This is a genomic window from Sphingomonas sp. PWP1-2 (genome assembly GCF_049898305.1).
GTDB lineage: Bacteria > Pseudomonadota > Alphaproteobacteria > Sphingomonadales > Sphingomonadaceae > Sphingomonas > Sphingomonas glacialis.
The window spans coordinates 111,031-223,616 of the sequence record NZ_JAFCXM010000002.1 but is presented as its reverse complement, the minus strand read 5'-3'; the positions used below and the strand labels follow the sequence as shown (position 1 = coordinate 223,616).

Below are 112,586 nucleotides of genomic sequence, written 5' to 3'. Positions count from 1 at the left end.
AACGGCAGCGGCTGCTTCGACTTGAGGATCGGCTCGGGCTCCCAATGCGCACCGCAATTGATGCAGGTGACGGGATCGTCCTTGCCGAGGTCATAGAAACGGGTGGCGCATTTCGGGCACGTACGCTTCGTGCCCCATTCCGGCTGGATCATATGCCGATTGAACCTTTTGTTGGGCCGACGGGCGTTGCGGCCCTGGGCTGATAGGAATTGGGTCTCGCGACCCGAAGGGCCGCAAAGTGGTGCGCGCCTTGCCATAGCGCAAGCGCACTGTCAAAGCGCGGCCCCGATGACACACCCTACGCCTATCCCCCGCGAAATCCAACCATCCGGGCCGCTCAAGGGGCGCGTCCGCGTCCCCGGCGACAAGTCGATCAGCCACCGTTCGCTGATGCTCTCGGCGCTTGCGGTCGGCACGAGCCGGATCGAGGGACTGCTCGAGGGCGAGGACGTGCTCGCCACTGCCGCTGCGATGCGCGCGATGGGCGCGACGATCCGCCGCGGCGACGATGCGGTGTGGCACGTCGACGGTGTCGGCGTCGGCGGGCTGCTCCAGCCTGCGACCGCGCTCGAGATGGGCAATTCGGGGACCTCGACGCGGCTGCTGATGGGGCTGGTCGCGAGCCACCCGATCACCGCCACCTTCATCGGCGACGCCTCGCTGTCGAAGCGACCGATGGGCCGCGTCATCACGCCGCTGTCGCAAATGGGCGCCGATGTGACGTCGAGCCCAGGCGGTCGCCTCCCCCTGATGCTGCGCGGCCTGTGCCCCGCGATCCCGATCACCTACACCCTCCCCGTCGCCTCGGCGCAAGTGAAGTCGGCGATCCTGCTCGCCGGCCTCAACACCCCGGGGATCACGCGCGTGATCGAGCCGATCGCGACGCGCGATCATAGCGAGCGGATGCTGCGCGGCTTCGGCGCGACCGTGACGGTCGAGCCGTCGCCGCAAGGCCGCATCATCGAGATCACCGGCGAGGCCGAGCTCAGGCCGCAAGCGATCGTCGTGCCGGGCGACCCCTCCTCCGCCGCGTTCCTCGTCGTCGCCGCGACGATCGTGCCGGGATCGGACGTGGTGGTCGAGAATGTCGGGCTCAACCCGACCCGTGCAGGCCTGTTCACCGCGCTTCGCCTGATGGGCGCGAGCATCGAGGAACAGAACCCGCGCGAAGTCGGCGGCGAGCCCGTCGCCGATTTGCGCGTCCGCCACGCGGCCCTCACCGGCATCGAGATCCCGCCCGATCTCGCGCCGAGCATGATCGACGAATATCCCGTGCTGTTCGTCGCCGCCGCTTTCGCCACCGGCCGCACGATCGCGCGCGGCGCCGACGAGCTGCGCGTCAAGGAATCGGACCGCATCGCGGCGATGGCCGCCGCGCTCGGCGCCGCTGGTGCGCGCGTCGAGGAAGTCGAGGACGGCATGATCATCGACGGCACCGGCGGCGATTCGCTGCCCGGCGGCGCGACAATCGCGACGCTGCTCGACCACCGCATCGCGATGAGTATGGCGGTGGCGGCTTTGCATTGCCGCAAAGGGAGCGCCGGCGCCGGGATCACGCTCGACGACGCGTCGCCGGTGGCGACGAGCTATCCCGCCTTCTTCGACCAGATCGCGCAGTTGCAGAGCGGCGACGCATGATCGATTCGCATACCGCCGATCTGATCGGCTTTGTCGGCGCGATCGTCATCCTGACCGGCTTCGCGTACCAGACGCTCCGCAACGCCGCGCCGAACCTGTTGTCGAACGGGCTCAATTTTCTCGGCGCGTCGCTACTCGCGCTCTCGCTCGTCGTGAACTACAATCTCCCTGCGCTCGCCCTCGAACTGGCCTGGGCGGCAATCGCTTTCATTGGATTGGTACGTATCGTGGTTAAACGTCGATGATTATTGCAGTCGACGGTCCCGCCGCCTCGGGCAAGGGCACGATTGCCCGGGCGCTCGCGCGGCATTACGGCTTGCCGCATCTCGACACCGGGCTGCTCTATCGCGCTGTCGCGGCAAACGTGCAGCGGCTCGAGTTGGACGCCGCGGTCGAGGCCGATGCGGTCGCCGCGTGCGATTTTGACGATTCGTTGCTCGACGACCCGGTGCTGCGCAGCGATGCGATCGGCTCGCTGGCGTCGGTCGTCTCGGCGCATCCGCTCGTGCGTGCCTCGTTGCTCCAGCGGCAGAAGCGTTTCGCGCAGCAGCCTGGTGGCGCGGTGCTCGACGGGCGCGATATCGGCACGGTCATCGCGCCCAACGCCGACGCCAAGCTGTTCGTGCGGGCCACGCCCAACATCCGCGCCAAGCGCCGTCACGCCGAGCTGCGGTCGCACGGGTCACTGATCAGCATCGACAAGGTGCTCGCCGACATCCGCGCCCGCGACCTGCGCGATTCGACACGTTCGAACGCACCGCTGGTGCCCGCCAACGACGCGGCGTTCCTCGACACGAGCTTCCTGTCGATCGAGGCGTCGGTGCAGCGTGCGATCGATATCGTCGAGTCGAAGATCATTGCGCGATAGCGCCGCGTCAATCGTCGGCCCACTCTTCGTGCGCATGACGGATGCGAACGATCAGCAGATCCTCGCCGTCGAGGACGTAGACAATAAGATGTGCCTTGTACGGGCGCGCGCGGACGCTGCGCCGCGTCTCGGTCCGCTCGCGCGCAGCACGGGGAAAATCCGCGAGGAAATGGAAAACCTTGCGGAGGCCGCTGGCATAGCGCTCCGCCTGATCCTGACCGAAGCGGTCGAACCCATAGGCATAGATCGCGGCGAAATCCGCATCGGCCTGCCGCGTTAGCTTAAACACTAGCGCCGGAAGCGCGCGCCAACGCCTTCCGTCGAGCCTCTTCCAGGACTTCTTCAACCGTAAGGTCTGAGATCCCACTCGCCAGGCCTTCTTCGACCATCCGGTTCATCGCTGCGATCTTTTCAGAGCGGATCTGCTCCCGCCGGATCAAGTCGAGCACGACATCGCTGCTGTTGCCGAACCGCCCCGTCGCAGCCTGCGCCTCGATCCAATCCTTCATCGCATCGGGCAGGGAAATTGTCATCGTAGCCATTGGAATCTCCGCCTTCGACGGTCTCACATTGCCAATCTTTGTCAACACCGACGCGACTTGATCGCCCTCTCACCCTCGGCTATAGCTGCCAGGTCCGGCGAGCGGTGCTCGCGGAGGCTGGCGCGACAGGCATGTCCTCTCGCGCCCTTTTCGCATTTAGCGACTTGGCCTGCTTCCGCGAACGTCAATCGGCGGATGTCGGGCCGGCATTCGGCTGTTCCGACACATAGGCCAAGACCGCCGGAGACAACCGGCTGGCCGGAACAATGATTTAGGATCTGATCCCTTTATGGCCACTCAGCCAAACCCAACCCGCGACGATTTCGCCGCCCTTCTCGAAATGACTCTCGGCGGTGCCGACAGCTTCGAAGGCCGCGTCGTCAAGGGCACCGTCACCGCAATCGAGAACGATCTGGCCGTCATCGACGTCGGCTTGAAGTCCGAAGGCCGCGTTCCGCTTCGCGAATTCGCGATGCCGGGCCAGAAGGCCGATCTCAAGGTCGGTGACGAAGTCGAAGTGTTCGTCGACCGCGTCGAGAACGTGCACGGCGAAGCGATGCTGTCGCGCGACCGCGCCCGCCGCGAAGCCGCATGGGACACGCTCGAAACCGAATTCGCCAAGACCGCCCGCGTCGAGGGCGTCATCTTCGGCCGCGTCAAGGGCGGCTTCACCGTCGACCTCAACGGCGCCGTGGCCTTCCTGCCGGGTTCGCAGGTCGACATCCGCCCGGTGCGCGACGTCACCCCGCTGATGGACATCCCCCAGCCCTTCCAGATCCTCAAGATGGACCGCAAGCGCGGCAACATCGTCGTGTCGCGTCGCGCGATCCTCGAAGAGACCCGCGCCGAGCAGCGTTCGGGCCTGATCCTGTCGCTCGCCGAGGGCCAGATCATCGACGGCGTCGTCAAGAACATCACCGATTATGGTGCGTTCGTTGACCTCGGCGGCATCGACGGCCTGCTGCACGTCACCGATCTCAGCTACAAGCGCGTCGGCCATCCTTCGGAAGTTCTCAACATTGGCGATACCGTCAAGGTTCAGATCATCCGCATCAATAAGGACACGCAGCGTATCTCGCTCGGCATGAAGCAGCTCGAGAGCGATCCGTGGGAAGGTGCAGCCGCCAAGTACCCGGTCGGCGCCAAGCTCACCGGCCGCGTCACGAACATCACCGAGTACGGTGCGTTCGTCGAGCTCGAGCCGGGCATCGAAGGCCTGGTGCACGTTTCGGAAATGTCGTGGACCAAGAAGAACGTTCACCCCGGCAAGATCGTCTCGACCTCGCAGGAAGTCGACGTCGTGGTCATCGAGGTTGATCCCGACAAGCGTCGCATCTCGCTCGGCCTCAAGCAGGCGATCAGCAACCCGTGGGAGGCCTTCGCTGAAGCGCATCCGATCGGTTCGACCGTTGAAGGCGAAGTCAAGAACGCGACCGAATTCGGTCTGTTCATCGGCCTCGACAACGACGTCGACGGCATGGTCCACATGTCCGACATCGCCTGGGGCGTTTCGGGCGAGGACGCGCTCAACCTGCATCGCAAGGGCGAGATGGTTCAGGCCATCGTGCTCGACATCGACGCCGAGAAGGAGCGCATCTCGCTCGGCATGAAGCAGCTCGAGCGTGGTGCCCCTGCAGCAGGCGGCGTTGCCGCCGGCGGCATCTCGGCAGCGGCATCGGGCCTCAACAAGAACGCCATCGTCACGGTCACCGTGCTCGAAGTCCGCGACGCGGGTCTCGAAGTGCAGGTCGGCGACGACGGCGCGACGGGCTTCATCAAGCGTACCGACCTCGGCCGCGATCGCGACGAGCAGCGTCCTGAGCGGTTCCAGACCGGCCAGAAGTTCGATGCGATGGTCACTGGCTTCGACCGCTCGAAGAAGCCGACCTTCTCGATCAAGGCGATGCAGATCTCCGAAGAGAAGCAGGCCGTTGCACAGTATGGCTCGTCCGACTCGGGCGCGTCGCTGGGCGACATCCTCGGTGCAGCGCTCAAGGCGCAGGGTGCCGACGCCAAGAAGTAATACTTTAGGATGACGAAGGGGCGTTTTCCGGGAGGAAGGCGCCCCTTTCGTTTTTTTCCGTCGTTTTCAACCTATCCCCATGCTAGGCTTGCTATAGATCAAGCCGAAGCGGCCATTTCGTCCGCTCGGGCGAGGCTTGGGGGTAAGGAACGCGTACGATGATACGATCAGAATTGGTGCAGACCCTGGCTGCCGAAAATCCCGATTTGTCGCCCCGCGATATCGAGGCTCTGGTCACGACCTTTTTTGACGAAATCATCAAGCGGCTCGCGGCTGGCGGCCGTGTCGAACTGCGCGGCTTCGGCGCCTTCTCGACCCGCGCACGCGATGCGCGCACCGGGCGCAACCCTCGCACTGGCGAACTGGTCGACGTTGACGCAAAGCGCGTGCCCTATTTCAAACCCGGCAAGGAAATGCGCGCCAATTTGAACGTCTGAGTGGGTTGACGCCGCGCGCTCGGTGCGCTTGGACGAGGACCGCGCGGACGTGGCGAAATTGGTAGACGCACGGGACTTAAAATCCCTCGCCCTCAGGGTGTGCGGGTTCGAGTCCCGCCGTCCGCACCAGCTTGAAATCTTTTGGTAAATCCGGTGCATTTCTGCGCCGCCGGCGCTTGCGTTCCAAATTATTCCGCCGAGCCATTCCGACAAGATTGCGAATTACCGCCCAGAGTTGCGAGTTTAGCGGGCCCCCTCACGTCAGCCGAACGGTCATGCACGCTTGCATGAAGCCGTCGAACGCCTCCCGATCGGCCCGCGCGCGGTCGTTCGCGGCTTTCCGCTGCTCCCGATAGACCTTGGCGCGCTCATGCATTGCGCGAACCTCGGCCTGCGTATCCGCCCGGGCATCGAGCAGGCGATTGGCTTCGCCGCACCAATCCTGCATCCCCATTATGCCCAGATCTCGTCGCGGTGGCTGAACCAGACCGTCCTATCGGGCGCCGGGATGGTGTAGCTGTCGTGGTTCAGACTCTCACGAAGGACTGTGGCGAACTGTTCCGCCCGGTCCCAGATGGCCGCCGCGGTCGACGGGAAGCGCGGATAATCGATCAGCGCGACGATGACGCCGGCCTCCTCGCCCCCGGTGTAGCAACAGGTCGGCTCGGTGACGGTGACGCAGGGGCCAACCGAATCGCAGTAGTCGCAGCAGATCGTCTCCGCCTCGAAGATGCTTCCTGCCGCGATGAGGACGCTCACTGGGTAGCTCGGCACTTAGACACGGGTCATGCGGCCACCTCTTCGAAAAGGTCATTGATAACGGCCGGGAGAGCACGCTGCGTCTTCGGCATAGGAATCGGGCTGGAAACGGCTTTCCACACCTGCTCCACAACCCAAGCCCATGTCTTATCGTCGACTAGCTCGTCCAAGTCGTTGGCGATGCCCGTAACGCCGCACTCCGCATCATTTTCGGTGTCATCGATTTCCATCATCGGAGACGCTCGGGGTGGCCGCAACGTCGCCAAAGGAAACCCCGGCCGGCTGCGCCGTCAAGCTCGACACCCGTCTCGCCGGCTTCGCGCAAAAGGTTGCCACGTGTTCACCTTGTCTGCGCGGTCACGGCCACCAATGGGCCGCGATGACGAGCCTCGCCTACAATATCGGCACCGGCGCCTGTTGCGGCTCGAGCGTCGACCGCCGCTTCGACGCTGGGCAATGGGCAGCCGCCTGCGACGCCTTCCTGATGTGGAACAAAACCGGTGGCCACGTGGTCGCCGGGCTCTTCAACCGCCGCGCGGTTGAGCGTGCGCTCTGCCTGAAGGACCTGCCGAAATGACCGATCCCAACGCTCCGCCTCCGATCATCGCAAACCCTAGCCCTGCGCGCGATCAGGCCGAGGCTGCGATTCGCGGCGTCGTTCTAACGCTTAGGATGGTTTCGGCGATGGCGGCTTCGTGTCCAAACGCGATCTCACCGGGTTCGTCGCCTACATGCAATCGAGCGACTTCCTCTCGGCAGTCGCTGCCGTGACTGGCGCTACTGCGTTCGCATGGGGGCAGTGGAAGGCGCGCCGTCGTTCCAAGCAGCTCGCCGCAATTGCGGGAGATCCTCGGGTCCCGAATGAAGTGGCAAGACTCAAACGATGACATCGTTGAAGGCCGAGTGGTGTGGGTAAAGGACAGCATGTTCAAAGCAAAGAGGAAATCTCTGTTGCGACAATGTGAACCATGACGCAACAAGGCTCGCGATTGTGAACGCAGCAGCTTGAGTCATCCTCATGCCTATCGGAGTACCTCGACGTGCGCATCGAACGCAATCACCGCCTCCACCGGCCTTTTCGTGAACGAAGCTCACCGTATGTGGAAAACTGGGGCGGTCGCTTTTTCAGCGAGTTCATCACCTTGCCGGCAGGTCGATACGCGGCGCGCATCCACATCTGCCAATCCGAAAAAGCCTCGGGCGAGATTGTCACGCTTATAGTCCGCGACGCGCAGAGCGGCCAAGAGATAGGCCGTGACGAATTCAGCGCGACCAAGGATAACCCGCGCCGGTCGGACGAGAGCATGATTTCTTTCGACGTCGTCGAATACGGAGTGCTCGAGATAAGTGGGGAGGTAAGCGCAAATTGTGAAACAACGCTGTTGAGACGACTGACGATTGTCGATGCCACCAGCAGCAAAATCTGTCGTAAGGATTTTTTCGAGCCCGCTGTCAAACCGTTCGATTTAACCAAAGTTGAGCGATTGCATATTGGTACGACAGGCGTTTGCAATGCTTCATGTATTCATTGCCCGACCAATAAACCCGGTATGCGCATGCCGAGCGGGCGCATGGACATCAAAATGTTTGAGCGGCTAATTGATGATCTGCGCGCAGGCGGATTTAAGGGTGAAATCTGCTTCGCCCTATTCGCAGAACCTTTGGATGATCCGCATTTAATCGAACGCCTCCGCTATATCCGGCAAACCCTCGATTGCAGGATATCTCTTTCAACGAATTGCGCGCTTTTCGACCCGGCCAAGCATGCCGAAATGATAACTCTACTTGACCACATTTCGGTCCATGTCGAGTCGGCCGATCCAGTCGTATATAACAAGATGATGCGTCCGCTGAAGGCAGCGAAAGTCTTCCCAAAGATTCAAGCCTTGCTCGATTTGGCAGATGAAAAGCAGCGCGATCATATCTCGCTCACCGCCCCCCTACACAAGGAAAATATCAACTCGTTCTTCAGTCTTAGCGATCTGTTCGACCGCGGGAGAAACAGCGATTATCTAAACCCGGGAACCTTGTCGAGTGGATGCCGTCCGGAAGGGTTATTCAGAGATATTGCTCTCGCGCCGACAGCAGAGTCATGCCGCCCGAACGATTTGCAGGCGAACGTTTTCATAGACTGGAATGGTGACGTCGTTCCATGCTGTCGTGACTTTTCTAAATCGATGGTGTTCGGCAACCTGGCAAATCAGACGCTCGCCGCGGTGTTCGGAGGCGAAAGGCGATCGTCGCTTGCTGAGTCATTCCGGCGTGGTGAATGGGCTAGTAAAAAGGCGTGCGAAAATTGTCGAGTGGATCAGTCCCCTGCAGTCCGCATGTTGATCGAGGGCCTCAAGGGATACGCCTCGCCGCAGCACATCTCATTTCCACCTGCCGCGTTCCGTTTGGGTATGGATGTGGTCCGCGAAGGCGATCACTCGATCGTTGCGCGATCGGGAGGGTCAGACGGATGCGTAATCTACGGTCCATATTCCGAACTGCCCCGGGGCGAATTCCACGCCAGTTTCGAGCTCAGCTTGAAAAGTGCTCCGGAGGCTGATGCTCCGTTCACCCAAGACGCTGCCTATATCGTTGTTGAGGCGACCGACGGCGACGGCACAAAGGTCATGGAAAGTAAAGTCCTCCGGCTGGGTGAACTAGATCACGGCACGGACATCACGTTCCGACAAGAGACGGCGGGGCACGTTCAATTTCGAATCTTCAAACACGGTCCGATCGATATCGTGTTCGGGGGCGTGCTCGTCACCCAAACCGACCTCATCTAGCAGCTCTGGGACTCTTCGGCAGGAATGGCAGCCGGTTACAGCTGGATCTCCTCTTGGGAATACTCGCTTCCACCATCAATAGCCGCTTGCGTGGCGATATCGTCATCAAGATTGATGTAGACACCGAGCGGTCCGAAGATCATTTCAAGTAGAGCGATTGGAGACGCGACCATAACGGACGCCACAGATTTGACGGATAGAGAGTTTTTACGATCAAACGGTGATATCGGCAATATAGAGATCGATAGGCTCGATTTTGGAGGCGGCTACCATAACAAAAAGCAAAAAAAATAACTTTAGATGGATGCGGACTTTACTGGGCTAAAGCTGCGGTATTTTTCGAAGATGACAGAGACATCCACTTGCATATCAAAAATACCGTTCTCTCGGATGGCGAAACTGACGTTCTGTCCCCGACAGGACTGCGCAAACTAACGATCGATCAAACCGATTTCGAAGATTGGAATCTTTCTCCCGAAAAAGCTTTGGCCGACTTTCAAAAGAAAGCTCGCGAAACTAAGTAAAAGGCTGGCACAAGGCCTACTTGGAAAGGAAATGTCACCGGCTATTTCTTTAAAATGGCGGCCCTTTAGATAAGGACACATCATCAAAAACCCCGTCGCGATTTTCTGGCATGCCTGTTCCAAACCGAATGAGCGAACGCGAGCTGAGCCTAGCCGTTGTCTGCATTGCATTCGTCAATGATGCGGCGCGGGTTCAAGTGCCAGCATCCGTCCTAGCGCTCCGGTTTCGCGCGACACAGACGACGTCGGCGATCAAGCGGTCGACGCCATCGTGCATCTCGCATACGCTTCGCATCTCCAAGGCTGCGAGAACCCAATGATGCAAATACCCAATGATGTGAACGAAGCGATTGAGCGTTTTCAGAAATTCCTCGGCAGCTGCCCCGACGAGATGATTGATGCGAGCAGCGGTTTCACAAAGAGTGACGGCATGCTGCTGGTGGGCGAAGTCGAGCTGTCGCACGCGCACGACGATCTCGACGGCCGCTCGATGGACTAGCGCAACCTTGCACTCCACCAGAGCCCTAGGCGCGCGCGTCACAGGCGGGGCACAGGGCAAAACCGCCCCTGGCCGGGCCATCGTTATTCTTGAACCGTGCTCCGCAATGACCGCATTCTGCATTCGAGTAATCCGGCTGTCGGGTGCCCCCAAGTTGCTGCTAAACCAATGCCATCAATTCTTTTTCGCGCCTGCTGCCCATCCCACGAAATCTAACTGACATAACCTAAAGCATCACTAAAAGTGAGACGGGTTCGCACATAATAGCCTCATATTTAGGTTTTCTCTTCGATCTTAACTGGGGATGGGCGATATTCTTGGTCGCGAACCTAAGCCTCCGCCAGGCGGTACGACCAACCTTCGTTGCCCTAACAGCCGATACACAGCGACCTGCTTTTCTATCCTCTCAGTCTTGGAAGCGTCACTCATACTCCGTCACCCCCAAGGCGCGCGATCTCGGGCGTTAGCGAGGGGATGGCGCTTGTCATTGCGCGGCACGCCGCGACCCGTTCGAGGATAAGCTGCGCGCGCTTCCGCGTTGCCGGGTTTGCCGACTGGAGGCGGTGCCGCGAGGTGAACTCAGTCGGCCCGGATTTGTCAGTCGGGACCGCACCGGCGGCGATCGCCTTCGCGTTCGCGCCAAGCGAGACGTCGAAATGCACTCACGACGCAGCGCGATGCTTGCCGAACGACAGGGTTGGGTGACGTTGGATCCACTTCCGCTGCACGCTGACCGTGTCGGCCATCGCGAGCAACTCGGCCTCGGTGTCTGCCCACATGTTGCACATCACCATGCGGCCGAACGAATGTCGGACGTCGTCGACGAAGACGCTCGCCGGGCGTCCCCACGTTCCGACAAATCGTGTCCTCTCTCGTACGGTAAGCGAGGCACATCTCGAAAACCTGTCGGACGCAACGTTGAAAAGGCGAGAAAAAGGCAGGTCTTAAAATCCCTCGCCCTCAGGGTGTGCGGGTTCGAGTCCCGCCGTCCGCACCAGCTTGAAATCTTTTTGTAATCGCTTTTCCTGTTTGAGCCCGCAGCGCCTGAAGCCCCATTCATCCCGACACCCCATCTTGTCTCGTGCCGTGCGGGCGCGGCCGCCCGGACGGTGTCTTCACGTCCGGCCTGCTTCCCTGCTGAAGGTCCACACCGACCCGCTTTGAAAACTCGGCGCAAGTCCCCTCCGCACCGCGTCGACCGGGGCAAAGCGGTAGTGTGATCGCCCAGCATCGGATACGTCGCTGGCGCCCCGCGTTCCAGTCGAGCAGGGCGGGTGCGGTGTTTGGACGGATATCATGAGAAAACGACTGCTGGGCGCGCTCGCCTTATCGATCCTGGCCTTCTCGATCCTGATCGCACAGCCCTTGGCCGCGCAGACGCCTGCCGTGACGCTCTCGGTCCAACTCGCGCGAACCGAGACCGAGCTGCGCGCAGTCGATCGCGCGCTCGACGGACGCGTCGACGCTGACGCGCAAAAGGCGCTGCGCATGCGCGCGCTCGCCGCACAGCAAGTCGCCAAGGACGTCGGCGCCGCGCTGGACGATCAGATCACGCTGCTCGATGCGCGGATTGCCGGGCTCGGCCCCGCGGCACCCGGCGTGACCGAAGCGCCCGACATCACGGCGCAACGCGCGGCGCTGACGCAACAGCGGTCCGCGCTCGATGCGACCGCCAAGCGCGCCGGGCTCGCCAGCGTCGAAGCCCAACAATTGGTCGACGAAATCGAACAAAGCCGCGAGCAGCAATTCAACGAGAAGATCTCGGCCCAGGCGGCGTCGCCGCTGGCGCCGACGTTCTGGCAGACGTTGCTGGCTTCGCTCCCGCGCGACATCAAGCGGGTCGGTCTCTTTCTCAAGCAGGGCATCGATCAGATCGGCAGCGCGCGCCATGGCCTGCCCTGGCAAGCGCTGCTTGGCCTCGTGCTTGGCTTCGTCGTTTTCCTCCCCGTGCGGATCTGGGCGCGCGCGCTCGGCCAGAAGGTTCTGGTCGAAGGCGCGCCGGGGCGCCGCGTGCGGCGATCGGCCAATGCGCTGTGGCGCGTGATCATCGGGACGCTGTGCCCGCTCCTCGCCGCGATGATCGTGATGCAGGGCTTGCGTTGGTCGGGACTGCTCCCGCTGCGGTGGGCCGGCATGGGGGATGCGGTCGTGCTCGCGACGGGCTTCAGTGCGTTTACCGCCGCCGTCAGCGGAGCGCTGCTCATGCGCCGCCAGCCCTCATGGCGGATCGCCGCGATCGACGACGAGACGGCGGCGCGCGTGAGGCCGCTCACCTGGATCCTCGCAGGACTGTCGTTTGGCACGATCCTGCTGTCGGCATTCGATACCGCGATCGGCGCGAGCCAGGCTGCTCAGGTCGCGAGCCAGACGCTGATTGCCTTGCTGCACTTGCTGCTGATCGCAACGTTCCTGCTGGTGCTGGGGCGGCTGCGCGCCGAACGATCGGCGCAAGACGATGCCGCGAATGGGACCGCAAGCGCCGGAGTCGGCATCGTGCTGCTCGTGGTGTGGGTGCTCGTCTTCATCGCGTCGACCGCCCTGTTGCTCGGCTATATCGCGTTCAGCCTGTTCACCGCGCAGGTCATCGCCTGGGCGGCGATCCTCGGCGCCACCGTGTATCTGATGACTGCCGCGGTCGACGATGTCGCGACGAGCGCCTTCACGCGGTCGAGCCGGCTCGGCGTCACGCTGACCCGCGCGCTTGGGGTCCGCGGCAGCGTCATCGACCAGTTCGGCGTCCTGCTCTCGGCCGTCTTGCGCCTGGTGCTGGTGTGCGTCGCGCTTGGGCTGCTGGTGTCGCCGTTCGGGGGCAGCGGGGGTCTTGCGGCGGTGTTCGGGCGGCTCGGGGTGCTCGCGCAGGGCATCGAAGTGGGGGGTGTTTCGATTTCGCCGGCAACGATCCTGCGCGGGATCGTCGTGCTCGGCATCGGCCTGGCGCTCACCCGCGCGTTCATGGGCTGGCTCGAAAACCGCTACTTGCCGATCACCGACCTCGACGGGAGCGGTCGCAATTCGGTGAGCCTGGTGGCGCGCTATGTCGCGATTGCGGTCGCCTTTATCTGGGCGCTCGCATCGCTCGGCATTGGGGTCGAGCGAGTCGCGTTGCTGCTATCGGCCTTGTCGGTCGGCATCGGGTTCGGCCTGCAGGCGATTACGCAGAACTTTGTGTCGGGGCTGATCCTGCTGGCCGAGCGCCCGATCAAGATCGGTGATCTCGTCCGCGTCGGCAATGACGAGGGCGACGTGAAGCGCATCAGCGTCCGCTCGACCGAAATCGAGCTGGCCGATCATTCGACGCTGATCGTCCCCAATTCCGAGCTGATCACCAAGTCGGTGCTCAACAAGACGATGGCCGGCCCGCTGGGGCGGATCCAGATCAAATTCTCGGTCCCGCTCGATACCGACGCCGGCCAGGTGAGGACCATGGTGCAGGAGGCCTTTGCGAGCGATGCTGCCGTGCTCGACGAACCGCCCCCCAAGGTCTTCATCGACGGGCTCACCGAAGGACGGATCGAATTCAACTGCTTTGGCCACGTCGCCAATCAGCGCGCGGTCTATGCCGCGCGCAGCACGGTGTTGATGACGTTGCTCGACCAATTCCGGGCCGCAGGGATCGACATTGGCACGGTTCCGCAGCGGCTCGAACTGATCGCTGCGGGGACCGATCTTACCCCCCATGCTCCGTGATGGCCGCTCGCGAATGCTTGAGGCCTGGACGGCGTCGACATCCGTCGACCTGATCGTCCACACCGGCAAGCGGCGCGATGCGGCGGGCGACGGATAACCCGGTCCCGCCATAAGGCCCCGCTGCATAGCGCATCGCGAGCGGATCGGCCGTAGCGTTGCCGATATTGGTCGCGCGTTTCCTGGTCGCGGCCGTTTGGCACCATTGACGGCGTCGGTGAGCGCTGCCGGCGCGACGGTGTCGGCAAAGTTTGACGAGGCGGTTGCTGGTGCCGCGGCGTCTGGCGCGCGCCGCACCTCTATAGGGCGGATCAACTCGGTCGAGACCCACGTTTGCGGGGCCACGAACACCGAGAGCGCCGCCAGAGAAACCGCCAGCTTGTCCGCACGCCACCGGCCGGTCCACGGTGGCGCTCCGCCAAGGCGCGTGGCAAGACGCGCGGATGAAGCCCGCGCCGTCCCGCCTCGTGCCGACCAGCAAGACCCTCGGCCTCGCCACGCTGATCGCGCTCGCCGCGTGCACGCCGCGCGCCGATACCGGGCCCGTCGTGGTCAGCGCCATCGGCGGCGCACCGACCCTGGCCGACCCGGCGCGCGATGTCCTCGACACGCCGGCGCGGCTGATGCTCGATGCGACGGCGCAGGGGCTGGTCCGCTTCGATGCGACCGGGCAGGTCGAGCCCGGGATCGCCAAGCGCTGGAGCGTGATCGACAACGGCACCAGCTACATCTTCCGGCTGCGCGGCGGCGAGTGGGCCGATGGCCAGCCCGTCACCGCTGCCGAAGTCGTCAAGCTGCTGCGCCGCCAGCTCGCGCCGCAATCGCGCAACCCGCTGCGCCCGTTCCTCACCGCGATCGACGAGATCGTCGAGATGACCCCCGAAGTCATCGAGATCCGGCTCAAGCGCCCCCGCCCCGATCTGCTCAAACTGTTCGCGCAGCCCGAGCTCGCGATCTTCCGCGTCCAGCCGCCGAGCGGCAGCGGGCCGTATCGCGTCATCGCGCAGCGCCGCCACAGTGTCACCTTGCGCCCGGCGTTCGACCCGGCGCGCGCGGTCGAGGACGAGCCGGTCGAACCCTCCCCCGCCGCCAACGTCCAGCTCATCGGCGAGCGCGCCGCGCGCGCGATCGTGCGCTTCACGCGCGGCGAGACCGCGCTCGTCACTGGCGGCAGCTTCGACGATTGGCCGCTCGTGATGACGACGCAGATCGCCCCCGCCAACCGCCGCTTCGATCCTGCGGCGGGTCTGTTCGGGCTCGCGGTGGTCGACCGCAGCGGCGTGCTCGCGGATGTCGGCAACCGTGCAGCGATCGCGCGCGCGATCGACCGCGCGGGCTTCGTCGCGGCGATCGCGGCGGACTGGGCGCCGGATACGCAGCTCCTCCCCGAACAGCTCGACTCGGCCGCCCCGCCCGCGGTGCCCGGATGGTCGCTAGCGCCGGCCGAGGGCGACCCCTCGCCGCGCGCGCGCATCGATCAATGGCGTACGGTCAATCCCGGCGATATCCGGCTGCGCGTTGCGGTGCCGCGCGGCCCCGGCGGGACGGTGCTGTTCGGCTATGTCGGGGCGGCGTTGCTGTCGCTCGGCATCGAGCCCGAGCGCGTCGCGCCAGATGCCGCGGCCGATTTGCGGCTGGTCGACGCCGTTGCGCCGTATGACAGCGGCCGCTGGTACGTCGCCACCGCCTGCCAGCCGTGCAGCGAAGCCGCGAGCACGGCGATCGAGGCGGCACGCGAAGCCGATTCCCCGCGGCTGCGCGCGCAGCAGATTGCCGCCGCCGATGCCGCGCTGGCCGCCGATGTCGCGTTCATTCCGCTCGCGCGTCCGCTCCGCTGGTCACTGGTCAGTGTCGGGCTCAAGGCGTGGACGGGGAACTCGCGCGCGTGGCACCCGTTGAGTCACTTGCGCAACGATTCCAATTGAGGTGACATGGCCAACACGTCTCGCATGACTCCCCCGCCGCTCGGCGACTTTGCAGCGCGCTATGCGGGCAAGGACCCTGCGGCGGTGCGTAAACGGATCGAGGCGATGGAGCATTTGCTCGAGGGCCTGTTCACCATTCCGGGCATCAACCGCAAGGTCGGGCTCGACGTGATCCTCGATCTGATCCCGATCGGCGGCGATGCGGTCGGCGCCGCGATGGGCGCGTGGATGGTGTGGGAAGCGCGCAATCTCGGCATGTCGAAGACGCAGATGGCGCGGATGTTCGGCAATGTCGGCATCGATTTCGTGCTCGGAGCGGTGCCGTTCATCGGCGCGATCCCCGATTTCCTGTTCCGCTCGAACACGCGCAACTTGAAAATCATCAAGCGCCATCTCGACAAACACTATCCCGCCACGGCGGTGATCGACGCGCGCTGACGCGCAAGCAGTGTCCGGTCGGCGGGGGCGGCGCTCAAAAGCGCCGTCCGCGCCACACCTTGACGCTGTCGGCGTTCGCCAGCCCGCCTGATCCGGCAACGCAGCGCGTATAGGCAAAGCTCTTGTCGAGGCACAGCCACAGCTCGTCCAGCCAGCCCTTCTTGTTTGCCGTCACGCGCACCGCGCTCGCCGGGACGCCGGAATTGACGGCGGCGAAGGCGCTGGCGAGCCGGCCGGCGGTCAGCGGTCGGCGCGACAGCCGGTCCATGTCGGGATAGCGCAGCTTGCCGTACAGGCCGTTCGAGCGCGCGAAATAGGCGTCGGGCGTGATGCCCATGCACGTGCCGTGCTTCGCCCATTCGTGCTGGAGCAGTTGCGGCGACGGGGTCGCGCAGACATGCTGCTTGATCAGCTCAGGCGAAAGTAGCGGCGTTGCAGCGCAATATTGCGGCCATTCCTGCCCGACGCCATCGGGCCATAGCCCGTGCAGCGTGAAGCCGAAGCGGTTGCCGCCGCCGCATTGAAAGCTCTTGGCCGGATCGTTGGAATTGCCATGGCAATATTCGGGGGCCCAGGTCAGCGCGAGCGTGTAGCCGGTGATCGGGCGGACGCGCTGGGGTTGCTTGTCCGACGCAAGATCGGGATGCGGGCGCGGCAAGCTCGCGGGCACGCTGCATTGCAGCGCCTGCGCGCTGACGGCACCCGGCAGCGCAAGCGCTGCGACGACGACGGCCTTGGACAGAAATTTCATGCGACACTTTCCCCGAACCAGATCTTGCTCTCGGGCTTGAACAGCTGCCAGACGGCGATGCCATCGAGGACCAAGGCGACGACTGAAAGCACCGCGCCAATCCCCTGCGGGCTGGTGCCGCGCACCACGCTCCAGACAAAGCCGAGCGCGCCGATCGCAAAGAACACGGTGATGAACCACTTGGTCACGACCGACTGCGCGCGCGCGGTGAAGTACCACAGGAACAGCGAAATCAGGAGCCCGAGCAGGATCCCGCCGATCAGCGTACCGACCCCGAAAGACGCCCCCATTTGGGCTGCCACCGGATCTTCGGTAAGCCGAGTCACGCTCGCGTTCCACGACAGCGCGGCATTGACCAACCCGACGAGGACCCCGCCGAGATAGCAGCGCTCGAACAGCACGATGGCGTTTGGACGCTCCACGATTCTTCCCCCCTTAGAAGCCCTTGCGCGTCAGATTAGCGCCGAGCGCGCCCCGCGCAATGGCTCATCCGAGCGTAGTGAAATCGAGCCCGATATCGGCCGCCGGCGCCGATTGGGTCAGCCGACCGACGCTGACATAGGTGACGCCCGTCTCGGCGATCGCGCGGATAGTGTCGAGCCGCACCCCGCCCGATGCCTCGGTCGGGACACGACCGGCGACGAGCGTCACCGCCGCGCGCAGCATCGGCGGGTCCATGTTATCGAGCAGCAGGTGCGTCGCGCCCGCCGCCAGCGCTGGCTCGATCTGCGCGATCGAATCGACCTCGACGATGATCCGCGCGATCCCCGCCGCGACGGCGCGCGCGACCGCTGGGCCGACGCCGCCAGCAACCGCGACATGGTTGTCCTTGATCATCGCGGCATCCCACAGCCCCATGCGGTGGTTGGTCGCCCCGCCCATCCGCGTAGCATATTTCTCGAGCGCGCGCAGGCCCGGGATCGTCTTGCGCGTATCGAGCAAGGTCGCGCCGGTCCCCGCGATCGCATCGACATAGCCGCGCGTCATCGTCGCGATCCCCGACAGATGCTGGACGGTGTTGAGCGCCGAACGCTCGGCGGTCAGCATCGCGCGGGCCAGGCCATGCAGCCGGAGCAGCGCGGTCCCGGCCGCAACGCGCTCGCCATCCTCGACCAGCCGCTCGATCTCGACCGCCGGATCGAGCGCCACGAAGAACGCCTTGGCAATCGGCAACCCCGCCACGACGATCGCGTCGCGGCTGTCCATCACGCCCGTAAAGCGCGCATCCGCCGGGATGACCGCGCTCGACGTGATATCGCCGCCCGGACCGAGATCCTCGGCCAGCGTGGCGGCGACAAAGGCAGTGAGATCGAAGCGATCGAGGGTGAAGCGCACGGCAGCCTCCGGCAGCGGGGTGGAAAGCGGGCCGCTATAGGATGGCGCAGGCGATCAGGCCAGAAATTGCCGCTCGGCGCGCAACGGCGACCGAGTCAGGCGACCGTATCGCGGCCGGGCACAACAGCGATCGCATCGGCAAAGGCGATGTCGAGCACAGTGGCGCCGCGATCGTCCGCGACACACAACCGCGTGTCGAGATAGAGCGCTCCGTTCCTCACATCGGCAGCAATGATATCGCGCGCCCACGCGACCGCTCGTGTCCGCACTTCGGCAAGATCGGCAATCTCGACGCCTTCGGGATCCAGCAAAAGATCGCCGGCTTGATACAGGTGGAAATACCACCGAGGCATATACGCTCCTCGCATAAGACGAGAGACGGATACGCGTCTCACGGACGCCGGTCCGTCGGTTCGGCTTCGCTCCGAGCCTATCACTGCGCCCCTCCGCGCTCTACCGAAAACCGCGCACCGCATTGAGAGTATTGATATTTGATAGGCGCAGCCAGAACGATCCACGCTAAAGCGCGGCATACCGCGCACCGCTACAGGGTCCTAGGCGACTGTGAGATGCTTACGCTCCCGCCCCGGCGGAGGGCCAATGCATTTCGATCCTGTTCTCGAAACGATCGTCACCCGACTCGAATCGCGCGCGACCCTGACCGATGACGACCGTAGCGCGATGCGCGCCCTGGCGTACACGCGACGCGAGGTCGAAACCTCGAGCTATCTCGTGCGCGAGGGCGCGCCGCCCCCGCGCTGCACATTCCTGCTGTCGGGTTTCTGCTATCGCCAGAAATTGACGACCGAGGGTGCCCGCCAAATCGTGTCGATCGAGATACCAGGGCATTTCATAGATTTGCAGCATCTCTTCCTCAGCGAGTCTGATCATAACGTCCAGGCTCTGACACGCAGCAGCGTTGCCGAGATCGACTCGGCCGCGCTGCGCAAGCTCGCGCTGACGCGTCCGGCGATCGGCACGGCCTTGTGGACCGAAGCATTGATCAGCGCGTCGATCTCTCGCGAATGGATCGTCAATGTGGGGCGGCGTGACGCGCACAGTCGTGTCGGGCATTTGCTGTGCGAACTGGCGGTCAGGCTCCACATCACCACCGGCGCGAACGAGCGACACTACGATTTGCCAATGACGCAGGAGCAGCTCGGCGACGCCGTCGGCCTCACCCCGGTGCACGTCAATCGTGTGCTGCGCGCGCTGACGCAGCGCGGCCTCATTTCGCGCGACCGGCGCCAGATCAAGATCCTGAACTGGGACGCACTGCGCGACGCGAGCGATTTCAACCCGCGCTATCTGCACCTCTCGTCATAGCCGAAGCCGGCGCGTCAGTGCGGCGGCGCTCCAGCCTCGACGGTCGCGACAATGTGGACCGTCAGGAAGCGCGCGCCTTCGTCATCCTCGACGTGCACGTCGAAGACGATGTCGGTCTTTCCCTCGCGCAGATCCGAGGTCAGGATCTCCCCCGCCGCGTCTGACGCCCGCGCGCGCGCAAGCGTGAGCGACGCCAGTTCGGCACCGACCTCGTCGCGAACGTACGAGGTCTGGTTCAGGACATGAAAGAAATAGCGCTGCATCCCGATGGTTTCGCATAGCATCGGGGGTGCTTCCATAAACTCAATCAGTCGCCGGACACACGTAATGGGCCAAGATCGCCCATCCCCACCGTCCCGCTCGCCATCGCCAGCATCGCGTCGAGGCTCTTCTTGGCGCGCAGCCGCAGCCCTTCCTCGATCTCGACGCGTGGCGTCAGGTCGCGCAGCGCGACGTAGAGCTTTTCCAGCGTGTTGAGCGCCATGTACGGGCAGATGTTGCAGTTGCAGTTGCCGTCGGCGCCTGGCGCGCCGATGAAATTCTTGAGCGGCGCGGCCTTCTGCATCTGGTGGATGATATGCGGCTCGGTCGCGACGATCAGCGTGTCGCCGGGCATCGTGTCGGCGAAGGCGAGGATCCCGCTGGTCGACCCGACATAATCGGCATGGTCGAGGATGTACGGCGGGCATTCGGGATGCGCGGCGACCGGCGCGCCGGGATATTGCAGCTGGAGCTTGAGCAGCTCGGTCTCGCTGAACGCCTCGTGGACGATGCACACGCCCGGCCACAGCAGCATCTCGCGCCCCGTCTTGCGCGCGAGATAGCCGCCCAGATTCTTGTCGGGGCCAAAGATGATCTTCTGGTCGAGCGGGATCTGGCTGAGGATCTTCTCGGCCGACGAGCTCGTCACGATGACGTCGCTGAGCGCCTTCACCTCGGTCGAGCAGTTGATGTAGGTCAGCGCGATGTGATCGGGATGCGCCGCACGGAACGCCGCGAACTTGTCGGGCGGGCAGCTGTCCTCGAGGCTGCAGCCGGCATCCATGTCGGGCAGCACGACGATCTTGTCGGGGCTGAGGATCTTGGCGGTCTCGGCCATGAAGCGCACGCCGCAAAAGGCGATGACATCGGCGTCGGTCGCCGCGGCCTTTTTCGAAAGATCGAGGCTGTCGCCGACGAAATCCGCCAGGTCCTGAATCTCGGGCTTCTGGTAATAATGCGCGAGGATGACGGCGTTGCGCTCGGTCCGCAGCCGGTCGATCTCGGCGCGCAGATCCAATCCCGTCAGGCTCCCGCCGATCCCGTTGCGCGCGTCCATAGTCAGTTCCTCGTCGTGGAGGTCGTCAAATGGACGCACGCGCGCGCGGGATCAAGGCATTCCCGGGAATGGCGGGAAAGCATAGCCCGAGACCGCCGCGCCGGGTGTTCCAGCGACGACCGCCGCGTAGAACGCCGCGCCGAGCGGGCTGAAGGTGATCAGCTCGACCAGCACCGTCGACCCGACGATCGCCCCGAGCCCCCACCACCACGCCGGATGGACGCTGCCCGAGCGGCGGATGTCGGCGGCGATGCCGATCAGCGGGAAGATCAGGACCGCGAGGAAATCGACCTCATACGCATACGGAATGAGCAACGGCAGCGGCAGCAGGCGGCCGAACGCGGGCCCGAGCAGCAGCGCCATCCCGCAATAATGCAGCCGGCGATGCCACTGCGTCGATCGCCGCAGCACGATCGCCGCGGCGGTCAGCCCGGCGAAGGTCAGGATCAGCAGCGGGTCGAACACGAGAAACTGCGCCGGCAGGAAAACGGGCGGCACGCGCCCGAGCTGCGCCAGCCGCGTCGTGACGAGCGTTCCGAGCACCACCATCGCGACGACCCAGCCCGCGCCGATCCAGCCCAGCCCGCGATGCAGTGCAATCGCGCCGCGCGACACCAAACTGTTCTGCGCGACGTACAGCACCACCCAGCCCATGAAGACGAGCGCGTGGGCGTGGACGATCGGCGGCGAGGCGAAGCTCGACCGGCCGCTCGCCAGCGCAAAGGAAAAGCCCGCAAAGACGACCAACGCCATGAGATAGGACGTAACGAGAAAGAAACGATCGTCGCTTCGCACGATCGTATCCGGCGCTGCGATAGTTGCCATGCCCACCCCCCGATGAAACCGACTCGTGGGCGCTTCTTATCACAGTCGAGCGGCCAAGACACGTCGCACCAGCGGGTGTATCGGGCCTAAGGCACCAACATCCATCAGGAGCGGTTGGCGAGAACCTCGGCGATCGACTTGGTCGTATCCCACACTTCGGGGCTTTCACGGCCCTCATCCGCGAAATGGATCTTAACAGTTGCATCGATGCGAGCAGCGCTCAGCGAACCGGAAAATAGGGTCTCCAGCGCTCTGCGTGCGCTCTGTTTTGCCAATTCTACATTTCCGGGCTTCCGCGCCTCAACAGTAGCCACGCGAGCAGCACTAACAGAGGCACGACGTTGCAAGACGATCATCGCCTCCCGCGTGACGAACCAGCCGCTTGTGCGATCTAATGAAATTCGGGTTTCATCAATGTTAGGTTCCTCAATGCGGATTGACGGCGCTTCCACGAAAAGAATTCGACGTTGGGGGTCGTAACGAAAGTCGTTCGGAGAAATCTTTGAAAGGTCCACAAAATAACCTACTTGAAAAGGAGCTTTCATAATTCTCTGCGATCGCAACAGATCGAAAAACCTGGCATCGACGGCGACACCTTGGACTGTACCACGAAGTCTGCTAACACGAAGATCGCTAGAGCCATACAATTTTGCAGCGACCACCTGAGCAATCACGTATCCAGAATCATCAGAACTCACGGTATGATCGTCGATATACCGATCGTACGCAAGCTTTACGCCAACCACCGCAAATGCAACGACGATAAGGCCACTAATCAACTTTAGCACTCTGATCATCGTAATCGCTTTCTTGTTAGCGAATTTGCCATAAGTCGTCGACGTGACGAATGAGATTACGGTCGCGCAAGTCGATCAGATGCGCGAGCACCGATCGCTCGGCGGCGGGGAACAGCCGCGGATCGATCCCGACATACATGCGCGCGACCATCTCGCCGATCGCGGCGGGCGCGTCGCGCAAGCTGCGCAGGATCTGCCCCTCGCGTTGTTTGCGATGGCCGAGCATCCCGCGAACGAGGCGCTGCGGGCTGGCGATCGGGTCGCCGTGCGCGGGGTAATAGATCCCCTCGGTGCGCGGGAGCAGCTTTTCCAGACTCGCCATATACGCTGTCATGTTGCCGTCGGGGGGCGAGACGATGCTGGTCGACCAGCCCATCACATGATCGCCGCTGAACAGCGCCCCCGCGCCGTCCTGCGCCTCGGGCAGGACATAGGCGAGATGGTTCGAAGTATGCCCCGGCGTCGCGACCGCGGTCAGCGTCCACCCCTCCCCGCATACGCTGTCCCCCTCGGCGAGCACGCGGTCGGGCGCATAGCCGCGGTCGAACGCCGCATCGGCGCGGATCCCTGCGTCATCAAGCGCGAGCGGCGCACAGCCGACGATCGGCGCGCCGATCGCGGCGGCGAGCGGGCGGGAGCCCGGGCTGTGGTCGCGGTGCGTGTGCGTGATGACGATCGCGCGGACCGGCCGCCCGGCGATCGCACGGACGATCGCGTCGATATGCGCTGGGTCGTCGGGTCCCGGGTCGATCACCGCGAGATCGGTCGTCCCGACCAGATGCACTTGCGTGCCGGTATGTGTGAAAGGCGACGGATTGGGCGCGAGCAGGCGGGCGACAAGAGGCTCGAGCTGCTCGGGCACGCCGGGGGTTTGCTCGCTCATCGCATCGAAATGGCGGGTCGCGCCGGCGAAGGCAAGGGCGCGACCCGTCGGAGCTTGTGCCCAGCCATTCCCGCCAGGCCTTATCGTGCGTGCGCGAGATCCGCTTCGAGTTCGGCGATCGCGGTATCGATTCCGGCGAGCGCTTCCTTGCGCTGCGCGGCGGTCATTGCCGCTGACGCCATGACGTGCGCGCGCGAGCGGTTAAGCCCGTCGAGCGCATGGCTGTACGCGTTGCGCTCCATGTCCTTGCTGTTCGCAGCCATCGCAGCCCCCTTGGCGGCCGCGGCAGCAATCCGATCGGTGCAGATGATGATGCGCTGCCGGATCGCGCTGCGCTCCTTGATCACCATCGTTCCGTCCTTGCCGCGCGGACCGCAATTCCGCGAGGAGACTTGCGGCATCGGCGGGATGGGCGGCATCGATCCGATCGCAGGCCTCGCAAGCATCGCAGGGATCGGCGGCATCGCCCCGATCTCCCCGACCAGCGTCGCGCTGCCATCACGGTTGAGCTTTACGTAGCGGCCATAGCGGACGACCCGTTTGCCGTCCTTGGTCACCGTGACCATCGTCGTCATGCCCGGGCCGGACTTGCCAGTCGCGCGCATCGGCGGTGCAGGCGGCGCGGGCGGAACGCCATCGGCGACGTCCGACGGCGGGAGTGGCGGCTCGGGTGCAGGCGGCAGGCCCGGGCCGGGCATATCCGAAGCCTCGACGTGCTCGCGCATCCGCGGTGCCGGGCGTGGCGCGGCCGGGACAGACGGGGCCGCAGGGACGGCGGCGGCCGGCGGCGTGGCAGCCACCGCTTGGTCGAGGCTCGCGAGATCGACCCCCGTGGCCGCCTCCACCGTACTGCGCACCTTGGCGGCGGCGGCGGTGCCCGAGGCGGTGAGGCCAAGCCCACCCGCGGCGAGCAACGTCAGCATCCCGGCGCCCGCCAGCAGCCGGGTGCGCGACGTCCTGGTCGTGGTCAACATCTTCAACCTTCCTTTCAGATCGTCGATCGTGTGCAGATGGCAGGTCGCCGACACCGTGCCGCCGAGGAAGCTCGGATGCGCCGCCTTGAGGATCGCGCAGGCATAGGTGTGGCGGCGCATCGGGTTCATGCCGGCGAGCACGCGCGCATCGTTGGCGATTTCCTGGTCGGCGCGGAACGCGCGGAAGGCGCGCCAGGCGATCGGATTGAACCAGTGGAGCCCGAGCACGACCAGCGCGACCCAATTGGCGATCAGGTCGCCCCGCGCATGATGGCCAAGCTCGTGCGCCAGCGCGAGATCGCGCTCCTCGGCTTCGAAGCGCTCGGCGAAATCGTGCGGGAAGGCGACGTAGCGGCGCCACACCCCGAAGGCGAGCGGACCGCTCGCGGCGCCGGTTTCGATCACGTACACGCCGCTATGCTCTTCGCTGCTCGCGGCCTGGTCGAGCATCCGCCGGCAGAAGCGGTGATGCGCCAGCGCATGCCACGCGACGAACGCCCCCGCCCCCGCGATCCACAGTGCGGCGAGCACGGGAACGAGCCATTCCTGCGCCGGCGCCGACGCCGCGGTCGCGGCTGCGACGGGCTCGGCGAACAGCACGCTCATCTGCTCGGTCGCGTGCAGCACCGGCGCGACCGCCGCGTCATGCCACGCGCTCGGCAGCGGCGGCAGCGCCAGCCGCAGCACCGGGAGCAGCCACAGCGCATACGCGACATCGGCGCCGAACGCCTTGCGCACCGGGCGCCGCAACAGCAACACCGCGACCATCAATACGCTCGATCCGATCAGCGCTTCGATCAGCCAGCTTGGCGAGATCCAGTCGGTCATGCCTTGAGCTCCTTGAGCAGTGCTTCGATCTCGGCGATATCCTGTGCGGTGAGCGCATCGCGGTCGGCGAGGTGCGCGACGAGCGGGCTCAGTCTGCCACCGAACAGCCGATCCATCAACTTGCGCGATTCGCCCGCGACATAGTCTTCCCGCTTCACGAGCGGACGATACAGATAGCGTCGGCCATCCTGTTCATGCGCGATGATGCTCTTGGCGAGCAGACGCCCGAGCAAGGTCTTGACGGTGTTGGCACTCCACTCGCGCGTGTCGGGAATGCGCTCGGCCACGTCTTGCGCGGTGAGCGGACTCTCGTCCCACAACACTTCCATCACTGCATGTTCGGCATCGCTGATGCGTTCGGCCACGAGTCGCTCTCCGTAATGACTACGGATGTAATCGTATCGATTACGTCTGTAGTCAAGTGCCTGCTTGCTCGTCCCGGCAGGAGGGATAGGCTGCCCCAAAAAACAGGAGCGGAGCGATGACTTTCACCACCCTGGCGACCGGCCTGCGCTTTCCCGAGGGCCCCGTGGCGATGCCCGACGGCAGCGTCATCCTCGTCGAGATCGAAGCCGGCCGCATCACGCGCGTCCATCCCGACGGCACCAAGACCACCGTCGCCGAACCCGGCGGCGGCCCCAATGGCCTGGCGCTGGGGCCCGACGGCAAGCTCTATTGCTGCAACAATGGCGGGTTCCACTATGTCGAAACCCCGAGCGGCCTGCTCGTCCCGCACGGCCAGCCCGATGATTATTCGGGCGGGCGGATCGAGCGGATCGACATCGAGACCGGCGAGGTCGAGGTGCTCTACAAGGACGGCGACTTCCACTGCAGCCTGCGCGGCCCCAACGACATCGTATTCGACGATGCCGGCGGCTTCTGGTTCACCGACCACGGCAAGACGCGCGAGCGGGAGCGTGACGTCACGGGCATCTTCTATTCGCACGCCGACGGGCGCCATCTCGCCGAGGTGATATTCCCGAGCGAGAACCCCAACGGCATCGGCCTCTCGCCCGACGGCAAGCGGCTCTACGCCGCCGAGACCTATACCTGCCGGCTGATGGCGTTCGACATCACTGCGCCGGGCGAGGTCGATCTCACCGCCGGCCTCGGCGGACCCGGCATCCCGCTCTATCGCCCCGCGGGCTATAAATTCTTCGATTCGCTCGGGGTCGAGGAATGCGGCAATATCTGCGTCGCGACGATCGGCGAGAGCGGAATTTCGGTCATCTCGCCTGCGGGCGAACTCGTCGATTTCGTCGCCACGCCCGATCCGTTCACCACCAACATCTGCTGGGGCGGACCCGATATGCGCACCGCCTACATCACGCTGTCGGGCACCGGGCAGCTCGTGAGCATGGAATGGCCGCGGCCGGGGTTGCGCCTCGCATATTGATCCCCCCTTATTGATCGATGCCCCCGCCCCGCCTATCGCGCTCCAAAACAAGGAGTCGATGCATCATGAAGAAACTCTATCCCGATGCGGCAGCAGCGCTCGACGGGTTGCTCCATGATGGCATGACGATCTGCGCCGGCGGGTTCGGGCTGTGCGGCATCCCCGAGCGGCTGATCGACGCGATCCGCGACGCCGGCACCAAGGACCTGACGATCGCCAGCAACAATGCCGGCATCGACGGCGAAGGCCTCGGCAAGCTGCTCCGCACGCGCCAGGTCAAAAAGATGATCAGTTCTTACGTCGGCGAGAACAAGGAATTCGAACGGCAATATCTGAGCGGCGAGCTCGAGGTCGAATTCTGCCCGCAGGGCACGCTCGCCGAGCGCTGCCGCGCGGGTGGTGCCGGGATCCCCGGCTTCTACACCAAGACCGGCGTCGGCACGCTCGTCGCCGAGGGCAAGGAAGTGAAGGTCTTCGACGGGGAGGAGTTCATCCTCGAGCGCGGCATCCGCGCCGATCTGTCGATCATCAAGGGCTGGAAGGCCGACGAGAGCGGCAACCTCATCTTCCGCAAGACCGCGCGCAACTTCAACGCGCCGATGGCGACCGCGGGGAAGATCTGCGTCGCGGAGGTCGAGGAGATCGTCCCGGTCGGCTCGCTCGATCCCGACTGCATCCATCTGCCGGGAATCTATGTGAAGCGGATGATCATCGGCAGCCCATACGACAAGCGCATCGAATTCCGCACCGTCCGCGAGGCGGCGTGATACACCTCGCGTCTTCTTCCCCCCTCCCGCTTGCGGGAGGGGCTGGGGGAGGGCCTGTCTCGGGCGTCGCCCAAGCTTCCAGGTCATTCCCTCCCCTAACCCCTCCCGCAAGCGGGAGGGGGATAGCGGTAGCGCTCGCGTTGATGCTGTCCGCATGTACGACCGTGCCACAGGCACCCGTCGCGCCCGTGTCAGCCGCCCCCACCATCCCCCCCGGCATACAATTCCTCTACGGCTCGGGCGAAGCCGCAGCACTCGATCACCAGGCTTACAACGTCCTGGTCGACGCCGTCCGCCGTCGCATCGCGAGCGAGAAGGCCGATCCCAAGGCGATGACCGACCGCACCTCGGCGGTCCTCGTGCCCGGTGCCACGCTCGACCAGCCCGCTACCATCCCCTGCGGCGACCGCCCCCGCGCGGTGGTGTTCGACGTCGACGAGACGCTACTGCTCAACCTCGGCTTCGAATATGACGACGCGCTGCACCCCGGGCGCCCTTACGACGCCGCGCTGTGGCAGCAATGGGAGCAAGCCGGCGTCGACCGCGTCGAAGCCGTCCCCGGCGCGATCGGCGCGGTCAATGAGCTCCGCCGCATGGGCGTGACGGTCGTCTTCAACACCAACCGCTCCGCCGCGACCGCCAGCTTCACCGAGCAGGCGATCGCCCACGCCGGCCTCGGCACCGCCAAACACGGCGAAACGCTGTGGCTGAAGGGCGATCTCGGCAGCGGCTCGGGCAAGGACACCCGCCGCCAGGCGATCGCCGCGCGTTATTGCGTCGTGGCGATGGGCGGCGACCAGCTCGGCGACTTCTCCGACCTGTTCACCGGCACCCCGCAACAGCGCCGCGCGGTGGCCTCGTCGCCTCCTATCCACGGCATGTGGGGCCGCTTCTGGTTCGTCCTGCCCAACCCCGTTTACGGCACCGCACTCAAAGGCGGGATCGACCAGGTCTTCCCCGCCGACAAGCGCTGGACGCCCACCAATTCTGGAGAGAAATAGAATGGCCTGGACTCGTGACGAAATGGCAGCCCGCGCCGCGCGCGAATTGCAGGACGGCTTCTACGTCAACCTCGGCATCGGCATCCCGACGCTCGTCGCCAACCATATCCCCGCGGGCGTCACCGTCACGCTCCAGTCGGAGAATGGCATGCTCGGCATCGGCCCCTTCCCGCTCGCGGGCGAGGAGGATGCCGACCTCATCAACGCCGGCAAGCAGACGATCAGCGAGTTGCCTCAGTCGGCTTATTTCGGCTCGGACCAGAGCTTCGCGATGATCCGCGGCGGGCATATCGACTTGACCGTGCTCGGCGCGATGGAAGTCGCCGAGAATGGCGACATCGCCAACTGGATGATCCCGGGCAAGATGATCAAGGGCATGGGCGGCGCGATGGATCTCGTCGCCGGCGTCAAGAAGATCATCGTCGTGATGGAGCACAGCTCGAAGAACGGCGACCCCAAGTTCATCCCGGCCTGCACGCTGCCGCTGACCGGCAAGAACGTCGTCGACATGGTCATCACCGATCTCGCGGTCTTCCAGCGGCCCGACCACCAGTCGCCGTTCAAGCTGATCGAGACGGCGCCGGGCGTGACCGCCGACGAGATCGCCGCCAAGACCACCGCGCAGTACGCGGTGTAAGGCGATGGGCTACACGCTGATCACCGCGAACCGGAATTATTCGAGCTGGTCGCTGCGGCCGTGGCTGCTGCTGCGCGCGCTCGAGATTCCGTTCGAGGATCGGCTCGAGCCCTTCACGCAAGCGGTCAATTACGACGCCTTCCGGGCGTTTTCGCCGACCGGGCAGGTCCCCGTGCTGCTCGACGGCGACCGCACCGTGTGGGATTCGCTCGGCATCGTCCTCTATCTCGCCGAGCGGCACCCCGGCGTCTGGCCCGAAGACGAAGCGGCGCGCGGATGGGCGCAGTGCGCCACCGCCGAAATGCACGGCGGCTTCGGCGCGGTGCGCAACGCCTATACGATGAACGTCGGCGTTCGGGTGAGCCCTCCCGCCCCGACCCCGGCGCTCGCCCGCGAGATCGCGCGGCTCGCCGAACTCTGGGCCGAGGGGCTCGATCGCTTCGGCGGGCCGTGGCTTGCCGGCCCGGCGTTCAGCGCGGTCGATGCCTTTTTCGCGCCCGTCGCCTTCCGCGTGCGCACCTATGGCCTCGATGTCGGCGCCGCGGGCGCTGCGTGGGTCGCGCACATCCTCGAGCATCCGGCAATGCGCGAATGGGAAAGCGCCGCGCTCACCGAAAGCTGGCGCGAGGCGGCGCATGAGGCCGAGCTCGCCGCAGCGGGTACGATCACCGCAGATCATCGCGCATGATCCGCTGGGCGCTGGCGGGAATCGTGCTGCTCCTCGTCGTCGCCGGAGGAGCGCTTTACGCGCTCGTCTCGCCGCCCGGCCAGCTCAGCTTGCTCGACGCGGCGATGGGCGGCGGCTCGGGCACCGAACGCGCCGGCACCGCGATCCCCTTCGGGAGCGAGGGCCAGACGCTCGACGTGTGGCGCCCCGCCGGCCCGGTGACCAGGCGCCCGGTGCTGATCTTCTGGTACGGCGGCGGCTGGGTCGCGGGCACGCGCCAGGGCTACGCCTTCGCCGCGCGCGCCTTTGCGCGAAACGGCTTCGTCGTGGTGGTCCCGGATTACCGCAAGGTCCCGCAAATCCGCTTCCCCGCGATGCTCCAGGACGGCGCGCAGGCGGTGAAATGGACGCGCGACCATATCGCCGAATATGGCGGCGACCCGACGCGCATCGGCGTCGCCGGCCATTCGGCGGGCGCCTATACCGTCGCGATGCTGACGCTCGACTCGCGCTGGCTGGCGGCCGAGCAAGTCGACCCCAGGATCATCAAGGCCGCGGTCGGCCTGTCGGGCCCGTACGATTTCTACCCGTTCGACAAGAAGCGCTCGATCGACGCGATGCAGGGCGCGAAGGACCCGCTGATGACGCAGCCGATCCACTTCGCGCGCGGTGACGCCGCGCCGATGCTGCTCGTCACCTCGACCGAGGACACCGAGGTGCGCCCACGCAACGCAATCCATCTGACGGCTGCGCTGAAAGCACAAGGCGGCGCAGTCGAGTTCCGCAACTATCCCGGCATCAACCACGAGAATGTCGCGATGGCGCTGTCGGTGCCGTTCCGCGGCAAGGCGCCGGTGCTCGCCGACAGCGTCGCCTTCCTGAACCGGACGATGCCCGCGCGCTGAGCCGCGCACGTGCGCAACTGGCCTTTGCGAACAATCGCATCCGTTGTGCAGCGGAAATATCCAGGACCGCCCGCCGTCGCCCGCGCGCGTGCGCGTGGTTCGGGTCGTTTCGGAGCCAACACTGCCTGCGCGCGCCTTTTGCGTCGGCTAAGCCCTGCGCGACAGCGATCGGACCCGATTTCCCCGACGCTGCCGCGCACCGCGTTCCCCATCACGCAGCGAAGGAGAGTGGAGTGGCAAGCTCAGCAACCGTGTTCATCCAGATCTGGGTCGATATCAACGCGATCCAGAATGGCTCTACCAGGGGCGTCTATGCCGTCGACAACCGCGTCGGCGTGGGCAGCACCAACGAAGGCACGCCCAACCTGCTGACGCAGGTGACCAATGGCTCGACGATCCAATGGAACGTCTACAACATCGATGCGACCAGCACGGTCGTCCCGACGCTCACCGCGATCGGCAACGCCAACATCTGGGGCGCGGGCGGCCAGCCGCAAGCCGACGGCACCGGCGCCTTTGTCGGCCAGGTCCAGGCGACCGGTCAGGATGCTTACCAAGTCACGATCAACGCCCAGAAGCAGCCGGGCAGCGCGGGCATCACGATCAATTTCGACCCGTCGATGGCGGTGAAATAAGCGCGCGACGCGCGCCCGGTCCGATCTTCTCGAAATCGCAAAGGAATCGTCACAATGATGAGCGCATCCAACCTCGTGCTGGTGCAGACGGCGGTGCTGCAGCCCCAGGCTTTCGTTACAATCGCGGTCGACACCGCCTATGTCGCCTCGCAGCAGGGGCAGAACATCAGCCACGGCGTCTATATGATGGACAATCAGGTCTCGAACGGCAGCACCAACGAAGGCCAGATGGAGCTGTCGACCGTCGTCCCGGTCGGCTCGCTGATCGGCTTCAACACCGTGCCGATCAATCCGGGCAGCGGCGATACCGTGATCATCACCGGTTTCACCGTGTCGCAGGGGTCGGTGTTCGGCTCGCAAGGCTATCCACAGCAGCAACCGCCGATCGGTACCGAACCGGTCGGCGCCTATTGGATCGGTCAGGCGATGAATGTCGGCCACCAGACCTATCAGATCCAGATCAAAGTGACGGTCGGCCAGCTCCGCCCGATCTCCTATTACGTCAATTGGGACCCCTTTATCACTGCAAAGTGAGGGAGCGGGGCTGCGCGTATCGACGGGTACGCGCAGTCGCCGTCTTGCGCGCGGCGCAACTTCCGGCATCCAAAGCTTTGCCTCGGCGCATCTTTCGGCTAGGGCGAGCGCCTTATGGCGAACCACCCCCGCACCTTGTACGAAAAAATCTGGGCCGAACACGTCGTCGAACAGCGCGACGACGGCACGTGCCTGATCTATATCGACCGTCACCTCGTCCACGAAGTGACCAGCCCGCAGGCCTTCTCCGGCCTCCGCGCGAACGGCCGCACCGTCCGCCGCCCCGACCTCACGCTCGCGGTACCCGACCATAACCTGCCGACCACCGCGCGCCGCGACGCGGGGGGGCGTCCGCTGCCGATCGCCGATCCCGAAAGCGCGGCGCAGCTCGACGCGCTGACCCGCAACACCGCCGATTTCGGCATCGATTATATCGACGCGCTCGCGCCGGCGCAGGGCATCGTCCATGTCGTCGGCCCCGAGCAGGGCTTCACCCTCCCCGGTACGACGCTCGTCTGCGGCGACAGCCACACCTCGGCGCACGGCGCACTCGGCGCGCTGGCCTTCGGCATCGGCACGAGCGAGGTCGAGCATGTGCTCGCCACGCAGACGCTGCTGCTCGGCCAGTCGAAGACGATGGAAGTCCGCGTCGACGGCACGCTCGGCTTCGGCGTTTCGGCGAAGGACGTCGCGCTGGCGATCATCGGCAAGCTCGGTGCCGCCGGCGGCACGGGCTATGTCCTCGAATATACCGGCTCGACGATCCGCGAGATGTCGATCGAGGGCCGCCTGACAATCGCCAACATGTCGATCGAAGCGGGCGCGCGCGCCGGCCTCGTCGCGCCCGACGAGACGACCTTCGCCTATTTGAAGGGCCGCCCGATGGCACCCAAGGGTGCCGATTGGGACGAGGCGCTCGCCTATTGGCGCACGCTGCCGAGCGACCCCGGCGCGGTGTACGACGCGGTCGTCACGATCGACGCGGCCGACATCGCCCCGCTGCTGACCTGGGGCACCTCGCCTGAGGACGTCGTGCCGATCACCGGCGTCGTCCCCGATCCCGACAGCTTCGCCGATCCCGCCAAGCGCGACGCCGCGCGCAAGTCGCTCGCCTATATGGGCCTCGCTGCGGGCACCGCGATGCAGGACGTCGGCGTCGATTACGTCTTCATCGGCAGCTGCACCAACAGCCGCATCGAGGATCTGCGTGCCGCTGCGAAGGTCGCCGACGGGCGTCACGTCGCCGATGGCGTCACTGCGCTCGTCGTGCCCGGTTCGGGGCTGGTCAAGGCGCAGGCAGAGTCAGAGGGGCTCGACCGCATCTTCCTCGCCGCCGGGTTCGAATGGCGCGAGCCGGGGTGCTCGATGTGCCTGGCGATGAACCCCGACAAAGTGCCGCCGGGGCAACGCTGCGCTTCCACTTCGAACCGCAATTTCGTAGGACGACAAGGACCGGGTGCGCGCACGCATCTGGTTTCACCCGCGATGGCGGCTGCGGCCGCCGTCACGGGAAGACTGAGCGATGTTCGTAACCTGGTTACGAGTTCTTGAGGGGCATTGTATGAAGCGCGTTCTGGTTCTGCTCGTGATGGGCACCATTCTCAGCGGGATGGCCGCCTATGTCGCCACCGCCAAGACCAATGCGGCGACCACGCCGACATCAACCGGACGCTAACGCATGCAGCCAGTGACGCAGGTTTCGGGCAAGGCCTATCCCTGGGGCCAGAAGAACGTCGATACCGACGTCATCATCCCCGCGCACTGGCTCAAGACGATCACCCGCGAGGGGCTCGGCAAGGGCGCGTTCGAAACGGTGCGCGCGGTCCCCGGCAACATCTTCGACGATTCGCGCTATGCCGGATCGCCGATGCTGATCGCGGGCGACAATTTCGGCTGCGGGTCGAGCCGCGAGCATGCCGCCTGGGCGCTTGCCGACATGGGCATCCGCGCCGTCCTCGCGCCGAGCTTTTCCGACATCTTTTCGGGCAACGCCTTCAAGAACGGGATCGTCGCGGTCGTGCTGCCGCAGGACGCGATCGACCGCTTGATCGAGGTCGCGCAAGACCAGCCGATCACCGTCGATCTCGAGACGATGACCGTCACCACTCCCTATCAGGATCGCTTCGGCTTCGAACTCGACGCGTTTCGTCGCCAGTGCCTGATGGAAGGGCTGGACGAGATCGGTCTTACGCTGGCAAGAGATACCCAGATTTCGAAATACGAAGCCGGGGTAAAAGAACACCGGCCGTGGATGAGCGGAGACCGGGCACATGCGAGCACTTCTGTCGAAAGCGGCGGGCGGACCTGAAACTCTAGGTCTCGACGAACTGCCTGATCCGGTGGCGGGCGCGGGGCAGGTCGTGGTCGCGGTCAAGGCGTGCGCGATCAACTATCCCGACGTGCTGATCATCGAGGACAAATATCAATTCAAGCCGCAACGCCCGTTCGCGCCGGGCGGCGAGATCGCCGGCGTGATCGAGAGCATCGGCGAAGGCGTGACCGGCTGGACTGTCGGCGACCGCGTGATCGGCATGACCGGGCACGGTGGGCTGGTCGAGAAGGTCGCGGTGCCGGCCGGCTCGCTCTACCCGCTCCCGCCCGAGCGCGATTTCGCCGAGGGTGCGGCGCTGCTGCTCACCTATGCCACCACGATCCACGCGCTGCTCGACCGCGGCCATATCGCCGAGGGGCAGAGCCTGCTTGTGCTCGGTGCGGCCGGCGGCGTCGGCTTGGCGGCGATCGAGCTCGGCAAGGCGTTCGGCGCGCGCGTCGTCGCGGCGGTGTCGTCCGAGGAAAAGGCGCAGGCCGCGCGTGACGCGGGTGCCGACGAGACGCTGATCTACGCCCGCGCGCCGTTCGACAAGGACCAGTCCAAGGCGCTGGCCGAGCAGTTCAAGGCGCTCGGCGGCAAGGCCGGCTATGACGTGATCTACGATCCGGTCGGCGGCGACTATGCCGAGCCCGCTTTGCGCTCGATCGCGTGGGAGGGCCGCTATCTCGTCGTCGGCTTCCCCGCCGGCATCCCCAAGCTCCCGCTCAACCTGACGCTGCTCAAGAGCTGCGACGTCTGCGGCGTCTTCTGGGGCGCCTTCGCCGCACGCGATCCCAAGGCCAACGCCGCACACATCGCGCGGCTCTTCCAGCTGTGGCAGGACGGCAAGATCGCGCCGCGCGTCACCGAGACCTTCGCATTCGAAGATGGCGGCAAGGCGATCGCCAAGATGGCAGCCCGCGCCGCGATTGGGAAGCTGGTGGTGAAGGTAGCGGACTGACGCCCCCTTCCGTCACCGCGGCCCTGTGCCGGGGTCCACCGTCCCCCATACGCCTCATCGGCAGCGGGTGCGGCACGGTCGACCCCGGGACAAGCCCGGGGTGACGACGGAGGGAGCGTCGGCCCCATGCCATGCAACTTTCTCTTCTTCTGCTCCGCGTCCTCTGCGCCTCTGCGCGAACCATCTTCTTTTTTGCGCGCAGAGGCGCGGAGGACGCAGAGGCGTCGCTCTTCGTGTCTTCGCGCCTTCGCGTGAACCAGCCTTCTTTTAGACGCGAAGACGCGAAAGCGGCTTACGAACTGGCTACGCGCCCCGCCGCCACCCGGCGCTCCGACACCCAGACATAGAGCGCGAACACCACCACCACCGCCGCCATCACGCCGACCCACACCGGCCCGATCGTCTGCCACAGCAGATAAACGTTGAGCACCGCGATCACGCTGCAAATCGCATACCCGACCAGCTTCACCCATAGCGGATTGGCATAGTCCCCCATCCGCGCGCGGCTGCTCGTCACCATCATCAGCGGGAAGATCGCGAACGGCAGCTGCATCGACAGCACGACTTGCGACACCACGAGCAGCTCGACGGTATCCTTGCCGCCGCTCGCCGAGATCACCACCAGAGCCGGCACGATCGCGATCCCGCGCGTCACCAGCCGGCGGATCCACGGCGCAATACGGATCCGCAGGAACCCCTCCATCACGATCTGCCCGGCAAGCGTCCCGGTAATCGTGCTCGACTGCCCCGAGGCCAGCAGCGCCAGCGCAAACGCCGTCGCCGCCACGCCGCCCAAGGCCGGGCGCAGCAACTCGAACGCCTGCCGCAGATCATCCACCACGATCCCCGAGCGCCAGAACACCGCCGCCGCCAGCACCAGGATCGCGGCGTTGACGAAGAACGCGGCGCCCAGCGCGAGCACGGTATCGAGCGTGTTGAACCACAAGGCCGCCTTGACGTCGCGCGGCGTGCGCCCGAACGCGCGCGTCTGGACGATCGAGCTGTGTAGATAGAGGTTATGCGGCATCACGGTCGCGCCGAGGATGCCGAGCGCCACCAGCAACGCCGCGGTATTCGGAATCGCCGGCGTCACCGCCCCCAAGGCCACCGCGCTCCAGTCGGGCTTGGCGAGAAAGATCGTGTAGACGAAGCACAAGGCGATCGTCGCGATCAGCGCCATCACCACCGCCTCGATCTTGCGGAAGCCGAGGTTGATGAGCAGCAGCAACAACAGCACGTCGAGCCCGGTGACGAGCACCCCCCACACCAACGGCAACCCGAGCAGCAAGTTGAGCGCCACCGCCGAGCCGACCACCTCGGCCAGATCGCAGGCGATGATCGCGATCTCGCACAGCAGCCACAGCGCCACCGCGACCGGCCGCGGATAATAGTCGCGGCACGACTGCGCGAGGTCGCGCCCCGTGACGATGCCGAGCCGCGCGCAGAGGATCTGCAGGAAGATCGCCATCAGGTTCGACGCGAGGATGACCCACAGCAGACTGTAGCCGAACTGGCTCCCGCCAGCGAGATCGGTCCCCCAATTGCCCGGGTCCATATAGCCGACCGAGACCAGGAACCCCGGCCCGGCAAAGCCCAGCCATTGCCGCCAGCCCGAACGCCGCGCATCGCCCGTCGCCCATACCTTGAGCGTGCGGTGCGCCTCGGGCAACGACGGCGCCAGGTCTTGCGGAGAGGATCGGTCGGGCAATGTGGCCATTGATGGTCGAAATCCCGGCTTTGGACAGTGAAGCGATCGATTGCGTGTAAACCGATGCGGGCTGTCCCGGCTACGGCCAAGCAAGCGATTCAGATGCGACAAAGTTGCTTTCGATGCGTAGCCGCGCGGCGGGCGTTGCGCATGCCCCGCAGCACGCTTATCTCGAAGGCGCTATTTCGACAGGCCCAAGGGGACCGACCATGACCACTTTCGACGATCGCGAGCGCGCTTTCGAAACCAAATATGCCCGCGACGAAGAAGTTGCCTTCCGGATCGTGGCGCGCCGAAACCGGTTGCTCGGGCAATGGGCGGCGACGCAGATGAAGCTGACCAAGGAAGAATCGGACGCCTATGCCACCGCCGTGGTGCAGGCCGATTTCGAGGAAGCCGGCGACGAGGACGTGATCCGCAAGCTCGTCAGCGACTTGACCGCCGCAGGCGTCGAGATCGACGAGCCGGCGATTCGCCGCGCGATCGAGGAAAAGACCGTCGAGGCGCGTCGCCAGTTGATGGGATCGCAATAATGCCAATGGCCGCCGATGAGATCGTCTCGCTGATCGTCGCGGGAATCCCCGACGCGCAGGTCGAGATGACCGATCTTGCGGGCGACAACAACCATTGGGCCGCCCGCGTCGTGTCGGAAAGTTTCCGCGGGCTGCCCCGCCTCAAGCAACAGCGCGCCGTCTACGCCGCGCTCGGTGACAAGATGGGGGGCGTGCTCCACGCGCTTCAGCTGACCACCGCCGTACCAGTCCAGGAGTAAACCTATGAGCACCGATCCAGACCAGATCCGCATCGCCGAACTCGTCCAGAAGGACGACGTCGTCCTGTTCATGAAGGGCAGCCCGCTCTTCCCGCAGTGCGGCTTTTCGAGCCGGGCGGTCGCGATCCTCAACCATCTCGGCGCCGAGTTCGGCAGCGTCGACGTGCTGCAGGACCAGGGCGTCCGCCAGGGGATCAAGCAATTCTCCGATTGGCCGACGATCCCGCAGCTCTATGTGAAGGGCGAATTCGTCGGCGGATCGGACATCATGATGGAGATGTACGAGAGCGGCGAGCTCGCCGCGCTGCTCGAGGAACAGGGCGTTTCGACCGAGAAGTGAGGATGCCGGGTCGGGCGGGCCGCGCTCTGTAGCGCTTGCCCGCCCTGCTGAAGCGATTACCGCTCGGCGTATACAGAGTATTGCACCGCGCGTGCCAGTTTTGAGAAATCCCGGTTTCACGCGGTTTCAACTAGTTAACGCCGATAGCCGCAAGGTTGCAGCTGTAAGATTTTTCGACAGATAGCCGCCCGCTCGCCGCACATCGTTCCCCGGCGAAGGCCGGGGCCTAGTCGCGGCGTCGCCGATCGGGCAAGCGACGGTCCCCTTCACCGCCATCGCACCTGGGCTCCGGCCTCCGCCGGGGAACGCGACGTTTCCCACGCCACTTGCGGCCCTCGAGACCTACCCAAGCCGCCGCGGCCCCGCTACAAAATGGCGATGACCACCTCCCCCTCCCCCCGCACCGGCGGGCGCATCCTCGTCGATCAACTCGTCGCGCAAGGCTGCGACCGGATCTTCACCGTCCCAGGCGAGAGCTTCCTCGCGGTGCTCGACGCGCTCCACGACACGCCGCAGATCGACCTGGTGGTATGCCGGCAGGAGGGCGGCGTCGGCTTCATGGCGTGCGCCGACGGCGCGCTGACCGGGCGCCCCGGCGTCGCCTTCGTCACGCGCGGGCCGGGCGCTACCAACGCGTCGATCGGCGTCCATGTCGCGATGCAGGATTCGCAGCCGATGGTGCTGTTCATCGGCGATGTCGATCGCGGCACCAAGGATCGCGAGGCGTTCCAGGAAATCGACTTCCCCGCGATGTTCGGCCCCATCGCCAAATGGGCGGCGAAGATCGACGATGCGCAGCGCATCCCCGAATATGTCGCGCGCGCGTGGAACGTCGCGATGTCGGGGCGGCCGGGGCCGGTCGTGCTCGCGCTGCCCGAGGACATGCTGCTCGACGACGTCGCAGCGCTCGATCGCCCACGCGTCGAGCGCGTCGTCCAGGCGTGCGATCCGGTCCAGATGTGTGACCTCGCAGCCCTGCTCGGCGCGGCCGAGCGTCCGCTCGCGATCATCGGCGGCGCGGGTTGGACGCCAGCCGCCGCGCGCGATTTCGCCGCCTGGGCGGAGCGATCGGGCGTCCCCGTCGCTTCGGCCTTCCGCCGCCAGGATGCGATCGCCAACGAATCGCCCGTATGGGCGGGCAATCTCGGGTACGGCCCCAATCCCGCGCTCGTCGCGCGGATTCGCGAAGCAGACCTGCTGATCGTCGCCGGGCCCCGGCTCGGCGAGGCGACGACCGATGGCTATACGCTGATCACGCCCGACCATCCCGGCCAGCGGATCGTCCATATCCATCCCGATCCGAACGAACTCGGCCAGACCTACCGCGCCGATCTGGCGATTTGTGCCGACATGACGAGCTTCGCCGATACGCTGCTTGCGATCGACATGCCGATGCTCGACTCAGGCGCCGACGCGCACGCTGCGTATCTCGCCTGGTCGACCCCCGCCCCGCGCGCAGGCGTTACACTCGACCTCGGCCCCTGCGTCGCGGCGATGCGCGAGCACCTCCCCGCCGACAGCATCATCTGCAACGGCGCGGGCAATTATAGCGGCTGGTGGCATCGCTACTGGCGCTATGCCGGCCCCGGCACGCAGCTCGCGCCGACCGCAGGCGCAATGGGCTACGGCGTCCCCGCCGCCACCGCCGCTGCGCTTCGCCATCCCGACCGGACCGTCGTCGCGCTCGCCGGCGATGGCTGTTTCCTGATGAACGGTCAGGAACTCGCCACCGCGGTCGCGCATGGCGCCGACATGCTCGTGCTGGTGATCGACAATAGCGGCTACGGCACGATCCGCATGCACCAGGAGCGCGAATATCCCGGCCGCGTCACCGGCACGCGATTGCACAATCCCGATTTCGCTGCGCTCGGCCGCGCCTATGGCTGCTGGGCAGAGACGGTCGAGACGACCGCAGCTTTTGCCCCGGCGCTCGCCCGCGCGATGGCCGAGACCGGCGTACGCCTGCTCCACCTCAAGACCGACATCGAGGCGATCACCGCCGGAACGACGCTGACCGCGATGGCGGCAAACACCAAAAAGGCCGCTCCGTAATCGGAGCGGCCTTTCGGTACGCGTTACGCAAATGATCCGAAGATCAAATATCGTCGCCGAGCGCGCCCTTGACGGTGCCGGCAGCCTGCTGGGCCTTGCCCTTGGCTTCCTGCGCGGCGCCTTCGGCCTTCGTCTCGGGATTATCGCTGTGCTGCTTCACCTTGCCAATGGCTTCATTGACGTTGCCTTTGACCTTGTCGACGAATTCGCCCATGATACTATCCTTTCGGTGTTCGATGTCGCGGGTCGACATCGGCTAGTCCCGAAGTTTAAACGGATTAGTCTCGCGCTGGTTCCATAACTTATGTTTCATACTATGGCTGATTCCGCTCAGATGAGACCGGCGAGCGGGCTCGACGGATCGGCATACATCCGCCGCCCCATCCGCCCGGCACGATAAGCGAGCCGCCCCGCCTCGACCCCGGCTTTCATCGCCGCCGCCATCATCACCGGATCCTTCGCCTCGGCGATGGCGGTGTTCATCAGCACGCCGTCGCAGCCAAGCTCCATCGCCTGCGCCGCCTCGGACGCGGTGCCGACCCCGGCATCGACCAGCACCGGCACCTTCGCGCCCTCGACGATCAGCCGGATCGTGACGCGGTTCTGGATCCCCAGCCCCGATCCGATCGGCGCACCAAGTGGCATGATCGCCACCGCGCCGACATCCTCGAGCCGCTTCGCCGCGATCGGATCGTCGACGCAATAGACCATCGGCAGGAAACCTTCCTTGGCGAGGATCTCGGTCGCGCGCAGCGTCTCCACCATGTCGGGATAAAGCGTCCGCGCTTCCCCCAGCACTTCGAGCTTCACCAGGTCCCAACCGCCCGCCTCGCGCGCGAGGCGCAGCGTGCGGATCGCCGATTCGGCATCGAAGCAGCCCGCGGTATTGGGCAGATAGGTGACTTTCTTGGGGTCGATGAAGTCGGTCAGCATCGGTGCGTTGCGGTCCGACACGTTGACGCGGCGCACCGCGACGGTGACGATCTCGGCGCCAGACGCCTCGAGCGCGGCGGCGTTCTGCGCGAAATCCTTGTATTTGCCCGTGCCGACGATGAGGCGCGAGCGGAAGGTACGCCCCGCAACGCTCCAGGTGTCGGCATCGACTGCGGCGGCATGATCCCCACCGCCGACGAAATGCACGATCTCGAGCTCGTCGCCATCCTCGACCAGCACGTCGCCGAGCGTCGAGCGCGGTACGACCTCGAGGTTGCGTTCGATCGCGACCTTCTCGGGCAGCAGCCCCAGATCCTGCGCCAACTCGGCGAGGCTCAGCCCGCTGCGCACGCGGCGATGCTCGCCATTGACCTGGATGCTGACGGTTCCATCGGTGTGCGGCACGTTCGTTCCCCGTTCGGGCTGAGCTTGGCGAAACCCTGTCCGTCCCGGCCGGGACGAACAGCCCTTCGACAAGCTTGGGGCGAACGGGCTATGGGTCTGCTCAACTAGGCCGAGGCCTGGCAGCATTCAACCGCCCGCAAACGGAAGTCCCGCGCGATGCCCGAAACCATCTTCGTCCTCAACGGTCCCAACCTCAACCTGCTCGGCACCCGCGAGCCCGAGATCTACGGCCACGAAACGCTCGACGATATCGCCGGCCAGCTCGAGGATCGCTCGCGCGAGCTCGGCCTGTCGATCGACCTGCGCCAGTCGAACCATGAGGGGCATCTGATCGACTGGCTGCACGAGGCACAGGCGCTCCCCGCCAAGGCGGTGCTGCTCAACGCCGGCGCCTACACGCACACCTCGATCGCGCTCTATGATGCGATCAAGGCGATCCGCACGCCGGTGATCGAGGTCCATCTCTCGAACCCGCACGCGCGCGAAGCCTTTCGCCACATCAGCCGTATCTCCCCCGTAGCGCACGGGACGATCTGCGGTTTCGGCGCATTTTCCTATATGCTGGCGCTTGAAGCCGCCGCGCGTCTCTGACAGGACGCGCCGTAACAAGGGAGATAAGGGTCGTATGGCCGAAGATACGAACACGGATGCAATGCGGATCGACGTCGATCTGGTGCGTCAGCTCGCCCAGCTGCTCGATGACACGCAGCTGACCGAGATCGAAGTCGAGGATGGCGGGCGCAAGATCCGCATCGCGCGCAAGGCGGCAGCTGTCGCGGGCGCGGTGCAATACGCCCCCGCCCCCGTTGCCAGCGCGCCCGCGCCCGCAGCGATGGCACCCGCCGAAATCGTCGCTGCGCCGGCCGCCGCGCTCAACGCGGTCAAATCGCCGATGGTCGGCACCGCCTATCTCTCGCCCAACCCCGAGGCGAAGACCTTCGTCAGCGTCGGCGACAGCGTTGCCGCTGGCGACACGCTGCTGATCGTCGAGGCGATGAAGGTGATGAACCCGATCCTCGCGCCGAGCGCGGGCCGTGTTACCGCGGTGCTGGTGACGAGCGGCCAGCCGGTCGAATTCGACCAGCCGCTCGTGGTGGTCGAGTAAGCACGTGGCCGAGATCAAGAAGCTCCTCATCGCGAACCGCGGCGAGATCGCGCTGCGGATCCACCGCGCTTGCCACGAAATGGGCATCCAGACCGTCGCGGTGCATTCGACCGCCGACGCCGATGCGATGCACGTGCGCCTCGCCGACCAGGCGATTTGCATCGGGCCGCCGAGCGCGACCGAGAGCTATCTCAACATCCCCAACATCATCTCGGCCGCCGAAATCTCGGGCGCCGATGCGATCCATCCAGGCTATGGCTTCCTCTCGGAGAACGCCAAGTTCGCCGAGATCATCGAAGCGCACGGCATCATCTTCGTGGGCCCCAAGCCCGAGCATATCCGCACGATGGGCGACAAGATCGAGGCCAAGCGTACCGCCGGCGCGCTCGGCCTGCCGCTCGTTCCAGGCTCCGCGGGTCCGATCAGCGATCTCGCCGAAGCCAAGGAAATCGCGGCGCAAGCCGGCTATCCGGTGATCATCAAGGCCGCGTCGGGCGGCGGTGGTCGCGGGATGAAGGTCTGCACCTCCGAGGACCAGCTCGAAACGCTGATGCAGCAGGCCGGCAGCGAGGCGAAGGCCGCGTTCGGCGATGCGACGGTCTATCTCGAGAAATATCTCGGCAATCCGCGCCACATCGAATTCCAGGTGTTCGGCGACGGCGAAGGCAATGCGATCCACCTGGGCGAGCGCGACTGCTCGCTCCAGCGCCGCCACCAGAAGGTGCTCGAAGAGGCCCCCTCCCCCGTGCTCGGCGAAGAAGACCGTGCACGCATGGGCGGCGTCTGTGCGAAGGCGATGGCCGACATGGGCTATCGCGGCGCCGGGACGATCGAGTTCCTGTGGGAAAATGGCGAGTTCTATTTCATCGAAATGAACACGCGCCTGCAGGTCGAGCATCCCGTCACCGAGGCGATCACCGGGCTCGACCTGGTGCGCGAACAGATCCGCATCGCCGAAGGGCATGGCCTGACGCTCCGCCAGGAAGACGTCCAGTTCCGCGGCCATGCGATCGAATGCCGCATCAACGCCGAGGACCCGCGCACCTTCGCGCCGTCGCCGGGGCTGGTGAAGGCGTATCACGCGCCGGGCGGGATGAACGTCCGCGTCGATAGCGGGCTCTACGCCGGCTACCGCGTGCCGCCGTACTACGATTCGATGATCGCCAAGCTGATCGTCTATGGCACCACCCGCGCCGGCGCTATCCGCCGGCTGCGCCGTGCGCTGGAGGAGTTCGTCATCGACGGCCCGACGACGACGATCCCGCTCCACCAGGCCTTGATCGAGGACCCCGACTTCCAGAAGGGCGACTATACGATCAAGTGGCTTGAGGAATGGCTCGCGCGCCAGGAAGCCTGATCCCCTTTCCCCTTGTTATTCCTTGCGAACCCGTAATGATGCGGTGATCGGCGCCACACCACGGCGTTGGGGGTGACAAGGGGAAATCGGTGCGCACACGAATTCTCACTGCAATCGCGGCAGCGATCTTCGCGTCGCTGTTCATCGCCTTTCTCTCCTTTCGCAGCCCCGACACCGATCCGCGCGCGATGCGCGCCAAATACGGCGCACCGCCGTCGCAGTTCGTCGATCTCGGCGGGGGCCTCCGCGTCCATCTGCGCGATACCGGCCCGCGCGATGCGCCGATGCTCCTATTGGTCCACGGCTCGAACGCCTCGCTCCACACCTGGGAACCGTGGGCGCAGCGACTCCAGACGCGCTATCGCCTCATCCGCATGGATTTGCCCGGCCACGGCCTGACCGGCGCGAGTCCGACGCACGACTATCGCCCCGCCGCCTATGTCGATGTCGTCGAGCAGATCCGCAGGCGGCTGGCGGTCGATCGGATGGTGGTCGTCGGCAATTCGATGGGCGGCGGGGTCGCGTGGCATTACGCGCTGGCGCATCCCGAGCATGTCCGCGCGCTCGTCCTGGTCGATTCGGTCGGCCAGCCCGAACCGGGCGGATCGCACGACGCCCCGCTCGCCTTCCGCATCGCGCGGATCCCCATCCTGCGCAATATCGCCGCAGTCATCACCCCACGCAGCCTGATCGCCGACAGCCTGCCCCAGGTATTCGGCGATCCACGCCTTGTCGATGCGGCGATGATCGATCGCTATTGGGAGCTGCTGCGCTATCCCGGCAACCGCGTCGCGACGATCGACCGCTTTGCGCTGCCGCCCGACGTGGCGACACCGGCGCAGCTTGCAACGCTGAAAATGCCGGTGCTCATCCTGTGGGGCGCGCTCGATCATCTGATCCCGCTATCGTCGGGCGAATGGCTGCACCGGCAAATCCCGGCAAGCAGGCTGATCGTCTATCCCGGGGTCGGTCACGTGCCGATGGAGGAACACCCCGATCAAAGCGCCGCCGACCTCGACCGCTTCGTCGCGGGGCTGCCGGCCGGATAGACCATTCCCGACGCCAGCCCCCGCCGCCGCTGCCGCCGTCACCCCGGCCTTGTGCCGGGGTCCACCGTCCGCAGGAGCTGCACGCGCAGAACGCGCGGCACGGTGGACCCCGGGACGAGCCCGGGGTGACGGATGGGAGGATTGGTGGATCGGCGGCGGTGTCGCCTGTTCGTCTCTGCGCCACTTCTTCTCCGCGTCCTCCGCGCCTCTGCGCGAACCATCTTCTTTTTGCACGCAGAGGCGCGGAGGACGCAGAGGGGGTTGCGCGTCGCGTCTTCGCGCCTTCGCGTGAACCAGGCTTCTTCTTCAAGCGAAGACGCGAAGACGCGAAGCCAAGGGAATCACCCCCCCCGCCGTCCCCCCCGCCGTCACCCCGGTCCCGTGCCGGGGTCCACAGAGACGCGCGTTCGGCGCGTGCGGCTCTCGCGGGATGGTAGGCCCCGGCACAAGGCCGGGGTAACGAAGGGGGCGAGCCGTCTCGCACCACACACCCCGCGCTAACCGCTTGGCCTCCTCGCCCCGCCTCCCTAAGCTCCCCCCGACCGCCCCGGAGCCGCCATGACGCTGATCGACCAACTGCGCACGCTCAGCCCATCGCAACGCAATGCGATCTGGGCGAGCTATCTCGGCTGGACGCTCGATGCGTTCGACTTCTTCCTGCTCGTCTTCATGCTCTCGGCGATCGCCACCGAATACGGCACCGACGTCAAGCATGTCGCCGAAGCGACCTTCCTCACGCTCGCCGCGCGGCCCTTCGGCGCGTTCGTCTTCGGCTGGCTCGCCGACCGCGTCGGGCGGCGGCCGATCATGATGATCGTCATCCTGCTCTTCTCGGCGTTCTCGCTCGCCTCGGCCTTCGTCACCTCGCTGACGATGCTCTTCGTCGTCCGCGCGGCGTTCGGCTTTGCGATGGGCGGCGAATGGGGAATCGGCGCGAGCCTCGTGATGGAATCGATCCCGCCCAGGCTGCGCGGGCCGGTGTCGGGGCTGCTCCAGTCGGGCTACCCTTCCGGCTATTTCCTCGCGAGCCTCGTCTATTTCCTGCTGTTCGACCAGATCGGCTGGCGCGGCATGTTCGTCGTCGGGATCGCGCCCGCGATCCTCGTCTTCATCATCCGCTCGCACGTCGATGAAAGCCCCGCATTCGAGGCGCGCAAGGACGAGGCCAAGCCCAACCCGTTCGTCGAGCTCGCCCGCTATTGGAAGATCGCACTCTATCTCGTTGTGTTAATGACGGCTTTCAACTTCTTCAGCCACGGTACGCAGGATCTCTACCCGACCTTCCTGCGCGAACAGCACAAGTTCGACACGCACACGATCGGCACGCTCACCGCGATCATGAATATCGGCGCGATCGTCGGCGGGCTGAGTTTCGGCATCTGGTCCGAGACGATCGGCCGCAAGCGCGCGATCATCATCGCCAGCCTGCTCATCCTGCCGGTGATCCCGCTCTGGGCGTTCGCGCAGACGCCGTTGCTGCTCGGGCTCGGCGCATTTCTCGTCCAGGTCGCGGTGCAGGGCGCGTGGGGAATCGTGCCGGTGCATCTCAACGAACTGTCGCCGGCGCTGGTGCGCGGGATGTTTCCGGGCTTCGCCTATCAACTCGGCAATTTGATCGCCTCGCGCAACGGGCCGCTCCAGGCCGGGATCGCCGAGGCGCATGGCGGCAATTACGGCTATGCAATGGCGTTAGTCGCCGGGGTGACCGCGCTCGTGCTGGTGCTGTGGACGTGGCTCGGCCCCGAACGCCGCGACGTGGATTTTGTCGAGGAGGCGAAGGCCTAACTCCTCCCCGGCACGGGGAGGGGGACCCTGAGCATTCAGCGAAGGGGGGAGGGGGCGCGCCGCGAGCGTAACGGTCGCGGCGTGCCCCCTCCACCATCCGCCCGAAGGGGGCGGACAGTCCCCCTCCCCGTGCCGGGGAGGATGTAAAAGCGCTGTCCTACAGGCCGCGTTTCTGGTATGTTCCGGTCTGCTCTTTCAAATCGTAGAAAGCCTATGAACAGCGAACCGCAACGCCGGCTCGCACGCGCGACCACGAACCAGCCAGATCATGCCAAAATCGGAAACAATCGCCGCGCACAACACCCCGTCCAGGGGTCAATCGAGTCAAGCAAACTCGCTTCGTCGCAGATCGACCCGCGCGACAAGGGTGACGGACGCGCAACCGCCCGCTAAAGGCACACACCATGAGCCAGATCACCCCCGAGATCGTCGCCCAGCACGGGCTGTCCACCGAAGAATATGAGCGCGTGCTCGTCGCAATGGGCCGCGAGCCCAACCTGACCGAGCTCGGCATCTTCTCGGTGATGTGGTCCGAGCATTGCTCCTACAAATCCTCGCGTATCCATCTGAAGAAGCTCCCCACCACCGGCCCGCAAGTGATCTGCGGCCCCGGCGAGAATGCCGGCGTCATCGACATCGGCGACGGCCAGGCAGCGATCTTCAAGATGGAGAGCCACAACCACCCTTCGTACATCGAGCCCTATCAGGGCGCGGCGACCGGCGTCGGCGGCATCCTGCGCGACGTCTTCACGATGGGCGCGCGCCCGATCGCCAACCTCAATGCATTGCGCTTCGGCCGGCCCGATCATCCCAAGATGCGCCACCTCATCGCGGGCGTCGTCCACGGCATCGGCGGCTACGGCAATTGCGTCGGCGTCCCGACCGTCGGCGGCGAGGTCAATTTCCACCCGGCCTATGACGGCAACATCCTCGTCAACGCGATGACCGTCGGCATCGCGCAGCAGGACAAGATCTTCTATTCGGCCGCGAGCGGAATCGGCAATTCGATCGTCTATGTCGGCTCGAAGACCGGCCGCGACGGCATCCACGGCGCGACGATGGCCTCGGCCGATTTCGGCGAGGATTCGGAATCGAAGCGCCCGACCGTCCAGGTCGGCGATCCCTTCACCGAAAAGCTCTTGATCGAGGCGTGCCTCGAACTGATGGCCTCGGACGCGATCGTCGCGATCCAGGACATGGGCGCCGCCGGCCTCACCTCTTCGGCGGTCGAGATGGCGAGCAAGGGCGGCGTCGGCATCGAGCTCGACATGAACGCCGTGCCGCAGCGCGAAACCGGCATGACCCCGTACGAAATGATGCTGAGCGAGAGCCAGGAGCGCATGCTCATGGTCCTCAAGCCCGGCCGCGAGGATTTCGCCGAAGCGATCTTCAAGAAGTGGGAGCTCGATTTCGCGGTGATCGGCAAGGTCACCGAGACCGGCCACATGGTGCTGAAATTCAACGGCGAGACCGTCTGCGACATCCCGCTCGCCCCGCTCGCCGACGAAGCCCCGCTCTACGACCGCCCCGCCGCGTCGAAGGAAGAGTATCAGGCCTGGGCCAAGGTGCCCCCGCTCGGCGCCACGCCCGAGGCGAGCGACATCGCCGCCGACCTGCTCAAGCTGATGGCCTCGCCCGATATCGCCTCGCGCCGCTGGATCTGGGAGCAGTATGACACCCAGGTCGGCGCCGACACCGTCCAGCGCCCCGGCGGCGACGCAGCGGTGGTCCGCGTCCACGGCACGCAGAAGGGGCTCGCGATGAGCACCGATTGCACCCCGCGCTATTGCTACGCCGACCCGTACGAGGGCGGCAAACAGGCGATCGCCGAATGCTACCGCAACCTCTCGGCAGTCGGCGCGACCCCGCTCGCCGTCACCAACTGCCTCAACTTCGCCAATCCGCAGCGCCCCGAGATCATGGCGCAGCTCACCGGTTGCCTCGACGGCATGGGCGATGCGTGCCGCGCGCTCGACTTCCCGATCGTCTCGGGCAATGTCTCGCTCTACAATGAGAGCAAGGCGACCGGCGGCGGTTCCGCCATCCTGCCGACCCCCGCGATCGGCGGCGTCGGCCTGCTCGCCGACTGGTCGAAGTCGGCGACGATCGCGTTCAAGGGCACCGGCGACGTCATCGTCCTGATCGGCGACCGCCGCGGGCACCTCGGCCAGTCGCTCTGGCTGCGCGAAGTCCATGGTCGCGAAGAAGGCCCGCCCCCGCCGGTCGATCTCGAGGCCGAGCGCCGCAACGGCGAGTTCGTCCGCGCCCACATCGCCACCGGCGCGCTCACCGCGGTCCACGACGTGTCCGACGGCGGCGTGGCCGTCACGGTCGCCGAGATGGCGCTTGCGGGCAATGTCGGCGCAATGCTCCACGCGCCGCTGCCGTGCGGCGTGGCGTGCTCGCTGTTCGGCGAGGACCAGGGCCTCTATGTCGCGACGATCGCCGACCATCTGCTGCTCGAGACGCTGACCGCCGCCGATGCCGCCGGGGTCGAGATCGAGCGGATCGGCCGGACGATCGCCGGCCGGCTGATCTTCGAACTGCCCGACGATGATCATGTCGTCACGCTCGACGCGCTGCGCACCGCCCATGAAGGTTTCTTCCCCAAGCTGATGGGCGATACTGCGACGCTCGTCGACTGACCCGGCGGGCGGCGGGGTCGCGGCATTCGGGGCGGCGCGAACCCGTTGGAAACAAGCGCCCGCGGCTTCGTTGTGCGCTCGCTTTCCTCATCGACAAGGACGTCCGCAATGCAAATGCGTAAGCTCGGCCAGCAAGGCCTCGAAGTCTCGGCGCTCGGTCTCGGTTGCATGGGCATGTCGGACTTTTACGGCAGCCGCGACGAAGCCGAGTCGGTCGCGACGATCAACCGCGCGCTGGATCTCGGCGTCACCTTTCTCGACACCGCCGACATGTACGGCGTCGGCGCGAACGAGGAGCTGGTCGGCCGCGTCGTGCGAACGCGCCGCGAATGGGTCGTCGTCGCGACCAAGTTCGGCAACGTCCGCGGGCCCGACGGCAGCTTCCGCGGCGTGAACGGCCATCCCGATTACGTCCGCCAGGCGTGCGATGCGAGCCTCAAGCGGCTCGGGCTCGACGTGATCGACCTCTATTACCAGCACCGCGTCGATCCGGGCGTGCCGATCGAGGATACCGTCGGCGCGATGAGCGAGCTCGTGAGCGCGGGCAAGGTCCGCTATCTCGGCCTGTCGGAAGCAGCGCCCGAGACGATCCGGCGCGCGCATGCGGTCCACCCGATCTCGGCGCTGCAGACCGAATATTCGCTGTGGAGCCGCGACGTCGAGGCCGAAATCCTGCCGACCGTCCGCGCGCTCGGCATCGGCTTCGTCCCCTACAGCCCGCTCGGCCGCGGCTTCCTGACGGGGCAGTTCACCAAGCCCGAGGATCTGGCGGAAGGCGACAGCCGCCGCGCGCATCCGCGCTTTCAAGGTGCCGCGTTCGCCAAGAACCTCGATCTCGTCGCGGCGATCAAGGAGATGGCGGCGGCCAAGCGCTGCACGCCTGCTCAGCTCGCGCTCGCCTGGGTGCTCGCGCAGGGCGACGACGTTGTGCCGATCCCCGGCACCAAGCGGCGCAGCTACCTCGAGGACAATCTCGGTGCGCTCGAAATCGTGCTCGATGCCGACGCGCTAGCGCGGATCGATGCAGTGCTGCCGCCGGGCAGTGCCGAGGGGATGCGTTACCCAGCGGTCTCGATGGCGACGGTGGACCAATGAGCACGGCCTCGTTTGCGGCGATCGCGCCGGGCAACCTCGCCGTCGTCACCGGCGCGGCGGGCGGGATCGGCCTCGCCGCCGCGCGCGCCTTTGCGGCGGCGGGGATGCGCGTCGTGCTGGTCGACCGCCCGGGCGAGGCGCTCGAGGCCGCCGCCGCGGCGATTGACGGCGCGATCGCGCATACCATGGACGTGTCGGACCGCGCGGCGATGCACGCGCTCGCCGGCCGGATCGTCGCGGAGCACGGCACGGTCGCGCTGCTGATGAACAATGCCGGGATCGGGGCGGGCGGAGACGTGTTCGCCGATGCCGACATCTGGGACGCGGTGCTCGGCGTCAATCTGCTCGGCGTGCTCAACGGCGTGCAGGGCTTCGTTCCCGCGATGCTCGACCATGGCGGCCCGGCGCTCGTCATCAACACCGGCTCGAAGCAGGGCATCACCCAGCCGCCCGGCAATACCGCGTACAATGTCAGCAAGGCCGGGGTAAAGGCGCTGACCGAAGGCTTAGCGCACACGCTGCGGACTCGCTGCGGCGACCGGGTGAGCGCGCATCTGCTGGTGCCGGGCTTTACTTTCACCGGCATGACGCGCCCCGGCAGCACCGAAAAGCCCGCGGGCGCGTGGACTCCCGAGCAAGTCGTCGCGCTGATGCTCGAACGGCTAGCTGCGGGCGATTTCTACATCGTCTGCCCCGACAACGAGACGACGTCTGAGCAGGACGCCAAGCGGATCGCCTGGGCGGCCGGCGACGTGACCGAGAACCGCCCTGCCCTGTCACGCTGGCACCCCGACTGGAAGGACGCGTTCGCCGCTTATGTGGCCGAGTGACCGCTGCGCCCCGCCGCGCGGGTGGCAAAGTCCCCTTGCGCGTCGGGCGGTGGGTCGCCACCCTGCTCGCGAACTCGATCGACAGGGGATGCGACGATGCGGTGGACGATAGTGGCGTGTGGCGCCGTGATTCTGGGATCGCAGGCCGAGGCGCAGACGCCGCCTCCCGTCCCGCATGTCGCCAAGCGGCCGTTCCAGGTGACCTCGCCTAACGGCGCACGCACCGACGACTATTACTGGCTGCGCGACGACACCCGCAAGGATCCGGCGATGCTCGCCTATCTTGCCGCGGAAAACGGCTATGCCGATGCGCGCCTCGCGCCGTTGAAGCCGCTCCAAGCCAAGCTCTATGCCGAGACAGTCGCGCACATCAAACAGGATGACAGCTCGGTCCCCTATGCGAAAAACGGCTATTACTACGCCTCGCGCTTCGCCGCCGGCGCCGACTACCCGCTGATCGAGCGTCGCAAGGGCACCGCCACCGCGCCCGCCACGACAATGTTCGACGAGCCGACAATGGCCAAGGGCCACAGCTTCTTCGCGCTGAGCGACTGGGCGGTCAGCCCCGACAATGCGCAGGTCGCCTGGGCCGAGGATACCGTCGGGCGTCGCCAATACGTCCTCAAGATCAAGGACCTCGCGACCGGCGCGGTGCGCAGCGACACGATCGCCAATGCCGAGCCGAGCGTTGTATGGGCCGACGACAATCGCACGATCCTCTACGTCGCGAAGGACCCGGTGACGCTGCGCGGCTACCGCGTGATGGCGCATGTCCTCGGCACCGCGCCCGCCGCCGATGCGTTGCTCTACGAGGAGAAGGACGACACCTTCCAGATGGGCATTGCCCGCACCGCCGACGATCGCTTCATCTGCATCACCGTCGGGAGCACGGTGAGCGACGAACAACGCTGCGCGCCGGCGTCGAACTCGAGCGCATTTACCGTGCTGGCACCACGCGCACGCGAGTTTCGCTACACCGCGGACCATCAGAACGGGCGCTGGATCATCCGCACGAACCGCGCGGCGAAGAACTACAAGCTCGTCACGGTCGCCGATGCCGACGTCGCCAAGGGCGTCGCCGCATGGCGCGACCTGACGCCGGCGAGCGACAGCGTGTTCATCGAAAGCTTCAAGCCGTTCGCCGGCTTCGTCGCGATCGACCAGCGCGAAGGCGGCAATCGCATGATCCGCTTGCTCACCGACGCCGGCACATCGATCCCGGTCAAGGCCGACGAGCCCGCCTACCGGATGGCGCTCGACGTCAACGAGGAGACCGCGGCACCGTGGGTGCGCTACACCTACGGCTCGCTCGTCACGCCGACGACGACCTATGAGGTCAATGTGAAGACCGGCGCGCGGCGCGTGCTCAAGGTCGCGCCGGTGCCGGGCTACGACCCCGCCAATTACGTCACCGAGCGCGTCTGGGCGACCGCCCGCGACGGCACGCGCGTGCCGGTGTCGATCGTCTATCGCAAGGGGCTGAAGCGCGACGGCACCGCGCCGTTGTTCCAATACGCCTATGGCAGCTACGGCATCTCGACCGACCCCGGTGTCGATCCCGGCCGGATCGGGATGCTCGACCGCGGCGTGGTCTATGCCATCGCGCATATTCGCGGCGGTCAGGAAATGGGGCGCGGCTGGTATGACGACGGCCATCTGCTCAAAAAGCGCAACAGCTTCACCGATTTCGTCGATGTCACGCGCTTCCTCGTCGCGCAGAAATACGTCGCGAAGGACCGCGTCGCGGCGATGGGCGGCAGCGCAGGCGGGCTGCTGATGGGCGCAGTCGCCAACATGGCGCCGCAGGATTACAAGGTGGTCGTGGCGCAGGTGCCGTTCGTCGATGTCGTTACGACGATGCTCGATGCCTCGATCCCGCTCACCACCTTCGAATATGACGAATGGGGCAACCCCGCGCAAAAGGCGTATTACGACTATATGCTGAGCTACTCGCCCTACGACAATGTCGCGGCGAAGGCGTATCCGGCGCTGTATGTCGGCACCGGCCTGTGGGACAGCCAGGTGCAATATTACGAGCCGACCAAATGGGTCGCCAAGCTCCGCGAGCTCAAGACCGACGCCAATCCGCTGGTGTTCCGCGTCAACATGGAGGCGGGGCATGGTGGCAAGTCGAGCCGCTTCGAACGCTTCCGCCAGAATGCCGAGTGGCAGGCGTTCGTGCTCGATCAGCTCGGCGTCGCGGGCGCGGCCTCGTAACACGGCCGCCGCCGAGCAGGATTTCCGATGACCGAAGCTCCCTTTGCCCTCTGCGTCGGGATCGGCACCTATCGTGGCGGCGTTGCCGCCGGGATCCAGCCGCTCTGCCGCGACGAGGCGGGAGCGTGGCGGCTCGGCGCGCCCTATGCCGACGCCCCTAACGCCTCGTTCAGCGTCTATGCGCCGCGACGCGGGCTGCACTACATCGTCGATGAGACCGAGGCGGGCAGCGTCGGTGTCCACCGCTACGCCGACCAGCGGTGGGAGCGGCTCTCGTCGATCGCGGTCGATGGCGCCGCGCCGTGCCACATCGCGCTCGATCCGACCGAGACGCTGCTGGCGGTCGCCAACTATATGAGCGGAAGCGTGACGCTGCTGCGGCTCGATTCGCAGAGCGGGCTGCCCACGGGCACCGTGCAGGTCAGCGCCAATCAAGGCTCGGGGCCAAACCCAGCGCGGCAGGAAGCGCCGCACGCGCATTGGGTCGGGTTCAGTCCCGACGGACGCTGGCTCTATCAGACCGATCTCGGCACCGACGAAATCCTCGGCTTTCCGATCGCGGCAGAAGGTACGCTGCACGCGCCGCAGCGCGCCTATCGCGCCGCCCCGGGCTCGGGACCGCGGCATCTCCTGCTTCACCCGCGGCTCGATCAGCGCGCCTACCTGATCGGCGAACTCGACAATACGCTGAGCGTGCTCGATCGCAGCGATGGCAGCTTCACGCATCGTGCCACGCTTTCGACCCTGCCCAACGGCTGGCATGGCGATTCGATCGTCGCGCACTTGGCGATCAATCGCGCGGGCGATCGCCTTTACGTCTCTAATCGCGGGCATGACAGCATCGCGGTATTCGCGCTCGACGATGCCGGCGTTCCGACGCTGCTTGGTCATACCGCGACCGGCGGCGCGTCGCCGCGCCACTTCCTGCTGCTCGACGATGCGGGGCTGGTGATCGTCGCGCACGAGAAGGCGCAGACTGTGACGACGCTGACGATCGACGCCGACGGGCGTCTCCACCCGACAGGTATGTCGGTGGCGGTTCCGGGAGCCGCCTATGTCGTGCTCCCCAATCCCACGGACCAGCAAACCGCGCGCTAAAACCCGCGCCTACCGGCATCTACACACGAGCGGTTGCGCCCGGGCTGGAAGCTTTGAATAAGCGCGCGGCCATGGCGCGCAAACCACCTCCTCCAAAGCGACGCTCGGAATCGCGCAGCGTCGCGCGCGACGCCGCTTCGGAGACCTGGCTGCTGCTGCTCGGCAGCGTCGCCGCGATCCTGCTGATCGCGACGTTCCTCTATCCAAGCGTGCCGACAGAGCCGAACCCGGAGCGCCCCAAGCCGCTGACGATGGCGCAAGCCCGCGCGTCGAACCGCGCCGTCCCGGTCGAGCCGCGCTTCCGCGTCCCGGCCGCGCGCTACCGCTTCGACGGTGGCCCCGCCGCGCGCTTGCAAGCCACCGAATGCCTCGCCACCGCCGCGCTCTACGAAGCGGGCGACGACGCGCGCGGACAGAAAGCGGTGATCCAGGTCATCCTCAACCGCGTCCGCGCGCGCGGCTTTCCGCGGACGATCTGCGGGGTGGTCTATCAAGGCTATACGCGCACGATCGGATGCCAATTCTCGTTCACCTGCGATGGATCGTTCGTGCGGCGGCCGGTGCATGACGGCTGGACCGCCGCACGCCAGGCCGCCCGCCGCGCGCTCGCGGGGCGCGTGTTCGCCGATGTCGGACGCGCGACGCATTATCACGCCGACTGGATGGTCCCCTATTGGCGCGACTCGCTCGTCAAGGTCGCGCAAGTCGGCTCGCATCTGTTCTACGTCCGGCAGTCGATGCGCGAGCGGGTTCGCTCCGACGGAGACAACGCCCGTCGCAATATCGGGTGATCGTGGGAAAACTAACGCCCCCCAAGCGTTGCGCCCGCACACAGCAAGGATTTCCGGCATGAAGGCGATGGTTCTCAAGGCCCCGATTGGGCTCGATCATCTGACACTTGAAGACCGCCGCGATCCGGGTGCGCCGGGCGCGGGCGAAATCCGCGTCGCGCTGCACGGCAGTTCGCTCAACTTCCACGATCTCGGCGTCGCGACGGGGCGGATGCCGACCGCAAACGGCCGTATCCCGCTCGCCGATGGTGGCGGGATCGTCGAGGCTGTCGGAGAAGGCGTCACCGAATTCGCGCCCGGCGACAGCGTCGTCTCGTGCTTCTTCCCCGACTGGCAGGACGGCAGCGCGACGATTGGCGACTTCAGCCGCACGCCCGGCGACGGGATCGATGGCTTCGCCTGCGAATTCGTCGTGCTGCCCGCCAGCGCCTTCACGCATGCGCCAAAGGGTTATGACGCGGTCGAGGCGGCGACGATCACCACCGCTGGCCTCACCGCGTGGCGCGCGCTGGTCGTCGACGGCAAGCTCAAGGCGGGCGACAGCGTGCTGCTGCTCGGCACGGGCGGCGTGTCGATCTGGGCTTTGCAGATCGCCAAGGCGATGGGCGCGACCGTCGCGATTACCTCGTCGTCGGACGAGAAGCTCGAGCGTGCCAAGCGCATCGGCGCAGACTTCACGCTCAATTACCGCGAGCACTCGGAGTGGGGCAAAGCGGTGCGCGACTGGAGCGACGGCCGCGGTGTCGACCATGTCGTCGAAGTCGGCGGTCCCGGCACGCTCGCGCAATCGATCGAAGCGGTGCGCGTCGGCGGGCATATCTCGCTGATCGGCGTGCTGACCGGCGGCGCTGGCCAAGTTCCCACCGCGGCGCTGATGGCGAAGCAAGCGCGGCTGCAGGGCCTGATCGTCGGGAGCCGGCGCGAACAGCAGGCGTTCGTCCGCGCGCTCGACGCGACCGGAATCCGCCCGGTGGTCGATCGCCGCTTTCCGCTCGAGGCGCTCGGCGATGCCTTTCGCTACGAGATGGGCGCGGGGCATTTCGGCAAGATCGGTGTCGAATGGTAACCCCGAGCGACGCGGGTGCGGCGTCGAAGCCGTATGTGATTTGCCTGATGCAGTCGTCGATCGACGGGCGACTGCATCCCAGCCGCTATACCGAAAGCCCCGACGGGAGCCGCAAGGATTGGGCCGCCGCGTATGAAAGCGCGCACGACGCGCTCGGCGGCAACGCCTGGCTCGTCGGCCGCGTGACGATGGCGGAGATGTCGAAGGCCGCACCGCATCCGCCCGCATCGCTGGGCGCGGTCGAACGACCGCTCCACGTCGCGACCCGCGCCGACAGCTATGCGATCGCGCTCGATCGTTCGGGCAAGCTGCATTTCGACGGTGGCACCGTCGGCGGAGACGCGGTCATCGTGCTGCTTGGTCCGGATGTGGCGGACAGCCATCTCGCAGAGCTGGCCGCCGACGGCGTTTCCTATGTCGTCTCGCCGGATCGCGAATTCGATTTCATCGCGATCCTCGCAACGTTGGGGCGTGACTTCGGCATCACCAAGCTGCTGCTCGAGGGCGGCGGCGGGATCAACGGATCGCTGCTTGCGGCGGGAGTGGTCGACGAACTCCACATCTCCGTCGCGCCCGCGCTCGATGGCGGCGCAGCGGTGGACGGGATCGTGACCTACGGCACCGCGGGCTTGAACGGCAAAGTCCGCCTGAGCTTGCTCGGCGCCGAGACGCAGGCGCATGGCATCGTCGCGCTGCGCTATGCCGTCACCTCCGCCTGACGCCGCGCACGGATCGACACGACAATCCGATCGACCAGTGCGAGAACCAGCGCCGACGCGCCGAACAGCGGCAGCAGCACCCCGAGCACGATGAGGAGCGCGAACATCCACCCCGGCGCCGCTGCGCCACGCCGGGGTGGCGCCGCCACCTGCCCCCGGGGTCGGCGTTTGAGCCACAGCAGCGTGCCGAGCACGCTGATCGCGATCAGCGAGATCGCGGTCGCCACCCCGATCAGCTGGTTCGCAAGGCCGAACAATTGCCCCTCGTGCCAGGCGACCCCGGTGTTGACGATCCGGTCGATCACATGCAGGTCGGCAAAGCCCGATCGCCCGGTCTCGATCCCGCTCGCCGGATCATAGGTCACGCGCCGATCCAGCCAGCGGTTCTGCGCCTCGGACTTCACCGTCCACACTTTGCCGGTCGGTGGTCCGAACTTTTGGACGGTGTGCGGCGGAAGCACCAGCACGGGAAACGCCATCTGCTCCGCCGCTGCCTTGGCGACGAAGACCGAAAGCGGCAGGCCCTTCGGCTCGGGCGCCCGCGCCGTCGGCATATCGGTCATCGCGCCGTGGTGGCCGGTGTGCCCTCCATCGACGCCGACCTTCCAATCCTGCCGCCCCTTGACCAGCCCAAGCTCGGCTCGCACCCATTTGAACGTCCCGCCCCACGCGCCCGCCCAGGGCAGGCCGCTCGCGAGCATCACCAGGACCAACCCCGCCACCCAGAATCCGGTGACGCGGTGCAAATCCTTGAGCAACGGCCGCCCACGCAGCCAGAACCGCGGCCAGAGTGTCCCCGCCAGCCGGAACGGCCGCGGCCACCACAAATACAGTCCCGACAGGATCAGCACGATCGTCCAGCTCGCGGCGAGCTCGACCAGCCGATCGCCGAGCGTGCCGATCAGCAGTGATCCGTGAATCCGCGCGACAACCGCCTCGATCCGCGCTGCAGGATCGAGGCTGCCGAGCACGCGCCCCTGCGGCGAGACGTAGACCTCGCGCGGTTTGCCGTCCGCGTCCACCAACTGCAGCATCGCGGCGTCGCCAGCCTCGCGCGGCAAGCGATAGTGGTTGAACCGCATCCCCGGATTGGCTGCCAGCGCCGCCGACAGCTGTGCCTCGGGAGCCACTGCGCCCTCAGTCCCCAGACCGCGAAACGCCCGTTCTTCCCACCGCTCGACCTGCGGCTTGAACAGATAGATCGATCCGGTGATCGCCAGGATCAGGATGAAGGGCAGGACGAACAGCCCGGCATAGAAGTGCCAGCGCCACACCCAGCGGTACAGCGCCTGCCCGGCCGGAACCGTGCTTGCTGCGGTCGCGATCGCCGGCATCAGAACGTCACCTTCACATCGGCGGCGAAACTGCGTTGCGGGAAGGGGTGGAAGAGGAAGTAGCGGTCGTTGTTGACGTTATCGACCCCGATCCCGAATTCGATATGCTGCGCGACGCGAAACTGCGCGCGCAGATCGACGACGAAATACCTGTAAAAGCCCTGATAGGTGTTGCCGACCACGTCGCTGTTATCGAGCGCGCCGTAATTGCGGCTGGCGTAGCGCCCAGCAGCCGTCAGCGCGACGCCCTCGACGGGTCGCCAGGTCGCCACCGCCGTCGCCTTCCAGCGCGGCACGCTCGGGAGCAGCTTGCCGACTGCGCCGGGCAGGACCGCATTCTTGCTGGTGATCGCGTCGGCATAGGTCATGCTGCCCGAGACATCGACCCGCCCGACGACGTTCGTCCGGGCGACCGAGAGTTCGGCCCCCCGCGCCCGCGTCTCGTCGACATTCTGGACATAGGTGCCGACTTGAACCGGGGTCACCGCCAGCGGGCCGGTCTGCGAAATCAGCGCGTCCCTAATCACTTCGTTGAACAAAGCGAGCCGCAATGTTCCCCGGTTATCCTGCCGCTCGAGCGCCAGTTCGAGCGAGCGCGCGCGTTCGGGGCGCAGGTTCGGATTGGGGACCGACGCGACGGGTGTCGTGACGATCTGATAGAGCTCGCCGACGGTCGGGAAGCGCCACGCCTGGCCGAACGAGAGCCGCGCGGTCAGATGCGGGTCGATCGCATAGGCGAGTGCTGCCTTGGGCGAAAATCTATTGCTGCTCAACGCCGGCTGACAGACCGGTCCGATCGCTGGCGACTGCGCGAAATTCACGCCGTCATAGGCGCGCCACCATTCGTAGCGCCCGCCGAGCGTGAGCGTCAGCGGCGGCAGGATCCGCCAGGCATCCTGCGCCCACAGCGCGTACGTGCGCGTCTTGCCGCTGCCTTGCAGGTTGAGCGCACCCTTCGATCCGCCGATCCAGTCGCTGGTATTGTAGCGATTGCTGTCGAGTTCGTACCAATCGGCGTGCGCCCCGAAGCTTACCGTATGCATCGCTGCCGCATCCGAACGCCACGCGCCCTTGGCGTCGAGCGTCTTCCAGCCGGTTCCCGCCAAGTCGGTGATGAAACCTGCCTCGCCCGCTCGCCCGGCCGACAGCGCGATATTCGAAACGCGCTGCTGATCTTTGGCGACATCGTACAGCGTGCCGATCACTTGCCAGTCGAACCGGGTACCGCTGCCATTGAGCGACAGATTGTGGGACCATTGCCGCTGCTCGGTGCGATAGACGCTGCCGGCAAAGGCGCTGGCGGCCAGCGTGTAGATTTGGCCGTTATTGCTCGTCGTGCCGGCATAGAATGGCAGGCCGCTCGCCGGGTTGGTGAGATAACTCTCGACAGTCGAATCGGTGGTGCTGAGGAACAGGCTGCCGACATAGGTCAGCCGCAGCGCGGCGGAGAGATCGAGCGCGGCCTTGAGCTTGACGCGATCCTGCACTTGATGCTCGAACGCGGTCGCGCCGACGACGCGGATCGCGCCGCCGGTGCGATTGACGTCGTCATAGCCTCCCGTCGTCGGCGTGCTGGTCGCGCTTTTGGTGGCGGTGGCGCTGGCAAAGCCGATCGGCTGGCCGTGGCTGTCGACATGATCGACGCTTCCAAAGACCGCGAGTGGCCCGAACCGATCGCCGAACGTGCCGCCGAGCTGATAGGCCGGCAAGGTGCGGTGCGTGCCGTAGAGGTCGAACTGCTGCACCGTGGTTCCCGCGACCAGCGTGCCTTCGAAGCGATCGGGCAAGCGCGTCGTGATGTTGACAACGGCGCCGATCGCATTGCCGGGATATGCCGCCGAGAACGGCCCGTAGAGCACGTCGACGCGGGCAATCTCCTCGGTCGATACCAGGCTCCAGCGCGGGCTGGCCGAGGTGTTGTTGTTGCCAACGAGCGCCGAGAGAATCGCACCGTCGGCGTAGATCAAGCTGCGCGCGCTTGCGCCGAGCCCCGAAGTGCGTGTCGCGAGCGGCGCCTGGCTGTCGCCGATATGGCGTTTGCGGACGACGAGGCTCGGGAGATATTTGAGCGTATCCTCGACATTGCGCGCGTTGATCGTGGTCGCGATCGTCGCGGCATCAATCGACGCCTTGGACGAAGGCGCGTTCTCTATCGTCGCGGCGCGGCGCTGCGCGGTGACGAGAATATCGTCGAGGCTTGAATCTGGCGCTGGCGATGCGCGCTCTCCGGCAAAGGCCGGAACGGTGGTGCTTGCGAGCATGGTGCAAAACGACGTGACGCCGAGCACGGATGTGCGGCTGACCATGAGAAGGTCCCTGTTCGATAGGGTAATGGGACGAAGCCCATCGCGCGCGGCCCGTTCGGGTGCCTCGCGCACGGGTTCGTGCTGCTGATGCTCGATCATCGCGCGCTATGATCGAGCGCTGCTCGCCACAGGGACTGTCGACGGGGATCGGGAAGCGGGCGCAAGGCCTGTCAGCGATCGCGATTGCTATCCCGTGCGCCCGGACCTGATCCGCGCGCACCGTCGCTCAGCCTTGCGGCGAGGAATCACGCCGCTACCGGGGGTCCACGCAACGGCGGTCGCAGCGCATGGCGATACGGCAGCACGACCCGACGCTCCGCCATCCGGCCGAGCGCAAGGATGAACAGCACGGCAATCGCGAGCAATGCGGGGTCGGCACCGGCGATGACGGGAGCCGTCAGGCCGGCAAAGCTGCACGGGCTTTCGGCCTTGTCGCCCTTCTGGTCGTGATGGTCGCCCGCCATGCCCGGCATTGCCATCGCCATCGGCGCTTGCGTGCGTTCCATGCCGGAGCACAGTTCGAGCACGAGGCCGTTGCTGGTGACGACGGGCATGAAGCCGCCGGGGATCATGATCTTGGCCAATAGCGCGAGCGCCAGCAGCAGGCCGGCCAGCCACCGATGCGCGCGGAACAGGATGCGAAGGGCGGCCATCGCCCGGGGAACTAGGAGCGTTTCGCGGTCCTGTCATCCCCGTTTGGCCGCACGGACCGAGCAGCCGCCGCGAGCAGCGCTCAGGGGCCCTTACACGCGAAGGCCGTTTTCAGCGCGGTCCGGATCACGAAGATCGGCGCGCTGCTCCAGCTCTTCTTGTGGCTGCGAAGATATTTGCGCGCGACGCTCACCACCTTGATCGTCGACGCATTGGCCGCCGAGGGGCAGATCTGGTGCGACAACGACAAGGCGTCGAACGCCCCGAGGATATAGCCCGTGCAGAAACTCGCGGTCGTGTCGGCGTCCTTGCCGCTGCACGCCTCGGCGAGTTGCGATGTTTGGAGCGGGCTCACCACCACCGGCGGTGCTTCGGGTGCGGCGATCGCGAGGGCAAGCAAGATCATGGCACTTCCTTTGATCCGGGCACGCGGCGGGCCGGAGGGTCGACAGCCCCTAGCCCGAGACCTGCTCGGCCGGTGCCGTCGGCGCGAGATACGGCAACAAGCGTACCCGCGGGAAGACGGTATCGAGCGGCTTGGTATCGGGGAGGATATAGACCACCCCGCCCGTCTTGAGGAACAATGGCCGGATCTGCTTGGTGTAGAAGCTCGTCCCGACATTGATGCAGCCGAAGCTGATGCGATTGTCGTCGGGCGTCGGCGACAGCAGGCGCTCGACGCGCTGTTCCGTCTTGTGCGTCGTGATCACCGCATGAAGCGCGACCGAATTGGCGTAATCGACCCACAGCACGCGCTGGCGCCCGAACGCACGGCCGAACTTGGCGACGAACCGCCCGGCTGGCGTCGTGCGTTCGGCCGGCCCGATCTCGGACAGGTCTTTGGCGCCAACGCCGGGGGTGGAATCGTCGCCGATGCCGATGCCGAGCAGCACCGGGGTCTCGCCGAGAAAGGTGCCCTTTGCATCGAACAGCGAAAGCGAGGCCGCCTGCTTGTCGATGACGATATAGGGCAGCGTACCATTGTCGTGCGCCGATCCGACCCAGGCGATCACACGGCTCGCCGCCTCGGACCGCACCGGTTCGGGCAGCGGCGGCGTGTCGGTGGCCTTGGCCTTGGCCGCCGCGCGGCGCGCAGCGGCGGTTTTGGCCCCACCCTTGGACAGGGATTTGGCCGGGGCGTTACCCCTGGCCTTTACGGGCTTGCGACTGGACGGCGTCGCCACCGAAGGCGACGCCGCCTTGTCGGACAGCGGGGCACGGCCGAGCCCTGCCGTGGGTCCGATCGCGCCTGCGATCAGACCCAGCAGTGCTGCGGCCATGCCCACACCATGACGCAGAGAGAACGGCCTGTTTGGCATCTCGACTTGGTTCAGCAATGCGTCCGGTCACAATAAGAGGAATGCGGTAGTGCGATCAGCCGCGCGGGCGGCGCTGTGCGCGCTGTGCCTGCTGCTGGACCTGCTGGTCGAGCCCATCGACGCGGCCGCTGATCTGGTCGATCCGCTGTGCGTTCTGCTGTGCCTGGCCGGCAGCAGCCTGTGCCTGGGTGAGCGCCTGGCCCGACACGCCTTCGACGGTGCGGACGCGGCCATCGATGCCGTCGATGCGCGTGTTCACGGTGGCGATCTGGCGGTTGACATAACCCTTGGTCGCGCAGCCGCTAACGCCGATCGATCCCGCGAGGATCATGGCTACCGTTGCGGACTTCACAAGATTGGAACGCATATACTTACCCTTTTGAAATGGCGTGGTGCGGTTCACAAGCGCAGCCGTGCCCGGATTGGCAACCGCTATCCGGCAGGACGTGCGGCTTCCACGGCAGGGAGAAACCACGCTATCCCGCGGAAAACCGCCAAATCGGCAATTCTGAACGCTTGCTGAAAGGCAGCAGGAAACACGACAGGCAGCGTTTGTCGCGCTGGCGCGTTGGGCTCGCGTGTTCCTTAAGATGCAGCCCCCCAAGTAAAGGCGTCCCTATGTTACAGTCCCCGATCCGCTACCGTCCCGACGTCGAGCAACCCCAGCCAGATGAGCAAGCAACCGTTACAGATCTCAACGAAACCTTCGATACAATCCTCGAACGGACGGCCGAGGACTATGGTCATGCCGTGCGATCGGTCCACGCCAAGTCGCACGGGCTGCTCGAAGGCGAACTGACGATCGATTCGGACTTGCCGGCCGAGCTCGCGCAGGGCCTGTTCGCGCAGGGCGGACGCCACAAGGTGCTGATCCGGCTGTCGACCAATGCCGGCGATATCCTGCCCGATGCGATCGGCCTGCCGCGCGGCCTCGCTATGAAGGTGTTCGATGTCGCTGGAGACCGTTTGCCAGGCTCCGAGGGCACCGCGCAGGACTTCGTGATGGTCAGCGGCCCGGTGTTCCAGGCGAAGACCGCCGAGAAGTTCCTCGGCAACCTCAAGCTGCTCGCCAAGACCACCGATCGGCTCGAGGGCACCAAGAAGGTCGTCTCGGCCGCATTGCGCGGCGTACGGCATGCCTTCGAAGCGGTCGGGGCCGAGGCTCCCGCGGCGATCAACTCGCTTGGCGGCGCACCCAATGTCGAGCCGCTCGGCGAGACCTATTACAGCGCGACCGCCTTCCGCTTCGGCGACTATATCGCCAAGTTCAGCATCGCACCCGTGGCGCCGGCAATGATCGCGCTGAGCGGCAAGGAAATCGCGATCGAGGGTCGTCAGGACGCGATCCGCGAAGACGTCCGCTCCGAAATGCGCACGCTCGACGCAGAATGGGAATTCCGCGTTCAATTATGCCGCGATCTCGAAGCGCAGCCGGTCGAGGATGCGACGGTGCTGTGGACCAGCCCGTTCGTGCGCGTCGGCACGATCCGCGCCGCGGCGCAGGACAGCTGGAGCGACGCCCACGTCCAGCAGATCAACGAGGAAACGCGCTTCAGCGTGTGGACCGGGATCGCCGCGCACCAACCGCTCGGCAACATCAACCGCGCCCGGCGCGATACCTATCGTCACTCGGCGGACTTCCGCGCGCGGGTGAATGGCTGCCCGTATCACGAGCCGTCGAACTGATCATACGATGTCGGGAGAGGGTCGCTCGCGGCCCTCTCCCGCCCTATCCGGCCTTGCCAGCAACCCGCGGCACGGCTACCCGACGGCCTCGATGCAACCCTCCGATCACCGCCCCGCCTCGCTCATCCCGGGCCGCGCCGTGTTTCCGCACCGGCACCTCACCGGCATCGAGGGATTGCAGCCGCACGAAATCGTCTTCCTGCTCGACGAAGCCGATGGCTGGGTCGCCGCCAACCGTACGCGCGCGATCAGCGACAAGCGGCTGGGCGGGCTCACGCTGATCAACGCCTTCTTCGAGAATTCGACGCGCACGCTGCTGTCGTTCGAGATCGCGGGCAAGCGGCTCGGCGCCGATGTCGTCAACATGCATGCGGCGCAAAGCTCGGTGAAGAAGGGCGAGACGCTGATCGACACCGCTATGACGCTCAACGCGATGCGCGCCGATGTCATCGTCATCCGCCACATGAGCTCGGGCGCAGTCCGGCTGATCGCAGGCAAGGTCGATTGCCCGGTGCTCAACGCCGGCGACGGGCAGCACGAGCATCCGACGCAAGCTTTGCTCGACGCGCTGACGATCCGTCGCCGCCGCGGCACGATCGCCGGGCAGCGCGTCGTGATTTGCGGCGACATCCTCCACAGCCGTGTCGCCCGTTCGAACATTCTAGCGCTGACCGCGCTCGCTGCCGAAGTCCGCGTCTGTGCACCGGCGACGCTCATGCCCGAGGGAATCGAGCGGATGGGGGTCACCCCCTTTACCGATTTCGACACCGCGCTCGAGGGCGCCGACGTTGTGATGATGCTCCGCGTTCAGAACGAGCGAATGGCGGGCGGTTTCATCCCGTCGAACCGCGAGTTCCATTTGCGCTACGGGCTGACGCTCAAGCGGCTCGAGCGCGCCGCGCCCGATGCGCTGGTGATGCACCCGGGGCCGATGAACCGCGGCGTGGAGATCGATTCGGCTGTTGCCGACCATGCGCGCTCGGCGATCACCGAACAGGTCGAAATGGGAGTCGCCGTCCGCATGGCGTGCCTCGATGTGCTGACGCGGCGCTCGCGCGGCGTGGCGGGCTGGGCATGAGCCGGATGCTCGCCTTGCTCAATGCGACCTTGGTCTGCCCGCTCGGCGGCGTGTCGCAGGGCGGCGTGCTCGTCGAGAACGACCGGATCGTCGCGACGGGGTTGATCGACGTACCGGCAGGGGCCGAAACGATCGATTGCGGCGGCGCGACGCTTGCGCCCGCGATCGTCGATCTCGGCGTGTTCGCGATCGACCTTCCCGCCTTCCATGCCGGCGGCATCGTTCGCGTCGGGCTGATGCCCGATCAGTCGCCGGTGCTCGATGATCCCGGCATCGTCCAGCGCGCGGCGCTGATCGGCCGCCCTGGCCTATGGATCCATCCGATCGCCGCGGCGACGCGTGGCCTCGCCGGCACCGATCTCGCCGAGATGGCGATCAACCGCGATGCCGGTGCGCGCGCGGTCGGGACCGGCGCTCGCTGGATCGCCGATTCGGGGGTGATGCGCAAAGTCCTCGCTTATGCCGGCGATCTTGGTCTGAGCGTCATCACCCATGCCGAAGACGGCGGCGTCACTGCAGGCGCCGTCGCGACTGCGGGCGAGACCGCGACGCGGATGGGGCTCCCTTCCGCACCGTCGATCGCCGAGGCCCTGGCAATCGCGCGCGATGTGATGCTTACCGAGGAAACCGGCGCGACGCTCCACATCCGCCAGGTCACGACCGCCGCCGGATTCGAGCTGGTGCGTGCCGCCAAGCGGCGCGGCGTGCGCGTGACGTGCGGGATCACCCCCGCACATCTGCTGCTGTCGGACATCGCGATGACCGATTTCCGCACCTTCGCGCACCTCTCGCCGCCGCTGCGGAACGAGAGCGACCGCCAGGCCGCGGTCGCTGCCGTGGCCGACGGGACGATCGACGTGCTGTGTTCAGGCCATGATCCGCGTGGCCCCGAAGAGAAGCGCTTGCCTTTCGCCGACTCGGCATCGGGCATGGCGGGCGCCGAAACGCTGCTCGCGCTTGGCCTTGGTCTGGTGCGCGACGAGACGATCTCGCTCCAGCGCCTGTTCGCGCTGCTCGCGGCCAATCCGGCGAAGGTGCTCGGCGTGGAAGCGGGGTCGCTTGGCGTCGGCGCGCCCGCGGATCTGTTGCTGCTGGCGCCCGAAGCACCGTGGCAGATTGCGGGCGACCGGCTTCACGCCAAGGCCGGCAATACGCCGTTCGACGGGCTGCCGGTACAGGGCAAGGTGCTACGGCTGTTCAAGGGCGGTACCGCCCTTCCCGTCCCCGCCTGACGCCGCCTCAGCGCGACGCCAGTTCGCGCCCCTTGGCCCACATCGCGACTTGATCGCCCGCGCCGGCGCGGACGAAGCACGCGCCGCCACGGCTGCGATACTGCTGGCACATCGACACCGCATCGGCGCGCGCGAAGCCGCCGACCGACAAGCGGTAGAATTGCTTGCCGCCGCGCGACACAGTCATGCCCTGCGGCGTGTGGCTCGCGAAACCGGCGTACCGGCGCGTCACACGCGTCCACGCATCGTGCGCGACGCCTGCGGTATCATAGGCGCCGAGCTGAACGACGAAGCCGCCGTGCATCGGCGCACGCGCTTCGGGGAATGCCGACACAGCGCGTCGCGCAGCGCCGCTGTTCGCGACCGCGATCCGCGCCGCCACGCTGCCGCGCTTGGTCGGGGCCTTGGCATAGGCGACCGGCAACGCCTGAACGACTTCCTTGCGTTCGGCGAACACTACGCCGGCAATCGTCGGACCGACCGCGGCGACTTGCTGCGTCGGCGCCGCAGCGACTTCGGCCACTGCGACGGGGGCCGACGGGGCTGCAGGCTCGGCCCCGACCTGGCCGGGCATATAGCTGTCGATCGGCTGCTCGGCCTTCGCCAGCGCGGTCGTACCGCCGCGCGCCGCGCCGTTGAGTGCAAGCGCGACCGGCTGGCCGGGATCGACCGCTGGCGTTACGCCGAGCAAGGTCGCGACCTGATCCGATGCCGAACTGGGCCGCGAGAAGGTCGACCAATCAAGGATGCGCCGCGAGACATCGGCCGGGGCGACATCCATTGCTACTACCGCCTGCGCCTCGCGCCAGCGTCCGGCAAGCGCCAGGCTGAGCGCGTAATTCTGACGGACCTTGGCGTCGGCTTCAGGGCCGCGCGCCGCAGCGCCGAGCATTTCGACCGCGGTTGCGGGGTCACCCGCGAGCGCGATCGCAAGGCCGCGGTCGCTGACCGGGATCGTCGCCGCGTTGGCGTCGAGCGTCGTGCGTGCGCCGGCCCAATCGCCCGTTGCGATCTGCGCGAGCGCGAGGTTCAATGCCGCCTTGCCGTTGCCCTGGGCAAGCGTCAGCGTGTCGGCAAAGGCATCGCGCGCCGAAGCGAAGCGCCCGGCCTTGAGATAGCTCTGGCCAAGAATCATGCGATATTCGGCTGCGTCGGGCTGGTCGCCGACGGCGCGCTCGGCATGGCCGATCGCCTCGGCGGAACGGCCTGCGCGCAACGCCTGCTGCGCCGCGGCGGCCTCGGTGCGCGCTTCCTTCTCGGCGCGCGATTGCGCGCGGGCGCTGGCAGCGGCGATCGTCGACACTGCGGTGGCCGCGACCGTGCCCCCGAGCATGAGGAGCGAAAGCCCCACGGTAAGCGGGCCGAAAGTGATGGCGGACCGGGTCTTCATCGTAACGCCCTCCTCGGGGTTTATCGCTGCGCCCGTGTCGGCAACTGGCGCACCAGATTTTCGACTTCGGGCAAGGTTTGCAGGAATTGATCGAGCGCCTCGGTAACCAGCGACTGGGCCGAGGCATTGTGCAGCGCGCTGGCCAGACGCAGGCGGAGATGCCGGTCCTCGTCGAGCCGCAGCGTGAACGCCGACTTGGGGCGCTTCTTGTTGTGCTTCTTGCTCGTCTCGCGGCCGATCCGCGTCGCGGTTGCGACCGAAACGGGCTTCGACACGAGGCGCGCAGGCTCGGGCTCCAACGCTGCAGCTGGCTCGGGCTCGGCAGCGACCGGAACGGCTTCAGGCATCACGACCGGCTCGGGCGCTGCGACGGGTTGCGCAAATTCCTCACGCAGCACTTCGCGCTGGACGAGCACCGGCGGAACCGGTGGCGTGTCGCCCATGTCGTTCCAGCCAAGATCGTCGTGCGCGCCCGGCATCGCGCCGAACCCGCCAAAGCCCTGCGGCCGCATCGCGGGCTTCGCCATGCCCTTGCGCGCGAGCAGCGTCGAGGACAGCGACGCCGTCGCCTTGGGGGCGGTCGGCTTGGGGTTTCCGAACATGCTCATCTCAGCTCACCACGCGGCGGCCGAAACCACCTCCCGCGGCGGGACGCGGCGCGCCAAAGCCGTTGATCGAAGTTGGCGTCGCGAACACCGTGCGGCGGAAATTCTTCTCGAGCCGGTCGGAGATATAGGTCCACAGGTCGCGCACTTCCTGCGCCGAGCGGCCCTTCGCGTCGACTTCCATCACCGTCCGCCCGTCGATCATCGACGCTGCGAAATCGGTGCGGTGGTGGATCGTGATCGGGGCGACCGTGCCATGCTGCGACAGCGCGACCGCGGCTTCGGAGGTGATCCGCGCCTTGGGCGTGGCGCCGTTGACAACGAACAGCAGCGGCTTGCCCGCGCGCTCGCACAGATCGACCGTCGCGCCGACGGCGCGCAGATCGTGCGGGCTCGGCCGCGTCGGGATGACGATCAGTTCGGCCACCGCGATCACGCTCTGGATCGCCATGGTGATGGCGGGCGGGGTATCGATCATCGCCAGCTTGAAGCCCTGCTGGCGCAGCACTTCGAGATCGGCGGCGAGCCGCGCGACGGTGGTCTGCGCGAAAGCGGGAAACTCGCTCTGCCGCTCGTTCCACCAATCCGACAAGGACCCCTGCGGATCGATGTCGATCAGCACCACCGGCCCCGCCCCTGCGAGCTGCGCCCGTACTGCCAGGTGGCCGGACAAGGTAGTCTTGCCCGATCCGCCCTTTTGAGATGCCATCGCAAGAACGCGCATGAGCCCCTTTCGCCCCTTTAATCTAGGCCACCGAATGCCATAGGATCGGTCAAGGAAGGGTTAACGCCCTCGGTGCTGCCGGCGCGCGGCGCAAAACGGCTAACGAAATCTTTGCCAAGCCCGCGCTAGTCGGCATGGTCAGGTGGTACAGACGCACGGGACAGGACGACGATCATGCGCAAACGAGTATGGATGGCGCTGGCGGGAACGCTGCTTTCGGCGAGCCCCGCGCTGGCGGATGTGCGCGAGGGCGTCGAGGCGTGGGGCCGCGCCGACTATAAGAAAGCCATTGCCGAATGGCGCCCGGCGGCGAACGCCGGCGATGCCGACGCGCAGTTCAACCTCGCGCAGGCCTATACGCTCGGGCGCGGCGTACCCACCGATATTCCCGTCGCCGAAAGCTGGTTCCGCAAGGCGGCGCTCCAGGGCCATGTCGCCGCCCAGGCGAAATACGGGCTGATCCTGTTCGATCAGCACAAGCCGAACGACGCCGCGCCGTGGCTCGAGAAAGCAGCGCTGCGCGGCGAGCCGCGCGCGCAGCTGGTCTATGGCACGATGTTGTTCAACGGTGATGGCGGCGCGAAGGACTGGCCGCGCGCCTATGCATGGATCGTCCGCGCGGCTGCCGCCAACACGCCGAAGGCGTCCGAAGTCCAAGCGCAGATGGACAAGGCAATCCCGACCGACCAGCGCCAGCAAGGTCTCGAGCTCGCGCGCCGCTACGAGGCCGAGGCGCAACGCCCCGAACTGCCGCCTGCACTCGCCAGCAAGCCGGGCGGCGCTGGCGTGCGGAGCACCGACTTGCCGCCGTCCGCGTACGACCCCAACGTCCCGCGCAAACCCGAGGTGCTGGCTTTAGCGCCCGAGCGGCAGCCGAAGCGTCCTCAGCCGCAACGGCCACGCCCGCCCGCGCCGAGCCCCACCCCCGAACCAGCACGCGGGCCAGCGCCGACGGCGGTCGCGACCAGCCGCGGCGGCTGGAAGGTGCAGCTCGGCTCGTTCGGAGACCCCGCCAATGCGCGCAAGCTGTGGAGCCAGGTCGGTCGGCGGTTTAACGGCGCAGACGTATCCTATGTAAAGAGCGGCGCGATGACGCGCGTGCTCGTCGGGCCCTTCGCGTCGAAAGGCGCCGCGCAATCGGCGTGCGGATCGATCAAGCCGTGCGTGCCCGTCGCGCCATAAGCGCGGCGCACGCCACGCGTCAGGCGGTCACCCAATCGTCGCGCGCGATGCCCTGAGCGTAGAGCAGCGCCGAGAGATCACCGTGATCGATCCGTGCCGCCGCCGCTGCGGCGACGATCGGCTTGGCGTGGTAGGCGACGCCTAGCCCCGCTTCCTGGACCATCGCCAGATCGTTCGCGCCGTCACCGACCGCGAGCGTTTGCTCGGGCAGTAAGCCAAACTCGGCCCGCGCCGCGAGCAACGTCTGCAATTTCGTGTCGGAGCCAACGACGGGTTTCGCGACAATGCCCGTCAGCACGCCGTCGCCGAGCTCGAGCCGATTGGCGATCGCGCGGTGGAAGCCGATCCGCTCGGCGACCGGCTCGGCAAAGCGCGTGAAGCCGCCCGACACCAGGATCGCGGTCGCGCCACGCGCCCGCATCGTCCGCACCAGCGCCACGGCGCCCGGCATGATCGTCACGCGCTCGGCGAGACAGCGCTCGATCACCGCCTCGTCGAGCCCCTTGAGCAATGCGACCCGCGCGTCGAGCGCACCCTCGAAATCGAGCTCGCCGCGCATCGCCGCTTCGGTGATCGCCGCGATCTGTGGCTTGATGCCCGCATAATCCGCGAGCTCGTCGATGCATTCGACGGTAATCATCGTCGAATCCATGTCGGCGACGAGCAGCTTCTTCTCGCGCCCTTCGGCCGATTGCACGACGACATCGACGCCTTCGAACACACCCTCGAGCGCTTTGCGCGCGGCGTCGGGCGAAACACCGAACAGGATATCGACCGCCTTCTCGGGCTCGATCCACGCCGAGGTCGCCGGTGCGCAGCCAACAGCCGCAATCCGGTCGATCGCTGCAGAAAGATCGCCTGCGCTGAGCGTTTCCGATGCTATCAAGGTGGCAATGAACACAGTGAATCTCCCGCAGGTCGCGCTCATCGCAGGGCCGACCGCGAGCGGCAAGTCCGCACTCGGCATCGCGGTCGCCGAACGTCACGACGGAATCGTCATCAATGCCGATTCCGCGCAAGTCTATCGCGACCTACGCGTCCTGACCGCGCGCCCGACCGAGGCGGACGAAGCGCGCGTGCCGCACCGGCTGTTCGGCCATGTCGATGGCGCCGAAAGCTATTCCGCCGCGCGCTGGGCCGACGAGGCGCGCGCCGAGATCGACCGTGCGCACGCGCTCGGCAAGCTGCCCGTGCTGGTCGGCGGTACCGGCCTGTACCTGCGTACGCTGCTCGACGGAATCGCGCCGGTGCCCGAGATCGACCCGGCCGTCCGCGCGGAGGTCCGCGCGCTGCCGGTTGCGCAGGCGCATGCGGCACTCGCCGCGCTCGATCCCCCCGCCGCCGCGCGCCTCGCCCCCGCCGATACGACGCGCGTGGCGCGCGCGCTCGAAGTGGTGCGCTCGACCGGACGGACGCTGACACGCTGGCAAGAAGAGCGGATCGGCGGGATCGGTGAGCGGATCGCGCTCGCCGCGATCGTCCTGCTGCCCGATCGTGACTGGCTGTGGGCGCGCTGCGATAGCCGCGCGGCGACGATGCTCGCGGGCGGTGCGCGCGCGGAAGTGAGCGCGCTGCTCGCGCGCAGCGAAATCGTCCCCGAAGCCCCGATCCGGCGCGCCATTGGCGTCAGGGAGGTTGCTTCTACGTTGTTGGGAGAAATATCGCAAAAACAAGCGGTTGATGCAGTCGCACTCGCAACGCGGCAATATGCAAAACGCCAATATACTTGGTTCCGCAATCAGCCTCCGGCGAGCTGGCATCGGACCGCCGTGTTAGAAAGCGGCGAAAGAAGCAGCAGTTTAGGCATATTATTACGTCGATAGCCGTTGACACGCACATTTCGTTTCTCTAGCAGCACCGCTCGAACGCTGCTAATCGTTGGCGGCGCGACGGGAGACGAGACGTGACCGAGAAAAGCGGAGCAGACATCCTGATCGAGGCGCTGTGCGATCTCGGCGTGGAGGTCGTCTTCGGCTATCCGGGCGGTGCCGTCCTGCCGATCTACGACGCGCTGTTCCGCTCCGGGCGGATCAAGCACATCCTGGTGCGCCACGAGCAAGCCGCGACGCATGCCGCCGAAGGCTATGCCCGCTCGACCGGCAAGCCCGGCGTGGTGCTCGTCACCTCGGGCCCCGGCGCGACCAATGCCGTCACCGGGATCACCGACGCGCTGATGGATTCGATCCCGATGGTGGTGATCACCGGCCAGGTGCCGACCGCGCTGATCGGCACCGACGCGTTCCAGGAAGCCGACACGGTGGGCATCACGCGCCACTGTTCGAAGCACAATTATCTGGTGAAGGACCCGGCCAAGCTCGGCGACACGATCCACGAGGCGTTCTACATCGCCACATCGGGCCGCCCCGGTCCAGTGGTGATCGACATCCCCAAGGACGTCCAGGTCGCGACCGCGCGCTACACCAAGCCAGGTTCCATTCGCCACAAGACCTATCGCCCACAGATCAAGGCCGACCAGACCTCGATCGAGCAAGCGGTCGACATGCTCGCGGCCGCCGAACGCCCGATCCTCTACACCGGCGGCGGCATCATCAATGCCGGCCCGGCGGCGAGCCAGTTGCTGCGCGAACTCGCGCGGATCAGCGGCGCGCCCGTCACCTCGACGCTGATGGGCCTCGGCGCCTATCCGGCGAGCGGCGAGCAGTGGCTCGGCATGCTCGGCATGCACGGCACGTATGAAGCCAATCTGGCGATGAACAAGGCCGACCTGATCGTCTGCCTCGGCGCGCGCTTCGATGACCGGGTGACTGGGCGGCTCGATGCGTTCAGCCCGTTCAGCCGCAAAATCCACGTCGATATCGATCGCTCGTCGATCAACAAGAACGTGCGCGTCGATCTCGCGATCGTCGCCGATGTCGGCCACGCGCTCGAGGACATGGTCCGCGTGTTCAAGGCGCGACGCCATCCCAAGCCCGATCTCGCCGCCTGGTGGCAGATGATCGGCGAGTGGCGCGCCAAGAAAAGCCTCGATTTTCCAGAGGTTGATAACGACATCATGCCCCAGCGTGCGGTCCGCGCGCTGTGGGAGGCAACGCACAAGCGCGCCCCGATCATCACCACCGAGGTCGGCCAGCACCAGATGTGGGCGGCGCAGCATTTCGGCTTCGACGCGCCGAACAAATGGCTGACCAGCGGCGGCCTCGGCACGATGGGGTACGGCCTGCCCGCCGCGATCGGTGCGCAGCTCGGCAATCCCAAGGCGCTGGTGATCGACATCGCCGGCGAAGCCTCGATCCAGATGAACATCCAGGAGCTGGCGACGGCGAGCCAGTACCGGCTGCCGGTCAAGATCTTCATCCTCAACAACGAATATATGGGGATGGTCCGCCAGTGGCAGGAGTTGACCTATTCGAGCCGCTATTCCGAGAGTTACAGCGATTCCCTGCCGGACTTCGTCAAGCTCGGCGAGGCCTATGGCTGGAAGGGCATCCGCATCGAAGGGCTCGGCCAGCTCGACGACGGGATCGCCGCGATGCTCGACCATGACGGTCCGGTGATCGTCGATTGCCGCGTCGCCAAGCTGGCAAACTGCTTCCCGATGATCCCGAGCGGAGCGGCGCATACCGAGATGCTGCTCCAAGCGAGCGAAGTGTCGGGCGAAATGGACGACGAAGCGAAGGCGCTGGTTTAATGCACATCACCAAGGAAAAAGCCTCGCGCCACACTCTGGCGGTGATGGTCGACAACGAGCCCGGCATTCTCGCGCGGATCGCCGGCCTGTTCACCGCGCGCGGCTATAATATCGAGAGCCTGACGGTGTCCGACGTCACCGCCGACAAGGCGGTCAGCCGGATCACGATCGTGACCTCGGCGAGCGATGCGACGATGGAGCAGATCCTTGCGCAGCTCGACCGGCTGATCCCGGTGCATTCGGTGACCGACCTCACCGCGCTCGGCCCGCATGTCGAGCGCGAGCTTGCCTTGCTCAAGGTGTCGGGCACGGGCGATCACCGGATCGAGGCGCTGCGCCTCGCCGATGTCTATCGTGCGCGCGTCGTCGATGCGACCACCACCAGCTTCGTGTTCGAAGTGACCGGCGGGCGCGAGAAGATCGACACGTTCATCACGCTGATGCGCGAAGTCGGGCTGTGCGAGGTCGCGCGCACCGGGATCGTCGCAATGGCCCGCGGGAACGCGTCGATCTAGATTTCTCGCGTCGCCCCGGCGGAGGCCGGGGCCGTCCGGTTTGTGCGGACAGCGCCAGCAACGAAGCGGCCCCGGCCTCCGCCGGGGCGACGACTGCCAAAAAGGGACTACCATGCGCGTTTATTATGATGCCGATGCCGACCTGAACCTGATCACGTCGAAGAAGATCGCGATCGTCGGCTATGGCAGCCAGGGCCATGCCCACGCCCAGAACCTGCGCGATTCGGGCGTCACCGACATCGCCATCGCGCTGCGCGAAGGCTCGGCAACCGCGCAGAAGGCGTATGCCGCCGGCTTCAAGGTGATGACCAATGCCGAGGCAGCCGCCTGGGCCGACATCACGATGATCCTCGCCCCCGACGAGCATCAGGCCGCGATCTACGCCGACGATCTCCATGCGAACCTCAAGCAGGGCGCGACGATTGCCTTCGCCCACGGCCTCAACGTGCATTTCGGCCTGATCGAGCCACGCGCCGATCTCGACGTCATCATGATCGCGCCCAAGGGCCCGGGCCACACCGTGCGCAGCGAATATGTCCGCGGCGGCGGCGTCCCCTGCCTGATCGCGATCCACCAGGACAAGAGCGGCAACGCGCACGACATCGGTCTCGCCTACGCGTCGGGCGTCGGCGGCGGTCGTTCGGGCATCATCGAGACCAATTTCAAGGAAGAGTGCGAGACCGACCTGTTCGGCGAACAGGCCGTGCTGTGCGGCGGCATCACCCACCTCATCCAGGCCGGGTTCGAGACGCTAGTCGAGGCGGGCTACGCCCCCGAAATGGCGTATTTCGAGTGCCTCCACGAGACCAAGCTGATCGTCGATCTGCTCTATGAAGGCGGTATCGCCAACATGCGCTATTCGATCAGCAACACCGCCGAATATGGCGACATCACCACCGGGCCGCGGATCATCACGCCCGAGACCAAGGCCGAGATGAAGCGCGTCCTCGCCGACATCCAGTCGGGCCGCTTCGTCAAGAACTTCGTGCTCGACAACCGCGCCGGCCAGCCCGAGCTCAAGGCCGCGCGCAAGCAGGCAGAGGCACATCCGATCGAGAAGGTCGGTAGCGAACTCCGCGCGATGATGCCGTGGATCGGCGCGAACAAGCTGGTCGATCAGAGCAAGAACTGACCGCGTCCTGCGCCCCTCCCCTTTTGGGGAGGGGCTCACTCCAGCGAAACGCTTCGTTGCCGAAACGGGGTTTGACGCTGCGGCGCGGGCACCGCACTTGGGTATTTCTTAACAGGAGTATCTAATGCGCTTTAATCTGCTTCATGCTGCCACGACCGCCGCGCTGCTGATCGCCGCGCCCGCGCTCGCCCAGACCGCTCCGCCCGAGATGATGCGGGGGGCCGGCACCGTCGCCGACGTCAAGGCCGGCACCTACAAGATCGAGCCGAACCACACCCAGGTGACCTTCAGCGTCAGCCATTTCGGCATCTCGCCTTATGCCGGCACCTTCTCGAACGCCTCGGGCACGCTCACGCTCGATCCTGCCAAGCCCGCCGCGACCAAGCTCGACGTGACGCTCCCGATCGCGAGCGTCCAGACGACGAGCGATGTACTCACGGGTGAGCTCAAGAGCGCCGACTGGTTCGATGCCGCCAAGTTCCCGACCGCGACCTTCCGCTCGACCAAGGTCGCGCAGATCGCCCCCGACGCGGTGCAGGTCGACGGCACGCTCACGCTCCACGGCGTGACCAAGCCCGTCAGCTTCCGCGCGAAGCTGTTCGGCGCGGCGACCAACCCGATGAGCAAGAAGGCATCGATCGGCTTCCTCGGCCGGATGATGATCCGTCGCTCGGACTTCGGCGTGACGAAGTACGTGCCCGTCGTCTCGGACGAGACCGTGCTTGTCATCAACGCCGCGTTCGAACTGCAATAAGCGACGGCTGGCCGCCAGGGTAGCCGTACCGGGCTCACTGGCGGCTTCACCGGGTCTGGGGCTCAGGCGGGCACGAGTGCGCGGAAATACTCGGCGGTTTCGCGCGATACGCCCAGCAACAGCCCGTGGAGGCGACGATCGAAATCGTCGACGCTCTCGCGCCGCTCCCGGTGCACCATCATCCAGTCGCCAAACTCGCGATCCTCGGTTTCGCGATCGATCAGGATGCGCAGGTCGCGATGGCGCGGGTCGCTCGTGAGGCTGAGGAGGAGATCGGCGATGCTGTCGTTCGGCCCCTCGAGCGCCTGCAGGAACTCGGACCCTTGCGTGTAGAGCAAGCCGGTAATCCCATCGAGCCCGTTGCGCAGCGACGCCTGCCGCAGGATCGCCACGGACTCGTCCTCGGCCCGACCGCTGGGATTGGTCGTGACGCTGGTATAGATGATTTGACGCATGGCCGCTGGTTTACCCCAGCGCGTGCGTGCTGAAATTGATATCGCTCAACCCCATCTTGATGCTGGACACGGCCGATCGTCGAGCGCTATTCAACGCGCATGGATCTCGCCCTGGGCCTTACCTCGCTTCGACTTACGCGCCCTTAGGCGTGTATACTGCCGCGCGCCGGGACCGGCCAGCGCGGCGCGCCTGAGGATCCCCCGCCCCTAGCGAACCGCGCCCTACAACGGCGATTCCGAGCGAGACCGATCATGCTGCGTGACCCTTCGACCAAATACCGCCCCTTTCCGACGATCGACTTGGCCGATCGCCGCTGGCCGTCGCAGACGATCACCACCGCACCGCGCTGGCTGTCGACCGATCTGCGCGACGGGAACCAGGCGCTGATCGATCCGATGGACGCCGAGAAGAAGACCCGGATGTTCGACCTGATCGTCAAGGTCGGGATCAAGGAGATCGAAGTCGGCTTCCCCGCGGCTGGCGCGACCGAGTTCGATTTCATCTCGGGCCTCGTCAACAGCGGTCGCATCCCCGACGACACGATGATCCAGGTGCTGACGCAATCGCGCCGTGACCTGATCGAGAAGAGCTTCGCCTCGCTGCGTGGCGCGCCGCGCGCGATCGTTCATCTCTACAACGCCGTCAGCCCCGCCTGGCGCAAGATCGTGTTCGGCATGACCCGCGCCGAAGTGAAGCAGATCGCGATCGACGGCGCGATGATCCTGCGCGACCAGGCCGCAGCCCAGCCCGACACCGACTGGTTCTTCGAATACAGCCCAGAGACCTTCTCGACCGCCGAGCTCGATTTCAGCCTCGAGGTTTGCGAGGCGGTGATGGACGTGCTGCGCCCGACGCCCGACCACAAGCTGATCCTCAACCTGCCCGCGACGGTCGAGTGCGCGACGCCCAACGTCTATGCCGACCAGATCGAATGGTTCGGCCGCAACATCCGGAACCGCGACACCGTCGCGCTGAGCCTCCACCCGCACAACGACCGCGGCACCGGCGTCGCCGCCGCCGAGCTCGGGCTGATGGCGGGTGCCGATCGCGTCGAGGGCTGCCTGCTCGGCAATGGCGAGCGCACCGGCAATTGCGACCTGGTGACGGTCGCGCTCAACATGTACACGCAAGGCCTTAATCCGAAGCTCGATTTCTCGGACATCGATGCCGTCGTCAACACCGTGAACTATTGCACGCAGCTCCCCGTCCACCCGCGCACGCCCTATGCCGGCGACCTGGTGTTCACCGCTTTCTCGGGCAGCCATCAGGATGCGATCAAGAAAGGCTTCGCCGCGCAGGAAGCCAAGAACGATACGCTGTGGGAAGTCCCCTATCTGCCGATCGACCCCGCCGATCTCGGGCGCAGCTACGAAGCGGTGATCCGCGTCAATTCGCAGAGCGGCAAGGGCGGCGTCGCCTGGGTGATCGAGCAGGACAAGGGGCTCAAGCTGCCCAAGCGGCTCCAGGCCGATTTCATCCGTCACGTCCAGCGCCTCGCCGACGAGACGAGCCGCGAAATGAATGCGAGCGATATCTGGGGGCTGTTCGAGGCGACCTATCTCGCGCGTGACACGCATCGCTTCCGCTTGCTCGATTATAACGAGAGCGGGAGCGTCGGCGATCGCCTCTTCATCGGGCATGTCGCGGTCGATGGTGAGGAGCGCTCGATCTCGGGGCGTGGCAACGGCCTGATTTCGGGCGTGATCGCTGCACTTGGCGACACCACCGGGCCGCAGCTCGACGTTGTCGACTATAGCGAACATGCGATCGGCCACGGTGCCGATGCGCAGGCGGCGGCGTATGTCGAGTGCCGCACCGCTGGCGGGCAGACGGTATTCGGCGTCGGCATCGACGCCGACATCGCGACCGCGTCGGTGCGCGCCGTGCTCAGCGCCGCCAACCGCGCCTGATCCTCCCCGGCACGGGGAGGATCGCGCCTCACCGTGCCCGGATGATCTCACACCCGACGGCCGCGTCGGGATAGATGTCGGGCTTCGACGTCCGCACCGTCACGCGTTCGACGCGCGAGTCGGCGAGACACAGCGCGGCAATCGCCTCGCACAGCGTTTCCTGAAGGTGGAAGTGCCGCCCGGCGATCAGCGCATGGACACCGCTTCGAACGAAATCGTAATCGAGCACGGCGTCGATCCGGTCCTCGCTCGGCGGGGTCGGATAGACCACCTCCATCCGCACCGAGACGATCACACGCTGCGGTGCGGCGAGTTCTTCGGGGTGGATCCCGAGCCCCATCGTGACCTCTAGGCCCTCGAGGACTGTGGTGAAGCGGGCGGTCATGCGCGGTCCTCGAACATTACGTCGCGGTCGCGCTTGAGGAAACGCTGGCCGCAATCGACGAATATATTTTGTCCTTCCAGCCCTTCGGCATCGAGCAGGAAACCCACCGCGCGCGCGATATCGCCGGGGCCGACCGGGCGTCGCAGCAGGTTCTTCGATGCAGCGGCGACGAACTCCGCCTCGCTCTGGTCGGCGCTCGGCAACGACAGACCCGGCGACACCGCATTGACGCGGATCCGCGGCCCGAGGCCCTGCGCCAGCATCGTCGTCGCGCCGGTGAGCGCGATCTTGCCGCAGCTGTACGAGAAGAAGTCGGGATTGAGGTTGGCGACCTTCTGGTCGAGAATGTTGACGACCGCGCCGGCATCGAGATCGTCTTGCGAAGCGAGCGCGCTCGCCAGCAACACCGGCGCAGCGAGATTGACCGCCGCGTGCGTGCGCAGCGATGCCGCGGTGATGTCGGGCGGCGTATCATAGTCGAACAGCGACGCGCTGTTGACGAGCCCGTACAGCGGCCCGCCGAATACCGTGCGTGCGGCAGCGACAAGCGCCCCGGGAACGCCCGGATCGGCGAGATCGCCCGACACCGCGATCGCGCCGGGCAGCTCGGCGGCGAGCGCATCGGCGTCGGCGCTCGAATGATGGTGATGGATCGCGACCCGCCACCCCTGCCCCGCAAGCTGCCGCGCGATCGTCGCGCCGAGCCGACGCGCCGCGCCGGTCACCAGAACGGTTCGCGCAGCGCTCATCCGCGCCCGATCAGCGCGAGCACTTCCTTGCGGCTGCGTTCGTCGTCGCGGAACACGCCCATCATCCGGCTCGTCACCATCGTCACGCCCGGCGTGCGCACGCCACGCGCGGTCATGCAGGCATGGCTCGCCTCGATCACCACCGCGACGCCGAGCGGCTTGAGGTTGGTCCAGATACAGTCGGCAACCTCGGCGGTCAGCCGCTCCTGCACTTGCAAGCGGCGCGCAAAGGCGTGGAGCACGCGTGCCAATTTGGAGATTCCCACGACATAATTTCCCGGCAGATAGGCGATGTGCGCCTTGCCGATGATCGGCGCCATGTGATGCTCGCAATGCGACTGAAACGGGATGTCCTTGAGCAAGACGATCTCGTCATAGCCGCCGACTTCCTCGAACACGCGCGACAGATGCTTGGCCGGATCGTCGGTATAACCGACGCAATATTCCTTCCACGCCCGCGCGACTCGCGCCGGCGTGTCGCGCAAACCCTCGCGCGTGGGATCGTCACCCGTCCAGCGGATCAGCGTGCGAACCGCATCGGCAACCGCATCGGGCACCACAATCTTGCCGTCAGCGCCGACCTGAGTGCTGCCGAAATCTTCGTCTTTACGTCCGTCCACGCTGCTTCCTTCGCGATCCACCCATGCAATGACCGTACGGCGGCTTGGGTTCGCCGTACTGCAACATGGAAATAGTCCTTATTTGCAACTCTACCGGGCGGCTTGCGCCATTGCACGCCCCCGCCGTTAGGTAATTTAGCCCATTGACTATGCCTCGCCATTTAACGAACCTGATCTTCGAAAACCGTCATCCGGCACAGACTGGAGGCGGCAGAGACAGGGGATGCCATCATGAAGAAATTCGAACTGCTCGCTGCGTCGGCGTTGGTCTCGCTCTACGCGTGTCCCGCAGCGGCGCAAGATACAAGTGCAACGGCGCCAGCCCCGCAAAGCGCGCCGTCGCGACCGACCCCGAGCAGCGCCAGCCAGGACAGCACCGACGATATCATCGTTACCGCCGCAAAGCGCGAGCAATCCTTGCAGGACGTGCCGATCTCGGTTTCCGTGACCAGCCAAGCGACGATCGAACGGGCGCAGATCAGGGATCTGATCGACCTGCAGTCGGTCGTCCCCTCGCTCAAAGTGCCGCAGCTCAACGCAACCGGGCAGACGAACTTCATCATTCGCGGCTTCGGCAACGGCAACGGCAATGACGGTATCGAAAGCTCGGTCGGCGTTTTCATCGATGGCGTCTATCGCTCGCGCACGTCGTCGGCGCTCGACGATTTGCCTGAGATCGAACGCGTCGAAGTGCTGCGCGGCCCGCAGTCGACATTGTTCGGCAAGAACGTTTCGGCCGGCGCTATCAGCATCACGACGCGGCGCCCATCCTTTGCATGGGGCGGCAAGGCCGAGGTCAGCATCGGCAATTACGGGCTGATCAACCCTAAGGCGACGATCACTGGACCGATCACCGACACGCTCGCTTTCCGGCTTTCGGGCAGCGTCAATCAGCGCGACGGGTATTTCAGAAATCTGACGACCGGCGCGAAGATCAATGACCGCGATCGCGCCTCGATCCGCGCCGACATTCTGTTCGAGCCGTCGTCGGACTTCTCGGTCCGCGTCATCGGCGACTACAACCTCGTCAAGGAAGTCTGCTGCGGCGTCACCTCGATCTTCAACGGGCCGCGTACCCTTGCGATCGGGGCGGCGGGCTTCGCGATCTCCGACACGACCAAGATCTTCGACCGCAACGTCATCTTCAACACCGACCCTAAAAATCGCCTGCAAGGTAAGGGCATTTCCGGTGAGATAGACTGGAACCTCGGGATCGCGAAACTGACCTCGATTACCGCGTATCGCGAGCAAGTGAATGAGTCGAACCAAGACATTGATTTCACCGGCGCCGATGTCTCGAACAATATCACGGCAAACAAGATCAAGACGTTCACGCAGGAAGTGCGGTTGACGTCAAACAGCGACGGCCCGTTCAGCTGGCTGCTCGGCGGCTTTTACCAGCACGAAAACGTCGACACTGGCCGCGACATCCGTTTCGGCAAGGACATCCGCACCTTCGTGAACGGGCTGACCGGCGGGCCTGGGGGACTGATCTTCGCGCTTGAATCGCTCCAGCGCGCCACCAACCCTGCAATTACCCCCGGCAGCTATTATTTCACGCAAGGCCAAGGGATTTCTGATCGCTACAAGCTCAAGCAGGACAGCTATTCGATCTTTGGCCAGGCAGACTATAAGATCACAGATCGTCTCACCATCACAGGCGGGCTCGCCTATCTCAACGATCGCAAGGCCGCGGTATCGAACGTCGTCCTCAACGACCGTTTCTCGCTTCTGAACCTTGAAAATGTTCCCGGTCTGGGCGTTCTCCCATTTGCCGCGCTGCCTGCATCGATCTCGGGCTGCCTGCTGCAAAAGGGCTTCAATCCGGCGACGACCGCAGGCAACGTGCCCGTCAATCTGTTCGGCGCATCGCTCGGCTCCTCGCTGCCGGGTCCAGGCAGCGCACCCTGCCCAGCCTCGCCGGCCGGACTCAATCCATTCGGCCTCAACGCTCTCCAGTTCTTCTACGGCAACAGCCCTGCGCACGCGCCGATCAACTTCCCCAACGCGACGGAATCGGGCATTCTCAAGGGTGACAAGGTCACCTATGCGGCTCGCGCGGCGTACAATTTCGGGGTCGTTAACGCCTATATCAGTTACTCGACCGGCTGGAAGGCGGGCGCCTTCAACCTGTCGTCGGACAGCCGCCCACCGCTCAACGGCGTCGGACGCACCGCAGCACCGGAGAATGTTACCGTTTACGAAGCCGGATTGAAGGCCAGGTTCAAGGGCGGCTATTTCAACGTCGCGGTCTTCAAGCAGACCATCAAGGGCTTCCAGTCAAACGCCTTCACCGGGCTGGGCTACAGCCTGGTCAATGCCGGCCAACAATCCGTCAAAGGGTTCGAGATCGACGCCGCGTACAAGCCAATCCCGTGGCTGTCGCTCAATGGCGCGGTGACCTATCTCGATCCGAAATATGACAGCTTCACAGGCGCGGCGTGCGTTTCGTACGACACGGTGCGGTGCCCGATCAATCCGCTGACCGGCCTCATTCCTAATTTCCGCAACCTCACCGGGACGAAGCCGACGGGCATTCCCGAGTGGAGTTCGTCGGTTTCGGCGGTCATCTCGCACACCTTCAGTCCAAGCGTCAGCGCCTATCTGCGCGGCGAATACGACTATACCAGCAAGTTCCAGCTCACCGATACGGTGCCACCGGCGCTCAACACCTATGGCCAGAACAACGTCAATGCGAGCCTTGGCTTCACCTTCGAGAAGGCCAAGCTCGAGGCGATGCTGTGGGTTCGCAATTTGACGAAGGACAACCAGTTGATCAGCGCATTCCCGACGGTTGCACAGGATGGGAGCTATAGCGGCTATCCCAATCAGCCGCGGACCTATGGCTTGACGCTGCGCAAGGCGTTCTGATCGGTCGGTTGGAGCCCCCCGATGCAACCGAATGCCTGCGCCGTGCGCTGCATTGCTACAGACAAGGAGCGTAGCAATGACCGAACCAAAGAAGGGTGATCACGTCACCTGGAAATCGCACGGCGGCACGGCACACGGCGTGGTCGAGAAGAAGCAGACCAAACCGACCACGATCAAGGGGCACAAAGTCGCCGCAACACCCGAGAATCCCGAGTTCATTGTTAGGAGTGACAATGGCGGAAAGGCAGCGCACAAGAGCGCAGCGCTAACGAAGGCGTGAAACCGATGTCGGTTTTAACGGCACATCAGGAAAGACAATCTATGGCCAAGACCCCAACCGCAAAGAGCGACGCCCCCAAGACTGGCGGCATCTTTGCGCCCATCACGCCTTCGGCCGACCTCGCCGAGATCGTCGGCGCGGACAAGCTGCCGCGGAGCGAAGTGATCAGCAAGGTCTGGGCGTACATCAAGCAGCATGAGCTCCAGAACCCGGAGAACAAGCGCGAGATCGTCGCCGACGAAAAGCTGAAGAAGATCTTCGGCAAGGACCGGGTCACGATGTTCGAGATGAACAAGCATCTCGCTGGCCATATGAAGGCCTGAGCGCTTCCACACAGTTTAGCACCATGGCACCGACACTCCTCACGGACTGTCGGTGTCTTGCGTTTGAGCGCCGGCAAAGGATCGGTCTGCTACCCGGCCGCACTCACGTCTTCGCGGCGATGGATCAGCCCGCGAGTTTTGCCGCCGCGTTCACGACAGCGCGCGCCGCGGTCGCCTCATTGGCTTCCGCCATCGCTTCCCACGCATAAGCCGACCGCTCGTGCATCTCGCGACGGTTGGCGAGCGTGGTCTTCTGCGCGGCTTCACGCTGCGCAGCGGCGTTGGCGCGGTAGGTTTCGCTGGGTGTCATAGGATTTCACGATTCCGCGGGCGGCGATCCGCCCGTCTCATTAGGTTGCGGCAAGCAAGGGTGGTCTGGCGTGCGTTCAGCTATCGCGGCGCTCCAAACCCCCGTCGGACGACATTGGTGCCCCCGAGTGGATTCGAACCACCGGCCTGCGGTTTAGGAAACCGTCGCTCTATCCACCTGAGCTACGGGGGCTCCGGGGATGTCCCTAGATTTGCAGCGCCCCCAGGTCAATCTCGATCACATCACAGCCCGTGCAGAGTTGAGTTGCACGCGGCCTGTCAGCGGTAGGCGTGAACGATCATGCGGCGGGTTTTCAAGTCTGCTCGCGGCAACCAGGAAACTGCATGAGGCTTGCCGGCAATCGTGACGTCGATCCGCGAAAAACCCAACCGCTCGAGCAGCAAGCGCACCAGCGCGGGATTGGGCGCCCAGAAATTGGTCGGATCCCCGCCGAGCTCGTGGCTCTGGATGAAACGTGCCAACGGCGCCTTGGTATTGATCATCGTCGTCTCGGTTTCGACGACCAAATGATCCCGGCACATTGCCGCGGCCGCCTCGAGATGGCGGTAGATGTCGGTGACGTGATACAGGACGCCGAGGAACAGCACGACATCAAACTGACCGAACTTTTCGGGCGTCAGACCCAATGGCTCGACGTCGAACGAGCGGACCTTCGAGCCAAGCCGGGAATGAATGAAATCAAAGCCGTCCTTGGTGCCCCAGCCCGGCCCGGACCAGCAGAAATGATCGGTCGCCAGCACATCCGCGGCACCGCGCCGCTCCGCCTCGAACGAGAAATACCCATCCCAAGCGCCGATATCGAGCACGCTTTTGCCGGTCAGGTCATCGGGCAGGATCGCCGCGGCCTCGCGCCGGAGAATCGCTTCGGACTTATAGCCCTTGATCGATTCACCGTCGGGCAAGTCGAACGAATGAAACCATTGAATGCCATGCGCTACGCAATCAGCTAGATTCGCCACTTACGCTATTCCCTGCTTTTATCGGTTACGTCGCGATAGGTTTCGAACGAGGTGCCAAGGCTCGCAGCATTGGCGGAGGATCGAGCCCGGCGGCCCCTGCGGTGCCGTTGGTCTGAACCATAGCTGCCGGGGCGGGGCAACCGCAAATTCGCTCTAATCAACGCTGCGCACGATGTTTGTATCACGGGCAGGTCACCAAGCAGAACACGCCAGCCAGCGCCCGCAATAGGGTCAGCCGCACCCGACTGCCGTAACAAACCCGGTCAGTTCACCGATCGGGGCGGGACGACTGGCAGGGGTAGCGCAGCGATCGGGACGCCGTCGTCGATCAACGCTTTGGCCTCCGCCACCGTGGTTTCTCCGTGGATCGGTGTGGACGCCGTCTCCCCGACATGCATCGCACGCGCCTGGTCGGCAAAACCGCGGCCAACCCATTGCGAGGTTTCAAGCATTTGCGCCTGTGCAGAGGCCAGAGCGTTCAGCGCGGCCTTAATTGCTTGCGGCGTGGGTTGCGCTAACGAATCCGGCTTGGTGACGGCGACCGCGCTGCGGCTATTCCCCTTGGCGCCGACGTTGGGCGCCATCACGGCCTTGGTTACCGTCCGATCGCCGCAGATCGGGCACGCCAGAAGGCCGCTCTCCTGCTGATCCTCAAACGCGCGGCTCGACCCGAACCACGCCTCGAACACGTGCGTCTTCGAACAGCGCAAATCGAACACGATCACGCCGCCGTGACCTCGGGGATCGGGCGACGGTGCGCGAGGACCGGAATCCGCGCTCGCACATCGGCGATACGGGCCGCGTCAATCTCGGCAAAACCGAGCCCCGCCGCGTCGTCCATGTCGAGGATCACCTCGCCCCATGGATCGACGACGAGCGAATGGCCGTAGGTCTCCCGTCCGTCCTGGTGCGTCCCGGTCTGTGCAGCGGCGACGACATAGGCGCCCGCCTCGATCGCGCGTGCGCGGAGCAGCACATGCCAGTGTGCGGCACCAGTCGGCTTGGTAAAGGCGGCAGGCACCGCGAGTACCGTCGCGCCGGCGTTGCTCAATGCGCGATAGAGATCAGCAAAGCGGAGATCGTAGCAGATCGACAGGCCAAGCGCTCCTGCCGGTGTCTGCGCGACAACGGCGCCCGCGCCCGGGGCATAGCTCGCCGATTCGCGCCAGCTCTCCCCGCTCGGCAAATCGACGTCGAACAAATGAAGCTTGTCGTAACGCGCGCGGATCGCGCCGCTATCGTCGATCACAAATGCGCGGTTCGCGAGCCGACCGTCAGGGCCGAGCACCGCAAGCGATCCGAGATGGACCCAAAGGCGATGCTCCGTCGCGGCCGATCGCACGGCCGACAGCACCGGGTCGTCCTCCTCGCGGCGGAGGTGCTGCGCCGCACGGCCGCGGTCCCGATCGACCAGCCCCGACATTTCCGGGGTGAACAGCATCGCCGCACCGGCCGCGGCGGCGTCCGCAACGGCCGATACGATCGTCCTGGCGTTGGCGGCGGGATCGATCCCGCTCGTCATCTGCGCCAGCGCGATCTTCATGCCGCCAGCAGCGCGTCCAGCTTGCCCGCGCGCTCGAGCGCGGCGAGATCGTCCGATCCGCCGACATGCTTCCCGTCGATGAAGATCTGCGGGACGGTGGTGCCGCCATTGGCACGTTCGAGCATTTCGGCACGCTTGGGGCCGCCCATCGTGATGTCGAACTCCTCGGGCGTGGCGCCCTTCGAGGCGAGCAGCTTCATCGCACGCGCGCAATAGGGACAGAAGGCTTTGGTATAGATTTCGATCTTTGGCATCGATCAAAGATGTGGACGCAAGGCGGTGTTGTCAATCAGCGAGCGTCGCGCGCGTCGTCGAGGACGCGCGCCCAGCACAGGATCGAGACCTTCGCAGCCCCCGCGCGCAAGAGGACGCGTACGCACGCATCGGTGGTGGCGCCGCTGGTGTAGATGTCGTCGATCAGGACCACTGTCTTGCCGCGCAGGCGTGCATGCGGATCGACCACGCGAAACACCCCCGCCACTGCCCGCGCCCGTGCCTTGGCGCCCATACCGCGCAGCGGCGGTGTGGCCCGCACGCGGCGGAGCAGAAGCGGATCGTTCGGCACGTCGCATGCAATCGTCAGCGCGTGCGCAATCAGCGCCGCCTGGTTGAAGCCGCGCGACCATAAGCGCCAGCGGTGCAACGGCACCGGGATCAGCAACGCCGCATCGGCGGGCATCAGCCGCGCCATCTGGCGCCCGACGGTCTCGGCGAGGGCGGTGCGGCCACCATATTTCAGGCGGAGCGCAACGGTGCGCGCGACCTCGCCATAGGCGACTGCGGCGTGGATGCCGGCATGGTCGGGCGGGTCGGCGAGGCACTGCGCACAGAATGCGTCGTCGCCGCGATCATAGGCGAACGGACCGTTGCATCCGGCACACCAGGGCGGCGCTAGAAAGCGCAATTTGCCCCAGCACTCGGCGCAGAACTGATGGTCGTCGCCCGTTACGCCGCCACATCCCGGGCAGCGCGGCGGAAGCGCGAAATCGGCGACGAAGCGCAAGGGGATAAGCCAGGGCGACACGCCGGCCCTTGTCGCGCGGCCTCGCCAGCGGCACAAGCGCGGCAATGAGTGTCCCCGATATCTTCGACCGCGATGCGCGCCGCCTTCGCCGCGACCGCGCCGCCCCCGGCTTTGCCGCGTTCGATTTCCTGCGCACGGCGATGCTCGACGGGATCACCGAGCGATTGGCGAGCGTGACGCATCGCTTCACCGACATGCTCGATCTCGGCTGCTTCGACGGCGCGCTGCAAGGCCCCGAAGGCGCGACCGTCACGCGCTGCGACGCGGGCGCGGCGTTCGCGGCGCGCGCAGGCGGCATACAGGCGGACGAGGACCGGCTCCCCTTTGCCGCCGGCGCGTTCGACCTGGTCGTCTCGGTGGGCGTGCTCGACAGCGTCAACGATCTGCCGGGTGCTTTGACGCTCGCGCGGCGTGCGCTGCGGCCCGATGGGCTGTTCCTCGCGGCGTTTTGCGGGATGGGTACGCTGTCGACGCTGCGCGCGGTCCTGCGCGAGGCCGAAGGCGATCGCCCCGCGGCGCGGATCCATCCGCAAATCGACGTGCGATCAGCGGGGGACTTGCTGATGCGCGCCGGCTTCGCGCTCCCGGTTGCCGATATCGAGCCGCTGAGCGTGCGCTATCGCGGCATCGGTGGCTTGCTCCGCGATCTGCGCGGGATGGGCGGCACCAACATCCTGCGCGACCGCACCCCGTTACGCCGCGACACGCTCGCGCGCGCGGCAGACCTGTTTGCGGCGCGCGCGGAGCCCGACGGCAAGACCGTCGAGCATTTCGATATCGTCTATCTTACCGGCTGGTCCCCTGCCCCGTCGCAACCCAAACCGGCGCGACGCGGCAGCGCGACCGCATCAATGGAGGGCGTGCTCGGGCGACCGGCCGGCAGCGCGCGCTCAGCCGATCATCCCGTCGCCAATCCCCTTGGCGAGCATCCGTCCGATCGCATCGAACAGTGAGTCCATTGCGACGGGCTTGAACAACACTTCGTCGGCCCCCTCGGCGAGGCACCGCTCGCGCAGATCGACCGCAGTATCGGCGGTGAGGACGATGACCGGCAGATCGGCCTTTGCGTCGCCGCGCCCGCGGATGCGGCGCAATGTCTCAAAGCCATCCATCCCCGGCATGCGCAGGTCGAGCAACACGATCACGAAGTCTTGAGTGTCGATCAGCGCGAGACCGGCCTCGCCGCTCTCGGCACCAGTCATGGTTGCGCCCGCGACATCGAGCATGTCCTTCACAACACGGCGATTCATTGGGTCGTCTTCGATGAACAGAATATTCATCACACCACTGCCAAGCGATTAAAGGGGTAGGACACATACGACATTACGGAATCTCTATTTCATGCCGCTTGAGTGACACGGGTGAATACGGTGCGACTATCATCGGGGGCGCTGTCGAACAACACCGCCGCAAGCGCAACGCCCGCGATCGGTTTGGCGACAAGCTGATCGATCCCTGCGACGGAAAAACGGACACGGTGCGCTTCATCGGGTGCAGGCCACAACAATGTCGTCCGTACGGGACAGCTACCGAGCGTGGCAAGCGCCGCATCGAGATCCGGCTCGGCCGTGATCGTGCCGTCATCGATCAGCACATGGGCGACACCGCCCTCCCCGATCCGGGCGACCGCTTCGTCAACCGACGACGCGAACACGATCTCGCCCGCGCGCGCGGCGAGCACGGCGCGCAACATGCTTCGCGAAATGGGGTTGCGGTCGAGAATGAGGAGCGCGGTCGCCTCCACGGCCGGATCCACCGCGACCGCCGCGGGGGCTGCAGCCAGTCGCAACGGCAGTTCGAGCGTGAAGGTCGACCCACTTCCGACTGCGCTCGTGACGCCGATCGCGCCGTCCATCGCCTCGGCCAGGTTCAGACAGATGGCAAGGCCAAGACCCGTGCCGCCGAATTGCCGCGTCGTCCCCGCATCGACCTGTCGGAACGATTCGAAGATGATGCCGAGCTTGTCGGCGGGAATGCCGATCCCGCTGTCTGTGACCGCGATCGCCAGGACCGAATCGCGCGCCGATGCGGCAAGCCGGATTTCACCCGCCGCGGTGAACTTCAGCGCGTTCGACAACAGGTTGAAGGCGATCTGCCGCACGCGCGCGGCGTCACCGACAACGTGATCGGGGCAACCGTCGAGGTCGAGCACGAAGCGCACGCCCTTCGCACGCGCTTGCTCCTCCCACAGCCGTGAGACGTCGCGCAGCGTAGCCTTGAGATCGTACGGCACGTCTTCGAGCGTGAGGTTGCCGGTTTCCATCTTCGCCACATCGAGAATGTCGTCGACGAGGGCCCGCATCGAGACGCCCGCACCGTGGACGACGCCGATCCGATCCCGCAACGAATCGGTTAGCGTCCGGTCGGCGAGCATCACCTGCGTCATGCCGAGGATGCCGTTGAGCGGCGTGCGGATCTCGTGGCTGGTCGTCGCGAGAAACTCGGTCTTGGCGGCGAGCGCCTTGGCGAGCGCGGCATTGGTCTTGGCAAGGTCGACGTTGGCAGCGCGCACCTCGTTGCGGCTGCGGCGGATCGTGATCAAGCCGAAAGCGAGCATCGCCATGATGATCAGCGTCGCGACCGCGGCGCCTCCGAAGATCGTTTGCTGAGTGCGGGCACGCAGCTTCGCATCGTCGATGTTGCGCTGCAGTTGCGCGCGCCGGAGCTTCTCGAGGTTGAGCTCCTGGCTCGCGAAATCGAACCGCGCGGCGGCGAGCGCGGTGTTGGCCGAAGCGGCCAGCTCGGACGTCTTGTCGTCGAGCGCCTTGAGCGCCTCGAGATGGATCAGCGCCTGCGCCTGATTCCCGGCCTGTTTGAAGATGTCATAAGCGGTCTGATGCGCCTCGCGAACGTCGAGCGTGGGGGCTTTGGGATCGACATTGACGAGGGCGCGCGTGATCAATCGTTCGGAGAGCGTCAAATGGTCGCGTAATCGAGCGGACCAAGCGGAGAGCACCAGGAATTGATTGCGATCGGCGAGCGCTTCCGCACCACGCGATAATTCCGCACCCTGCGCAATCGTCTTGTCCGCGGCACGCACTTGCCCCTCGAGGAGCTCAACGCGGGCTATGTTCCGCAATGTTTTAGCGGTGAGCAAAGAACTCTTAAGACTGCGAGTGATAATTAGCGTAGTCTGGAACTCGGCCAAAGCACTCTTGAATCGACCCAGCTCCTTCAAAGCATTACCACGATTATTGTGGATTGAGTAAAGTAGCTGCGGGTCACCGTCAAATACGTCTAGAGCCTGGCCGTAATACCTCAGTGCAGTTTGGTTGTCATTTGCCTCTTGATATAGAATTCCGATACAAATCAAGGCAATAGAACGGCTTCGCGTCTCGCCAACTTCGTGAAAAATCTGGTGAGCTCTTTGATAAGACGATAAGGCACCTGCCACATCCGCCGTCGATGTTTGCAAACCGCCCTTGGAAAGCAGTAAATCACCATTTAATTTGGTGACAGGCCCTGCCGTTGAAACAAGCGCTATCGCACGATCGATGAGGGGTGTCGCGCGGCCGCTTTCATTGAGTTGGAGATAGGCTTCGCCCTGCAACCATAGCGCGGTCGCGACTCCAATCGCTCGGTTGCGCCCACTCTTGCGGGAAGCCAGCGCCTCTGCCCGTCTCGCAAGTTCGATAGCTTGCGCGGGAGCGACGACCATTTTGGATTTAGCTTCTGCTGTCAAAGCCTCAAAGCTAGCGGACGTAGATTGAAGATCACGAGCGCCAGCCTGATGAGCGACGAATCCAGCAACAATCGCCACCGCTACCAAAATCGCAATCGCGCGTAGGAAGGGCCGCCACATTATCGGCATGATATTATATGAAGTGTTAAAAGCGCGCTAACTTCTAAATTTTGAAGGTTCAGGCACTTTTCCAGAACGCTGCCGAACGCTGGAACATCGACTTGCGCGGATCCTCTGCCGGGCGCTCGCGGTAATCGTGGAGGAAGCGCCGAAAGGCATCAATCGAGACCGGGCGGCTGATCAGATATCCCTGGATCATGTCGCACCCCATTACCGATAGGAGCGCCATCGCCGCTTGGGTCTCGACGCCTTCGGCCGTCACTTCCATGTCGAGCGCATGCGCGAGGTCGATCGTCGATCGCACGATCAAGGGATCGCGATTGCTGCTGGTCAATTGCAAGACAAACATCTTGTCGATCTTGAGCTCGCGCGCCGGCAGCTGCTTAAGATAGGCGAGCGACGAAAGCCCCGCCCCATAATCGTCGATCGCAATTACGATGCCTTGATCAGCCAGAATCTGCAGGTTCGCGATGGCGCATTCCGGATCGCGAATAACGGCGGTCTCGGTGATCTCAAAGCCGATCTTGACGCCGCCTTCGCGCACCGCGGCGCATGCCGTTTCGACGAAATGCTTGTCGCCGAGCAACTGGCCGGAAATGTTGATGAAGATCGTCAGGTCATGGCCGTCGGCGGCGAGCACGCGCTGGTCGCGGATCACTTCGTCGATCGTCCAAAGCGTCAGTGCGGAAATTTGCCGAGCTTCCTCGGCGACCGTGATGAAGTCACCGGGCAGGATCAATCCGCGAGTCGGGTGCTGCCAGCGGACCAGTGCCTCGGCGCTGGTGATTTCCTGCTTACGAACATGCACCTTGGGCTGATACTGAAGGAACATCTCGCCACCCGCGATGGCGCGCGGCAGCTCGCGCGTCAGTGTCAGGCGATCGAACGCGGCAGTGCCCGCCGATAGATCGCGCAGGACGGTGTCCTGATCGGCATGGGTATCGTCGAGCGCCCCTTCGGCTTCTTCGACCAAGCGGACATCTTCGGTCGTACCACGCGGCGCCCCGGCTGCCCCCACCAGAATCTCGAAAGCGTGCAATTCGGTGTCGATGTCGAACGGTCGCGCCGTTGCCTCTCGCAACTTTGCAACAGCAGCTTCAAGCGCTCCGAAGCCGTCACCGATAAACGCCACTTCGATCGTAGCACGACCGATCGCCAAGCTCGACGCCTCGGGCAACGCCACCGCAATGCGCGCCTCGAGTTCGCGCGCGAGGTCTTCGGCGCGGGTTGGCCCGAGATGACGGCGCAGCGCGGCAAAATTTCCGATCTGGACGAGGCACACGAACTGCCACGCACCGATCCGGACAGGCGCCGCGCCGCGTTGCAGACCACGTTTTACGCTGGTGCGGCGCGAGGGTGCGACGCTGGCCACGGTAGTGGCGCCATCGGCAGCACCGCGTGGCGATGAACCCCGGGCCGGACGCCGGGGGGGAAGGTGAGGTTGCAGGATGCGCGCCATGACACTGGGCTAACCGCCAGCATTGAAGGAACAGTTAAGGCACACCCGGAACGAGGCCGACCGGGCAAAGTCTGATTGATTCATCGTTAACAGTGCATTAAGGATGTTTTGCATCCAACTGGATGCGTATGGGAGAAAAGTAATGTTGCGTTTTATCCTCGCGATGATCTACGGCGAAAACGCTCGCCCCTTCTAAACCTCGTTCCGACCCGACACGAACGAAATCAGGTCCTTTTTGGAGCGAGTTATCGGCAGTGTCGGGTCATCTCTTCCTGGATCTCATATTCGAAGTTAAGATTGCCCAATATAAAACTGCGTACCCGATGATCGTTTCTGATCTGGCGGACGCACTCGATTGCAGTTCGGCCGACACTTCGCCCAACAAATAATTTTTTGTGGCGTTTAACGCAACGCCTCTATCAACCGCCGCATAAACGCCGCGCCGCGCTCGAATTGAGCGACCTCCAGATACTCATCCGCCTGATGTGCTTGCTCGATCGAGCCCGGCCCGCAGATGATCGTCGAAAACCCCGCACCCTGAAATTGCCCGGCCTCGGCTGCATAGGGCACGACACGCGCCGGACCATTGTCTCCAGCCAGGCGCCGCGCCAGCGTTTCGGCCGCACCACCGGGCTCGGGCGCGAACGAAGGCGTTGCGGAGCGACGCGCGACAACGACACCGGCATCGGCAAACCGCGCCTTGAGCGCCTGATCTTCCTCCGCGCAGGCGGCAAGGAACGGCGCGATGATCGTATCCGGATCCTGCCCCGGCGGCGTCCGCAGATCGAAGGTGAAGCCGCACTCGCGCGCCAGGATGTTCACCGCAGTTCCACCCTGCATCAGGCCAATCGTGAGGGTCGCATGCGGGGGGTGATAGAGCGATTCGGGATCGGGATGCCGCTCGAACGATTCGGCCAGTACGCGCAACTGGGTCATGAGCCCAATCGCGACCATATTGGCCGAGACTCCGAGGTGCGTCAGGCTCGAGTGCGCCTCGTGCCCCGTCACCGTCACGCGCCAGGTCGAAATGCCCTTATGGCCGCTCACGACCTCCATATCGGTCGGCTCGCCGACGATGACGGCGATTGGCGCCGGCAGCTCGGCGACCAGTGCGCGGATCATCGACGGCGCGCCGAGGCAGCCAACCTCCTCGTCATAGGAGAAGGCCAGATGCAGCGGCCGAGCGGTTTCGCCGCGCGCAAAGCCCGGGACCGCCGCCAACGCCAGCGCGAGAAAGCCCTTCATGTCGCATGTCCCGCGACCGTAAAGCCGCTCGCCACGGCGTGTCAGCGTAAACGGATCGCTCGCCCACGCCTGCCCGTCGACGGGCACGACATCGGTGTGCCCTGACAGGACCACCCCGCCCGGCACGGCCGGCCCGACCGTTGCATAAAGATTGGCCTTCGAGCCATCGGCATTCGCGACGCGACGCGATGCCACTCCGAGGCCACCGAGGTACGCCTCGACATATTCGATCAGCTGAAGGTTCGAATCACGCGAAGTGGTGTCGAAACCGATCAGCGCTTCGAGATGAGTCAGCGCGGCGGTTTGCAGGTCGTCGGAAAGGTCCATCGGCCAATCCTAGGCGTCCCGCGCACCGCTGCCAATCACCCGGCCTTGGCTTCCTCCCAGCCCCCGCCGATCGCCTTGAACAACGCCGCCGTGTCCTGCCGCAACTGCGCGTCGCTCGCGACGAGTTGCTCGCGCGCGCTGAGCACGGTGACTTGCGCGTCGATCAGCGCGTTCTGCGCAACGAACCCTGCGCTATATTGCGCATAGACCGCATGGTTGGTCGCTTCCGCATCGGCGACCGCGCGACGCAGCGCCGCGTTGCGCCGTCGCTCGGCGTCGATCCGAGCGAGCGGATCCTCGACATCGCGTAACGCGCCAAGCACCGTTGCCTGATATTGGAGATACGCCTGTTCGCGGTCCTCCTTGCGCACACCGACCGTCGCGCGACGCCGGCCCCAGTCGAGCAGCGGAAACGTCACGCCGCCGACGCCCGTTGCCTGGATGCTGTCGCGCGAGAACAGCGAGGCGAGCGACGTCGACAGGAGCTCCGCCATCCCGGTGAGTTTGAACTTCGGATACAGATCGGCCACCGCGACACCGATATCGGCGGTCGACGCCGCGAGGTTGCGCTCCGCCATGCGGATATCGGGACGCCGCCGCAGCAAGTCAGATGGCAGCCCTGCCGGCACGACGGGCATGGCCTGCAATGGCGGTAACGGAGCGGTCAGCTCGGCGGTCAGGCTTTCGGGTTGCGCGCCGAGCAAGATACCCAGCGCGTGGATGCGGACGCGCACATCCGCGCGCAGCGGCTCGAGCCGCGCTTCGAGCGTGGTGATCTGCTGCTGCTGACGCGTCACGTCGATCTGCGGCGAGAGTCCGACCTTGGCGACGTTCCCGGCGATCTGCAGCGATCGACGCTGTCGCCCGAGTTCGTCCTCGACCACTGCGATCTGCGCTTGATCGAGCCGCATCGCGAAATAGGCCTGCGCCACTTCAGCACCGAGCGTCACCGCGGCATCGCGTTGCGACCAGATCGCGGCGTCGGTGCGCGCCAGAGCGCCCTCGACGCTCCGCCGCCCACCGCCGAACAGATCGATCTCCCAGCTCGCATCGAAGCCTGCGGCATAGGTGGTGATGCCGCTGCCCGGCAGCGCGATTCCCCCCGAGCTCCCCGAACCACCCGCGCCGCCGCCCGAGAACAGGCTGGCGAGCGAGGAGAAGCCAGCGTTCTTGCTGAACTCGACATGCGTCACATTGCCCGTCGCATCGACCGTCGGCTTGCCGATCGCGTGCGCCGCGATTTCCTGCAGCCGAGCCTGACGGACGCGCGACCCGGCGATCGCGATGTTCGGACTGTCCTTCAGCGCGCGCTCGACGAGCGAGGTCAGCGTCGGATCGCCGAACGCGGTCCACCAATGCGCCGGGTCGATCGTCGCGCCGGGCGCGGTGGCTTGCGGCTCGCTGAAGGCGGGCGGCACCGCCATTTCGGGCGCGTGATAGTTCGGGCCGACGGTGCAGCCGGCGAGCAAGGTCGCGCCCAGCAGCGCAGTCATGACGAGAGAGCGGGTCAATGGGCCATGCCTCCACCGGAGCCACCGGACTTGCCGGAGCGCATAAAGAAGACGACCGGGGCTATGCAGAGCACCACGATCATCAAGGAATGAAAGACATCGAGGAACGCCAGCATCGACGCCTGGCGCTGCACCGTCTGATAGAGCACCGCGAGCGGCGTCGTCGTCGGATCCCCTACCCCGCCAAACGCGCCCCCCGCCTTGGCGAGCCACTCGTTGTAATTGGGGTTGAGCGGGCTCAGGCCGTTGACCAGTTCCGACTGATGACGCTGCAAGCCCGACGCCAGCAGCGTCTGCGACGCCGAGATGCCGATCGACCCGCCAAGATTGCGCGCGACGTTGAGCATGCTCGACGCTTGCGCGGTCTTGTTCTGCGGCAGCCCGACATAGGCGACCGCGCTGATCGGGACGAACAGGAACGGCAGCCCCATCGCCTGATAAAGCCGCGCAACGCCGGCATCGAGGAACGTGATGTCGGCATTGAGGTGCGTCATATTCCACAGCGCGAACGCCTGGACGAGCAGCGCCGGGAAGAGCAGCAGCCGGACATCGACCACGCCCGACAGCCGACCGGCGAACGGCACCATCACGAGCGTCGCCACCCCGCCGAACGTCAGTGCGAGCCCTGCCTGGAACGACGTGTAGCCCAGCACCTGCTGCAACATCTGCGGAATCAGCTGCGTCGTGCCGAACAGGATCATGCCGGTCACACCCATCACCAGCAGCGTTAGCGAGAAATTGCGGTTCTTGAGCAATTTCAAGTCAAGCACGGGCTCGGGGTGGTTGGTTTCCCAGAAGGCGAGCGCGATCAACGACAGCGCCGAGATCGTCGCGGTGGTGATGATCAGACCGCTCGAAAACCAGTCCTCGCGCTCGCCGCGATCGAGTGTCAGCTCGAAGAAGCCGAGACCGAGCGCAATCAGCAGGATGCCGATATAATCGACACGGATGCCGCGCTTGAGCAACTTGGCGCGATCGTCCTTGATCGCCTTCGGCTCGTCGACGAACAGATTGACGAGGAAGAGCGACACGATGCCGATCGGCACGTTGATCAGGAACACCCAATGCCAGCTCGAATTCTCGGTGATATAGCCGCCGAGCGTTGGCCCGAGCACTGGCCCCACCACCACCACGATCGCGAAGGCCGCAAACGCCATCCCGCGCAGTCGGGGCGGAAAGGTATCGGCAAGCATCGATTGCTCGACCGGCGCGAGGCCGCCACCGCCGATCCCTTGCAGCACACGCGCGATGACGAGCGTCGACAGGTTCGGCGCCAGGCCGCACATCAGCGACGACAGGGTGAACAGACCGATCGAAATCATGAAATAGCGTTTCCGCCCGATCACGTCGGACAGCCAGCCGCTGATCGGGATGATGATCGCATTGGCGACGAGGTAGCTAGTCAGCACCCAGGTCGCCTGGTCGTTGGATACCGACAGGCCGCCGGCGATGTGATCGAGCGCGACGTTCGCGATCGAGGTGTCAAGCACCTCCATGAACGTCGGGATCGAGATAATCGCGACGATCAGCCAAGGGCTGTAGCTGCCCGCCGCCGATCGTGTCGGATCCCATCCATCCGCACGTTTCCCGGTCTTTGCCGGGGCGGCGGCCATCTTAGCGGACCTTGACCGTCGGGACGACCGACATGCCCGGCCCCAGCGGATATTTGCGCGGATCGGGACCGTTCTTCAGATCGAACTCGATCCGCACGGGTACGCGCTGGACGACCTTCACGTAATTGCCCGTGGCGTTCTGCGGCGGCAGGAGCGCGAAAGCCTGGCCGGCGCCGCGCTGGATCGAATCGACATGCCCCTTGAACTTGACGTCGGGATAGGCGTCGACCTTGATCTCGACCGGTCGGCCGATCGTCATCAACTGCAGCTGGGTTTCCTTGAAATTGGCGGTGACCCAGATGTGGTCGGGGACGATCGCCATCAGCTGCGTGCCCGGCCCGACATAGGAACCGACATTGACCGAGCGGTTGACGACCTGGCCCGACACCGGTGCGACGAGGCGGTTGTCGCCCAGCGTGACCTTGGCTTGCTGGACCGACGCGCGGCGCGCTTCGATCACGGCTTGCGCAGCGGCGACCTGGCGGCGTGCGACGGTGATGTTGGCGGCGGCGCTGTCGATCTGCTGGCGCGCGGCGGCGGCATCGGCCGCGGTCGATCGTGCGGTTGCGCGCGCGGCGTCGAGCTGCTGCGCCGCGACGGCATTCGGATCAAGCCGCACAAGTGCCTGGTAGCGCGCGAGATCCTGTTGCGCCTTGGCCGCCGTGGCGAGCGGGCTACGCGCCTGTGCTGCCGCCTGATCGCGGCTCGCCTGCGCTGCGGTGACTTGCGCGCGCGCTTGCTCGTATTGCGCCTGCGCCTGCTTCACGTTCGCGTCGGCTTCGGCGACCTGCGCCTCGGGGCCCGACGGCTCGATTACCGCGAGCAGGCGACCCGCCTCGACGTGCCGGTTGTCGATATCGGCAACCGACTTGAGCGTGCCGGCGACTTTGGGCGAGATGCGCACGATATGCGCATCGACGAACGCATCGTCGGTCGTCTCATACTGGCGCGCGTCGAGATAATAGAACGTGCCGCCTATCGCGATGACCGCGACGACAATCACGAGAATGATCCAGAACAGCGGTTTGGTGAAGATCGACGGCTTCTTCGTCTTGTCATCGGACGAATCATCATCCTGCGACGCATCGCTGTCGCCCGCATCGTCCTTGGTATCGCCTTTTTGCACATGGGCCGACGCACCGTCTTCATCGCCTTGCCCATTCGTGGGCTTGCGATCTTCGGCGTCGTCGGACTTTCGGGCGGTGCTCTGGTCTTCGCTCATGGAAGTTCCTGTCGTTCGGCAATCAGTTGGTCGAGAATGGCGTCGGTATTGGCCGCGATCCGGGCTGCGAGCAGCGCGATCGCCGCCGAGTCGATGTCGGGGCGTTGCAGCAATTTGAGGACCGTCGCGCGCGAGCCACGGAGCACGATCACCTGGCCCATCAGCGTGATCGCGGTGACCTGCGCGACGGTGGCGTCGCGGCGCGCGGTCGCGATGCAGATCAACTCGACCAGCATGGCGAGCATCCGCCCCATCAACCCGCCATAAATGCGCTCGAAGGCTTCGGTCGGTTCCATCTGCTCGCGCATGATGAACAGCGAATACATCGCGCTCTTCGGTCCCGTCATCGTATCGATGAAGCGCCGGATCATGTCATGCAGCAAGGCGCGCGCCTGATCGGGGGTCAGCCCCGCGGGCACCTCATCGATCGAAAGCGTTGCCTCGAAGTCGGTGCCGATCTGCGCGGCGATATAATCTGCGGCGGCAAGATAGAGGCCTTCCTTGCCTCCAAAATGGTATGTGATCGACGACATGGCCGTCCCCGCCTTCGCGGCGATGCTACGCGTGCTTGCGCCTTCCAGGCCCTTGCTGGCGAATTCTGCGATCGCGATTTCGAGGAGGCGTTGTTGAAGCACCCGGCGCCGTTAATTCGTTCGAACGAACAGGGCAAGAGCAATCTTTCGTTACGCAAGAACACGGACGATCGACCGTGGTTCCGACGTCAGGCGGCGATTTTGTCGGTGCGCTTGGTCGACGCGGGGTTTGAAAACACCATCGCATCGTCGACCGAGCCGAAGCGCAACGTCAGCAAGTCTCGCGCATAGTTCTGATGCAGTCGCCACGGCGACTTGTCGCCCTGCTTGGGGAACCGCGCCATTGCCCGCGTGACATAGCCCGAAGTGAAGTCGAGGAACGGCTTGGGCTCGGGCAGCGCACCTTCGAGCGTTGGCGTCGCCTGGCGAAGGCCGCGCGTCTTCATCGTGTTGAGCAAGCGACAGACATACCCGCAGGTCAGGTCGGCCTTTAGCGTCCACGACGCATTGGTATAGCCAAAGGACGACGCCATGTTCGGCACGCCCGAATACATCATGCCCTTGTAGTTATAGGTGTCCGCCAAATCGACCGCCTCGCCGTCGACACTGAAAGCGACGTCGCTGAGCAATTGCAGTTCGAGGCCGGTCGCGGTCACCACGATGTCGGCTGGCACTTCCGCGCCGGAGGTGAGCGTGATGCCGTCCGGCGTGAAATGGGCGATCGTGTCGGTGACGACCGAAGCCTTGCCCGTCTTCAACGCATCGAACAAATCCGCATCGGGAACGAGGCACAACCGCTGGTCCCAGGGGTTGTAGCTCGGGGTAAAGTGCTTCGCGACATCGTAATCGGGCCCGAGCTGGTCGCGCACCATGTTGATCAACTGTTCCTTGGTCTTGGACGGCCGTTTGCGCGCCAAGTTGAAGAACGCCATGCCCAGCAGCACGTTGCGCCACCGCACCAGCCGGTAGGCGAGCATCGCCGGCAATTTCCGGCGCAGCCAGTTCGCCGTCGCATCCTCGGCCGGACGCGACACGACATAGGTCGGGGAGCGCTGCAGCATCGTCACATGCGCGGCGGTCTGCGCCATGGCAGGCACGAGCGTCACCGCAGTGGCGCCGCTGCCGATGACGACGACTTCCTTGCCGGCATAATCGAGATCGGCGGGCCAGAATTGCGGGTGCACGATCCGCCCCGCAAACTGCTCTGTCCCCGCCCAGTCGGGCGTATGGCCGCGTGCGTAATTGTAATAGCCGCTGCACATGAAGAGGAAATTGCAGGTGAAGCTGGCCGGACCATCGGGACCGTCGGCGCGCACCGTCCACCGGGCGTCCGATGTCGACCAGCTTGCCGTCTGAACGTGATGCCCGAAGCGGATGTGCTGATCGATGCCATAGTCGCGGGCCGTGTCTCCGACATACTGCAAAATCGATGGACCATCGGCGATGGCTTTCGCCTCGGTCCACGGCTTGAACGCATAGCCGAGCGTGTACATGTCCGAATCGGAACGGATGCCGGGATAGCGGAACAGGTCCCACGTCCCGCCGAGTGTGGCCCTTCCCTCAAGGATTACATAGCTGCGGTCGGGACACAGCGTCTGCAGGTGATACCCCGCTCCGATCCCCGAAAGCCCGGCCCCAACCACCACGACGTCGAAATGTTCTGTGCGCATCGTCACTCTCCGGGATACCGGATATTCGATTTTTACACGAAGCGAAAGCGGAACCGCCGGTCGGCGGCTCCACCCCGTCAGAAGTCGCGCTTGTAGCGCACCGTTGCGTTCGACCCGCCGAACGACCCGGCCTGCGACAGCACGCTGAGCGCCTTGGTCAGCGACACCTCGATCTGAGTCGCAGTGAAGCCGCGCGCGTCGGTGATCACTTCGACGTAGATGTTCTTGGTGATGTACTTTCCGGCGGCGAGCGAAGTGCTCTGCCCCGTTGCCGAGTCGGCCCCGAGGATCCGCAGTCGATCGATCCCGGCGACGCTGCGCAACTTGCCGAGCGGATTGAGCCCGCCGCCCGATCCGCGCAGCGAGTTGAGCGCGGATGCCAGCTGGATCGCCTGGATCGCCGACAGATTGGTCACCGAACTGCCGAACAACAGGCGGCTGAGCACTTCGTCCTGCGGCAGCGCCGGGGTCGAATTGAAGGCGATCTGCGGCTTCTGGCCGGTGCCGGTGATGTCGATCACGACGGTGATGTCGTTGGTCGTCGTCGTCGCGCTGATGTTGATCTCGGGATCGACCAGCGCTCCGCCGGCGAAGCGGACATCGCCCTTGGTCACGTCGAACCGCTTGCCAGCGAACGAATAGGTCCCGCGCACGATCTGCAGCCGACCGAGGATTTGTGGCGCGGCCGAGGTTCCGGCGACGCGCATATCGGCCTCCCACTCGGACTCGAGCCCCATGCCGGACACGAACAACTGATTCTGCGCGCGCACGCGGATGTCGAGCTTGAACAAGCCGATCGGAGCCTCGGCGGCGGGTTGCGTGGCGGCCTTCACCACATCGCTCTTGCGGCGCACTCCCGTCAGTTCGGCGACTTCGGCCTGGCCCTGGCGGATGATCTCGTAACGCGCATTGGGGATACGGATGTCACCGGTGATCAAGCCACCCTTGGCCTTGCTGTTGCTGACCGAGACGGTGCCGGTCGCGGTCGCGCCAAGCGCGTCGCTGCTGGCAAGCCGCGCGTTGTTGAGCGTCGCCTTGATATCGATCGGGAAGCCCGCCGCCGCCGAGAAGCCAACCGAGCCTTGCGCCTGCACACTGCCCTCGCCAGCGCGCGCCGACAATTGCGTCAGGTCGAAACGATCGTTGGTGAAACGACCGGCGATCTTCATTTGCGTGAGACGCGTGCCGTAGACTTCGTTGTCATAGGTCAGCGCATCGGCGCGAACCAAGCCGGTCAGTTGCGGCGCATCGACGCGCCCGCCGAAATCGGCAGCAACCGCGATCGGCCCCGACACTTGCTGCTTGGCCAGACCAGCGAGCGAGAACAGCACGCTCGACGGGCCGTTATACCGGATCCCGCCCGACAACGGCGCGGTGAGCAAGCGCTGCGTCCAGCTGCTACCGCCACCGAGCGGCTGCAAGGTCGCGACCAGCCGACCGACCGTAGCGCCGCCACGCTGGATGAGCGCACGCGCGTCGCCGCCAGCATTGGTCAGCCCGACCTGTGCGATCACGTCGACCGGCTGCGAAACGCTCGCCAGGCTCGACCGTGTGAAGTTCTTGATGCGGAACCGGCCAGCGATCTGCGGGACCGAAGCGCCTTGCGGCTGGGTGTAATCGAGCGACCCCGTCGCGGTGCCGCCCAAGCCAAGATCGGGAACAAGCGCGTTGGCGACCGACACGTCGAGCGAGTCGAGCCGCAGCTTGGCGGAGAGCCCCTTGCCGTATTCGCCTGCGATCCGCGCGCTGCCACCCGCGCTGTTCGCGCCGGCGCCGAAATCGATTCGCGTCGGTTGCAAGCGATACGTGCCGCGATCGATCTCGATCCGCGCGACATTGCCGGTCTTGAAGGCGATACCGTTGGCTTGGCCCTGCGTCGCGACGAGCCACAGCTTGGGGCTCAAGCGCGCGTTGGCAGCAACGCGGAACGGCACACCGTTCGAACCCGTCGCGAGCACTTGCGCGGTGCCGCTGCCGTTGACGTAATTGATCTTCGCGCGCGCTGCCGACAGCACAGCGGCGCCGTAGCGCAGATCGGCGACCTGCGCGTCGGCGACGATTTGCGGCGCGTTCGGATAGAGCACGGCCTGCGCATTGATGATCGCGCGGCCGATCGTGAAGTCGGTCGCCCCCGGGATCTTGGCGTTGCTGGCGCGCGCGGCGACATCGACGCGCTGGACCTTGCCTTGCGCGCCGAGCAGGGCAGCGCCGCTAATGCCCGATCCGGCAAAGGTGATCCGCCCGCCGAACGGCCCGGCGGCAAGCTGCTCGACCCGGCCCTTGAAGTCGACGCCGGCGAAGCGGGCGTTATGGATGTCGGCGGTCAGCCGTGGTGACGGCGTTACGAGGACATCGGCGGTGAACGGCCCGTAATTGGTCCCGCCCTTCGCTAGCACCGCGTACGATGCGCCGTTGCCGCGTATCTGCGCCTCAAGATTCACCAGACCGACGCCGACGCCCGGCCGCGCGGCGCGGAGCAGCACGACAGGCTTGGTCGCCGTGCCCGTCACGCGCGCGGTGAGCGGGCCGTATTGGTTGGAATACGCGTCGGCATCGACGAGCAGCGGCCCTTTCGGATCATACCGCCCCTGCCCTCGCAGGACGCGGAATTGCGGCGCATTCAGCCGCAGGTTGCGGAAGGTGATGATGCCGTTGGGATCATAACCAACATCGGCGGTGACCGCGGCATTCCCGCCGAGAAAGCTGCGCGCGCCTTCGTTGAAGATCTGCGACGTCTTGGCCGCGACATGCGCGGTAATGCCGAAGCCACCGCTTGCGACCGTCACCAGCTTGGCGTCGGTGCGCAGCGAGAGAATGCCGACACCATCGACCTTGTAATCATTGACCCGCCCGTTGAGCGCGCCGCGATACAGGCCGGTCGCGAGATCGGCGACCACCACCGCGGTTGCATCGATCTTGCGCGAGCGAATCCGCAGATTGTCTGAAAGGACCTTGCCCTTGGCCATCGCGAAGTCGCCGTTGATCGCGACGTTGTCGAGCAGCCCGCCCGCCGCCGCGTTCAACCCTGTCACACGCGCGGCGCGCGCTGCGACCGGAACGACGATGTGATCGGCATTCACGCGCGCAAGGCCAGAAGCATACAGCTGCTCGACCCGCGTCTCGCCAAAGCCGAGCACGCCGGCGGTGATGACGTAATTGACCGTCGGCGTAGCGAACTTGCCGTCGAGCACGACGCGCGCCGCGACATCACGCCCATTGAGGTTGGGCGCGATCGCGCCGGGGGTCAGCAGCTTTGCGTTGACGGCGAATTGCCCGAAGCTGCTCTGCGCGAGATCGAGCAGGCCCTTGGCGTCGAGCGCAAGCGCGTCCGACCGCAGCGTCGTCGTCAGATTGACTTTGCGCTGGTCGAGTGTCGCGTCGAGCGCGACTTGCAAGACCGGCGCAGTCAGCCGCGCGATCGGGTTGACCGGGGTCGCCTTGTCCTTGGGCGCGCCGCCTGGATAGAGTCCGGGGTTGGTCGTCCCGCGCACCTTGAAGGTGCCGCTATGCGCCTCGAGCGACAGGTCGGCTAGTTGGGCGCCGCCGAGCGTGCCCGTCGCCTTACCAGACCATGTGTTCCAGCTGCCCTTGCCGCCGATGGTAAAGTCGAGCGGCGCCTTCAGGCCACCCATTCGCGCAACGACGCCGTTGGCCGGCGCGGTCAGCCGCGCATCCAAATCGAGCTTGTCCTGATCGGGAACCGCATCGAGCTTCAGCACCAGACGATCGCCGCCAGCGATCCCGGCACCCATCAGCGACGCAACATTGGCGGTCACCTGTGCGCGCTTGTCGGCGATGTGCGTCGCGGCGTCGATCTTGAGGATATGCGCCTCGCCCGTCACCGGCTTGGCGAGAATCATGCGATCGACCGTCAGCCGACCGATATCGATATCGAGATCGGGCAGGATCGGCGCGTTGGGGTCGGTCGGTGTCGGCTTGAACGCGGGCGAGCGCGTCATCGTCACCAACGCCGCCTGCGCCGAGCGCACGTCGATATGGTTCTGCGCATAGGCAAACGGCCGCCAGTCGACCGCGATCCGCGGGGACGCCAGGAACACGCCCTTCTGGTCGCTCACGCGAACATCGGTCAGCACCATCGCGCCATAGAGCGATCCGTCGATCCGACCGACCTTGATGTTGAGCCCCGACGCGGTGGTGTAGCCGCCCAGATAATTGGCGATCACGCGTCGCCCGGGCGCGGTGTTGAGGCCGAGCACGAACAGCCCGACGAGAACGACCAGCCCGACCAGCGTGATCGCCACCCACTTTACGATACGCTGCCACAGCGGACGGCGCACGACGACGACCTCTTCCTCGGCCATCAAAAGGCTTGTCCGATCGAAATGTAGAGCGCGACCTTGCCGTCGCCCTTACGCGGGTTGAGCGGGGTGGCGACGTCGACGCGCAGCGGCCCGAAATTGGTGTAGAAGCGCCCGCCGATCCCCGCGCCGTAGCGCAGATCGGTGCCCTTGGGGATCGGACCTTCATAGGCGTTGCCGCCGTCGAAGAACGGCACGATCCCGTAATTGCCGAAGCGATAACGCGCCTCGAGCGCGAATTCGTTAATCGAGCGCCCGCCGACGGGGTTGCCCTGCGGATCGAGCGGACCGAGCCGCTGATAGCCGTAGCCGCGCACCGAGCCGCCACCGCCGCCATAAAAGCGCCGCGACGGCGCAAGCTCGTCCCGCCCGGTACCCGCGATCGAGCCCGCGCGGAGCCGTCCGGCGAGGACGATGCTGTCCCCGATCGGATAATAGCCGCTCGCCTCGATCAGCGTGCGGGCATACGGTCGCACCGCGCCGCGGACCGAGGTCTCGGGGCTGAGGCTAAGCTTGAGGCGATATCCCTTGGTCGGGTTGAGCAGACTGTCCGAGCGGTCGAACAACACCTGGCCGGGCAAGGCTGCGATGAAATAGGTCCCGCGCTTGCGCGCGCCGAGGCCGAAATCATAGACGCTCTCGTTGGTCCCGACCAATTCGAAGCCATAGGCGTAGGTGAACTTCTTCTGCCAGAGCGGCGTCGAATCGTACGATACCTTGCCCGACAGCGTCGCGGTCAACGCATTGTACGCGTCATAGCTCGTCCGGTTGGCCGATGCGGTGAACGTCACGGTCTTGTCGCGCTTGCCGGCGTTGGACCGGCGGAAGGTCGCGCTCGCGCCTTGCTCCTGCGTGCCGCCGACTGCGGTGAAGATCAGCGCGCCTTCGGGCGCGAAGCGGTTGCGATCAGTGTACGACCCTTCGAGCCGGACGCCCTGTCCCGTGCTGTAGCCACCGCTGACCGCGAGCGAGCGCTGCTTGCCGCGTTCCTGCTTGACCAGCAGATTGACCTGCTCGGTCCCGTCGGGGTTGATGTTCCCGGTCCGCACCGGCTCGACCGAGACAGTCGAAAACAGTCCGGTCGCGACGAGCGCGGCGCGCAGATCGTCGGTCAGGCGGTTGTCGTAGAGTTGCTCCGGCTTGAAGCGCGTCAGCACGCTGACATGCTCGGCGCCGAAGGCGAGCCGTCCCTCGGTGGTGAAGGTCCCGAACGACGAGCGCGGCCCGGTATCGACCGGCAGTGTATAGTCGCCCGTCCCGGTCATATCGTCGAGCAGGATGTCGCGCTGGCCGACCTTGGTGAACGGGTATCCGCGCTGCGGCAGGATCAGCGCGACATTGGCTTCGGCGCCCTGGACGCGATCGGCTTCGATCGCATCGCCGACCTTGAGCGGGAGCTGGCTTTCGATCAGCCCCGGCGGCGTGGTGGGTTCAGCCTTTACGGTGATCGTGCCGAGCTTGTACTGCTTGCCCGGCGTCGCCGAGACGATCGCGCGCAGCTTCGTCGGATCGCCAGGGATCGGCTCGAGCGTCGAAACCGCGGTGCCGTCGTAATAGCCGAGCGACTTCATCAGCCGCACCGCCAGCGCCTCGTCCTCACGCGCGCGCGCCGAAACGACGGTCGCATTGGCGGCCTTGCCCTTGCCACCACGGAGCGCCGAAAGCCCGTTGAACTGGCCCTTCAGTTTCACCGCATCGAGACCGCGAACCTCGGTATCGTAGCGAATGTCCGGCGACTTCGTGTCCTTGAAGGTCGCATCGACCAGCGGAGTCGAATCGAAGCCCTGGAGCGAAGGCAAGGGTTGCGCGAGCTCCGGCGCGGCTGTCTCGGCCGGCGCTTGCGCGACGGGCAGCATCGGCTCGAGCGGGGCGTTGATGTCGTTCGACAAGGGCGGCAGCGCCTTGGTGAATTCCGCATCGGGAACGATCGCGGGTTCGGGCCCTTGTTGCGCGGCAACCGGCGCAGTCGACGGCGTTACCGGAGGCTCCGACTGCTGCATCCCTGCAGCAGCGACAGCCAAAATCCCACTCGAAAACACCGATACGCTCAACGACTCACTTCCCCGCTTCTGCGCGGGAACCTCTCGCGAACGACTCCCACCTGACTGCCAACGCACGAAACAGCGTTGGTTTCCCTACCTTTGTTTCAGCATCAGCCGATAGGTGTGGAGCAGCGGCTCCGTATAGCCATTGGGCTGCGCGCCGCCATCGAAAACGAGCGCGCGCGCCGCCTGCAGCGCCAAGCTGTCGGGATGCCCGCTCATCGGATGATAGAGCGGGTCGCCGGCATTCTGCGCATCGACCTTTGCTTCCATGCGCTCGAACGCCGCATCGACGTCCGCTGCGGTCGCAACCCCGTGGAGCAGCCAGTTGGTGATGTGCTGCGACGAGATGCGCAGTGTCGCGCGGTCTTCCATCAGCCCGATATCATGGATGTCGGGCACCTTGGAGCATCCGACGCCCTGGTCGATCCAGCGCACGACATAGCCGAGAATCCCCTGCGCATTGTTGTCGAGCTCGGCGCGGATTTCGTCGGGCGTCCAGTTGCGGCCTTGCGCGACGGGCACGCTGAGCAGCGCATCGAGCGACGGGATCGATTCCCTGGCGATTGCCTTCTGCCGCGCGAACACGTCGACCTGATGATAATGCATCGCATGCAACGTCGCCGCGGTCGGCGACGGGACCCACGCCGTATTGGCGCCAGCTTGCGGATGCGCGATCTTCTGCACGAGCATATCGCCCATCCGGTCGGGCGCGGCCCACATCCCCTTGCCGATCTGCGCCCGGCCCGACAGGCCGGCGGCAAGACCGATGCGGACGTTGCGGTCCTCATACGCCTTGATCCAATCGCTGGTCTTCATCTCGCCCTTGGGGATCATCGGCCCCGCGCGCATCGCGGTGTGCATCTCATCGCCGGTGCGATCGAGGAAGCCGGTGTTGATGAAGACGATGCGGTCCTTCACCGCTTCGATGCAGGCGGCGAGATTGGCAGAAGTGCGGCGCTCTTCGTCCATCACGCCGACCTTGAGCGTGTTGCGCGCCAGGCCGAGCAGATCTTCCACCGCGTCGAACAGCGCATTGGTGAAGGCGCATTCGGCCGGCCCATGCATCTTGGGCTTGACGATATAGACCGAACCCGCGCGGCTGTTCTGGAACGCGCCGAGCTTGCGTAAGTCGTAGAGCGCGATCGTGCTGGTGATGATCGCGTCGAGAATCCCCTCGGGCGCGTCGCTGCCGTCGCCGAGCCGCAGCGCGGGCGTCGTCATCAAGTGCCCGACGTTGCGGACGAACAACAGGCTGCGCCCCGCCAGCGTCAGGCCGTCATCATAGACGCGATCGGGGTTGAGCCGTCGCGTGATCGTCTTGCCGCCCTTGTCGAACGATTCCTCGAGCGCCCCCGTCATCAGCCCGAGCCAGTTGGTATAGGCCGCGACCTTGTCCTCGGCATCGACCGCGGCGATCGAATCCTCGAGGTCGCAGATCGTCGTCAACGCCGATTCGAGGATGACGTCGGCGATTCCCGACGGATCGTCACGCCCGATCGGATGGTCGCGATCGACCACCACTTCGATGTGCAGCCCGTTATGGACGAACAGCCACGACGCGCCCTTGCGCCCGACCAGCTGCGCCGGATCGCGCAATACCGGCTCCTTGTCGGCGAGTTCGGCCCAGGGACGGTCCGCAAGCGGTACGGCCTGGTCGAGAAACGCTTTTGCGGCAACGACGACCTGGCGCCCGCGCACCGGATCATAGCCGCCCGGCACCGCCATCCCCGGCAACGCGTCGGTGCCGTAATAGGCATCGTACAAGCTGCCCCAGCGCGCGTTGGCAGCGTTGAGCAGGAAGCGCGCGTTGAGAATCGGCACGACGAGCTGCGGCCCCGCCATCGTCGCGACCTCCGGATCGACATGCTCGGTGGTGACGGTGAAGGGCGCCGGCTCGTCGACGAGATAGCCGATTTCGCGCAGATATGCCGCATCGACCGCCCCGCCCGCCTGATAGCGCGAATCGATCTTGGCCTGGAGATCGTCGCGCACGCGCAGCAGCGCGGCATTCTCGGGCGCGAAGCGGGCGTAGATCGCGGCAACGCCCGACCACCACGCGCCGGGCGCGATGTCGAGCCCCGGCAGGACACGCTCCTCGACGAAAGTGGCGAGCGGCGCTGCCACCGAAAGGCCGGCGCGATCGAGCATGTCGGGCATGGATGTCCTCCTGGAAAAACACGGTTCGCCTGGGGAGGGCCGAGGTCGCTTAGGCCAGCAAAGGCCCTGCTATCAACCCTGCTCCCTCCTCACTCCGGGTCGAACGGTGCGGCAGATGCCTCGATCCGGTCAAGCATCGCGCGGAACGCCTTGATCTCCGCTGGCGAAAATCCCGCAAAAACACGCGCCTCGAGCTCGAGCGCCTTGGGCGCGACATCGTCGTACAACGCCTGGCCCGTCGCCGTCAGCGCGAGCATGTGCGAGCGCTGATCGCCCGGATTTGGCTGCCGCGCGACGAGCCCGCGTTCGACCAGGGCGGCGGCGGCGCGGCTGACGGTGACCTTGTCCATCCGCGTCGCCAAGCCCAGCGCCTGCTGCGTCATCCCCGGCCCTTCGGCGATCACCGCGACGAGCCGCCATTCCGAAATCTTGAGCCCGAACAGCGCCTGATACGCGCTGGCGATCGCGGCAGACACACGGTTCGACGCGATCGACAAGCGATAGGGCAGGAAGTCGTCGAGTTTGAGCGTTGCCATGCACAATCGATACGGGATGGACCGGTTCGTGCAAGCCCGCTATATCGTTTCATATGAAACCAGTTGGAGCCGACCGATGACCGCGCCAGACACCAAGCCTGCAAACCCGATGGGCCTGAACGGCTTCGAATTCGTCGAATTCACCTCGCCCAACCCCGAGGCGATGGCCGACCTGTTCGTCAAGATGGGCTTCACGCATGTCGGCAACCACAAGTCGAAGAACGTCCGCCGCTACGCGCAGGGCGACATCAACTTCCTGCTCAACATGGATGACGCGGGTCAGGTCGCGGGCTTCCGCGATACGCACGGCCCCTCGGCCAATGCGATGGCGTTCCGCGTCGCTGATGGCGAAAGCGCGCTGAAGATGGCGGTCGAACGCGGTGCTGTCGCGGTCAAGGGCGCCGTTGGCCCGGACGAGCTCGAGCTCCCCGCGATCGAAGGCATTGGCGGCGCGAACCTGTATCTGGTCGACGAGAAGTCGCGGATCTACGAAACCGACTTCACCCCGGTCGACGGCGCCGGCGTCGATGACCACAGCGTCGGCCTCCACACGCTCGACCATCTGACGCACAATCTGCAGCGCGGGCGGATGGCCTATTGGGCGGATTATTACGAGCGGATCTTCAACTTCCGCCAGATCCGCTATTTCGACATCGAGGGCCAGTCGACCGGCCTCTTCTCCAAGGCGATGACCGCGCCCGACGACAAGATCCGCATCCCCTTGAACGAAAGCCAGGACGAGCATTCGCAGATCGAGGAGTTCATCAAGGACTATAAGGGCGAAGGCATCCAGCATCTCGCACTCGCGACCGACGACATCTTCAAGACGGTCGATACGCTGCGCGCGAACGGGATCCGTTTCCAGACGACGCCGCAAACCTATTTCGATCTGATCGACAAGCGCCTTCCCGGGCACAACCACGACGTCGAGGAAATGCGCAAGCGCGACATCCTGATCGACGGCGCGCCCGAGACCGGCGGCGGCCTGCTGCTGCAGATCTTCACCGAGAACATGGTCGGGCCGATCTTCTTCGAGATCATCCAGCGCAAGGGCAATGACGGCTTTGGCGAGGGCAATTTCAAGGCGCTGTTCGAGAGCATCGAGCTCGACCAGATCCGCCGCGGCGTGGTGCCGGGCGCAGTCGAGGCCTGAGCACGCGCGTCGCCCCGGCGGAGGCCGGGGCCGCTGCGCGTGATGCGAGCGGCGCGACACGAACGCAGCGGCCCCGGCCTCCGCCGGGGCGACGATGGGATCGCGAGATGACCGATTACATGACCGGCTTCGGCAACCACTTCGCGAGCGAAGCCGTCCCCGGCGCGCTCCCGGTCGGCCGCAATTCCCCACAAAAGCCAGCGTTTGGCCTTTATGCCGAGCAGCTCAGCGGCACCGCCTTCACTGCGCCGCGCCACGAGAACCGCCGCTCGTGGCTGTACCGCTTGCGCCCGTCCGCGGCGCACCCAGCCTTCACGCGCTATGACGGCGCGCCGCTCTTCGCCCCCGGCGTCGCCACCGCCCCGCTCGCCCCCAACCGGCTTCGCTGGAAGCCGCTCGAGACGTCGGACGCCGACTGGCTCGACAGCCTGACCACGATGGTCGTCGCGGGCGACGGCCCCAAGACGCAGACCGGCGTCGCGATGCACATCTACCGAGCGACCAAGGACATGGCGAACCGCGCCTTCGCCTCGGCCGATGGCGAGCTGCTGATCCTGCCCGAGCACGGTGCGCTGACGCTGCTTACCGAATTCGGCCGGATCGACGTGAAGCCGGGCGAGGTCGCGCTGATCCCGCGCGGCGTGCGTTTCCGCGTCACGCTGCCCGATGGCACGGCGCGCGGCTATGTCGCCGAAAATCACGGCCAGCCCTTCCGCCTCCCCGATCTCGGCCCGATCGGCGCGAACGGCCTCGCCAACCCACGCGATTTCGAAACCCCCGTTGCGTGGTTCGAGGATGTCGAGGGCGACTATCAGCTCGTCCAGAAATTTCTCGGCAGCCTGTGGAGCACCAACCTCGGCCGCTCGCCGCTCGACGTCGTCGCGTGGCACGGCAATTACGTGCCCTGGAAGTACGACCTTACGCGCTTCAACACGATCGGCAGCATCAGCTTCGATCATCCCGACCCCTCGATCTTTACCGTGCTGACCTCGCCGAGCGAAGTCCCCGGCACCGCGAACGTCGATTTCGTGATCTTCCCACCACGCTGGCTGGT

Annotated in this window: 110 protein-coding genes and 2 tRNA genes (2 of these 112 only partly in view); 57 read left to right on the top strand and 55 right to left on the bottom strand. The window is 65.6% G+C overall.

All coding sequences use genetic code 11. The features are described 5' to 3' along the window. Window positions 1-152 carry the 5' end (the start) of an FYDLN acid domain-containing protein gene (locus tag ACP7C5_RS05950; RefSeq protein ID WP_133191968.1) on the bottom strand. 166 nt of this gene lie to the left of the window's left edge, so 152 of the gene's 318 nt are visible here — the first part of the coding sequence; it begins with the start codon at window positions 150-152; its stop codon lies beyond the left edge, outside the window. 136 nt (window positions 153-288) lie between these two features. Between ACP7C5_RS05950 and aroA the strand changes: the two genes are divergently transcribed. Genes aroA through cmk form a run of 3 tightly spaced genes read left to right on the top strand, consistent with a single transcriptional unit; the run spans window position 289 to window position 2,506 of the window. Continuing rightward, the gene (gene aroA / locus ACP7C5_RS05945) at window positions 289-1,638 is read left to right on the top strand and encodes a 3-phosphoshikimate 1-carboxyvinyltransferase (RefSeq protein WP_426263527.1); all 1,350 of its coding nucleotides are present in this window, start codon (window positions 289-291) and stop codon (window positions 1,636-1,638) included. Further along, window positions 1,635-1,883, top strand: a complete 249-nt coding sequence (locus ACP7C5_RS05940; RefSeq protein WP_322163541.1) for a CBU_0592 family membrane protein — start codon at window positions 1,635-1,637, stop codon at window positions 1,881-1,883. Before aroA ends, ACP7C5_RS05940 begins: the two co-directional genes overlap by 4 nt. Next, entirely contained in the window at window positions 1,880-2,506 is a 627-nt protein-coding gene (gene cmk / locus ACP7C5_RS05935; RefSeq protein ID WP_426263526.1) for a (d)CMP kinase, read from the top strand. Before ACP7C5_RS05940 ends, cmk begins: the two co-directional genes overlap by 4 nt. A 7-nt stretch (window positions 2,507-2,513) precedes the next feature. Here the strand turns inward: cmk and ACP7C5_RS05930 are convergent, their stop codons facing one another. Then, entirely contained in the window at window positions 2,514-2,795 is a 282-nt protein-coding gene (locus ACP7C5_RS05930; protein ID WP_426263525.1) for a type II toxin-antitoxin system RelE/ParE family toxin, read from the bottom strand. Further along, window positions 2,788-3,048 (bottom strand): type II toxin-antitoxin system ParD family antitoxin, encoded by a 261-nt coding sequence (locus ACP7C5_RS05925; RefSeq protein WP_426263524.1) that lies wholly within the window; start codon window positions 3,046-3,048, stop codon window positions 2,788-2,790. Before ACP7C5_RS05925 ends, ACP7C5_RS05930 begins: the two co-directional genes overlap by 8 nt. A gap of 289 nt (window positions 3,049-3,337) precedes the next feature. Here ACP7C5_RS05925 and rpsA point away from each other — a divergent pair, with 289 nt between their 5' ends. From rpsA to ACP7C5_RS05910, 3 genes are all read left to right on the top strand, one after another. After that, window positions 3,338-5,071, top strand: a complete 1,734-nt coding sequence (gene rpsA / locus ACP7C5_RS05920; protein WP_133188650.1) for a 30S ribosomal protein S1 — start codon at window positions 3,338-3,340, stop codon at window positions 5,069-5,071. A 158-nt stretch (window positions 5,072-5,229) separates the two neighbouring features. Continuing rightward, a complete protein-coding gene (locus ACP7C5_RS05915; protein WP_133188652.1) occupies window positions 5,230-5,508 on the top strand; it encodes an integration host factor subunit beta in 279 nt (92 codons plus the stop codon). Between the two features lie 43 nt (window positions 5,509-5,551). Then, a tRNA-Leu gene (locus tag ACP7C5_RS05910) sits at window positions 5,552-5,637 on the top strand. A 127-nt stretch (window positions 5,638-5,764) separates the two neighbouring features. Here ACP7C5_RS05910 and ACP7C5_RS05905 read toward each other — a convergent pair. The 3 genes from ACP7C5_RS05905 to ACP7C5_RS05895 are packed head-to-tail and all read right to left on the bottom strand — an operon-like array spanning window position 5,765 to window position 6,500. Then, window positions 5,765-5,962 (bottom strand): hypothetical protein, encoded by a 198-nt coding sequence (locus tag ACP7C5_RS05905; RefSeq protein ID WP_426263523.1) that lies wholly within the window; start codon window positions 5,960-5,962, stop codon window positions 5,765-5,767. Then, on the bottom strand, window positions 5,962-6,267 hold the full coding sequence (locus ACP7C5_RS05900) for a hypothetical protein (protein WP_426263522.1): 306 nt from the start codon (window positions 6,265-6,267) through the stop codon (window positions 5,962-5,964). The genes ACP7C5_RS05905 and ACP7C5_RS05900 overlap by 1 nt, the downstream gene beginning before the upstream one ends. Window positions 6,268-6,293: 26 nt before the next feature. Next, entirely contained in the window at window positions 6,294-6,500 is a 207-nt protein-coding gene (locus ACP7C5_RS05895; RefSeq protein ID WP_426263521.1) for a hypothetical protein, read from the bottom strand. Window positions 6,501-6,514: 14 nt separating this feature from the next. On the opposite strand from ACP7C5_RS05895, the gene ACP7C5_RS05890 reads away from it, so the two are divergent. The 3 genes from ACP7C5_RS05890 to ACP7C5_RS05880 all read left to right on the top strand — a co-directional run bounded on the left by ACP7C5_RS05890 (window position 6,515) and on the right by ACP7C5_RS05880 (window position 10,067). Further along, window positions 6,515-6,844, top strand: coding sequence for a glycoside hydrolase family protein (locus tag ACP7C5_RS05890; protein ID WP_426263520.1), 330 nt, complete (start codon window positions 6,515-6,517; stop codon window positions 6,842-6,844). A 463-nt stretch (window positions 6,845-7,307) separates the two neighbouring features. After that, entirely contained in the window at window positions 7,308-9,044 is a 1,737-nt protein-coding gene (locus tag ACP7C5_RS05885; protein ID WP_426263519.1) for a radical SAM/SPASM domain-containing protein, read from the top strand. A gap of 840 nt (window positions 9,045-9,884) precedes the next feature. Then, window positions 9,885-10,067 (top strand): hypothetical protein, encoded by a 183-nt coding sequence (locus ACP7C5_RS05880; protein ID WP_426263518.1) that lies wholly within the window; start codon window positions 9,885-9,887, stop codon window positions 10,065-10,067. Between the two features lie 662 nt (window positions 10,068-10,729). Here the strand turns inward: ACP7C5_RS05880 and ACP7C5_RS05875 are convergent. After that, on the bottom strand, window positions 10,730-11,008 hold the full coding sequence (locus ACP7C5_RS05875; RefSeq protein ID WP_426263906.1) for a DUF4031 domain-containing protein: 279 nt from the start codon (window positions 11,006-11,008) through the stop codon (window positions 10,730-10,732). A 355-nt stretch (window positions 11,009-11,363) separates the two neighbouring features. On the opposite strand from ACP7C5_RS05875, the gene ACP7C5_RS05870 reads away from it, so the two are divergent. From ACP7C5_RS05870 to ACP7C5_RS05860, 3 genes are all read left to right on the top strand, one after another. Continuing rightward, on the top strand, window positions 11,364-13,754 hold the full coding sequence (locus tag ACP7C5_RS05870) for a DUF3772 domain-containing protein (RefSeq protein ID WP_426263517.1): 2,391 nt from the start codon (window positions 11,364-11,366) through the stop codon (window positions 13,752-13,754). 440 nt (window positions 13,755-14,194) lie between these two features. Beyond that, complete coding sequence (locus ACP7C5_RS05865; protein ID WP_426263516.1) at window positions 14,195-15,676, top strand: ABC transporter substrate-binding protein; 1,482 nt, start codon at window positions 14,195-14,197, stop codon at window positions 15,674-15,676. A 24-nt stretch (window positions 15,677-15,700) separates the two neighbouring features. Continuing rightward, a complete protein-coding gene (locus ACP7C5_RS05860; RefSeq protein WP_133191972.1) occupies window positions 15,701-16,114 on the top strand; it encodes a DUF4112 domain-containing protein in 414 nt (137 codons plus the stop codon). Window positions 16,115-16,148: 34 nt separating this feature from the next. Here the strand turns inward: ACP7C5_RS05860 and ACP7C5_RS05855 are convergent, their stop codons facing one another. From ACP7C5_RS05855 to ACP7C5_RS05840, 4 genes are all read right to left on the bottom strand, one after another. Then, on the bottom strand, window positions 16,149-16,865 hold the full coding sequence (locus ACP7C5_RS05855; protein WP_426263515.1) for a ribonuclease T2 family protein: 717 nt from the start codon (window positions 16,863-16,865) through the stop codon (window positions 16,149-16,151). After that, window positions 16,862-17,287 (bottom strand): hypothetical protein, encoded by a 426-nt coding sequence (locus tag ACP7C5_RS05850; protein ID WP_189674895.1) that lies wholly within the window; start codon window positions 17,285-17,287, stop codon window positions 16,862-16,864. Before ACP7C5_RS05850 ends, ACP7C5_RS05855 begins: the two co-directional genes overlap by 4 nt. 64 nt (window positions 17,288-17,351) lie before the next feature. Further along, complete coding sequence (nadC, locus tag ACP7C5_RS05845; RefSeq protein WP_426263514.1) at window positions 17,352-18,200, bottom strand: carboxylating nicotinate-nucleotide diphosphorylase; 849 nt, start codon at window positions 18,198-18,200, stop codon at window positions 17,352-17,354. Window positions 18,201-18,295: 95 nt separating this feature from the next. Next, window positions 18,296-18,553, bottom strand: coding sequence for a DUF6894 family protein (locus ACP7C5_RS05840; protein ID WP_426263513.1), 258 nt, complete (start codon window positions 18,551-18,553; stop codon window positions 18,296-18,298). A gap of 247 nt (window positions 18,554-18,800) precedes the next feature. Between ACP7C5_RS05840 and ACP7C5_RS05835 the strand changes: the two genes are divergently transcribed. Beyond that, window positions 18,801-19,526, top strand: a complete 726-nt coding sequence (locus ACP7C5_RS05835) for a Crp/Fnr family transcriptional regulator (RefSeq protein WP_426263512.1) — start codon at window positions 18,801-18,803, stop codon at window positions 19,524-19,526. A gap of 14 nt (window positions 19,527-19,540) precedes the next feature. Here the strand turns inward: ACP7C5_RS05835 and ACP7C5_RS05830 are convergent, their stop codons facing one another. The 7 genes from ACP7C5_RS05830 to ACP7C5_RS05800 form a co-directional block, all read right to left on the bottom strand. Beyond that, window positions 19,541-19,810 carry a DUF6894 family protein gene (locus ACP7C5_RS05830; protein WP_426263511.1) on the bottom strand — a complete coding sequence of 90 codons (270 nt, stop codon included), beginning with the start codon at window positions 19,808-19,810 and terminating at the stop codon, window positions 19,541-19,543. A gap of 23 nt (window positions 19,811-19,833) precedes the next feature. Further along, window positions 19,834-20,844, bottom strand: coding sequence for a quinolinate synthase NadA (gene nadA / locus ACP7C5_RS05825; protein WP_133188668.1), 1,011 nt, complete (start codon window positions 20,842-20,844; stop codon window positions 19,834-19,836). Window positions 20,845-20,895: 51 nt separating this feature from the next. Then, window positions 20,896-21,669 carry a hypothetical protein gene (locus tag ACP7C5_RS05820; RefSeq protein ID WP_426263510.1) on the bottom strand — a complete coding sequence of 258 codons (774 nt, stop codon included), beginning with the start codon at window positions 21,667-21,669 and terminating at the stop codon, window positions 20,896-20,898. Between the two features lie 104 nt (window positions 21,670-21,773). Further along, window positions 21,774-22,466 (bottom strand): DUF4230 domain-containing protein, encoded by a 693-nt coding sequence (locus tag ACP7C5_RS05815; RefSeq protein WP_426263509.1) that lies wholly within the window; start codon window positions 22,464-22,466, stop codon window positions 21,774-21,776. A 16-nt stretch (window positions 22,467-22,482) separates the two neighbouring features. Beyond that, complete coding sequence (locus ACP7C5_RS05810; protein WP_426263508.1) at window positions 22,483-23,349, bottom strand: MBL fold metallo-hydrolase; 867 nt, start codon at window positions 23,347-23,349, stop codon at window positions 22,483-22,485. Window positions 23,350-23,429: 80 nt separating this feature from the next. Further along, complete coding sequence (locus tag ACP7C5_RS05805; protein ID WP_426263507.1) at window positions 23,430-25,151, bottom strand: M56 family metallopeptidase; 1,722 nt, start codon at window positions 25,149-25,151, stop codon at window positions 23,430-23,432. Continuing rightward, window positions 25,148-25,516 (bottom strand): BlaI/MecI/CopY family transcriptional regulator, encoded by a 369-nt coding sequence (locus ACP7C5_RS05800; RefSeq protein ID WP_133188676.1) that lies wholly within the window; start codon window positions 25,514-25,516, stop codon window positions 25,148-25,150. Before ACP7C5_RS05800 ends, ACP7C5_RS05805 begins: the two co-directional genes overlap by 4 nt. Window positions 25,517-25,632: 116 nt before the next feature. On the opposite strand from ACP7C5_RS05800, the gene ACP7C5_RS05795 reads away from it, so the two are divergent. The 11 genes from ACP7C5_RS05795 (at window position 25,633) to ACP7C5_RS05745 (ending at window position 34,965) form a co-directional block, all read left to right on the top strand. Then, window positions 25,633-26,547, top strand: a complete 915-nt coding sequence (locus ACP7C5_RS05795; protein ID WP_133188678.1) for an SMP-30/gluconolactonase/LRE family protein — start codon at window positions 25,633-25,635, stop codon at window positions 26,545-26,547. A gap of 65 nt (window positions 26,548-26,612) precedes the next feature. Continuing rightward, complete coding sequence (locus ACP7C5_RS05790) at window positions 26,613-27,314, top strand: CoA transferase subunit A (protein WP_133188680.1); 702 nt, start codon at window positions 26,613-26,615, stop codon at window positions 27,312-27,314. A gap of 143 nt (window positions 27,315-27,457) precedes the next feature. After that, on the top strand, window positions 27,458-28,315 hold the full coding sequence (locus tag ACP7C5_RS05785) for a 5'-nucleotidase, lipoprotein e(P4) family (RefSeq protein WP_426263506.1): 858 nt from the start codon (window positions 27,458-27,460) through the stop codon (window positions 28,313-28,315). 1 nt (window position 28,316) lies between these two features. Further along, window positions 28,317-28,952, top strand: coding sequence for a 3-oxoacid CoA-transferase subunit B (locus ACP7C5_RS05780; protein WP_426263505.1), 636 nt, complete (start codon window positions 28,317-28,319; stop codon window positions 28,950-28,952). Window positions 28,953-28,956: 4 nt separating this feature from the next. Further along, a complete protein-coding gene (locus tag ACP7C5_RS05775; RefSeq protein ID WP_426263504.1) occupies window positions 28,957-29,640 on the top strand; it encodes a glutathione S-transferase family protein in 684 nt (227 codons plus the stop codon). After that, complete coding sequence (locus ACP7C5_RS05770) at window positions 29,637-30,524, top strand: alpha/beta hydrolase (protein ID WP_426263503.1); 888 nt, start codon at window positions 29,637-29,639, stop codon at window positions 30,522-30,524. Before ACP7C5_RS05775 ends, ACP7C5_RS05770 begins: the two co-directional genes overlap by 4 nt. 233 nt (window positions 30,525-30,757) lie before the next feature. After that, window positions 30,758-31,159, top strand: a complete 402-nt coding sequence (locus ACP7C5_RS05765; protein WP_426263502.1) for a hypothetical protein — start codon at window positions 30,758-30,760, stop codon at window positions 31,157-31,159. Window positions 31,160-31,216: 57 nt separating this feature from the next. Beyond that, window positions 31,217-31,693, top strand: a complete 477-nt coding sequence (locus ACP7C5_RS05760) for an AidA/PixA family protein (RefSeq protein ID WP_206365657.1) — start codon at window positions 31,217-31,219, stop codon at window positions 31,691-31,693. 114 nt (window positions 31,694-31,807) lie between these two features. Beyond that, entirely contained in the window at window positions 31,808-33,244 is a 1,437-nt protein-coding gene (leuC, locus tag ACP7C5_RS05755) for a 3-isopropylmalate dehydratase large subunit (protein WP_426263501.1), read from the top strand. Window positions 33,245-33,371: 127 nt separating this feature from the next. After that, window positions 33,372-34,001 (top strand): 3-isopropylmalate dehydratase small subunit, encoded by a 630-nt coding sequence (gene leuD, locus ACP7C5_RS05750; protein WP_426263500.1) that lies wholly within the window; start codon window positions 33,372-33,374, stop codon window positions 33,999-34,001. Then, window positions 33,964-34,965 (top strand): NADPH:quinone oxidoreductase family protein, encoded by a 1,002-nt coding sequence (locus ACP7C5_RS05745; protein ID WP_354285990.1) that lies wholly within the window; start codon window positions 33,964-33,966, stop codon window positions 34,963-34,965. The genes leuD and ACP7C5_RS05745 overlap by 38 nt, the downstream gene beginning before the upstream one ends. Before the next feature lie 292 nt (window positions 34,966-35,257). Here ACP7C5_RS05745 and ACP7C5_RS05740 read toward each other — a convergent pair whose 3' ends face one another. Beyond that, complete coding sequence (locus ACP7C5_RS05740) at window positions 35,258-36,682, bottom strand: Nramp family divalent metal transporter (protein WP_426263499.1); 1,425 nt, start codon at window positions 36,680-36,682, stop codon at window positions 35,258-35,260. A 200-nt stretch (window positions 36,683-36,882) separates the two neighbouring features. Between ACP7C5_RS05740 and ACP7C5_RS05735 the strand changes: the two genes are divergently transcribed. The 4 genes from ACP7C5_RS05735 to ACP7C5_RS05720 all read left to right on the top strand — a co-directional run bounded on the left by ACP7C5_RS05735 (window position 36,883) and on the right by ACP7C5_RS05720 (window position 39,837). Beyond that, a complete protein-coding gene (locus ACP7C5_RS05735; RefSeq protein WP_189674911.1) occupies window positions 36,883-37,206 on the top strand; it encodes a DUF1476 domain-containing protein in 324 nt (107 codons plus the stop codon). Next, complete coding sequence (locus ACP7C5_RS05730; RefSeq protein ID WP_133188702.1) at window positions 37,206-37,445, top strand: BolA/IbaG family iron-sulfur metabolism protein; 240 nt, start codon at window positions 37,206-37,208, stop codon at window positions 37,443-37,445. Before ACP7C5_RS05735 ends, ACP7C5_RS05730 begins: the two co-directional genes overlap by 1 nt. Window positions 37,446-37,449: 4 nt before the next feature. Next, window positions 37,450-37,785, top strand: a complete 336-nt coding sequence (gene grxD / locus ACP7C5_RS05725; protein WP_133188704.1) for a Grx4 family monothiol glutaredoxin — start codon at window positions 37,450-37,452, stop codon at window positions 37,783-37,785. Between the two features lie 378 nt (window positions 37,786-38,163). Next, entirely contained in the window at window positions 38,164-39,837 is a 1,674-nt protein-coding gene (locus tag ACP7C5_RS05720; protein ID WP_426263498.1) for a thiamine pyrophosphate-binding protein, read from the top strand. A gap of 43 nt (window positions 39,838-39,880) precedes the next feature. Here ACP7C5_RS05720 and ACP7C5_RS05715 read toward each other — a convergent pair whose 3' ends face one another. Then, the gene (locus ACP7C5_RS05715) at window positions 39,881-40,051 is read right to left on the bottom strand and encodes a CsbD family protein (RefSeq protein ID WP_133188708.1); all 171 of its coding nucleotides are present in this window, start codon (window positions 40,049-40,051) and stop codon (window positions 39,881-39,883) included. 116 nt (window positions 40,052-40,167) lie between these two features. Continuing rightward, window positions 40,168-41,175 (bottom strand): sulfur carrier protein ThiS, encoded by a 1,008-nt coding sequence (gene thiS, locus ACP7C5_RS05710; protein WP_133188710.1) that lies wholly within the window; start codon window positions 41,173-41,175, stop codon window positions 40,168-40,170. A 156-nt stretch (window positions 41,176-41,331) separates the two neighbouring features. Between thiS and aroQ the strand changes: the two genes are divergently transcribed. From aroQ to ACP7C5_RS05645, 13 genes are all read left to right on the top strand, one after another. Next, window positions 41,332-41,766 carry a type II 3-dehydroquinate dehydratase gene (gene aroQ / locus ACP7C5_RS05705; RefSeq protein WP_133188712.1) on the top strand — a complete coding sequence of 145 codons (435 nt, stop codon included), beginning with the start codon at window positions 41,332-41,334 and terminating at the stop codon, window positions 41,764-41,766. Between the two features lie 34 nt (window positions 41,767-41,800). Beyond that, window positions 41,801-42,280: an acetyl-CoA carboxylase biotin carboxyl carrier protein gene (gene accB / locus ACP7C5_RS05700; RefSeq protein ID WP_426263497.1), complete on the top strand. Its 480-nt coding sequence runs from the start codon at window positions 41,801-41,803 to the stop codon at window positions 42,278-42,280. Window positions 42,281-42,284: 4 nt separating this feature from the next. Then, complete coding sequence (gene accC, locus ACP7C5_RS05695; protein WP_426263496.1) at window positions 42,285-43,637, top strand: acetyl-CoA carboxylase biotin carboxylase subunit; 1,353 nt, start codon at window positions 42,285-42,287, stop codon at window positions 43,635-43,637. 89 nt (window positions 43,638-43,726) lie between these two features. Continuing rightward, the gene (locus ACP7C5_RS05690; RefSeq protein WP_426263495.1) at window positions 43,727-44,686 is read left to right on the top strand and encodes an alpha/beta fold hydrolase; all 960 of its coding nucleotides are present in this window, start codon (window positions 43,727-43,729) and stop codon (window positions 44,684-44,686) included. 558 nt (window positions 44,687-45,244) lie between these two features. Beyond that, window positions 45,245-46,471, top strand: coding sequence for an MFS transporter (locus tag ACP7C5_RS05685; protein ID WP_426263494.1), 1,227 nt, complete (start codon window positions 45,245-45,247; stop codon window positions 46,469-46,471). A gap of 404 nt (window positions 46,472-46,875) precedes the next feature. Continuing rightward, window positions 46,876-49,116 carry a phosphoribosylformylglycinamidine synthase subunit PurL gene (gene purL, locus ACP7C5_RS05680; protein ID WP_426263493.1) on the top strand — a complete coding sequence of 747 codons (2,241 nt, stop codon included), beginning with the start codon at window positions 46,876-46,878 and terminating at the stop codon, window positions 49,114-49,116. 108 nt (window positions 49,117-49,224) lie between these two features. After that, window positions 49,225-50,211 (top strand): aldo/keto reductase, encoded by a 987-nt coding sequence (locus tag ACP7C5_RS05675; protein WP_426263492.1) that lies wholly within the window; start codon window positions 49,225-49,227, stop codon window positions 50,209-50,211. Continuing rightward, window positions 50,208-51,041, top strand: coding sequence for an SDR family NAD(P)-dependent oxidoreductase (locus tag ACP7C5_RS05670; protein ID WP_426263491.1), 834 nt, complete (start codon window positions 50,208-50,210; stop codon window positions 51,039-51,041). The genes ACP7C5_RS05675 and ACP7C5_RS05670 overlap by 4 nt, the downstream gene beginning before the upstream one ends. 96 nt (window positions 51,042-51,137) lie before the next feature. Further along, a complete protein-coding gene (locus ACP7C5_RS05665) occupies window positions 51,138-53,258 on the top strand; it encodes a S9 family peptidase (RefSeq protein ID WP_426263490.1) in 2,121 nt (706 codons plus the stop codon). 27 nt (window positions 53,259-53,285) lie between these two features. Further along, the gene (locus tag ACP7C5_RS05660) at window positions 53,286-54,356 is read left to right on the top strand and encodes a lactonase family protein (RefSeq protein ID WP_426263489.1); all 1,071 of its coding nucleotides are present in this window, start codon (window positions 53,286-53,288) and stop codon (window positions 54,354-54,356) included. 71 nt (window positions 54,357-54,427) lie between these two features. Next, window positions 54,428-55,147 (top strand): cell wall hydrolase, encoded by a 720-nt coding sequence (locus ACP7C5_RS05655; protein ID WP_426263488.1) that lies wholly within the window; start codon window positions 54,428-54,430, stop codon window positions 55,145-55,147. 58 nt (window positions 55,148-55,205) lie between these two features. Further along, window positions 55,206-56,213, top strand: a complete 1,008-nt coding sequence (locus tag ACP7C5_RS05650; RefSeq protein WP_426263487.1) for a zinc-dependent alcohol dehydrogenase family protein — start codon at window positions 55,206-55,208, stop codon at window positions 56,211-56,213. Then, complete coding sequence (locus ACP7C5_RS05645) at window positions 56,207-56,932, top strand: RibD family protein (RefSeq protein ID WP_426263486.1); 726 nt, start codon at window positions 56,207-56,209, stop codon at window positions 56,930-56,932. The genes ACP7C5_RS05650 and ACP7C5_RS05645 overlap by 7 nt, the downstream gene beginning before the upstream one ends. Here the strand turns inward: ACP7C5_RS05645 and ACP7C5_RS05640 are convergent. From ACP7C5_RS05640 to ACP7C5_RS05615, 6 genes are all read right to left on the bottom strand, one after another. Further along, window positions 56,911-58,266: a PepSY-associated TM helix domain-containing protein gene (locus tag ACP7C5_RS05640; RefSeq protein WP_426263485.1), complete on the bottom strand. Its 1,356-nt coding sequence runs from the start codon at window positions 58,264-58,266 to the stop codon at window positions 56,911-56,913. The genes ACP7C5_RS05645 and ACP7C5_RS05640 overlap by 22 nt on opposite strands. Continuing rightward, the gene (locus tag ACP7C5_RS05635) at window positions 58,266-60,572 is read right to left on the bottom strand and encodes a TonB-dependent receptor (protein ID WP_426263484.1); all 2,307 of its coding nucleotides are present in this window, start codon (window positions 60,570-60,572) and stop codon (window positions 58,266-58,268) included. The genes ACP7C5_RS05640 and ACP7C5_RS05635 overlap by 1 nt, the downstream gene beginning before the upstream one ends. 245 nt (window positions 60,573-60,817) lie before the next feature. Then, window positions 60,818-61,225: a hypothetical protein gene (locus ACP7C5_RS05630; RefSeq protein ID WP_426263483.1), complete on the bottom strand. Its 408-nt coding sequence runs from the start codon at window positions 61,223-61,225 to the stop codon at window positions 60,818-60,820. Between the two features lie 80 nt (window positions 61,226-61,305). Continuing rightward, the gene (locus ACP7C5_RS05625) at window positions 61,306-61,629 is read right to left on the bottom strand and encodes a Rap1a/Tai family immunity protein (protein ID WP_189674927.1); all 324 of its coding nucleotides are present in this window, start codon (window positions 61,627-61,629) and stop codon (window positions 61,306-61,308) included. Window positions 61,630-61,678: 49 nt separating this feature from the next. Then, on the bottom strand, window positions 61,679-62,503 hold the full coding sequence (locus ACP7C5_RS05620) for a hypothetical protein (RefSeq protein ID WP_426263482.1): 825 nt from the start codon (window positions 62,501-62,503) through the stop codon (window positions 61,679-61,681). 94 nt (window positions 62,504-62,597) lie between these two features. Further along, a complete protein-coding gene (locus ACP7C5_RS05615; protein ID WP_322163460.1) occupies window positions 62,598-62,909 on the bottom strand; it encodes a hypothetical protein in 312 nt (103 codons plus the stop codon). A gap of 251 nt (window positions 62,910-63,160) precedes the next feature. Here ACP7C5_RS05615 and ACP7C5_RS05610 point away from each other — a divergent pair, with 251 nt between their 5' ends. From ACP7C5_RS05610 to ACP7C5_RS05600, 3 genes are all read left to right on the top strand, one after another. After that, on the top strand, window positions 63,161-64,228 hold the full coding sequence (locus ACP7C5_RS05610; RefSeq protein ID WP_426263481.1) for a catalase family protein: 1,068 nt from the start codon (window positions 63,161-63,163) through the stop codon (window positions 64,226-64,228). A 91-nt stretch (window positions 64,229-64,319) separates the two neighbouring features. Beyond that, window positions 64,320-65,306, top strand: coding sequence for an aspartate carbamoyltransferase catalytic subunit (locus ACP7C5_RS05605; RefSeq protein WP_133188746.1), 987 nt, complete (start codon window positions 64,320-64,322; stop codon window positions 65,304-65,306). Then, complete coding sequence (locus ACP7C5_RS05600; RefSeq protein WP_426263480.1) at window positions 65,303-66,538, top strand: dihydroorotase; 1,236 nt, start codon at window positions 65,303-65,305, stop codon at window positions 66,536-66,538. The genes ACP7C5_RS05605 and ACP7C5_RS05600 overlap by 4 nt, the downstream gene beginning before the upstream one ends. Window positions 66,539-66,545: 7 nt before the next feature. Here ACP7C5_RS05600 and ACP7C5_RS05595 read toward each other — a convergent pair whose 3' ends face one another. The 3 genes from ACP7C5_RS05595 to ACP7C5_RS05585 are packed head-to-tail and all read right to left on the bottom strand — an operon-like array spanning window position 66,546 to window position 69,257. After that, a complete protein-coding gene (locus ACP7C5_RS05595; protein WP_426263479.1) occupies window positions 66,546-67,928 on the bottom strand; it encodes an SPOR domain-containing protein in 1,383 nt (460 codons plus the stop codon). A gap of 20 nt (window positions 67,929-67,948) precedes the next feature. Beyond that, window positions 67,949-68,536, bottom strand: coding sequence for a hypothetical protein (locus tag ACP7C5_RS05590; protein WP_189674932.1), 588 nt, complete (start codon window positions 68,534-68,536; stop codon window positions 67,949-67,951). 1 nt (window position 68,537) lies between these two features. Next, a complete protein-coding gene (locus tag ACP7C5_RS05585) occupies window positions 68,538-69,257 on the bottom strand; it encodes an AAA family ATPase (protein WP_426263478.1) in 720 nt (239 codons plus the stop codon). Between the two features lie 174 nt (window positions 69,258-69,431). On the opposite strand from ACP7C5_RS05585, the gene ACP7C5_RS05580 reads away from it, so the two are divergent. Next, entirely contained in the window at window positions 69,432-70,439 is a 1,008-nt protein-coding gene (locus tag ACP7C5_RS05580; protein WP_426263477.1) for an SPOR domain-containing protein, read from the top strand. Window positions 70,440-70,458: 19 nt separating this feature from the next. Here ACP7C5_RS05580 and serB read toward each other — a convergent pair whose 3' ends face one another. Beyond that, the gene (serB, locus tag ACP7C5_RS05575) at window positions 70,459-71,340 is read right to left on the bottom strand and encodes a phosphoserine phosphatase SerB (protein WP_426263476.1); all 882 of its coding nucleotides are present in this window, start codon (window positions 71,338-71,340) and stop codon (window positions 70,459-70,461) included. Here serB and miaA point away from each other — a divergent pair. The 5 genes from miaA to ACP7C5_RS05550 all read left to right on the top strand — a co-directional run bounded on the left by miaA (window position 71,333) and on the right by ACP7C5_RS05550 (window position 76,489). Further along, window positions 71,333-72,262, top strand: a complete 930-nt coding sequence (gene miaA, locus ACP7C5_RS05570; RefSeq protein WP_426263475.1) for a tRNA (adenosine(37)-N6)-dimethylallyltransferase MiaA — start codon at window positions 71,333-71,335, stop codon at window positions 72,260-72,262. The two genes, serB and miaA, sit on opposite strands and share 8 nt — an antisense overlap. 80 nt (window positions 72,263-72,342) lie before the next feature. Beyond that, on the top strand, window positions 72,343-74,088 hold the full coding sequence (locus tag ACP7C5_RS05565; protein WP_426263474.1) for an acetolactate synthase 3 large subunit: 1,746 nt from the start codon (window positions 72,343-72,345) through the stop codon (window positions 74,086-74,088). Continuing rightward, complete coding sequence (gene ilvN, locus ACP7C5_RS05560) at window positions 74,088-74,603, top strand: acetolactate synthase small subunit (protein ID WP_133188762.1); 516 nt, start codon at window positions 74,088-74,090, stop codon at window positions 74,601-74,603. Before ACP7C5_RS05565 ends, ilvN begins: the two co-directional genes overlap by 1 nt. 112 nt (window positions 74,604-74,715) lie before the next feature. Next, complete coding sequence (gene ilvC, locus ACP7C5_RS05555; RefSeq protein ID WP_426263473.1) at window positions 74,716-75,735, top strand: ketol-acid reductoisomerase; 1,020 nt, start codon at window positions 74,716-74,718, stop codon at window positions 75,733-75,735. Between the two features lie 124 nt (window positions 75,736-75,859). Continuing rightward, on the top strand, window positions 75,860-76,489 hold the full coding sequence (locus ACP7C5_RS05550; RefSeq protein ID WP_322163442.1) for a YceI family protein: 630 nt from the start codon (window positions 75,860-75,862) through the stop codon (window positions 76,487-76,489). A gap of 62 nt (window positions 76,490-76,551) precedes the next feature. On the opposite strand, the gene ACP7C5_RS05545 is transcribed toward ACP7C5_RS05550, so the two are convergent. Continuing rightward, window positions 76,552-76,944 (bottom strand): BLUF domain-containing protein, encoded by a 393-nt coding sequence (locus ACP7C5_RS05545; RefSeq protein ID WP_133188770.1) that lies wholly within the window; start codon window positions 76,942-76,944, stop codon window positions 76,552-76,554. A gap of 252 nt (window positions 76,945-77,196) precedes the next feature. Between ACP7C5_RS05545 and leuA the strand changes: the two genes are divergently transcribed. Continuing rightward, complete coding sequence (gene leuA / locus ACP7C5_RS05540) at window positions 77,197-78,855, top strand: 2-isopropylmalate synthase (protein ID WP_426263472.1); 1,659 nt, start codon at window positions 77,197-77,199, stop codon at window positions 78,853-78,855. 28 nt (window positions 78,856-78,883) lie between these two features. Here leuA and ACP7C5_RS05535 read toward each other — a convergent pair whose 3' ends face one another. The 3 genes from ACP7C5_RS05535 to folE are packed head-to-tail and all read right to left on the bottom strand — an operon-like array spanning window position 78,884 to window position 80,609. Further along, window positions 78,884-79,240: a dihydroneopterin aldolase gene (locus tag ACP7C5_RS05535; protein ID WP_133188773.1), complete on the bottom strand. Its 357-nt coding sequence runs from the start codon at window positions 79,238-79,240 to the stop codon at window positions 78,884-78,886. Beyond that, window positions 79,237-79,989: an SDR family oxidoreductase gene (locus ACP7C5_RS05530; protein ID WP_426263471.1), complete on the bottom strand. Its 753-nt coding sequence runs from the start codon at window positions 79,987-79,989 to the stop codon at window positions 79,237-79,239. Before ACP7C5_RS05530 ends, ACP7C5_RS05535 begins: the two co-directional genes overlap by 4 nt. Continuing rightward, window positions 79,986-80,609: a GTP cyclohydrolase I FolE gene (gene folE, locus ACP7C5_RS05525; protein ID WP_426263470.1), complete on the bottom strand. Its 624-nt coding sequence runs from the start codon at window positions 80,607-80,609 to the stop codon at window positions 79,986-79,988. Before folE ends, ACP7C5_RS05530 begins: the two co-directional genes overlap by 4 nt. 231 nt (window positions 80,610-80,840) lie before the next feature. Between folE and ACP7C5_RS05520 the strand changes: the two genes are divergently transcribed. From ACP7C5_RS05520 to ACP7C5_RS05510, 3 genes are all read left to right on the top strand, one after another. Further along, complete coding sequence (locus ACP7C5_RS05520; RefSeq protein ID WP_426263469.1) at window positions 80,841-83,480, top strand: TonB-dependent receptor; 2,640 nt, start codon at window positions 80,841-80,843, stop codon at window positions 83,478-83,480. Window positions 83,481-83,556: 76 nt separating this feature from the next. Beyond that, window positions 83,557-83,760, top strand: coding sequence for a DUF2945 domain-containing protein (locus ACP7C5_RS05515; RefSeq protein WP_133188781.1), 204 nt, complete (start codon window positions 83,557-83,559; stop codon window positions 83,758-83,760). Window positions 83,761-83,801: 41 nt separating this feature from the next. Then, entirely contained in the window at window positions 83,802-84,083 is a 282-nt protein-coding gene (locus tag ACP7C5_RS05510; protein ID WP_133188783.1) for an SWIB/MDM2 domain-containing protein, read from the top strand. Window positions 84,084-84,207: 124 nt separating this feature from the next. Here ACP7C5_RS05510 and ACP7C5_RS05505 read toward each other — a convergent pair whose 3' ends face one another. The 7 genes from ACP7C5_RS05505 to ACP7C5_RS05475 form a co-directional block, all read right to left on the bottom strand. Further along, window positions 84,208-84,393 carry a hypothetical protein gene (locus tag ACP7C5_RS05505; protein WP_010186188.1) on the bottom strand — a complete coding sequence of 62 codons (186 nt, stop codon included), beginning with the start codon at window positions 84,391-84,393 and terminating at the stop codon, window positions 84,208-84,210. 115 nt (window positions 84,394-84,508) lie between these two features. Continuing rightward, window positions 84,509-84,585, bottom strand: a tRNA-Arg gene (locus ACP7C5_RS05500). 86 nt (window positions 84,586-84,671) lie between these two features. Further along, complete coding sequence (locus ACP7C5_RS05495; RefSeq protein WP_133188785.1) at window positions 84,672-85,373, bottom strand: class I SAM-dependent methyltransferase; 702 nt, start codon at window positions 85,371-85,373, stop codon at window positions 84,672-84,674. 263 nt (window positions 85,374-85,636) lie between these two features. Further along, window positions 85,637-86,098 (bottom strand): DUF1178 family protein, encoded by a 462-nt coding sequence (locus ACP7C5_RS05490; RefSeq protein ID WP_426263468.1) that lies wholly within the window; start codon window positions 86,096-86,098, stop codon window positions 85,637-85,639. Then, window positions 86,095-86,916, bottom strand: a complete 822-nt coding sequence (locus ACP7C5_RS05485) for a carbon-nitrogen hydrolase family protein (RefSeq protein WP_426263467.1) — start codon at window positions 86,914-86,916, stop codon at window positions 86,095-86,097. The genes ACP7C5_RS05490 and ACP7C5_RS05485 overlap by 4 nt, the downstream gene beginning before the upstream one ends. Beyond that, window positions 86,913-87,170, bottom strand: coding sequence for a glutaredoxin 3 (grxC, locus tag ACP7C5_RS05480; protein WP_133188791.1), 258 nt, complete (start codon window positions 87,168-87,170; stop codon window positions 86,913-86,915). Before grxC ends, ACP7C5_RS05485 begins: the two co-directional genes overlap by 4 nt. Before the next feature lie 35 nt (window positions 87,171-87,205). Further along, window positions 87,206-87,940 (bottom strand): ComF family protein, encoded by a 735-nt coding sequence (locus tag ACP7C5_RS05475; RefSeq protein ID WP_426263466.1) that lies wholly within the window; start codon window positions 87,938-87,940, stop codon window positions 87,206-87,208. A 44-nt stretch (window positions 87,941-87,984) separates the two neighbouring features. Between ACP7C5_RS05475 and ACP7C5_RS05470 the strand changes: the two genes are divergently transcribed. Then, a complete protein-coding gene (locus ACP7C5_RS05470) occupies window positions 87,985-88,893 on the top strand; it encodes a methyltransferase domain-containing protein (RefSeq protein ID WP_206365659.1) in 909 nt (302 codons plus the stop codon). Here the strand turns inward: ACP7C5_RS05470 and ACP7C5_RS05465 are convergent. The 13 genes from ACP7C5_RS05465 to ACP7C5_RS05405 all read right to left on the bottom strand — a co-directional run bounded on the left by ACP7C5_RS05465 (window position 88,831) and on the right by ACP7C5_RS05405 (window position 110,379). After that, a complete protein-coding gene (locus tag ACP7C5_RS05465) occupies window positions 88,831-89,220 on the bottom strand; it encodes a response regulator (RefSeq protein WP_133188797.1) in 390 nt (129 codons plus the stop codon). The genes ACP7C5_RS05470 and ACP7C5_RS05465 overlap by 63 nt on opposite strands. 59 nt (window positions 89,221-89,279) lie before the next feature. Further along, window positions 89,280-91,742 carry an ATP-binding protein gene (locus ACP7C5_RS05460; protein ID WP_426263465.1) on the bottom strand — a complete coding sequence of 821 codons (2,463 nt, stop codon included), beginning with the start codon at window positions 91,740-91,742 and terminating at the stop codon, window positions 89,280-89,282. Window positions 91,743-91,800: 58 nt separating this feature from the next. Then, on the bottom strand, window positions 91,801-93,201 hold the full coding sequence (locus ACP7C5_RS05455) for an EAL domain-containing protein (protein WP_426263464.1): 1,401 nt from the start codon (window positions 93,199-93,201) through the stop codon (window positions 91,801-91,803). 402 nt (window positions 93,202-93,603) lie between these two features. Next, window positions 93,604-94,773, bottom strand: a complete 1,170-nt coding sequence (gene argE / locus ACP7C5_RS05450) for an acetylornithine deacetylase (protein ID WP_426263463.1) — start codon at window positions 94,771-94,773, stop codon at window positions 93,604-93,606. 35 nt (window positions 94,774-94,808) lie between these two features. Next, window positions 94,809-96,284: an efflux transporter outer membrane subunit gene (locus ACP7C5_RS05445; RefSeq protein WP_426263462.1), complete on the bottom strand. Its 1,476-nt coding sequence runs from the start codon at window positions 96,282-96,284 to the stop codon at window positions 94,809-94,811. After that, complete coding sequence (locus tag ACP7C5_RS05440; RefSeq protein WP_189674947.1) at window positions 96,281-97,897, bottom strand: DHA2 family efflux MFS transporter permease subunit; 1,617 nt, start codon at window positions 97,895-97,897, stop codon at window positions 96,281-96,283. Before ACP7C5_RS05440 ends, ACP7C5_RS05445 begins: the two co-directional genes overlap by 4 nt. Window position 97,898: 1 nt before the next feature. Then, window positions 97,899-99,119 carry an HlyD family secretion protein gene (locus tag ACP7C5_RS05435; RefSeq protein ID WP_189674948.1) on the bottom strand — a complete coding sequence of 407 codons (1,221 nt, stop codon included), beginning with the start codon at window positions 99,117-99,119 and terminating at the stop codon, window positions 97,899-97,901. After that, window positions 99,116-99,754: a CerR family C-terminal domain-containing protein gene (locus ACP7C5_RS05430; RefSeq protein ID WP_426263461.1), complete on the bottom strand. Its 639-nt coding sequence runs from the start codon at window positions 99,752-99,754 to the stop codon at window positions 99,116-99,118. The genes ACP7C5_RS05435 and ACP7C5_RS05430 overlap by 4 nt, the downstream gene beginning before the upstream one ends. An 86-nt stretch (window positions 99,755-99,840) precedes the next feature. Continuing rightward, window positions 99,841-101,322 (bottom strand): flavin-containing monooxygenase, encoded by a 1,482-nt coding sequence (locus ACP7C5_RS05425; RefSeq protein WP_426263460.1) that lies wholly within the window; start codon window positions 101,320-101,322, stop codon window positions 99,841-99,843. Window positions 101,323-101,399: 77 nt separating this feature from the next. Next, window positions 101,400-105,644, bottom strand: a complete 4,245-nt coding sequence (locus ACP7C5_RS05420; RefSeq protein WP_426263459.1) for a translocation/assembly module TamB domain-containing protein — start codon at window positions 105,642-105,644, stop codon at window positions 101,400-101,402. Beyond that, window positions 105,644-107,641: a BamA/TamA family outer membrane protein gene (locus tag ACP7C5_RS05415; protein WP_426263905.1), complete on the bottom strand. Its 1,998-nt coding sequence runs from the start codon at window positions 107,639-107,641 to the stop codon at window positions 105,644-105,646. The genes ACP7C5_RS05420 and ACP7C5_RS05415 overlap by 1 nt, the downstream gene beginning before the upstream one ends. Before the next feature lie 135 nt (window positions 107,642-107,776). Then, window positions 107,777-109,843, bottom strand: a complete 2,067-nt coding sequence (locus ACP7C5_RS05410) for a malate synthase G (protein WP_426263458.1) — start codon at window positions 109,841-109,843, stop codon at window positions 107,777-107,779. A gap of 89 nt (window positions 109,844-109,932) precedes the next feature. Further along, window positions 109,933-110,379, bottom strand: coding sequence for a MarR family winged helix-turn-helix transcriptional regulator (locus ACP7C5_RS05405; protein ID WP_133188813.1), 447 nt, complete (start codon window positions 110,377-110,379; stop codon window positions 109,933-109,935). A gap of 76 nt (window positions 110,380-110,455) precedes the next feature. Between ACP7C5_RS05405 and hppD the strand changes: the two genes are divergently transcribed. Together hppD and hmgA are read left to right on the top strand one after the other, a co-directional pair. Then, on the top strand, window positions 110,456-111,532 hold the full coding sequence (gene hppD / locus ACP7C5_RS05400) for a 4-hydroxyphenylpyruvate dioxygenase (RefSeq protein WP_426263457.1): 1,077 nt from the start codon (window positions 110,456-110,458) through the stop codon (window positions 111,530-111,532). Window positions 111,533-111,639: 107 nt separating this feature from the next. Then, window positions 111,640-112,586, top strand: the 5' portion of a protein-coding gene (gene hmgA, locus ACP7C5_RS05395; RefSeq protein WP_426263456.1) for a homogentisate 1,2-dioxygenase. 346 nt of this gene lie beyond the right edge of the window; only the first 947 of its 1,293 coding nucleotides appear in the window; the start codon lies at window positions 111,640-111,642; the stop codon falls past the right edge of the window.

What these genes read in the sequence shown, in the direction of transcription:
- aroA (WP_426263527.1), top strand. Translation starts at nt 289, where the DNA reads ATGACACACCCTACGCCTATCCCCCGCGAAATCCAACCATCCGGGCCG.
- ACP7C5_RS05940 (WP_322163541.1), top strand. Translation starts at nt 1,635, where the DNA reads ATGATCGATTCGCATACCGCCGATCTGATCGGCTTTGTCGGCGCGATC.
- cmk (WP_426263526.1), top strand. Translation starts at nt 1,880, where the DNA reads ATGATTATTGCAGTCGACGGTCCCGCCGCCTCGGGCAAGGGCACGATT.
- ACP7C5_RS05925 (WP_426263524.1), bottom strand. Translation starts at nt 3,048, where the DNA reads ATGGCTACGATGACAATTTCCCTGCCCGATGCGATGAAGGATTGGATC.
- rpsA (WP_133188650.1), top strand. Translation starts at nt 3,338, where the DNA reads ATGGCCACTCAGCCAAACCCAACCCGCGACGATTTCGCCGCCCTTCTC.
- ACP7C5_RS05915 (WP_133188652.1), top strand. Translation starts at nt 5,230, where the DNA reads ATGATACGATCAGAATTGGTGCAGACCCTGGCTGCCGAAAATCCCGAT.
- ACP7C5_RS05905 (WP_426263523.1), bottom strand. Translation starts at nt 5,962, where the DNA reads ATGGGGATGCAGGATTGGTGCGGCGAAGCCAATCGCCTGCTCGATGCC.
- ACP7C5_RS05895 (WP_426263521.1), bottom strand. Translation starts at nt 6,500, where the DNA reads ATGATGGAAATCGATGACACCGAAAATGATGCGGAGTGCGGCGTTACG.
- ACP7C5_RS05880 (WP_426263518.1), top strand. Translation starts at nt 9,885, where the DNA reads ATGATGCAAATACCCAATGATGTGAACGAAGCGATTGAGCGTTTTCAG.
- ACP7C5_RS05870 (WP_426263517.1), top strand. Translation starts at nt 11,364, where the DNA reads ATGAGAAAACGACTGCTGGGCGCGCTCGCCTTATCGATCCTGGCCTTC.
- ACP7C5_RS05865 (WP_426263516.1), top strand. Translation starts at nt 14,195, where the DNA reads ATGAAGCCCGCGCCGTCCCGCCTCGTGCCGACCAGCAAGACCCTCGGC.
- ACP7C5_RS05860 (WP_133191972.1), top strand. Translation starts at nt 15,701, where the DNA reads ATGACTCCCCCGCCGCTCGGCGACTTTGCAGCGCGCTATGCGGGCAAG.
- ACP7C5_RS05855 (WP_426263515.1), bottom strand. Translation starts at nt 16,865, where the DNA reads ATGAAATTTCTGTCCAAGGCCGTCGTCGTCGCAGCGCTTGCGCTGCCG.
- ACP7C5_RS05840 (WP_426263513.1), bottom strand. Translation starts at nt 18,553, where the DNA reads ATGCCTCGGTGGTATTTCCACCTGTATCAAGCCGGCGATCTTTTGCTG.
- ACP7C5_RS05835 (WP_426263512.1), top strand. Translation starts at nt 18,801, where the DNA reads ATGCATTTCGATCCTGTTCTCGAAACGATCGTCACCCGACTCGAATCG.
- ACP7C5_RS05830 (WP_426263511.1), bottom strand. Translation starts at nt 19,810, where the DNA reads ATGCTATGCGAAACCATCGGGATGCAGCGCTATTTCTTTCATGTCCTG.
- nadA (WP_133188668.1), bottom strand. Translation starts at nt 20,844, where the DNA reads ATGGACGCGCGCAACGGGATCGGCGGGAGCCTGACGGGATTGGATCTG.
- ACP7C5_RS05820 (WP_426263510.1), bottom strand. Translation starts at nt 21,669, where the DNA reads ATGGCAACTATCGCAGCGCCGGATACGATCGTGCGAAGCGACGATCGT.
- ACP7C5_RS05815 (WP_426263509.1), bottom strand. Translation starts at nt 22,466, where the DNA reads ATGATCAGAGTGCTAAAGTTGATTAGTGGCCTTATCGTCGTTGCATTT.
- ACP7C5_RS05810 (WP_426263508.1), bottom strand. Translation starts at nt 23,349, where the DNA reads ATGAGCGAGCAAACCCCCGGCGTGCCCGAGCAGCTCGAGCCTCTTGTC.
- ACP7C5_RS05805 (WP_426263507.1), bottom strand. Translation starts at nt 25,151, where the DNA reads ATGACCGACTGGATCTCGCCAAGCTGGCTGATCGAAGCGCTGATCGGA.
- ACP7C5_RS05795 (WP_133188678.1), top strand. Translation starts at nt 25,633, where the DNA reads ATGACTTTCACCACCCTGGCGACCGGCCTGCGCTTTCCCGAGGGCCCC.
- ACP7C5_RS05790 (WP_133188680.1), top strand. Translation starts at nt 26,613, where the DNA reads ATGAAGAAACTCTATCCCGATGCGGCAGCAGCGCTCGACGGGTTGCTC.
- ACP7C5_RS05785 (WP_426263506.1), top strand. Translation starts at nt 27,458, where the DNA reads ATGCTGTCCGCATGTACGACCGTGCCACAGGCACCCGTCGCGCCCGTG.
- ACP7C5_RS05780 (WP_426263505.1), top strand. Translation starts at nt 28,317, where the DNA reads ATGGCCTGGACTCGTGACGAAATGGCAGCCCGCGCCGCGCGCGAATTG.
- ACP7C5_RS05775 (WP_426263504.1), top strand. Translation starts at nt 28,957, where the DNA reads ATGGGCTACACGCTGATCACCGCGAACCGGAATTATTCGAGCTGGTCG.
- ACP7C5_RS05770 (WP_426263503.1), top strand. Translation starts at nt 29,637, where the DNA reads ATGATCCGCTGGGCGCTGGCGGGAATCGTGCTGCTCCTCGTCGTCGCC.
- ACP7C5_RS05760 (WP_206365657.1), top strand. Translation starts at nt 31,217, where the DNA reads ATGAGCGCATCCAACCTCGTGCTGGTGCAGACGGCGGTGCTGCAGCCC.
- leuC (WP_426263501.1), top strand. Translation starts at nt 31,808, where the DNA reads ATGGCGAACCACCCCCGCACCTTGTACGAAAAAATCTGGGCCGAACAC.
- leuD (WP_426263500.1), top strand. Translation starts at nt 33,372, where the DNA reads ATGCAGCCAGTGACGCAGGTTTCGGGCAAGGCCTATCCCTGGGGCCAG.
- ACP7C5_RS05745 (WP_354285990.1), top strand. Translation starts at nt 33,964, where the DNA reads ATGCGAGCACTTCTGTCGAAAGCGGCGGGCGGACCTGAAACTCTAGGT.
- ACP7C5_RS05740 (WP_426263499.1), bottom strand. Translation starts at nt 36,682, where the DNA reads ATGGCCACATTGCCCGACCGATCCTCTCCGCAAGACCTGGCGCCGTCG.
- ACP7C5_RS05735 (WP_189674911.1), top strand. Translation starts at nt 36,883, where the DNA reads ATGACCACTTTCGACGATCGCGAGCGCGCTTTCGAAACCAAATATGCC.
- ACP7C5_RS05730 (WP_133188702.1), top strand. Translation starts at nt 37,206, where the DNA reads ATGCCAATGGCCGCCGATGAGATCGTCTCGCTGATCGTCGCGGGAATC.
- grxD (WP_133188704.1), top strand. Translation starts at nt 37,450, where the DNA reads ATGAGCACCGATCCAGACCAGATCCGCATCGCCGAACTCGTCCAGAAG.
- ACP7C5_RS05720 (WP_426263498.1), top strand. Translation starts at nt 38,164, where the DNA reads ATGACCACCTCCCCCTCCCCCCGCACCGGCGGGCGCATCCTCGTCGAT.
- ACP7C5_RS05715 (WP_133188708.1), bottom strand. Translation starts at nt 40,051, where the DNA reads ATGGGCGAATTCGTCGACAAGGTCAAAGGCAACGTCAATGAAGCCATT.
- aroQ (WP_133188712.1), top strand. Translation starts at nt 41,332, where the DNA reads ATGCCCGAAACCATCTTCGTCCTCAACGGTCCCAACCTCAACCTGCTC.
- accB (WP_426263497.1), top strand. Translation starts at nt 41,801, where the DNA reads ATGGCCGAAGATACGAACACGGATGCAATGCGGATCGACGTCGATCTG.
- ACP7C5_RS05685 (WP_426263494.1), top strand. Translation starts at nt 45,245, where the DNA reads ATGACGCTGATCGACCAACTGCGCACGCTCAGCCCATCGCAACGCAAT.
- purL (WP_426263493.1), top strand. Translation starts at nt 46,876, where the DNA reads ATGAGCCAGATCACCCCCGAGATCGTCGCCCAGCACGGGCTGTCCACC.
- ACP7C5_RS05675 (WP_426263492.1), top strand. Translation starts at nt 49,225, where the DNA reads ATGCAAATGCGTAAGCTCGGCCAGCAAGGCCTCGAAGTCTCGGCGCTC.
- ACP7C5_RS05670 (WP_426263491.1), top strand. Translation starts at nt 50,208, where the DNA reads ATGAGCACGGCCTCGTTTGCGGCGATCGCGCCGGGCAACCTCGCCGTC.
- ACP7C5_RS05665 (WP_426263490.1), top strand. Translation starts at nt 51,138, where the DNA reads ATGCGGTGGACGATAGTGGCGTGTGGCGCCGTGATTCTGGGATCGCAG.
- ACP7C5_RS05660 (WP_426263489.1), top strand. Translation starts at nt 53,286, where the DNA reads ATGACCGAAGCTCCCTTTGCCCTCTGCGTCGGGATCGGCACCTATCGT.
- ACP7C5_RS05655 (WP_426263488.1), top strand. Translation starts at nt 54,428, where the DNA reads ATGGCGCGCAAACCACCTCCTCCAAAGCGACGCTCGGAATCGCGCAGC.
- ACP7C5_RS05650 (WP_426263487.1), top strand. Translation starts at nt 55,206, where the DNA reads ATGAAGGCGATGGTTCTCAAGGCCCCGATTGGGCTCGATCATCTGACA.
- ACP7C5_RS05645 (WP_426263486.1), top strand. Translation starts at nt 56,207, where the DNA reads ATGGTAACCCCGAGCGACGCGGGTGCGGCGTCGAAGCCGTATGTGATT.
- ACP7C5_RS05640 (WP_426263485.1), bottom strand. Translation starts at nt 58,266, where the DNA reads ATGCCGGCGATCGCGACCGCAGCAAGCACGGTTCCGGCCGGGCAGGCG.
- ACP7C5_RS05635 (WP_426263484.1), bottom strand. Translation starts at nt 60,572, where the DNA reads ATGGTCAGCCGCACATCCGTGCTCGGCGTCACGTCGTTTTGCACCATG.
- ACP7C5_RS05630 (WP_426263483.1), bottom strand. Translation starts at nt 61,225, where the DNA reads ATGGCCGCCCTTCGCATCCTGTTCCGCGCGCATCGGTGGCTGGCCGGC.
- ACP7C5_RS05625 (WP_189674927.1), bottom strand. Translation starts at nt 61,629, where the DNA reads ATGATCTTGCTTGCCCTCGCGATCGCCGCACCCGAAGCACCGCCGGTG.
- ACP7C5_RS05620 (WP_426263482.1), bottom strand. Translation starts at nt 62,503, where the DNA reads ATGGCCGCAGCACTGCTGGGTCTGATCGCAGGCGCGATCGGACCCACG.
- ACP7C5_RS05615 (WP_322163460.1), bottom strand. Translation starts at nt 62,909, where the DNA reads ATGCGTTCCAATCTTGTGAAGTCCGCAACGGTAGCCATGATCCTCGCG.
- ACP7C5_RS05610 (WP_426263481.1), top strand. Translation starts at nt 63,161, where the DNA reads ATGTTACAGTCCCCGATCCGCTACCGTCCCGACGTCGAGCAACCCCAG.
- ACP7C5_RS05605 (WP_133188746.1), top strand. Translation starts at nt 64,320, where the DNA reads ATGCAACCCTCCGATCACCGCCCCGCCTCGCTCATCCCGGGCCGCGCC.
- ACP7C5_RS05600 (WP_426263480.1), top strand. Translation starts at nt 65,303, where the DNA reads ATGAGCCGGATGCTCGCCTTGCTCAATGCGACCTTGGTCTGCCCGCTC.
- ACP7C5_RS05595 (WP_426263479.1), bottom strand. Translation starts at nt 67,928, where the DNA reads ATGAAGACCCGGTCCGCCATCACTTTCGGCCCGCTTACCGTGGGGCTT.
- ACP7C5_RS05590 (WP_189674932.1), bottom strand. Translation starts at nt 68,536, where the DNA reads ATGAGCATGTTCGGAAACCCCAAGCCGACCGCCCCCAAGGCGACGGCG.
- ACP7C5_RS05585 (WP_426263478.1), bottom strand. Translation starts at nt 69,257, where the DNA reads ATGCGCGTTCTTGCGATGGCATCTCAAAAGGGCGGATCGGGCAAGACT.
- ACP7C5_RS05580 (WP_426263477.1), top strand. Translation starts at nt 69,432, where the DNA reads ATGCGCAAACGAGTATGGATGGCGCTGGCGGGAACGCTGCTTTCGGCG.
- miaA (WP_426263475.1), top strand. Translation starts at nt 71,333, where the DNA reads ATGAACACAGTGAATCTCCCGCAGGTCGCGCTCATCGCAGGGCCGACC.
- ilvN (WP_133188762.1), top strand. Translation starts at nt 74,088, where the DNA reads ATGCACATCACCAAGGAAAAAGCCTCGCGCCACACTCTGGCGGTGATG.
- ilvC (WP_426263473.1), top strand. Translation starts at nt 74,716, where the DNA reads ATGCGCGTTTATTATGATGCCGATGCCGACCTGAACCTGATCACGTCG.
- ACP7C5_RS05550 (WP_322163442.1), top strand. Translation starts at nt 75,860, where the DNA reads ATGCGCTTTAATCTGCTTCATGCTGCCACGACCGCCGCGCTGCTGATC.
- ACP7C5_RS05545 (WP_133188770.1), bottom strand. Translation starts at nt 76,944, where the DNA reads ATGCGTCAAATCATCTATACCAGCGTCACGACCAATCCCAGCGGTCGG.
- leuA (WP_426263472.1), top strand. Translation starts at nt 77,197, where the DNA reads ATGCTGCGTGACCCTTCGACCAAATACCGCCCCTTTCCGACGATCGAC.
- ACP7C5_RS05535 (WP_133188773.1), bottom strand. Translation starts at nt 79,240, where the DNA reads ATGACCGCCCGCTTCACCACAGTCCTCGAGGGCCTAGAGGTCACGATG.
- ACP7C5_RS05530 (WP_426263471.1), bottom strand. Translation starts at nt 79,989, where the DNA reads ATGAGCGCTGCGCGAACCGTTCTGGTGACCGGCGCGGCGCGTCGGCTC.
- ACP7C5_RS05520 (WP_426263469.1), top strand. Translation starts at nt 80,841, where the DNA reads ATGAAGAAATTCGAACTGCTCGCTGCGTCGGCGTTGGTCTCGCTCTAC.
- ACP7C5_RS05515 (WP_133188781.1), top strand. Translation starts at nt 83,557, where the DNA reads ATGACCGAACCAAAGAAGGGTGATCACGTCACCTGGAAATCGCACGGC.
- ACP7C5_RS05510 (WP_133188783.1), top strand. Translation starts at nt 83,802, where the DNA reads ATGGCCAAGACCCCAACCGCAAAGAGCGACGCCCCCAAGACTGGCGGC.
- ACP7C5_RS05505 (WP_010186188.1), bottom strand. Translation starts at nt 84,393, where the DNA reads ATGACACCCAGCGAAACCTACCGCGCCAACGCCGCTGCGCAGCGTGAA.
- ACP7C5_RS05485 (WP_426263467.1), bottom strand. Translation starts at nt 86,916, where the DNA reads ATGAAGATCGCGCTGGCGCAGATGACGAGCGGGATCGATCCCGCCGCC.
- grxC (WP_133188791.1), bottom strand. Translation starts at nt 87,170, where the DNA reads ATGCCAAAGATCGAAATCTATACCAAAGCCTTCTGTCCCTATTGCGCG.
- ACP7C5_RS05470 (WP_206365659.1), top strand. Translation starts at nt 87,985, where the DNA reads ATGAGTGTCCCCGATATCTTCGACCGCGATGCGCGCCGCCTTCGCCGC.
- ACP7C5_RS05465 (WP_133188797.1), bottom strand. Translation starts at nt 89,220, where the DNA reads ATGAATATTCTGTTCATCGAAGACGACCCAATGAATCGCCGTGTTGTG.
- ACP7C5_RS05460 (WP_426263465.1), bottom strand. Translation starts at nt 91,742, where the DNA reads ATGTGGCGGCCCTTCCTACGCGCGATTGCGATTTTGGTAGCGGTGGCG.
- ACP7C5_RS05455 (WP_426263464.1), bottom strand. Translation starts at nt 93,201, where the DNA reads ATGGCGCGCATCCTGCAACCTCACCTTCCCCCCCGGCGTCCGGCCCGG.
- argE (WP_426263463.1), bottom strand. Translation starts at nt 94,773, where the DNA reads ATGGACCTTTCCGACGACCTGCAAACCGCCGCGCTGACTCATCTCGAA.
- ACP7C5_RS05440 (WP_189674947.1), bottom strand. Translation starts at nt 97,897, where the DNA reads ATGGCCGCCGCCCCGGCAAAGACCGGGAAACGTGCGGATGGATGGGAT.
- ACP7C5_RS05435 (WP_189674948.1), bottom strand. Translation starts at nt 99,119, where the DNA reads ATGAGCGAAGACCAGAGCACCGCCCGAAAGTCCGACGACGCCGAAGAT.
- ACP7C5_RS05425 (WP_426263460.1), bottom strand. Translation starts at nt 101,322, where the DNA reads ATGCGCACAGAACATTTCGACGTCGTGGTGGTTGGGGCCGGGCTTTCG.
- ACP7C5_RS05420 (WP_426263459.1), bottom strand. Translation starts at nt 105,644, where the DNA reads ATGGCCGAGGAAGAGGTCGTCGTCGTGCGCCGTCCGCTGTGGCAGCGT.
- ACP7C5_RS05415 (WP_426263905.1), bottom strand. Translation starts at nt 107,641, where the DNA reads ATGCAGCAGTCGGAGCCTCCGGTAACGCCGTCGACTGCGCCGGTTGCC.
- ACP7C5_RS05410 (WP_426263458.1), bottom strand. Translation starts at nt 109,843, where the DNA reads ATGCCCGACATGCTCGATCGCGCCGGCCTTTCGGTGGCAGCGCCGCTC.
- ACP7C5_RS05405 (WP_133188813.1), bottom strand. Translation starts at nt 110,379, where the DNA reads ATGGCAACGCTCAAACTCGACGACTTCCTGCCCTATCGCTTGTCGATC.
- hppD (WP_426263457.1), top strand. Translation starts at nt 110,456, where the DNA reads ATGACCGCGCCAGACACCAAGCCTGCAAACCCGATGGGCCTGAACGGC.